The sequence below is a fragment of the Acetonema longum DSM 6540 genome (genome assembly GCF_000219125.1).
In the GTDB taxonomy this organism is placed as follows: Bacteria; Bacillota; Negativicutes; order Sporomusales; family Acetonemataceae; genus Acetonema; species Acetonema longum.
This window is the reverse complement of record NZ_AFGF01000017.1, coordinates 1-115343: the sequence shown is the minus strand read 5'-3', so window position 1 is coordinate 115343 and position 115343 is coordinate 1. Positions and strand designations below refer to the sequence as shown.

Sequence of the window (115343 nt, the reverse complement as noted above, 5' to 3'; positions counted from 1 at the left end):
AACATAAGGGGTGGTCAGAAGATCCAGCTTGCGGGCCTTGGCGATCATCTCCACTTCCAGGTCATAGCCCATGCCGGTCTCTTCCAGGTTCTGCCGGAAAGTGCCGTCAATCAGGCCCACAGTGGGAAAATTTTGTACGCCGGCAAAACCAACCTCTTTCAGTTGTTTTAAAAACACGTCCATCAGCCGGAAGGGATCGGTACCGCACACACCCGCAAGCACCGGCGTATCTTTTACCACCGGCAGCACCTCCTGCGCCATTTCCAGAACGATAGCATTGGCGTCGCCATAGGGCATCAGACCGGCCAGCGAACCCCTGCCGGCCATGCGGTAACGGCCGGAGTTATAGATGACCATCATATCCACTCCGCCGGCTTCGGCGCTCTTAGCCGATATGCCGGTTCCAGCGCCGGCTCCGATCACAGGCATCCCTTTAGCCGCCTGCCCCCGCAACTTCTCCAAAATCGTACTTCTTGAACCTGCCATTATTGTTATCCCCCTGTTAGTTCTTTTACTTCTGTTTCATCATGGCAGCCAATTTCTCAGCCATGGCTACGGCAAAGTGCTCGTCATTAATATCCGTATCCATTTCGATGATCTCCACCCTGCTCCGGTCCAGATTTTGCCGCAGGGCGGCAAATAAGGCGGCATCTTCTTCCGGCCCGTAGAAAACCTGACCGGCTTTATCGATCAGCGACACTCCCTTTAAGGGCAGATACAGCGCAGTGGGTCCCTGGACCTTGTTCAGCTTGGAGGCGATGATCTCGCCCAGGCGGCGGCATTCTTCCACTGTGGTGCGCATCAGAGTCACCGTGGGGTTATGCTGATACAGCTTGCGGCCTTTGAATCGTACCGGCACGGTGTCCATAGGGCCAAAGTTAACCATATCCAGCGCCCCTACCGACACCACCTGGGGAATGCCGGCCCTGGCCGCCGCCTCCAGCCGGCGGGGACCGCCGGACATCACGCCTCCCACCAGTTCATCGGCCCATTCGGTAGTGGTAATATCCAGCACTCCCTTGATAAAGCCGCCTTCAATCAATCCTTCCATAGCCTGTCCGCCGGTGCCGGTGGCATGAAACACCAGAAGCTCATAGCCTTTGGCCTCCATATGCTCCCGTGCTTTCGTCACGCAAGGCGTAGTCACGCCAAACATGGTGGCTCCAATCAGCGGTTTATCCGCACCCGCCGCGGGTGCCTTGCCACGGACCATGCCGGCCACTGCAAAGGCGGCGTTGGCCAGTATGCGGCGGGACAGGCCGTTCAGTCCGGCAATGTCCACCACCGAATACATCATGGTCACATCTTTAACTCCTACATAGGGCCTGGTATCCCCAGAGGCCACCGTTGACACCATGACTTTTGGCACACCTACCGGCAAAGCCTGCATTGCCGCCGTACCGATGGTGGTGCCTGCGGTGCCGCCCAGGCTGATGATTCCGCCCACTTCACCTTTTGTATACAGTTGGCTGACCCATGTTACCGCGCCCTGCATCATTACATTCATGGCCAGGCCCCGGTCATTTCTCTCGATCAGCTCACCCAGCTTCATTCCTCCGGCCTCAGCCACCTGGGCATTGGATATTTCAGGCGTAAAATAGGGTTCTCCTTTTACGCCGGCGTTAATGACCAGCGTGGCCGTTCCGGTGCTTTCAATCAGGTCTTTGATATACTTGAATTCCTGCCCTTTAGTATCCAGCGTACCCAGAATAACAATTTTTCCATCCACAGGCTTCACCCCTTTTATTCCGAAAATTCTAATGCATTTATTTTTCCCTGCTACTTATGATGAGCATTCTTCGCCTCGTCTATGAGGTATTTTAGCGGCTTTCGGAAAATAAGGCATGACCCGGCGTAAACCAATAAAGCCTCCGGGTAAAAAGCCGGAAGCCTGAATGTGCTATGTAAAGTAAGAACGGCAAGACCGAATCGTTTGCCATCCGGCGAGGCGGCGGCTAATACTGGGCGGCCAGCCTGCCTTCAATCTCCCGCCAGATGGCCCACATATTCGGGTTACTTATTCGCCTGCCGGGATGACAGCAGGTATCGGCTGCCTCAGCGGTGGCAGGTTGCGCTGTTGTTGCAGTTATCCTGCATACGGCCATGGCTGTCGTCCCGACAAAATCCGGATATTCTGCAATACAGCGAAATAAAGCCTTAATTCCCCGGGAAAATTTTGCAGTCACCGATTCTCCCGCCTTGGTGACTGCAAACAATACCGGAAACAAAACCAGAACGATCAAGGGTGCAATCAAGGCAAATGCCAGATCCACTCCTTTGATATGATATACTGCATAAAATTTTACGGCGGTACCGCAAGCCAGACCGGCATAGGCTATAATCCCCAAAAACAGCAATTCATTCATACGGACATCCCCTTATTCTTTAAAAACTTTCTGCGTTCATCGCAGCTCATGTGCGCCGCAAAATTTGCGACAGTAATAAATACGGTTATTCCGCCGATAAAATACCAAAAAATTTTTAACGGTATTTCATACTCACGGAAAGCGAGAAAATCGTCGGCAACTCGAATCACCAAATGTTGCTTATCGTTATGAAGTCCCTGAATGGATTTAAGGCCTGTCCATAAATTATAGATAGTATCCACAGACGCCTTATGCAGGTTCGCATCCTGCGTTCCCTGCATATTATGCCGCAATAGGCGGATTTCATTGTCAATGCTGTTGTCGATGATCGCCGCAACTTTATGCAGATTATTATCCCCGTAATTCCAATTCGTATTTACGGCAAGAGCTTTTTTCATGTCATCAGCCACTGCTTTGCTCACATCGACTTCAATCGTCTGCACTAAACCCGCCAGACCAATAATCGTCAACCCCAGAAACACGGTAAAGCCAGCGATATTAATCCACCTTTTGTACCAAACATCATCGGACTTCAGGTATTCAATAAATAACAGCAGTGAGAAAAAGGTAAGTCCGACCCAAAAAGATTGTCCTACCTCACAGGTTTTGCCCATGATCCACCAGGCAATGCCGCATAACACCGGCCTGGCTCCTAATGATATCATAAAGGAGGCCCCCTTAGCCGGAGCGGAGCGCCGGTCGTATGTACGGTCTTGTCTTGGGCGCACGTTCTGACGCTGTTTATCCATTGTCGCGTCCCCTATTCCCCTATTCCAAGTCAGATTACATATTGCTTCGATAAATGGGATAAATTTCCTCTATTAATTATTTCGACAAAATGTAGCCATGACTTAAATACAAAATTCTGAAAATACGCCTCCTTTCTATAAAAAGACCACACAGTGGAATCATGTATGTTTTTATCTGGAATTTTATAACTTAAGAATACTCCCAATTCCAGCAAAATTCAATAGGCAACCCTCTCCAACATAAAAACCCGAGAAAGACATCCTGACGCACTGCACTCATCCGTCAAGATATCCCTCTCGGGCTTTTTATGACAATTTTTCTGCGGAATCCAAAACAGTATGACAGCCCCACATCCGGTTACTTACCCGATGAACCAATGGCGATTCCGATCAAAAGAGCTGCAATGTCGCGCAGAGCGCGGTCATGCCTTTTTTTCTCCCTCTCTTGTCTTGCGCGCCATTCGCGTTCGCTTTCATGTTGGCGGCGTCTCATTTCTCGTTCATGACGTTCATTCTCCTGACGCCGTCGTTCGTCATGCTGGCGTCGCCGTTCCCGTTGATCCCGCTCTCGGCGCTCCTGTTCACGGCGTTTTTCCATTTCCCGCCGGCGCTCAGCTTCTCGCCGGTCCTTTTCATTCGGTTGATGATGGCCCTTACTCATTGCATAAAGCGGCGGAGTGTTATTCTGATATAAAGCGGCCGCTTCTAAAACAGAGGCCCCTGTACCAAACTGCAAAATACCCACCAGCGAATAAATAACCGTCTTCTTAACTGCGCTGTTCATTTAAGCACCCCCTTGGCTTATCTCCATCATTATAATATGGAAGTATGACAAAAATATGATAAGGCCTATCTTAACGCTCCGGGGGATTTGTAAGAAAAATAAGGTCCCGGCATGTCTGCCGGGACGGTCATCACAAATGCCTTTTATTGATTGCGGCGCCAGCAACCCTCCTAAATTTCGTCCCCTTCCCTCATTTCTGTTTCCTTTTGAGCGCCAATGCGTGAAACAAGGTAAACAGCCACACTTGTTGCAGCCAGTACCCCGGTCATGGCCGGTACGGTAATATACTCTCGCGGGAGATACTCATAAAGGCCCAGCAAGCCAAAGGCAATAAAGATCAAGGCCGCAACCCATTTTACAACCCTCTCGGGGATGCGCTTTCCAAGCACAATTCCGATAATGATACCGATGCCGTCAGCAATCATCATGCCAAGCGTGGTACCCATCCAAACCGGAATGATTGTATTAAATTGGGCAGCCAGCGCTACTGTTGCCAGTTGTGTTTTATCTCCCATTTCGGCAATAAAAAATGCAATGGCAACAGTCCAAAACGGATTACATCGATCCGCCTTATCCTCCCCTTCAAGCTTGTCTCCGCGGATTGTCCACAGTCCGAACAAAATAAAAGAGACTGCCGCAGCAATCTGAACGTAATTCATCGGAATAAACTGCGTAATGTAATTGCCAACGATTACTGCAAACAAGTGGTTGACGACCGTTGCGGCAAAAACACCCCACATTACCGTTTGCCAGCGAAAACGGGTCGCAAAGGCCATTGCCAAGAGCTGGGTTTTATCCCCCATTTCAGCGAGAACTACAAATACTAAAGAAGTGATAAACGCTACCATTGAATAATCCCCCTTCTAAAATATAGATGTTCGGCATTATGCGGGCCTGCAATCGCTCACTTCTCCAGTAAAAATAAAAAAACGAGACGATTAGCCACGCATTTAAACCGTGGCTAAAGGTCTCGCTAGTTGGTATCCCAACGATAAGGCCAGGTATTTCTACCAGCATGTTGACCCTATCAATAAGCTACTCCCCTTTAGGAATTATTTTCAGTATAACTAAAACATGCGCTGTTGTCAACTGTGGATTCTTCTTTTGTTTAACTTGCGATAATGTCACCTTTAAGGGGGGCATATTAATCTGATCACTGCTTTTTGCCGGGCATTTCGAATAAACAAAAATGTGAAAATTTTCTCAATAAAGATAATAAAAAACCTGCGTTCAATCTTTAGTACTGTTATAATCCCGTTCATTAAAGTAGTTCAGCCAGGAAGAAGTGCGATGCAGCTGCCAGTTGCAGGGAGGCATATATTTATCCTTCATGCGTTCTTCCTTGCCACCCTTTTTAAAGCCCTCATACATCGTCACATAGATGCACTTTTGCCGGCCCGGATATACCTCACACCAGCCGTCGCGGCTGCCGCCGCAGGCGCCGTTGCGCTGTTGCTTGGGACATTGGGACATAGGGCAGATAAAGCCAAGCTCGTGCATGGCACAGTCGCCGCAGAAACGGCATTGATTCGTCATTGTTTTGGTCGTATATTCGGCAAGGGTAAAGGGCTTTTTCAGCCAGGATTGATCGATATATCTGGCAATAGCTCTGTTTACCGGATAAAACGGCGCTTGGCGATCAAACGCCACCGCATGGACAACATCCATAAATTTCTGCTTGAAGGAGCCGGATGCTCCGGTTTTGCTGCGATCGACAGGCTGACTGGTATTGAGCCCGGTGGCCGCATCTTTTTCAAAGAAATAAAAGCCATTCTCCTGAGGATGATCAAATTCAGCCTTGGCAATGTCCTGCCAGTTCCCGCTCAATTCCTCGCCTTTATCGATAATGTACTGTACATCACTGTAGCCCAAACCGTGGCCGCCGATATTGATTCCGTCATATTTCAGCCCTTTCAGCACGGCATATAGTTTAGCCGCCCGTAAAAGCTGCAGCTCTTTTTTATTCTCCTGACCGACTTCGGATTCCAGCCGAGCTACCAGGGAATCCGTAACTACACAGCCGGGTATCAGGTTTTTATTCATCAACTTGGCCACGGGCAACGACAGTACGAAGATATTGCCGATCAGGGGCACTGACAACTGATGCAGGTCCACGTATTTTCTCAGTTCATCAAACTTTCGGGCGTCATAGCCCAGCTGGGTGATAATGAACCTGGCCCCGTTGGCTGCCTTTTTATGCAGCTTATAGTATTGAGCCATGGCCTCAGCCTCGGTTGACTTAAACGGTGAAACCACCGCGCCAGCAAAAAAAGTCGTGGCCGGCAGCTTCGTGTAGCTCCCTGCATTCATTTTGGTAATCATGCGCAAGGCATGCACCGCATCGAAGTCAAACACCGGCTTGGCATTGCCGGCGTACCCATCCACCGGATAATCCCCGGTCATCACCAAAAGATTCTCCACATCGGCCCTGGCCAGGGAGTACAGCTCGCTCTCCAGGGCATTTCTGTTTCTGTCTTTGGTCGTAAAGTGAACCAACGGATCAATGCCCAGCCGCTTGACTTCCGCTGCCATGGCATAAACGGAAATAGCCGCTTTACCGCCCGGATTGTCCGTAATGGTAACAGCGTTGATCCTGGGGTCCTGAGCCGCCAGCGACGCCATTTTTACCAGGTGTTCCTGGGCCTTTTCCCTGACGCCCCGACCCGGAACCAGTTCCCAGGTGATGGATGGCCGCGCCGGATCGGCCAGCGCTTCCTTCAGTGACAGTTTGGTTGTCATACCGATCTCCCCCTTCTTGTCTTGACTCTTGCCAGGATGTTACAATGCACCTTGTATATATTACCTGAAAATTTCGTTTTCGGTGTTGTTTATTCCTGCCAGCGTGGTAATATTTGTAATTGCTTACTAACGATCTATCTAATCTCAACAAATAACTGTTTGTCCTGACCTTGTCCATAATCAGCGGCGGACGCAGTACGACCGGATGAATCCGAGCAGCATGGCTCATTCTTGCCATAGCCGCAATATTGTGGCTTAGCACCAATACCACTCTGTAAAAGCAGGTCATTTGTTCCGCACATAATAAATACATGCGCCGGTTTACAGTTAATTACGTCCGCTGCAAACCGGCGTTTCATATGTTCAGTGGTATCGCCCGAAATGCCCCGGTAATGAACTTACGCGGCTGCGCAGCGGCATTTCGGACATTCCGGCACGCACCAGGCATACTTCGCCCGCGGCAATTCCCTGATGATTTAATGATATTGTATCATATTCCTGATTTCCACTTCAAGAAGACTGTTATCTATCATGAATTTCCGCGGAGCACCACCCGCTCTTCCCCGGACTCTTCCTTTTAGCGCCGTTAAAGCATACAAATATAAGAAAGGCTCGAAACAGGGAGAGATGTATGTGCCAAGTACAAGCGATTTTAACCGGCAGGCGGTTGTTTATCGCATGGGCGATCCCTCCAAACCGCTGGCAGCACTAACGTTCGATGATGGTCCCGATACGAAGTGGACGCCCCAAATACTAGATATACTGGCCGCCAAAGGAGTGAAAGCAACATTTTTCGTCCTGGGGCAAGAAGTTGAAAAGAATCCCCGAATAGCGGCCCGTATTGTACGTGAAGGGCATACCATCGCCAGCCACGGCTATAGCCACGTCAGTCTTACTCAGCTATCCTTGCCCCAAATGTTCAGCCAGCTTTCCAAAGCCAACAGCGCTATATCTGCTGCCACCGGAGTAATCCCCGGTTTGCTGCGCCCGGTAGGCGGCGCCTACAATCAACAGGTGCTGAAAACGGTTACCCAAAATGGTTTTAACCTGATCCTTTGGTCGGTGGACCCTCAGGACTGGAGAGGCCTAAGCGCTGGTGCCATTTTAAACAATGTATTGTCCAATACCCGTGCCGGCGGCATAATCCTGCTGCACAGCGGGGAAGGCCCAAATCTGACCGGAACAGTGCAGGCGCTGCCGCAGATGGTCGACCAGTTACAGGCACAAGGGCTGCGATTGGTGACGGTTCCGGAACTGCTGGGGCTGTCAGCTTAACCAAACGTGAAATCCTGTCCAATCTCAAAATTTTGAATCGGGCAGGATTTTTTACCCTATGAGTCTGTCACCCTGATTGTGCGGTATTAAATAGCATTATCAACGGAATACTAAGGTATCATTTAACAGGTAGCAGCAATACCCATAGTTGCAGGAGGTGCTATGATGCAGCAAAATCAAGGAAATACGACTGTTTCCGGGGACGATATGAAAACGAGGCAAATGGAGCGCCATACCGCCGATCATCGCGAACAGCCGCTGACAACCAATCTGGGGGTAAGGCTTTCCCATACGGATGATTCCCTCAAGGCCGGAGTACGGGGCCCCACTCTCATGGAGGATTTTCATTTCCGTGAAAAGATCACCCATTTTGACCATGAACGCATTCCGGAGCGGGTGGTGCATGCCCGCGGCTTCGGCGCCCATGGCTTTTTTCAGGTATACGAATCCATGGCAGAATATACCAAGGCCAAATTTTTGCAGGATCCCCGGGTGAAAACGCCGGTGTTTGTGCGCTTTTCCACTGTGGCCGGTTCCAAAGGCTCGGCGGATACCGTGCGGGACGTAAGGGGCTTTGCCACTAAGTTTTATACTGAGGATGGCAACTACGACCTGGTCGGGAACAATATTCCGGTATTTTTCATTCAAGACGCCATCAAATTCCCGGATGTGATCCACGCCGTCAAGCCCGAGCCGCACAATGAAGTGCCACAGGCCACAACGGCCCATGATACCTTCTGGGACTTTGTGGTTAACACCCCGGAAACCGCCCATATGGTGATGTGGATCATGTCCGACCGGGCCATCCCCCGCAGTTTCCGCATGATGGAAGGCTTTGGCGTCAATACCTTTCGCTTTGTCAATGCTCAAGGCAACGCCCGGTTTGTGAAGTTTCACTGGAAGCCTCTCCTGGGGGTGCATTCGCTGATGCGGGATGAGGCCCAGAAGCTGTCGGGAAAAGATCCCGATTTTCACCGGCGGGACTTGTGGGATGCCATCGAGCAGGGGAACTATCCGGAGTATGAGTTTGGCGTGCAGATGATAGACGAGTCTCAGGAAACCGCCTTTGATTTTGATATTCTCGATCCTACTAAACTCTGGCCCGAAGAATTGGTTCCGGTAAAAATCATCGGCAAAATGACCTTAACCCGCAACACTGACAACTTTTTCGCCGAAACCGAGCAGGTAGCCTTTTGTCCCGCCAATATTGTGCCGGGAATCGACTTTAGCAATGACCCGCTGCTGCAGGGACGGCTGTTTTCCTATCAGGACACCCAGCTCACCCGTCTGGGCGGACCGAATTTTCATGAAATCCCCATTAACCGTCCTGTTATCCCTATTCATAACAACCAGCGGGACGGCCTGCACCGCATGACGGTGGACAAAGGCCAGGTAAGCTACTTCCCCAACAGCCTGCGGCAGGGCTATCCGGCGCCGGTTCCCGAGGCCGAAGGCGGCTATGTCCATTACGCCGAAAAGATCGATGCCCGCGTGATTCGCGCCCGCAGCGACAGCTTCCAGGATTTTTTCAGTCAGGCCGCCTTGTTTTGGAACAGCATGTCAGCCCCGGAAAAGGAGCACATCATTGACGCCTTCCATTTTGAGGTGGGCAGTGTCAAAGATAAAGCCATCAAACAACGGGTGGTAGACATGTTTAATCAGGTGGCCCCGGAACTAGCCAGCCAGCTTGCGCTAAAAATCGGCGCAATCCCGCCGGCGGAACCGGGAAGAACGGCAGTTGCCGCAAACTCGGCAGCGCTAAGCCAGGCAAACACCAGACAGTCTCCTGTGAGCCGCAAGGTGGCTGTGCTGGCAGAAAACGGCGTTTCTTATCCTGCCGTCAGTCAGGTCGTCAGCGTCCTTAAAACTGCGGGAATCCAAACGGAGATTATAAGCAGCCATATGGGCATGATCACCAGCGCCGAAGGCCAGATATTCGAAGCCGTCAAAGATTTTGCCACTGCCGGCGCTCTCTTATATGACGCCGTCTATGTGCCCGGCGGGTCCGGAAGCATTGAAAGCTTATCACAGACATCAGATACCCGGGATTTTATCAACGAAGCTTTTAAGCACGCCAAAACTATCGCCGCTGCCGATGAAGGAGTGGACTTGCTCCGGGCCTCGGATGCGAGAACTGTACAGTTGGCGCCGCCGAACGCTGCCAACCAATTGAGCACTGCCCTGGGAGTGGCCACCATCCGCAAAACATCGGACTGGGCCGGCTTTAGCCAGGAATTTATGAAGCTTATCGCCATGCACCGTCACTGGGAGCGGACCAGCCAGGCAAAGCGTTCCAACGGACAGTTCATGTGATTTGAGCCTTTTTCAGGCAACAAGAAATCCCAACTACTCAAAGCCTGAGTTTGACAGGATTTCTTGTTGCTCGATTCTACCGGCGGGATTGTGCCCGCGTTGTTTCCCAGATATTTTTTACCATTCAATGACGACGCCGCCATGGGTCAATCCGGCGCCAAAGCCGTATAGTATCATTTTATCTCCCGTTTTAATACTCGATTCTTCCAAAGCCAGCCAAATGGCCAGAGGAATCGATGCCGACGAGGTATTGCCGTAAAGCTCATTACTGATCAAAGTAGACTGCAACGGGAAATTAAGCCGTTCACAAAGAGCTTTGATCATGCGCAAATTGGCGCTATGAGGCACAAACCATTGAATATCGCCCAGAGTCAGATTGCTTCTGCCCAACAGGTTATAAACACCCTCGGGAATATTCTTAACCACATATTCATATAAGAATTTACCTTCCTGCTGAAATAAACGGGTCTTACCCACCTCTTGCCCATTGACCGTTTCCGATAGGTTGCTGCAAGTGATATTGGGCGCCAGCGTTCCGTCCGAAGTAAAATATGAGGCAAGAAAACTTCCCGTTCCACTGGTTTCACCGGCCCGTTCAAGCAGCATGGCGGCGGCGGCGTCTCCAAAAAGGATACAGGTATTCCGGTCTGAATAATCCACAATCTTGGATAGTACTTCCGAAGCAACCACCAATACCTTATTGCTGTGGCCGGCCGTTATTAAGGAATCAGCCACGCATAGTCCATAGACAAAGCCAGTGCAGGCGGCGTTGAGATCCATTGTTCCGGCCTGTTTCATGTCGAAATGGCCTTGAACGATTGCTGAAACAGACGGCGTTAAATGGTCGGCCGTAAAGGTTGTTACAATGACCATATCCACGTCATCTACACGGATGTCATATTTTGCTATTAAATTTTCAACAGCCTTTATCGCCAAATCGCTTGCAAACTCTTCTTTGCCAGCCAGCCGCCGCTCCTTGACCCCGGTGCGGCGAGTAATCCATTCATCAGTTGTATCCACCATGCTTTCCAAATCATGGTTCGTTAATTTTCGCTGCGGTACGTATGCGCCCACCCCTGTTATTTTGGAACGTGAATTGATATTCATTACCCCCAATTCATGCCAACATCATCAGACGTTATTACCTGATACTAATATCTGATGGTATGATTGTAGCATAAATCAGAATCTTTTGCAAGGGTTCTCCCCCAAACGCCCCGCTGCCGCTCAGTTTAACTGATTTCCGCCAGAATCATTTTCAGCCGCTGCCTCTGCTCCTCTCTTTCCAGCGGCAGCCCGTACTGATAACAATCCAGCACATCCGCGTCTTTGACTATCTCCTCAAGCGGCGTTCCGATCTCGGTCTTGCTGCTGTGATTTTTGGCCGCCTGTGCCAGCCGCTCGATTTCATCCGCGGTAAAGCGGCCCGTTTCCGCCAGGAAGTGTTTTAGCGGTGCATAAGCTGCGGCTGCATGGCCGCGCTGTTTGCCGGTGATGATACGGCCATAGTCGTGTACAGAGCAGGCAATGGCCGCCAGTTCGGCATCCACGCCCCGCTTCAGCGCCAATATTTGCCCGATCTTGGCACAACTGATCGAATGGATCCTTTCCCAATCCAGAGAATGGTCTCGGTCTGCGGAATCCTTAAACTCAGCTATTTTTTTTAACAAATTCGCCTGTGTGGAAAAAATCCTGCTCATAGCTTCCCCTCCATGACTGATGACCGCCCCGGCTTATTGCTAATTTCACTGCGCTATATTTCGCTGCGAAAAGATTATTCAATTCGCTTTCAAGGTACTTAACCTTCGTTTCTAATTTGTGGATAATATCCTGAACCTCTTCTTCGTTCTTAAAGATTACCTTGCCTACACCGGCTATAATCTGGCCATTCTTTATAATCGGCAACCTTTGAACAATTGTGTTTTTTCCCCTGATCTGCTGAATCTCTCCGATTTCCGGAATACCTGTTTTGATAACGATGTGCAACCGGGTAAAGTCAATGACTTCCGTGACATGCCTGCCGATGGCATCTTCCTTTTTAACGCCCAGAATGTTCTCGTAAGCCTTATTCAAAAACACTATGATCCCCTGTGTATCGACGATCGCTATACCCTCGACGGCACTGTCAATAATGGTCTCCATTATGGCATCAAGGTCCAGCATTCTAGCTCACACTCCCTTTGCTTTACAGACAAATAACTTCTTTGTCAACTGCAAAACCCCTTTTTTGTGAAATCCGCCCGAAAAGATGAATAAAGAAAGCACGGGGGCTGCCATGATCACGGCAGCCCCCAGACCTGAGGCTTGGCGTTTCGCTGGGATGGAAAAAGCCTCTCCGGAATAAACCGTCCTATTCAGGACAGCTTTTTATACGTTTGTCACTCTGTGGATAAAATAGGTCACCGCCAGCAAATCGGCAGAACCCCCGGGACTGATATTCCTGCCGATAAAGATGGCATCCAACTCCTCGATCCTGGCTCTGCCCTGGCCGGTCAGCATGCCGCCAGCGGCCATCACCGCCCTGGCCTCCTGTTGAACGTAGGTCAAAGTGGAGTTGTCGTGACGATTTAAAATTGTCGTGTCCTGGGTTTGGGTCATCAGGGCCATCAGGGTATGCACCAGTGCGTCATTGAGGGAAAGGCCGGCTTCCAGCCCCTGCTGCAGTGCAGGGAGACCTTGGCAGGTAACTATCGGAAGCCCGGCGGCAATTTCACCGCGAATGCCGGTAATGCCGTGACGCAGGTACAGGCGCTCGCCGGCAGTCAGTTTTTTGATCGGGTTTATACTTTTTAAAGCCGTCAGTTCCTGCTCCACAATATCGCGGCACATGGCAGCAGCGGAGGCCAGAATCGGCTCAACCAGGAAACTCTTATCCCGGCGCAGGACCATGGCGGCAGCTCCGGTGATCACTCCCAGCAAAAAGAGCAGTCCCTTTTGAGTATTAACCCCTTTCGTGGCTGCAAGCATCTTCCCTTCGGCGGCTATGCCGATGGTCCGCAGCACAGGCAGCAGTTCCGCCGGGTCTCCCTCATGCTGCCAGCCGGCCAGGGCGCATTGATACAAGGCCTGACTGATGGCACTGCTGCTGGCGATAAATGTGAAAAAATCCATGTCCTGGTGGGCCCCGGAATTGTACCGGTCAACCAGTCCGGGAGCAGGCGTGCAGGCCACTTCCACCATCATGGCTTCCAGGGCTGTTTGTCCGATCATTGTCACCGGAGCAGGCCAGGGGTTGGTCTTTTCCGCCTGAAAGAGCTGCAGCAGGCGGCGGACGGCAGCCAGGATCTCTTCGGCTGTGTGGCGCCGGGCCCGCATGCAGTCACTGGCCCGCTCCGAGCAGATAAAACAGGTCCGGGGCTTTATTCCGAGCGTATCCCGGCTTAGCTGGGCTCCCTGGGCATCAAACACATCTATATCCAGCAGCCGTCCATAGGGAAGGGTATCTTCAAGCTCGACGCTGATCTCTTTGAGGACTGCCGCCTCACCCCGGGCGGCCAGAATGGCCGTAGGCCCGGCCGGCATATGACAAAGCCGTTCCTCCAGCAGAATAAGACCGGCGGAGCGAAGCGGGCGGCGGATTTGCTCCAGCGCCCGGTAGACTAAGTCTGCCGTTTCTTGACTATACTTGACATTTCCCGGCATATTGACGGTAATGCTCACGACCGGGGTACGATAGATTTGCCGCAATTCGGCCTGAACTGCAGCTCTTTGTTCTTTAGCGGCCAAGACATCGTCCAGGCTGACTTGACGGCTGGGCTTTCTTTGCATAGGCTCACACTCCTAAAATCCTGTTGCCAAACTCATCTGCGGCTCCCTAATGACGTGAACCGGACTTCCGACCGGTGTGTCGATCCCTTTATCGTCCAGGGCAATCACCCCGGAATTTTTCGCCAGAGTCTCCGATAGGCGGCCAGTGTCCATTTGCCTGGATAATTTCTTTCTCGGCAGGAACAAAAATTTCCTGCAGTTACACCCTCCGGCTTTATTTTCCATTCATTTTGTGATAAAATCACGATAAGCTCAGGAAAGTAGCTATATAACCCAACTGCCCCATGCAGACCGGTAATTTCATGATACCAACAATGGGAGGAACGCTATGGAACTGGATCAGCAGCTCAAAATCAATCAAGGGCTGGAAATTTATCTTGATCCTGACATGACGGGAGACAAATACCTTAGCCAGATAGCAGCTGCAATGCCTGAATTCATCATTCTGACCCTGCCGGTCAGGGGCCGGGAACCGATTCTTCTTCAGCCTGAAAGCCGGATTTATTGCCGGGTCGTCATGGATGATGTTCCTTATGTATTCAGCAGTTGGGTGCTGGCCAATGATGAAACCCGGCGTCTGACCCACATTGCCGCGCCGGAGAGTTTTATCAAGCATCAAATGCGACAATTTGTAAGAGTGGAGACATGTCTTCCTGTAGCGGTGGAAGAACCTGAAAGCAAGCAGGATTTCCCCGGATACATTATCCAGAATATCAGCGGCGGCGGAACGGGGCTTCTGGGCCACCAGGCTCTGGCGCTGAACGAAACATATTATCTGACCTTTGATCTGCCTGATGCTGGGCAGATGCGAATTTTGGCCAGAGTCCTGCGTAGCAGCGGAGACGAAACAAACCGGGTGAAAATAGGCCTCGAATTCGTGGGACTGAGCGAAACAAACCGCAACAAAATTATGAAGTACATCTTTAAAATACAGGCGGAACGCCGCCGCAAAACTTAGTTTGCAAAAGAGACCTGGGTACCCAGGTCTCTTTCTTTATTTTCTATTTTGGGGGATTCGATATTTTAACATAATTCCTTCATGATTCGAAAAGACAGATCTTACAGCGCCGTCATAGGAGAATAAATCCTTCTTTTATTGGCGTCCAGCAAATGATTCAGCAAGTCGTCTTTCCCGTTGTCGGCTTTCACGCCATTTTTGGCAGCCTTGGCCGCCTCTTCCTCCGCAAATTCGTCGGCGGCATCCCGGTGAGGAGGAATATTAAAGGCCGCCTCCATGATTTTTCTCACGATGGGCGCTGCCGAATCGGAGCCGTAGCCCCCCTGTTCCACAATCACCGCCACCGCGATCCTGGGATTTTCATAGGGCCCGTAGGCCACAAACCAGCCATGATCATCCCCATGAGAATTCTCGGCGGTACTGGTTTTGCCGGCAATCGTAATCGGCAGTCCGCCAAAAACATAACCGGCAGTGCCATGAGGCTCCGTAACTTCCCTCAGGGCGCTCCGAATGGCACTGAGAGTCTTTTCCGATAACGCCACCCGGCCGGTTTCCTCCGGTTCAAAGGTTTTAACCGTCTCACCGTTGGAAGACACAATCCGGCTGACCAGGTAAGGACGGTAACGATGGCCTCCGTTGGCGACCTGGCTGATCAATGCGGCCATCTGCAGCGGCGTTGCCAGTTGAAAGCCCTGACCGATGGCCGCGTCGAATGTCTCGGACAGATACCATTCCTCACCATATACCTTTTTCTTATATTTGCGGTTGGCCACCAGGCCTTCGCTTTCATTCGGCAGATTAATCCCGGTAGGGGAACCCATGCCAAAGTCCCTGGACCATTTCTCCATGGTATCGATACCCAAACGGTTACCCATTTCATAAAAATAAACGTTATTGGATTTCACCATAGCCTCATGGAAATCGATCAGTCCTAAGGCGGAGCCGTGGGAATTGCCTTTGGCTACCAACCAGTGACGGCCTTTATCCATAATCTTTTCCTCCAGCGTCACTTTCCCCGTCTCCAGAGCTGCCGCCCCTATAATAATTTTAAAGGCCGATCCCGGAGGATACTCGGCGTTAATCGCCCGGTTCTGCATAGGGTTAAAGGGATTGTCATTAATGGTTTTCCAGTCTTTCACCGAAATGCCGCCGTTAAATAGGTTGGGATTAAATGTCGGGCGGCTGACCATGGCCAAAATGGCGCCGGTCTGGGGGTTCATCACCACGACGGCGGCCGCCTTGGCATTGGGATTGCCGAATCGTTTCTGGAGAAAATTCAATCGGTCATCCATGGCCTTCTCCGCCGCCCTCTGGATCCTGGCATCAATGGTCAGCACCAGGCTGTTGCCCGGCACCGGCTCCTTTTTGCCCAGCATCTTGACCGGATGTCCCCCGGCGTCCACTTCCACCCGGGCCCCGCCGTCAACCCCTCGAATTTCTTGATCATAGACTTTTTCCAGGCCGAACTTGCCGATCAGATCGCCCAGTTTGTACCCTTTATCTTTTTGGCCTTCCAGCTCAGAGTCACTGATTTCGCCCACGTAACCGAACAAATGGGCAGCCAGCTCATCATAGACGTAATTTCGCACCGATTGAACCTCGATGACCACCCCGGGCAAATCATCGCGCCGTTCTTCGATTTTGGTAATAATCTCATAGCCTACATCACTTTTGATCCGTATGGGTTCCCGCTGATTACCCTGCTGGGGGATTTTAGACTTAAGGTCTTCCAGCTTCATGCCCAAAATATCCGCCAGCTTCACTAACACATCATCCGGCACCGGACCGGACAGAGGCACCAACGATACTGTAAAACCAGGCCGGTTAGAGACCAATAACAAGCCGTTCCGGTCATAGAACAGCCCCCTGGGTGCTGTGACCGGCATGATTTTGATTCGGTTATCATCAGCAAGCTGTTGGAAATTATACCCATGAAACAACTGTAAATAAGCCAGCCGCAGTATAAGAACAGTAACGATCAGCCCGCCAATATAAAGCAGGATATCCAGCCGGTAATTCGAATGCTTGCCGACCATTGCTCCAGCAATCCTTTCGTTGAGGAGACCGTGAAAGAGCCTAAATTCAAGGCCGCAATAAATTGGTATGAGTCTCCCAGTAGTATTTGTAGTAGTGCATCGTTATACAAGTAAAAAAGACCAAAAAAATAGCCCGAAAGACCGTTACGATCATTCTGTTTCTGTTGTTATGTTGATCTTCCTTCGCCGCAAAAACTCGGAATACCTTTAGGTAGATTCATCCAAAAAGGCATCCATAATTTCACAGGACGCGATTGACGTTATGAGAAAATTCGATTATAATAAACTGAGAGTACATGAAGTACGTGAAAGCAGCCAAACTGCGCCGCAGATTGTTTTTTTCCTACGGCTTGAAGCTGTACGGAACGCCAAGAAGGCTAAGCACTTAGCCTTCTTTTATTTTTTCTAAACGACAGGAGGAATTGATATGATCCGAAATGCAAAATGGATTGCTTTTATTTTGGCCGGAATTTTGACCGTTTGCCTGATTTTGCCCGGATGCACGGGACCTTCCGGGAAAAGCCAGGCTGACAGCCGCCCCCGGGATGAACTGATTATTTCCGTAGGCAAGGGAGCCGCCAGCGGCGGCTATGATCCCTGCACCGGGTATGGCATTTACGGCTACGGACTGTTTTTCAGCTCACTGTTAAGATTCAATGCCGACATCGAAGTGCACCCGGACCTGGCTACCGGTTATACCGTAAGTAAAGACGGCCTGACCTATACCTATCATCTGCGGGAGGACGTCAAATTTTCCGACGGAACCCCCCTGACGGCAAAAGATGTGGTGTTTACATATCTGACAGCGAAAAGCAGCGGCTCCAGCGTTGATTTGACCGTGTTGGCCTCTGCCCAAGCGGTGGATAACAAGACCGTGGTCTTTATCCTCCATAAGCCCTGGTCTCCTTTCGCCTCCACCACTGCCCTGCTGGGCATTGTACCGGAGCATGCCTATGGCAGAGAATTCGGCGACAAGCCGGTGGGAAGCGGCCCTTGGAAGCTGGCCCAGCTTGACAAGGAGCAGCAGCTGATCGTTGTGCCTAACGAATACTACTACGGTACAAAGCCTTCCTTTAAGAAGGTCACCATTCTCAATCTGGAAGAAGAAGCAGCCCTGGCCAGCGCGAAATCCGGCCGTCTGGATGTGGTAATGGTGAACCCGGAATATTCGAAAGAAACCGTGGAGGGCATGCATCTGGTGGCCCTGCCTACCGTGGACAACCGGGGCTTTAATCTGCCGGTGACCCCGGAAAGCTCCAGAGCTGACGGCAAGGTGGCCGGCAACAACGTCACCAGCGATTTCGCCATTCGTAAAGCCCTCAATATCGGTATTGACCGGAAGAAAATCATTCAAAACGCCCTGAGCGGCGTGGGAACCCCGGCCTATGGCCGGGTGGATGCACTGCCCTGGTTCAACCCTTCAACGCCATTTAAAGACAATCAAGTGGAAGAAGCGCGTCAGATCCTGGAGGCGGCAGGCTGGAAAGATACTGATGGGGACAGCATCCGGGAAAAGAACGGCCTGAAAGCCGAATTTACCATCACCGGCCGTACTGATGACCTGCAGCGCTACAATCTGGCTGTCGCCCTCAGCGAAGATGCCAAAAAGCTGGGAATCCACCTAAAGGCTCAGGCAGCTCCCTGGACCGACTGCAAATCCCAGGCGCTGCATACCCCGACCTGCTGGGGCAGTGGCGACTACAATCCTCTTGATTTATATAATGGATACTATTCCCAAATGGCTGGTGTAGGATCAAACAATCCTTCATCATATTCCAATCCCCAGGTGGACGCTTATATCGACCAGGCCCTGGCCGCCACCAGCATGGAAGAGGCTATTCGGTACTGGCAACTTGCCCAGTGGGACGGAAAAACCGGCATCAACGCTGATTATCCGTTTCTCTGGATCGTCAATATTGATCACACCTATTTTGTCCGGGATGGCTTAGATCTGGGCAAACAGCTGCTTCATCCCCACGGGCACGGACAGCCGGTCATTGCTAATATGAATGAATGGCAAATGCAGCAATAACCGGAAGTCAACCAGAATTCCACTGATCAGGCAAAACCATTGGAGCGGATGAATCCGAAGCGCCAATGGTTTTGCTGATGACTTGGCCGGGAGGAAATTATGAGTAAAAATGCACTGTTGCATATCGGCTGGACCCTGCTGCGCCTCAGCAGCCTGCTGGTAGCGGTCAGCATTCTGGCGTTTGGGCTGGTTATATCATCCCCCATTGATCCGGTAGACGCCTATGTAGGATCTGAGTCAGGGGTCTCCCAGGAACAGCGCCAAAACGTGGCGGCATACTGGGGACTCGATAAGCCGCCGGGGGAGCGGTATTTTATTTGGGCCCGGAATATGCTGGCCGGCGATATGGGAACCTCCATCACTTACCGGCTGCCGGTATCCCAAGTGATCGCCGAACGGTTTCAGACCTCTCTCGCCCTGATGGGAACAGCCTGGGTACTGTCAGGCTTGCTGGGCTTTATTCTAGGCGTCGTGGCCGGAGTTTACCGAGGAAGCGTCCTGGACCGGGGCATCAAAACCTTTTGTCTGATTTTGTCTTCCACGCCGGCCTTTTGGCTGGGACTGCTGCTGTTAACCCTGTTCGCCGTTCGGTTGGAGTGGTTCCCCATCGCCCTGGCTGCGCCTATCGGCAAACTGTCCGGCGAGGTCACTCTGGGCGAACGGATTCATCATTTGATCCTGCCGTCCCTGACTCTGAGTATCACCGGCGTAGCCGCTATTGCGCTCCACACCCGGCAAAAACTGATCGATGTAATGGCCAGCGACTATATGCTGTTTGCCTATGCCCGGGGCGAAAAGAAATGGCCGGCGGTCCGGCGTCACGGTATCCGCAATATTATGCTGCCGGCCATTACCTTGCAGTTTGCTTCCTTCAGCGAACTGTTCGGCGGCTCGGTGCTGGCTGAGCAGGTGTTTTCCTATCCCGGTCTGGGCAATGCCGCCACCCTGGCGGGACTAAGAGGAGACGCCCCGCTGCTCTTAGGGATCGCTCTCTGCAGCGCGGTCTTTGTCTTTACCGGCAATCTTCTGGCCAACATTATCTACTGTTTGGTCGATCCCCAGATCAGAGAGGAGCGGTCCCATGGATAATAGTTTTGCCTCTCGTTTTTGCCATGCCGGCCATGCTAAAAAACTTTTCCGCCTGAACCGGCGAACCCAGACCCTTGTTTTCCTGTGTCTGGCAACGCTGTTTATCGTTATTGTGGCTGCCGCCGGGGTCCTTATGCCCCCCCAGGCCTATGCCCCCGACTACTCGGCCCAAAAACTCATTCCATCCTTATCTCATCCTTTCGGCACAGACTATCTGGGCCGGGACATGTTCTTCCGCACGGTCAAGGGTCTGTCCACCAGCATTTTAATCGGCCTGCTGGCCGCTGCCTGCAGTTCGGGGATTGCTCTGACTCTGGGCATCCTGTCGGCGGTTGCGGGCGGCAAAGTGGATAAAGCCATCAACTGGCTGGTGGATTTATGCATGGGCATGCCCCATATCATCATGCTGATGCTGATTTCCTTTATGCTGGGCAGGGGCACCAGCGGCGTGATCATCGGCGTGGCCCTGACTCACTGGCCCAACTTGACCCGGGTAATCCGGGCGGAGGTCCTCCAGGTCAACAGCGCCCAATATGTGGCCGCCTCCCGCAAACTAGGCAAAGGAAGCTGGTGGATTGCCAGAAAGCATATGATCCCCCACGTGCTGCCCCAATACATTGTCGGGCTGATCCTGCTGTTTCCCCATGCCATCCTCCACGAAGCCGCCATTACCTTTCTCGGGTACGGCCTGCCTCTGGATATGCCGGCTGTCGGCGTCATCCTGGCCGAAGCCATGAAGCATCTGGTCACGGGGATGTGGTGGCTGGCCTTTTTTCCCGGTCTGGCGCTGCTTGGAACCGTCTTGATGTTTGATCTCATTGGCGATCACCTGCGAACCATTCTGGACCCTCACAGTGCTCATGAATAAAGGAGGATAAGCCATGAATCCGGCGCCCGGTCAAACTCCCCTCTTAGATGTGCATGATCTTTCCGTCACCTTTCGCATGTACGATAAGACCCTGCGGCAGCACAACCTGCAGGTAATTTCCGAATTAAGCGTAACCGTAAATCAGGGAGAAATTCTGGCCATTGCCGGATCCAGCGGTTCCGGCAAAAGCTTGTTGGCTCATGCCGTGCTGGGATTGCTGCCTGCCAACGCCACAGTGAGCGGCAGGATGCTGTATCAGGGACAGGAATTAACCCCCTCCCGGCAGGAACAGCTGCGGGGCAAGGAAATCGCCCTGACGCCTCAAGCGGTGACCTATCTTGACCCGCTGCTGCGGGTGGGTGATCAGGTGCGGGGCGGCAACAAAACCGCCGCCGTCACCGCCCAGAGGGAAGCCTTTCAACGCTATGATTTACAGTCTGAGATCGAAGCCATGTTTCCGTTTCAGCTCTCCGGCGGCATGGCCCGGCGGGTGCTGGTCTCCACGGCAGTCCTATCCGGGGCCAGGCTGATCATTGCTGATGAACCCACCCCCGGACTGGGAGCCGACATTGCCCAGGACATGATGAACACCTTCCGGGAACTGGCGGACAGCGGCAAAAGCGTGATCCTCATCACCCATGACATTGAACTGGCCTGTGCCATAGCCGACCGGGTGGCGATATTCTACGGCGGCACTACGGTAGAAGTGGCGGCGGCAAAAGATTTTACCGCCGGCGAGGCAGCCTTGCGGCATCCTTATTCTAAAGCCCTGTACCGGGCGCTGCCTCAAAACGGCTTCCGGCCTCTGGCCGGCTTTCAGCCCTATGCCGGCAATTTGCCAACAGGCTGTCTGTTCACAGCCCGCTGCGGCTTAAAAACCCCGGAATGCAATAAAAAAATCCCCTTGCGGGAACTAAGGGGCGGCAGTGTGAGGTGCGTCCATGCGACTTGAAGCCAGACAAATCGGTTTTCACTATAGCCAAGGGTCCTGGATTTTAAAGGATATCAACCTATGGATCAACGAAAATGAACGGGTCGGCCTGGTGGGGCCCAGCGGCTGCGGCAAAAGCACTCTGGCCCGGCTCCTGGCGGGCTATCTTACGCCCCACACAGGCCAGGTCCTTCTGGACGGACAGCCCCTCCCTTCCCAAGACTACTGCCCGGTACAGCTGATTTACCAACACCCGGAAAAAGCCCTGAACCCTCGCTGGAAATTGCGCGACTCGCTGTATGAAGGCTATACACCGGATAACGCCCTGCTCCAATCCCTGGGAATTGAGCCGGACTGGCTGGACCGCTGGCCCAACGAGCTTTCTGGCGGCGAGCTGCAGCGGTTTTGCCTGGCCCGGGTGCTGGGGGCAAAAACCCGGTTTCTGATAGCCGACGAAATCAGCACCATGCTGGATGTAATCACGCAAGCGCAGATATGGAGCTACCTGCTGGACATTATCCAGCAGCGGAGCATGGGGCTCTTGGTTATCACCCATAACCTGGCCCTGGCCAGACAGATTTGCAGCCGCATCGTGGATTTTGCCTGCCTCAGTCCCAGGGATGAAGCGGGTAAGCGTTGAATACATCAATACGCACCTCGAACATACGGTTCCAGGGGTGACTGGCCTGAAACAGCCGGAGGGGGAAACTGCCAAACCGGTCCGCCGCGAATTTTTTCAATTCAGCGGTGGTCCTGGCTTCCACCGCCGGCTTTAAAATTCCCAGAGAAACTGCTGACTGGGGAAAGGGCGCCAGAACTTCCCGCAGCATCAGTGAGCGAACGTTGGCCTGATAGGCCCAGTCATCCAACAGGCGCACTGTCAAGAGCTTATCCTTGTCCTGGCCGGACATCCTGGCGCTGAGTATCCCCTGGCTAAGAGCAAAACCCAGGCTATTGCTGGCTGTATTCCAGCCGGAATAGGCATGAATTCTGTTCAGCAGGTCCCTCTGGGCTAAAAGCTGCATCAGGGAATTGTCGGAACCGTTGGCGAAAGCCACGTCGGCAATCGCTACCCTCTTGCCCAAGTTGATTTGCTGTTCCACCATAGCCACAAACTGCCGCAAGGCGACCGTTGGCCGGACAATATTTCCGCCGGCGCCGGCTTCCGGCGTTCTGCCGTTGGGAGGCGTATTGATAAGCAAGACCAGATTGGCCCGGGCTGGGTCCCGCACCGGCAGCCCGCCGGCGGCAACAATATGATCCAGAGCGCTGACTCCGACTGGTTCCCCCTGATAGGAAGGAATCGTCTGCTCCCCGCTGCCTTCCGCATATTGCACCGCTATCAAAGGAACCTGAAAGGTCAGTCTGTTGACGGCCCGAGTTAAAAGGACCATGCCCAGTTGATCCGCGCCGGAAAAGGTGGCAAACACCCGTGAGGAAAGATCGGCCGCCTCCCGTCGCAGATGACGCAGTTCCCGCTGGGTCTGAGAGTAGGGCCCGTTGTCGTCCCGCCCCAGGATAAAATAATCAAACAGTCCCTCCCGGGTCCGTTGCAGCAGCATGAGGTTCAGCCGGTGATTTTTGGCCCTTCTCCCGTTCCAGTCCGTCAATATCTCTGCCGGTAAAAGCTGAATCAGTTCCTCCATCTCTTGCTCTTCTTTACCGCTAAGCCCGAGCTGCTCCTGTCTGTCGAGCAATGCCCCGTAGCGGTAAATCTGCCAGCCACGGGTTTCTATGTATGCCGGATCGGTTCCCCCGGCCGATCCCTGAGGCGAACGCATCACAGTGGAAAATCCGTACAGCCGCAGCCGGGGATTTTGCCGCCGCAGCTGCTGAAAATTCTCCACTCTTTGCTGCAGCAGTCTATCCGGGATAAGGTGAGTCCGGGATGACACCAGCCCGCCATAAAGCAAGGCGTCGGCGGATACAACCGCCGCATCGGCCCCTTTGGCCGCTTCCTGCAGCCACTGCCACAGTCCGTCAGGATCTCCCGCCCTGTCCCGGCCTGACAGGAGAAACCTGGGAGGCGTCACAATCTTCATTCCTGCAGCCTGCAAGGTCTCCACCGGGTCCCTTAAACACACCGGCCGGTCATCCAGCGGCACATAGACCAGTGTGGCGGCCGATACGGTCAGGGACAGGCTGAATAATATACAGGCCATACAAGCCAAAATCCGCAACAGCGGCAGGCATGGTCTTTCCTTCACCCTATCGCCCCTTTTCACCTGAATGATAGCAATAATTATATCATGATCCCTATATTTTGTGATAATGGTATGATAATCCAGTCTCAATGCCGATCCACTCACGCCTGCCTTTTCTGCTGATCAAGGTCAGCCGTGCAAAATCAGAACATGTGCATTTTTTTATGATTTAATGTTGACAATGCCGATCGGATTTGTTACCATTAATGCAGAGTAAATCACTAGGAATTAGTGGTGGGCGGTGATGAAATGAAATTGTCTACCAAAGGGCGCTATGGCGTAAAATCCGTCTTGGAACTGGCGATCCATTATGGCAAGGAGCCGGTCTCTATCAAGTCGATTGCCGAACAGCACAGTATATCGGAATACTATTTGGAGCAGTTGTTTGCCCAGTTGCGCAAGGCGGGCATTATCAAAAGCATTCGCGGCGCTTACGGCGGTTATACTTTAAACAAACCTCCCGGTCAGGTGCCGGTCTACGATATTATACAAGTCCTGGAAGGCGACATTGAAATATCCGATTGCGTGGAAGATACAGCCTGCAGCAATATGAACCAATGCGCCACCCGGCTCCTATGGGTCAGGATCAAGGAAAGCATTGACAGCGTGCTCAAATCGACTACTCTACAGGATATGGTTGATGATTATAATATGATGAACCAAAATCAAAAGGACGGTGTAGAACGTGAGTGAAAAACAAATTTATCTGGATCATTCGGCCACAACGTACATTAAACCGGAAGTTTTCAACGAGATGCTGCCTTATCTGAATACATATTACGGCAATCCCTCTTCTATCTATGCCATGTCGCGGGTGACCGAACAGGCCATCGACCAGGCCAGGGAAAGAGTTGCCAAAGTTTTAAATACCGCGAAAGACGAGATCTATTTTACCGGCGGCGGCTCGGAAGCAGATAACTGGGCCTTAAAAGGTGTAGCCTTTGCTCATAAAAACCGGGGTAACCACATTATTACCACTAAAATTGAGCATCACGCGATTCTACACACTTGCGAGTTTTTAGAGAAAAACGGATTCCAGGTGACCTATTTGCCGGTGGACAGCCAGGGCTTTATCAATCCGGATGAGTTAAAAAAGGCTATTACCGATAAAACTATCCTGGTGTCGGTGATGTTCGCCAATAATGAAATCGGCACGATTGAGCCGATTTCGGAAATCGGCAAGATTTGCCGGGAAAGAAACGTATTGTTTCATACCGATGCCGTCCAGGTGGCCGGGCATGTTCCCATTGATGTGAAAGCCTTGAATATTGATCTTCTGAGTTTGGCAGCTCACAAATTTTACGGTCCCAAAGGCGTGGGAGTTCTGTATATCCGCCGGGGTGTAAAAATCGACAGCCTGATTCACGGCGGCGGACAGGAAAGAGGCAAACGGGCCGGCACAGAAAACATCGCCGGCATTGTTGGCCTGGGAAAAGCCCTGGAACTCTCGGTGTCCAATATGGAGGAAGAAAATCGTCATTTGGGCTTCCTGCGGGACAAACTGATCAACGGACTGACCCAAATCCCCTATACACGCTTAAACGGCCCTGCCGGCGATAAACGGATGACCAGCAATGTAAATGTATGCTTTGAGTTCATCGAAGGCGAATCTATGCTATTGCTCTTAGACAGCAAAGGGGTCGCAGCTTCCAGCGGCAGCGCCTGCACCTCCGGCTCCCTTGATCCTTCTCATGTGCTGCTGGCAATCGGACTACCCCATGAAATCGCCCACGGCTCTCTCAGACTCACCCTGGGCAGCGCCACCACTGAACAGGACATCGACTATGTACTGGAAGTCCTGCCGCCTATCGTGCAGCGACTGAGAGATATGTCGCCTCTGTGGAAAAAATTCTTGCAAGAAGAGGGGAAAGCGCAATGAACTATAGTGAAAAAGTAATGGATCACTTTATGAATCCGCGAAATGTCGGCGAAATCGCCGATGCCAACGGCGTCGGCGAAGTCGGCAACGCCGTATGCGGCGATATTATGAAAATCTATTTGAAAGTGGAGAATAACCGTATCCTGGATGTAAAATTCAATACCTTTGGCTGTGGCTCAGCCATCGCTTCCTCCAGCATGGCTACGGAGATGATTAAAGGCAAGACCCTGGAAGAAGCCTGGGATCTGACCAATAAGGCGGTAGCCGAGGCTCTTGACGGCCTGCCTCCGGTTAAAATGCATTGCTCAGTGCTGGCCGAAGAAGCCGTTCACAAGGCCATTAATGATTATCGCATCTCCCAGGGCCTGAAACCATGGGATTACAAGGAACATACCGATATTCACGAACAAGTCCACGGTCATTAATAAAACAGTCCCGGCAAATTGCCGGGACTGTTTTATTTCTCCTCGTCCGTGCCGCGAAAAAGTTCATCATGCTGATATATCGTGTGATATACCCAAAAGGCGTTTGCCAGCAATAATCCGCCGGTGAATAAGAATACATTCTGAATGCCAAAGGCAGCTGCCATTTGTCCGCCTAACATCGACCCCAAAAACATGCCCACATACTGGGCGGACTGATTAAAGCCGAAAGCCCGGCCGGTAATGGCCGGCGGCGTGCTGTGCTTGATCAGGCTGTTAACGGACGGCAGCAGACCGGCGACAGCCATGCCCAGCATAAAGCGGAGGATGCCCAATTCCCATGCATGACTGACAAACGCCTGGGGTATATAGATAATCCCGGCTGCCGTCAATGCCGCCAGCAGCACCTTATGAGGGCCGATCCGGTCGGAGATCTTGCCCAGCTTGGGAGCGGCCAGAAGACTGGCCAGACCGGAAGCGGCGAAAACCGCACCGGATACCAGGGCGATATGAGCCGCATCCGCCGACAAATGAGAGATATAAACGGTAATAATCGGCTGGATCGCCATGAGAGCCAACTGTAGCAGCAAGGTAGTGATCAAGAGACAGACAGTGTCCCGAGGATGAGGCAGTCGGCTCCATACTTCGTGGAAATCCAGAGCCGGCTGGGTTGTGTCGATTTTTTTCTCGTAAATGAACCGGTACGAGGCAATAAAGGCGAGAAAACACAGAATCCCGATAACAAAAAAATTGCCGCGAAAACCGACAAATTCCGATAAAACCCCGCCTAATAAGGGGCCCATCAAGGTTCCTCCCACCTGGGCGCTGAAAAGCACTCCCAAGGCCCACCCCGCCCTCTCGGTGGGAGTCTGAGTCCCCACCAGTGTAACCACTGTCGACTGGAAGCCGGAAAGTGTCCCCTGCATCAGCCGCAGTCCGGCCAATTGCCAGACATTTTGCGCAAAGCCCATACAGGTCATGATCACAGCCAAAGAAAAACTGGCCCGCAAAATCATCGGCCTGCGTCCGTATTGATCGGATAATCTTCCCCAGATAGGAGAGAAAATAGCTAAGCTGACAAAATTGAGGCCAAAGACAATGCCCGACCACCTGGCGATGTCCGCCTGGCCATGAACTCCCAGATGCTCCACATACAGAGGCAGTATCGGAGCCATCTGGCTCATTCCCAATGATACAATCAGTGTCGCCAGCCAGCAGACCCCGAGATTTTTTTCCCAAGATTCCATAATAACACCTGCGTACAATAATTTTTTTAAAAATTTATTTTATAGAAATGGATGATAATCCTATTAAGCATAACTCCAATCCTATTAAAATGCCACATCCTAATTTTCGATAATTTGAAATGACCTGACACATTCATGTGCGCAGGCCATCTTTTACCGATTTAAATAATACTTCACGCATGAAATTCTCAAAGATGAAAAAGACTAATACGGTGATAAGCGTAGTACGCTGATACGCATATATGAAAGTAGAGGTGTTGATGCCGTGTCCGGCAGCAAACAAAAGAAACCAACCCCGGTCCAACAGCAATACCAAAAATTTGCCGACGACAGGGAGCCAAAGCGCCCCATCCTGGCCAATTGCATACGGGCTTTTATTGGCGGCGGCGTAATTTGTACCATCGGCCAGGGAATTCAGTTTTTTTTTATAACCAATTTTAATTTTGACGAAAAATCAGCCGGCGATCCTACTGTGGCCATTCTGATTCTTCTCTCGGTGATTCTGACCACATTAGGCGTATATGACAAAATCGCCCAATGGGCTGGCGCCGGTTCAGCCGTTCCGGTTACCGGTTTTGCCAATACCATCGCCTCAGCTGCCCTGGACCACAAAAGCGAAGGCTTTGTCTTAGGGGTCGGAGGCAATATGTTTAAAATCGCCGGACCGGTGATCGTTTTTGGCGTCTTTAGCGCTTTTATTGTGGCAATCATCAAAATACTGATCGAATCGTTAGGCGGGATGTAAATATGTTGCAAGGACAACAAACCTGGATTTTTCCATCCAAACCGATCATCATCAGCTCGGCAGCTGTTGGCGGCCCCTTTGAGGCCCGGGGCAAGCTGGCTGATGATTTCGACCTGTTGCACGATGACATCTGGCTGGAGCAGGATAGCTATGAACAGGCCGAAAGAGAACTTTTGGAGCAAGCCTGCGAAATAGCCATCCAAAAAGCCGGAGTGACCAAAGAAGCTATTCAGTTTTTTCTCAGCGGTGATCTGATCAATCAGATCATTCCCAGCAGCTTTACCGCCCGCAGCTTGGGGGTGCCTTTTCTGGGCGTCTACGGCGCCTGCTCCAGCTCCATCGAGGGTCTGTCCCTGGCCTCGCTGATAGTAGAGAGCGGCTTTGCCCTCAATGCCTTGATCGCCACCTCCAGTCATAACGCCGCGGCGGAAAAACAATACCGCTATCCCACTGAATATGGCTCCCAGAAACCGCCCACCGCCCAGTGGACTGTCACCGGCGCCGGAGCTGCCATCGTGGCCAAGCAGGGTCAGGGACCGCGGGTCGTAGCGTCGACCATTGGCCGGGTGATTGACTTAGGGGTTTCCGACCCGTTCAACATGGGAGCGGCCATGGCGCCGGCAGCAGTGGACACCATTGAATCTCACTTCCGTGATTTAGGAATTACCCCGTCTCACTATGACCTGATTGCCACCGGCGATTTAGGCCAGGTGGGCCACCGCATCGCCAGTGATTTGCTCACCCAGCGCGGGCTTGTTATTCCGGAAGAAAAGCTGACCGACTGCGGCCTTTTAATGTACAGGGAAGATCAGCAGGTTTTAGCCGGCGCCAGCGGTTGCGCCTGTGTCGCTACCACCACGTTTGGCCATTTGTTAAACCGCATGCGCCGGGGAGAACTGAACCGGATTCTGGTTATCGCCACCGGGGCCCTGCTCTCCCCTATGTCTTATCAACAAAAAGAAACCATCCCCTGCATCGCCCATGCGGTGTCCATAGAACGATAACAAGGGAGGTCTTAGCGTGGAAAAATTTATTTTGGCGTTTGTCGTCGGCGGCGCAATCTGCGTGTTGGGGCAACTCCTGATGGACGGATTGAAATTGACCCCGGCCCATACCATGGTCACACTGGTGGTATCCGGCGCCATATTGGGAGGATTCGGATTGTATGACCAGCTGATTCAGTTTGCCGGCGCCGGGGCTTCCGTTCCGATCAGCAGCTTTGGCAATTCACTGGTCAAAGGCGCCCTGCAGGAGGCCGAAAGAACCGGCATCATCGGGGTATTGACCGGTATCTTCAAAATCACCAGCAGCGGCATCTCAGCGGCGATTATTTTCGGTTTTCTAGCGGCTCTCCTGTTTAAACCGAAGGGATAATACAAATCCTGCAAAGCAAGAAACTTTGCAGGATTTGTGCTTTTATCGCAGATTTTCCGCTGCTACTTGCGCCGACTATGTAATTCTTTCAGCAGTTCGGCCGGAGTTAGATTGTGATAGGACAGCAATACCAGGCAGTGATACCACAAATCCGCCATTTCGTATAATATTTCATTTTCATCCTGATTTTTGGAGGCTATGATGGTTTCAGCCGCTTCTTCGCCGACTTTTTTCAGGATCTTATCCTGTCCCTTATCAAACAGATAATTGGTATAAGAACCTTCTTTGCGGTTTGTTTTACGGTCGGTAATGACCCCATAGAGTTCATTCAGAATGACCGCCGGGGTAAAGTCGCTGACAGCAGCCGGCTCAAGGTTGGTTTGCTCCGGGACATACAGTTTCCGGCTGAAGCAGGAGTAACTGCCTTCATGGCAGGCCACTCCCACTTGCTCTACCTTGACCAGCAGCGTGTCGGCATCACAATCAAAATAGATTTCACGGACTTTTTGGATATGGCCGGAGGTTTCGCCTTTATTCCATAAACGTTGGCGGCTGCGACTGTAAAACCAAGTCAATCCGGTAGCTATGGTTTTCTCAAGGGATTCCTGATTCATATAGGCCAGCATCAGCACAGCGCCCGTGTGCGCATCCTGAATCACAGCCGGCATCAGGCCGTTTGCGTCAAATTTCAGGTTTTTCAGGTCCAGGTTCATAATCTGACCTCCACCTTTCGCTGTTTCAGATATTCTTTCACGGCTTTAATCGTAAACTGACTGTAGTGGAACACCGAGGCGGCCAGTACTGCGTCGGCCTTGCCATCGGTCAGGGCTTCATAAAAATGTTCCAGACAGCCGGCGCCGCCGGAGGCGATAACCGGTACAGACACGGCTTCGGCCACCGCCCGGGTCAGAGGAATATCGTAGCCGTCTTTGGTGCCGTCCCGGTCCATGCTGGTCAGCAGGATTTCGCCGGCTCCCAGGGCCGTGGCCTTTTGCACCCACGTCAGCACGTCCATGCCGGTGGGAATCCTGCCGCCGTTGATACAGACCTCCCAATGGCCGGGTCCGGCCTGACGGGCGTCAACCGCCAGCACCATGCACTGACGGCCGAATCGCCTGGCGCCTTCCGCCAACAAAAGCGGGTTGTTCACCGCCGCGGTATTCAGTGAAACTTTATCGGCTCCCGCCTGGAGCATCTTGCGGATATCCTCAGCGGTGCGAATGCCGCCGCCTACGGTAAAGGGAATAAAAACCTGAGAGGCAGTGCGTTCTACCACATCCACCATAGTATTTCTCTGTTCCTCCGAGGCGGTAATATCCAAAAAGATCAATTCGTCGGCCAATTCCCGGTCATACACCGCCGCCATCTCCACGGGGTCGCCGGCGTCTCTCAGGCCGACAAAATTGGTTCCCTTAACCACCCTGCCGTCCTTTACATCCAGGCAGGGAATAATGCGTTTGGTAAACAACTCTATACCCCTCCCCGAATTTGCCGCAATGCTTCTTTTAACGAAAGCGTCCCGGTATATAAAGCTTTGCCGATAATCACTCCCTCGATCCCGGCGGGAGCTTTTTGCAGGACCAAAATATCCCTCATATCCCGGACGCCGCCGGAGGCGATAACCGGTATGCCGGCGGCGCGGGCGATTTCGCAGGTCTCAGGCAGATTTACCCCGGCCAGGGTTCCATCCCGGCCAATGTCGGTATAAATAAGCCGCCGGACCCCAACTGCCGCCATTTTTTTTGCCAGATCAACCGCAGCCACTCCGCTGCTCTCGACCCATCCTTCCACCGCAACCCGGCCCTGTCTGGCATCGATGCCGACCACAATCCGTTCGTCGTACTGTCGGCAGGCGGCCTCCACCAGTGCGGGATTTTTCACCGCCGCCGAGCCCAGGATGACTCTGGCCACACCCAGCGATAGCAATGCCTCGATGCTTTGAAGGGTACGAATGCCGCCGCCTACCTGCACCGGCAGACCGCTTTTTCTTACAATGGCGGCAATGATTTCCTCATGGACCGGGGTTCCGGCCACAGCCCCATCCAGGTCCACTACATGCAAATATTCAGCCCCGGCAGCTGTCCATTGCAGCGCCATCGCCACCGGATCCCCGGCAAAAACGGTCTCCCGGTCAAACCTGCCTTCAGTTAATCTGACACATTTCCCCCCGCGTATATCAATCGCCGGAAATAAGATCATATTGTCACCCGCTTCAAGGGGACGGTTCTTTCGAACCGTCCCGGTATTATATGTTATCTATAAAGTTTTTGAGGATTTTCAGGCCGGTGGCGCTGGATTTTTCCGGATGGAATTGAACGGCCTGAATGGTGTCCTTTCCCACCGCCGCCGTCACCGTTCCGCCGTAAACAGCGGCAGCGGTGATGATGGACGGGTCGGCGGGCACGGCATGATAGCTGTGCACAAAATAGACGCAGGGAGATTCCCCCAGTCCGACAAACAAGGGACTGCCGCTGCTCAGGGACAGGCTGTTCCAGCCCATATGGGGCACCTTTAATCCGGGGGCCTCAATGTTTTTTACCAAACCCGGAAAAATGCCCAACCCGGGTATGCCAGGGTCCTCCTCGCTGCCTTCAAACAACATTTGCAGTCCCAGGCAAATACCGAGAAAAGGGGTTCCCCGGTCAATCACCCGGCGAATGGTATCTATCAGGCCGAACCTGCCCAGATTGGCCATGCAGTCGCCAAAGGCCCCGACTCCCGGCAAGACAACTTTACCGGCCTGCAGGATGGCATTAGGACTGCCGGTAACTTCCGCCCGAACTCCCAGGCCGGTAAAGGCTTTTGCCACGCTGCCCAGGTTACCCATACCGTAGTCGATGATGGCAATATCAGCCTTGCTGTTCATAACGCGCCTCCCTGCTAAAGTATTCCTTTCGTGGATAATACTCCCCGGATTCTCTCGTCCTTCCGGCTGGCTTTGTCCAGAGCCCGGCCCAGAGCCTTGAACACCGCCTCCAGGATGTGATGAGTATTCTTGCCGGCCAGCAGCCGTACATGCAGGGTCACACCGGCATGTACGGCAAAGGCCCGCAGGAACTCCTCGGCCAGCTCAGTGTCAAACTCACCCACTTTCTGGGCAGGCAAAGGGACCTCGTAAACCAGATAGGGGCGGCCGCTGATATCGAGGGAAACCGTGGCCAGGGCTTCATCCATAGGAACAAAAGCTGTGCCGTAGCGGCGGATGCCCTGCTTATCCCCCAGGGCGGCGGCAAAGGCCTGCCCTAAGACAATGCCGACATCCTCCACCGTATGATGGGCATCTACCTGCATATCCCCTTTGGCCTCCAGTGTCAAATCGAACAGACCGTGACGGGTCCAAAGCGTCAGCATATGATCGAAAAATCCCACGCCGGTTTGGATAGCAGCCGTTCCGGCGCCGTCCAGATTTAGGACGGCTGCGATTGCCGTTTCGGCTGTTTTTCGTTCTATATCAGCGAGTCTCACCATAGGAATCTCCTTTCGGGAATCCTGCGCCGCCGCTTGGTTCCCGGGTCTTATGATACCGTTCCAATATATTCATAGCCAAATTATTTTCTATTCTGGTTCCCACCGTAATCCGGAAGCATCCCTCCAGTCCCTGATAATCGCTGAAGTCCCGGATACCGACACTCTGAGCGGCGAACATTTCCCGCAAGGCGGCAGGTTGCTCTACCCGGATCAGCAAAAAGTTGGTTTTGGAGGGGTAAACCTGAACAGTTGATAAATGTCCCAAACTGTCAGTCATCCGCTCCCTTTCGGCTATCGTCAGGGCAATGTCGGCGGCAAAAGCCTGCCGCGTCTCCCAGACAGCTGTAGCAGCCGCTAAAGACAGCGCATTCATATGATAAGGCAATTGGGCTTTGATCACTGCCGCCACAATATCCGCCGCCGCCAGCATATAGCCTGCCCGGACCCCGGCCAGGCCGTAGGCCTTGGAAAAGGTACGGGTAATAATCAGGTTGGGAAACTGAGGCAACAGGTCACTGACCGATTGGCCGCAATATTCATAATAGGCCTCATCCACTACCACCGGACAGGTAGCAGCTGCCAGTACGGTCCGGATGTCAGTCGATTGCATCACGTTGCCGGTGGGATTGTTGGGATTGCAGAGAATAACCAAACCGGCCTGTTCACTCTGAGCAGCGCCAATGACTTTTTCCATATTCGGGCTAAAATCCGCTTCCAGGGGAATAGCGAAGGCCGGACTGTCTGACAGTTTGGCATACACGGAATACATGGAAAAAGACGGGGTGGGGTAGATGATTTTTCGACCCTCTCCTCCAAACACAGTGCAGATCACTGCCAGCAGCTCACTGGACCCGTTTCCCAGCAGCACATTGCCTCCGTCCAGCCCAAATGCGGCCCCGATTTTTTGCCGCAATTCCGTTGCGCCGCTGTCGGGATAGCGGTTGAAATCCAGGCCCGCCAGACGGTTTAAAACTTGCTCTTTCACCGCAGAAGGCAGATTCTCCGGCCGTTCGTTGGCGTCTAGTCTGACGCGCCATTGAGTTTCTGCGGTGCTGTAGGGTTTTAGTTGGCTGATGTTCTCACGAATTTTTTTCACTCTCATCTTCCCTCCTCATGCGCACGGCATTGGCATGGGCCCCAAGCCCTTCGGCGTCAGCCAGCCGGATGATATGTTCGCCGGCAGCCGCCAGCGCCTCTTTGGTATAGGCGACAATACTGGTCCGCTTCATGAAGCTCTCCACATTCAGCACCGAATAAAACCTGGCAGTGCCGCCCGTAGGCAGCACATGATTGGGGCCGGCCAGATAATCGCCCAGAGGTTCAGGCGAATAAGGGCCTAAAAACACTGCACCGGCATGACGGACCAAAGGCAACAGGGAGAAGGGCTCCGCCGTGAGGAGCTCCAGATGTTCCGGCGCCGCTAGATTGGCTACCTCCATGGCCTGAGCCATATCTGCTACGGTAATGATCATGCCGTTGGCCGCCAGCGACGCCGCCGCAATGTCCCGCCGGGGCAAAAGAGCCAGCTGCCGGTCCAGTTCCTTCTCTACCCGGGCCGCCAGTTCGGGACTTTCAGTGGCCAGAATCGAGGAAGCCAGTTCATCATGTTCAGCCTGGCTTAACAGATCCGCCGCCACATAACGCGGATCAGCGGTCCGGTCGGCTACGATCAGAATTTCGCTGGGACCGGCCAGCATATCGATATCACAAAAGCCATATACGGCTTTCTTCGCCAGGGTAACGAAAATATTGCCCGGCCCGGTAATCTTATCCACCCGGCCGATTGTTTCGGTGCCAAAGGCCAGGGCAGCCACGGCCTGGGCGCCGCCCAGTCTGTATACCTTGTGCACACCGGCCTGGCGGGCCGCATACAGTACATAAGGATTGACACTGCCGTCACGGGCAGGCGGCACGGCCATGATGATTTCCCGTACGCCGGCTACGGTGGCCGGCACAGCGTTCATAATCACTGAGGAGGGGTAGCTGGCCTTACCCCCGGGTACATAGATGCCCACCCGTTCCAGGGGCAGGCAGGCCTGTCCCTGCATGGCGCCGTGGTCCCGATAGGTCAGCCAGGTCCTGGGCAGCTGTTCCCGGTGGAAGCGCCGGACATTTTCAATCGCCAGATTGATGGATTCTTTCAGTTGGTCGTCCACCTGAGATTCTACCGCCGCGAATTCTCCTTGGCTGATTTCTAAGGTCTCCGGGGTAAGCTCTACCCCGTCGATCAACCGGGTATAGCGGATGAGCGCCTCATTGCCCGCCGATCGCACATCTTCAATAATCTGCGCCACTACCTGAGAAGCAGTCATTTCCCGTCCAAACATGGCCTCCATTCTTTTTTCAGCCGCTGCCGGCAGCCGTACAAGATCAAAGGGCGGTTTCCGCAGCAAATTCGCTAATTCCTGTTGGTCCATGCCGACCGCATCAAACCTTCGCATCAGGGCACCCACTTTCCAGTTTTTCCTTCAGTTGACCCAGCAGCCGGTTAATCCGCGCGGATTTCATCTTGAAGCTCACCCGGTTGGCGATAAACCGCGCCGTAGCAGGATGGATCTCGGCCACCTCCACCAGATTATTCTCCCGCAACGTCCTTCCTGTCTCCACCAGATCCACGATGATTTCGGCCAATCCCACCATGGGAGCCAGTTCAATAGAGCCATTGAGTTTGATAATTTCCACCTGGATACCCTGGCTGTGGAAGAACCCTTGGGCAATCCGGGGATATTTTGTCGCCACTCGCATGTGAGCGTAATCGCTGAGTTTTTCCCGCTGCAAGGACTGGGGAACTGCCACCATCATGCGGCAAAAGCCGAATTTCAGGTCCATCAGCTCATAGACATCTTTACTGTCTTCCAGCAGTACATCCTTGCCGATGATGCCGATGTCAGCCGCGCCGTATTCCACATAAGTCGGCAGATCCGCCGGCTTGGTGATGATGAAGTGCATCTTGCCTGTCTCATTGGTGATGACCAGCTTGCGGGAATTCTCCCTGAGATCCTCCGGTGCATACCCCAGCTCCATCAGCATTTTCGCCGCCGGTCCGAATAATTTGCCTTTGGGTAGAGCCACCGTTATGTAATTCATATCACTGGCTGTCATTTTACTCTCCTATTATTTCTTTAATTAGTTAAAGTATTAATATGCTAATATAATAGCATTGTTCTTATAAACCGTCAATCTGATTTTTGCTTAAAATGGTACCGATGGAATTCAAAAACCAAATGTAGGAATTTTAAATTGCATGTCGAATAATTCATAAGGAACAATGAGTCTAAGGGGGTTCATACTGATGCCCGCATTGAATGTCCTTTTCCTTAATCCTTTAGCCGAACGTCATACCCAGACCATTACCAACATGATCCCTGATACCAGCGTGATAAGCTGCGATTTGGCGCACGCGCCGGAATACATAGAAAACACGGATATTCTGGTAGCTTGGGGATTTGCGGATATTCGCCGGTTATACCTTGCTGCGCCCAAACTGAAATGGGTGCACGCTCTAAGCGCAGGAGTGGAAAATCTGGTATTCCCGGAAATCCAGCAAAGCAATACCATTCTGACGAATTCCCGCGGCATACATGGCATACCCGTTTCCGAGCATGTTTTTGCTTTCATGCTGGCCTTTACCCGCGGCTTCAATCTTTTCATCCGCCAGCAGCAGCAGCATATTTGGAAACGGGTAGAGCCTCAGGAGATCCACGAAAAGACCATCGGGATCGTAGGCCTGGGTAGCATCGGCCGGGAAATCGCCAAAAGGGCCAAAGGCCTGGGCATGCACGTGTTAGCCACCAAACGCACCGCAACCACCGAGATCTTTGTGGACAAAATGTATCCGGCCGAACGGATGAATGAAATGCTGTCCCAATGCGATTTCGTTGTCGTGACCCTGCCATTAACCGAAGATACCAAAGGGTTATTCCGGCTGGAACAGTTTAGCGCTATGAAACGGACGGCCTACTTTATCAACATTGCCCGCGGCGCGGTGGTATGCCAGCCCGACCTGGCGGACGCCCTGGAACAGGGTCTGATTCAGGGGGCAGGGCTGGATGTGTTCGAGCATGAACCACTGCCGGCCGAAAGCCCTCTCTGGGACATGTCCAACGTCATTATCACGCCCCATGTGGCCGCTCTGTCTCCCCATTATCTGGACCGGGCCGTCAAACTTTTTGCCGATAATTTACTGCGCTACGTTAATGACCGGGAGATGTTCAATGTAATTGACAAGGTTAAGGGTTATTAAAAGGGGCCGTTGGAAAAGAATACTGCCACTAGCTATCGCTCTGGTAATTAAGATAATACCCTCAAGTATACTGGAGGCATGCCGGGAAGAAGCAAGAAACAATCCTCCGGCTGGCAAACCAAAAATTTGGCTAGCAGCCTATGTAATTATAGTGATGTGGCTTATGGCGCTGTACGCCTTGTACACAATAAACCATTAAATAAACAGGCCGTCGAAAACTCCCCATCCAAGGAGAATCTTTCGACGGCCTGACTTTTTCTGCGGCTCCCCTAGCCAAAATAGCGCAGGGCGGCATACCCTTTTGTCTCTTGCTGTTCCTGGGCCTGACTCTGAGTCGCGGACGCCATGGCCAATTCTACGGTGCGGCCGGCCCGGCGAAGTTTTCCAGCCTCGCTGATAGCTTGATCCATTTTATTCTCGGCCCAAGCGATATAAAAATCCTTTGCCGCGGTTGGCATTGCCATTCCCTGCCGCTCCCGGGCCAGCATGACCCTCTCAATGCCCAGGGCAAAGCCGGTAGCCGGAAGGTTGACCCCAAAGTCAGAGGCCATGTTATCATAGCGTCCGCCGCCGCATAATGGGAACCCAAGCCCCGGCGTATAGCCTTCAAATACCATACCGGTGTAGTAGTCAAAATCCCGGATGATGCCTAAGTCAAAATTCACATTTTCATTTAATTCATAATGCTTTAACTGCTGATAAATATAGTCCAAGTTCTCCAGGGCCCCGCGGGCTGTTTGATTCTTCACCATTTTGTAGCCCTGGTCCAGGATCTCTTCTTTCCCGCTCATCAACGGTATTTTGCGCAATATTTCCCCTGCGGCCTGGCTCAGCCCGCTGCGGGCGATAAGCGTGTCAAGACCCACCAGATCCCGCTTCAACATGGCCTTTTTGACCAGCAGGCGTTCTTTGGCGGTCAGATCGAATTCAGCCATCACACCGTTGATAAAGTCCACCTGTCCCAACCCGATTTGAAAGTTTTGCAAGCCGGCCTGCTGTAGGCCAGTAACCGCCAGGGCAATTACTTCGGCGTCAGCCGCCGGTTGCCGGGCCCCCATCAATTCCACCCCTGCCTGGTAAAATTCGCACTGCCGGCCGGTTTGAGCCTGTTCCTGGCGAAATACATTGGCCAGATAAAACAGGCGCAAGGGCATTGGGCTCTCCTGCAGACGAGCGGCGGCGACCCTGGCGATGGGAGTAGTCATATCCGACCGCAGCGCCAGGATCTGATTATTGCGGTCAAAAAATTTAAAAGCATTTTCGCTTAACTCGCCGCCGGCCCCGGTGGTTAATGTTTCGTAATACTCCATGGTGGGAGTGACCACTTCCTCATAACCCCAGACAGTAAACAATCGAGCCAGCTGGCCCTCCAAAAGCCGTTTGCCATGAGCCTGCTGCGGCAAAAAATCCCTGGTCCCGTATGGAATTTGCGGTACATAATCCTTCCGGTTTGTCAATTCTACTCCTCCCCACATTTCTGTTGCAAAATTATCTGTAGCCCCGGACCGTTCAAAAAGGCCCAGATGCCAGGCCCGCCCACAGGAGGCTGAAGTGACGCAGCTGGTCCTTTTCAACGGTCCTCCCCTAATCGCTCCAGTACTATCTTATATCCGTCCGCTCCATAGTACAAACACCGCTTCACCCGGCTGATCGTAGCAGTGCTGGCGCCTGTCCTCGCCACAATTTCATCATAGGTATGACGCGCTTCCAGCATCCGGGCTACTTCCAGGCGCTGTGAAAGTGCCTTGAGCTCCCCGATGGTGGAGATATCCTCAAAGAACTGATAGCATTCTTCCTCGCTTTTTAATAACAGCACCGCGCGCATAAGCTGATCCGTTAACTCGTCTTTGAGTTTTGGATTGATCGCCACTGACTGCTCCCCCTTTTCATTCTGTCTTAATTTTTAGTTCGCCACTTACCTTTCCTTTCCTGCTTTACTCCTTTTATTCTTTACCGGATAAAATCAAAAAAATAAGGAATCGATCAATTCGGAATATAACTTTATTTGCCGTCCTATTGACAGACTTTCGCCAACATGCTACTATATATTTCATCAACTATAACTATATATGTTTAAGATTTCATCAAGAGTTGGCTGAGGGACTGGCCCGATGACGCCGCGGCAACCATCGCATTTTGCGAAACGGTGCCAATTCCATCAGGATTTTTCCTGACAGATGAAAGAGATGGCGTGATCACCCCTCTTCGTCTGCTATACGAAGAGGGGTTCTTAAATTTTTTCGGAAGGAGTCAATTAAAATGCCAAAAGACCTCATGATCGCCATGAGCGACCTTGAAAAGACCTATAGCAGCGCCAGAGGCAATGTACATGCGATACAAGGCGTCAGCCTGAGTGTAACCCGGGGCGAAATCTTCGGAATCATTGGCAAAAGCGGCGCCGGCAAAAGCACCCTGATCCGCTGCATCAATATGCTGGAAAGACCCACCCAGGGGTCAGTTCTGGTGGACGGTCAGGAAATGACTGTCCTGCCGGAAGAGGAGCTGCGGCAAGTCCGCAAAAAAATCGGTATGATCTTTCAGCACTTCAACCTGCTGACCTCCCGCACTGTTTACGATAACGTGGCCTTTCCCCTGGAACTGGCCGGCTGGAACAAATCCCAGATCCGTGAGGCAGTGATGCCGCTCTTAGAGCTGGTAGGGCTGGCCGATAAAAAAGATCAGTATCCGGCGCAGCTAAGCGGCGGCCAGAAGCAACGGGTGGGCATCGCCCGGGCGTGCCAACAAACCGAAAGTGCTGCTGTGCGACGAAGCCACCTCAGCCCTGGATCCGCAAACCACCAAATCAATTTTGGAACTGCTGAGGGATATCAATCGCAAGCTGGGATTGACCATTGTCCTGATTACCCATGAGATGCAGGTCATCAAAAAAATCTGCGATCGGGTGGCAGTCATCGACAACGGCAAGATCATCGAACAAGGGCCGGTTCTGGATTTGTTCGCCAAACCCCAGGCACCCATCACCCGGGAGTTCATCCGGACCATTGTCAATTACGACCTGCCTGACTTCTTTCAGAATACCGCTTTCTCCGCCAAGCCGCTGCCAGACGGCAATCTGGTCATCCGTATCTCATTCATCGGCCAGGCGGCCCAGGAGCCGGTCATTGCCAGCGTCATCCGCCGCTTTAATGTGGATGCCAGCATCCTGTTCGGCAATATTGACCATATTCAACACACTACTTTCGGCACTCTTTTGCTGGAAATATCTGGGGAGCAAACTTCCCTGGATAATGCCCTCCAGTATCTGAAAGCCCGTGATTTAGGAATTGAGGTGATTGGCTATGTCGCAAGAACTAATCGTGCTATTGGCTGAGTCTCTTTGGGAAACCTGCTATATGGTGGGTGTATCCGCACTGGCGTCCGCTATCCTTGGCCTGCCCCTGGGCGTGATTCTGGTGGCTACCGACAAGGGCCATATTCTGGAGAACCTTTATATCAACCGCATCTTAGGCGCGATTGCCAACGCTGCCCGTTCCACACCGTTTATCATCCTGATGGTAGCCATCATCCCCCTGACCCGCCTGATCGTGGGCACATCCATCGGCACTGAAGCCGCCATTGTACCGCTAAGTATAGCCGCTATTCCCTTTGTCGGCCGGATCGTCGAATCATCCCTGCGGGAAGTGGACCATGGCGTGGTGGAAGCCGCCCAGGCTATGGGAGCCTCGCCTCGGCAGATTATCTTTAAAGTATTGATTCCGGAAGCACTGCCCTCCATTATTCTCGGGCTGACCATCACCGTCATCAGCCTGATCGGCTACTCGGCCATGGCCGGGGCCATCGGCGGCGGCGGCCTGGGAGACCTGGCCATCCGCTATGGATATCAGCGTTTTCGCGCCGATATCATGCTGATCACCGTAATAATTCTCATCGCCCAGGTACAGATTGTTCAGTCCTGCGGGGATTACCTGGCACGACGCTTAGATAAACGATAAATGTTAAGGAGGTTTACCCATGAAAAAGCTTGCTCTCATTCTTACCCTTCTCTTCTCCCTGTCCCTTCTGGCTGCCGGCTGCGGCGGCACTAAACAGGAAACACAGACAGATAAACCCCTAAAAGTAGGCGTTACCGCCGGTCCTCACGCCGAAATCATGGAAATGGTAAAGAAGGTCGCCGAAAAAGACGGTCTCAAGATCCAGATCGTCGAGTTCAACGACTATGTTCAGCCCAATGTGGCTCTGCATCAGGGAGATATTGACGTAAACAGCTATCAGCATCAGCCGTATTTGGATAATATGATCAAAGACCGTCAGTATGATATCACCAGCGTGGCTAAAACCGTTATCTTCCCGATGGGACTGTATTCGCAAAAAGTCAAAAGCATCGTCGAGGTCAAAAGCGGCGCTGTAGTGGCCATTCCCAACGATCCCACCAACGGCGGCAGAGCTCTGCTGCTTTTGGAATCACAGGGCCTGATTAAATTGAAATCGGGCGCCGGCATTCTGGTCAGCGTGGCCGATATTGCCGAAAATCCGAAAAATATCAAAATCCGTGAGCTGGATGCGGCTCAAATCCCCCGCTCTCTGGCGGATATGGACCTGGCAGCCGTTAATACCAACTACGCCATGACTGCCGGCTTAGTACCGACCAAAGACGCCCTGGCTCTGGAAGACGGCAATTCTCCTTACGCCAACATCGTTGCCGTTCAGTCCAAGAACAAAGACAATCCTGCCGTACAAAAACTGCTCAAAGCTTATCAAACTGACGAAGTGAAAAAATTTATCCAGGAACATTTCAAAGGTTCCGTATTGGTTGCCTGGTAAGCGAACCGGATTGATATAAAACAGAATAAAGAGGCCGCAAAGGGTTTTTCCACTCTGTGCGGCCTCCGGTTTTGATTGCGCCAGCGTTTTTTTGTTAAACAACAAATCATGTATTTATGTATGTAAACATATATAAATACATAAATTGATAAATCAGAATATACTTTACACATTCATTAGAAAGTCAGCCAATTTGAGCAGGATTTCCCCTGGTGGCGTCGTAATTGTTCAACAGCAGAAACGGTTTCAGTAATGAACCCAGCGTTTCAGCGGGAAAATTGGCTGCCAGCATAGCAAACAGCATCCGCTTTCCCCCCAAATGATACTATACGGAGGTGAGAAAATGGCGTTGAAAATTATCGAAAAACGTTGTAAAGGTTGCGGCATATGTGTTACATTTTGTCCTAAACAGGTACTGGGACTGAGTGAGCTTGAAAAAGTAATCGTCCTTGATGAAAGCAAATGCATTAGCTGTAAGCAATGTGAAATGCGGTGTCCCGATTATGCGATTTTTGTAGAGAAGAAGTAGAGAAGACTTAAGGAGTGGATATAGAGTGGCAAAAGTTCTTCTTATGCAAGGGAACCAAGCCTGTGCCGAGGGCGCTATCGCAGCAGGTGTCAAGTTTTTTGCCGGATACCCCATCACCCCGTCCACGGAAATTGCGGAGTCTCTGGCCAAACGCCTGCCGCAGGTTGGCGGGAAATTCATCCAAATGGAAGATGAAATCGCCAGTATGGCGGCAATCATCGGCGCTTCCCTGACAGGGAAAAAAGTTTTAACCGCAACCAGCGGCCCCGGGTTTTCGTTAAAGCAGGAATTGATCGGCTATGCGGCCATTACCGAGACCCCTGTAGTCATTGCCAACGTACAGCGGGTGGGTCCCAGCACCGGACAGCCTACCGCCGCCGCTCAAGGCGATGTGATGCAGGCCCGCTGGGGTACCCATGGTGATCATCCGATCATCGCCCTGACGCCGGCCAGTGTGCCTGAATGTTTTTCCCTCACAATCAAAGCCTATGAAATGTCGGAGAAATACCGCGTACCGGTCATTTTCCTGATGGACGAGGTAATCGGCCACATGCGGGAAAAGATTGAGCTTCCTGACTATAGTGAGGTAAAGCAGCCTTGCCGTAAAGCCCCCGCCGCTCCCAGCGCCGACTACCAGGCCTACAAGCCTGACCAGGACTTGGTGCCGCCCATGGCTGCCTTTGGGCAAGGCTACCGGTATCACGTAACCGGCCTGGTCCATGACGAAACCGGCTTCCCCAACGGTTCCCCGGCTGCTACCGCAAAGTTGCTGAAACGATTGCATGAAAAAATTGAAAACCATCTGGATGATATCGTCCTCTATGAGGAATATCGCCTGGAAGACGCCGATACCGCCATCATAGCCTACGGCGGAACGGCCCGTTCGGCTTACGCCGCCATTGACATGGCCCGGGAGCAGGGAATCAAGGCCGGCATGTTCCGCATGATTACCATGTGGCCTTTCCCTGACAAACAGATTGCCAAACTGGCGACGAAAGTAAAAAACATCGTGGTTGCCGAAATGAATTACGGCCAGGTTGTGGGAGAAGTAAAACGGGTTGTGGAAGGCAAGGCTCCAGTGAAGCTGGTGGCCAAGTACGATTCCGATCCGATTTCGCCCAAGGAACTGCTGCAGGTTTTAGGGGGCCGTTGAAACAGGCCCGTCTGCCTCGTTGCAACAGATTCCCATTCCGAAAAAAATCAGGAGGCGTGTTATGGCTATAGAACAAATGGAAAAACTCGTTGAGAAATATTTCCGGCCCCGCCTGCCGCATATCTGGTGCCCTGGCTGCGGCAACGGCATTGTGACCGGCGCGATCGTAAAGGCTATTGATAAGTTGGGACTCAACCAAGATGAAACCGTCATTGTGTCCGGCATCGGCTGTTCCTCACGGGCATCCGGTTACCTGAATTTCGACACAGTACACAGCGCCCATGGCCGGGCTCTGCCGGTGGCCACCGGCGTCAAGCTGTCCGAACCAAGACTGAATGTGATCGTAGTCACAGGCGACGGCGACAGCACCGCTATCGGCGGCAACCATTTCATTCACGCTGCCCGTCGCAATATCAACCTGACGGTGGTCTTGTACAATAACAATATTTACGGCATGACCGGCGGACAATACTCCCCCTTGACCCCCTCCCACAGCATCGCTACCACCGCTCCTTACGGCACTCTGGAGCGTCCTTTCGATGTTCCGGAGTTGGCCAAGGCTGCCGGAGCCACTTTCGTCGCCCGGAGTACCGCCTTTCACACCCAGCTGCTAGTAGATGTCATTGCCCAGGGCATTGCCCATGACGGCTTCTCTCTGATCGAAGCCGTGACTCAATGCCCGATCTATAACGGACGCCAGAACAAATTGGGCGACGCTCCAACCATGATGAAATGGCAACGGGATCATGCGGTGAATGTGGAAGCCGCAAAAAAAATGACTCCGGAACAATTGGCCGGCAAATTCCTCATCGGTGTGCTTCATAAATCGGAAGCTCCTGAGTATACCAAACAGTATGATGATCTGGTCATTGCCAATGCGCAGAAAGGAGCTAAGTAATTATGATGGAATTACGCTTATCCGGTTCAGGCGGTCAGGGCCTGATTCTCATCGGCATTATTTTGGCGGAAGCTGCGCTCCTGGACAACAAACTGGCCATCCAGTCCCAGTCTTACGGCCCGGAAGCCCGCGGCGGCGCCAGCAAAGCCGAAGTTATCATTTCGGAAAAACCGATTCATTATCCGAAAGTAACTGAGCCGGACCTGGTCCTGGCCATGAGCCAGGAAGCCACCAATAAATACGCCACTGATCTGAAAACCGGCGGCACTCTCATCATCGATACCACCTTTGTCAAGGACGTGCCGGCCCATGCCAAAAACGTTCTAAAACTCCCCATCACCAAAGTGGCTCACGAGCAACTCGGCAAAGCCCTGTTCGCCAATATCGTGGCCCTGGGCGCCATTGTATCCCTGACCAAAGCGGTTTCAGTGGAAGCAGTAACCAAAGCCGTCCTCCATCGGGTTCCCCAGGGAACCGAGGAAATCAACAAAAAGGCTTTGGAACTGGGTATGGGGTTAATAAAATAAGGCAGTAACTACAGGACCCTAAAATAAACCGGGGTATCACACGCGTTTTTTCCAACGTTTGCGATACCCCGGTTTCCTTTTTATTTTTTATTGTTTCCACAGAGATAGCGGCTTGGCTCCTGCTTCCCAGCCGGGAAAAATCGCCTGATATTTCGTCAGTCTGAAATGCCGGCGGAAGATTTCGGCTAATATTGCCCGGAAATCAGTAGTCACAGGCAACGCCTGTCCTTCTGCCAAATTGTCCGGTGCCAGTTCCGGAATCTGTCCGTAAACCCGGCCTCCGGCGACCTGGGTTCCCAGCAGAAATGAACAGGAACCTCGCCCGTGGTCAGTTCCGCCGGACTCATTTTCCTGAACAGTCCGGCCAAATTCAGTCAGGGTGGCTAATACTACCGATTGTTGCCGGGCACCGATATCCTGCCAGAATCCGGCCATACCTAATGCCAGTTCATAGGCCTGACGGGCAAACGGTCCGTTGGCGGTCCCCTGCCGAATATGGGTATCCCACCCTTCCAGCTCAACAAAGGCAAACCTCACGCCTGCGTCAGCCTTGATCAGCATGGCCAGCTGCCGCATAGCCCGGCCAAAGGCGGTGTTGGGATAGAGAATTCCCGTTTCCGGTAACAGGGATTGCTGCTGTACTGCCGCCAGTTTCTCGACAACTGCCTGAATTTCAGCGGCCGTTGCCTGCAGAGTCGGATAGTCGCTCTGCTGATACATGGACTGGAGACTTTGGGCCAGCCGGGCGTTATCTTCTCTCAGAAGCCCCAGCCGGTAGGAAAAATCCCTAATATTGGCCATAGCTGCAGCCGGCCTCTCTCCCCGCATGATCAGCGGCAAAATATGAGTCAGGGACACCAGGCTTAAGGGCTTGTTTCCGCCTAATAAAGCGTCGGCCCGGTTCAGCCAGCCGCTCTTGCTGTGTTTGCTGCCGGGTGTACCGGCTTCCAGATAATACTGGGCATCAGAATGAAAGCGGGAAGGATCCGGTGAGCCAACGCCGTGAATCATCGCCAGTTGTCCTGCCTGATACAAGGGCAGCAAGGGGGCCAGGGACGGATGCAGCCCGAACTGCCCATCCAGTGCCAGCATGCTTCCGGTCATAGCCAGCGTCGGCCGGCAACCGGTCAGATAGCGGTCGTTCAGCGGCGCCGCCGCCATAAGTCCGTCCATCCCGCCTTTTAGCGAAAGAATCACCAGCGTGTTAGACTCTGCCGGTCTGCCAAAGGAAGCAGCGGCGGCGTTGCCATATTCTCCCCCGGCCAGCAGCGCGATAAGGCCGGCCGTGGTTTGCAGAAACTGCCGACGTGTCAACAGCATAAAGTCCTCCTTTCAAACCCTGGAAGTCTGTGCCCAATTCATCTATGGCCTCGAATCCGGGACCGTTCAAAAAGGTCCAGATGCTAGGTAAGAGAAACGCTCTGCGTTTCCGTACAGTGAAGAATTCAGGCGACTTTTCATCTTATGCGGGCTCATCCACTATCGCGCCTTCCCGAAAAATCGCGGATTTTGATACAGCGCGACGAGGCCGGGCGTGAGACTGTACGTTCGCAGGGTACGTCGAACGGGCAACGATGCAGATGGGCCTTTTCCAACGGTCCCCCTAGTAACGTTGGAATTCAGGCGACGCCAGGACTAGTCCGGCTGCGTCGCGGATGGTTAGAACTGGCTGGGGATATTCTGTAGCCAGAGACGCAAAGCCGTCATATTTCCGTTCCGGCAGCATCCGGGCAGCTATGGGGGATAGACCTGCACCGGCGTAACGCTGAAGAGTATCGCCCCAGGGATCTGCCGACCAATTCACACCAGGAATTTGACCCCGGGCTAAGGCAAAGGCAAAGTTCATGCGTTGCAGCAGCGCACCGCTGTTAAGCCAGTCTGTTCCTTTATCGGAATATCCCGCCGGTGTGATGCAGGCATACCAGGGCTGTCCCAGACGGGCCATCCACCGGGTCAGGGAGCGGTAATCGGTCACCGTTGCGTCCAGGCTGCGGACTGCACTGATGATATAGGCCGCCGGCGGCTTAACCTTTTGTCGCAGCCCGGCTTGCTGCCAGAATTCCGGGGAGTTGACAATGCCCTGCAGCAAAGCCCGTAAATCGCCGTCAGTGCGCAGATAAATCCCGCTTAATCGCTTCACTGCCCCAGAGGGTGGTTTATCGGCAATAAACCTGACCGCCAGCTTGCGGGCAATGTTGTCGGCGGTGTCCTTCCGCCTGGCCAGCGCGACCAGCAGATTTTCTCCTTCAGCCATCCCGCCCGGCAAAATAGCAGCGCCCAGGACCGCCTTCTCTTTCGCATCATGCAAACCAGAGAGGAATAAGAAACCGTGAGATCCCAAGGCATCGCCGGTTTCATCCCGAGTGATCCGGGCCGCCAGCCGCTCTCCCGCCTGCCCCCGCGGTAAGACGGTCCAGCCGGTAAACACCCGGGCAACTCCAGTGACATCCTGTGGCTTATACCGGTTTGCCGCACCCAGGGTGTGAAGTTCAAGCAGGGCGCGAGCATAGTTTTCATTCAGACCGCCCTGGGGTAAAGCGGCCCCGTCATCAAAGGACGAAGCATTATCCAGATAATAGAGCATGGCCGGATGCTTCGCCGTTGCCTTCAGCAGTTCACTGTATTTGCCGAACAGATGCGGCCGGATGGCATCCCGTTCATAAGACAATATGTAAGGCAAAGCCCGGCTGTCAGTGACCGAGACGTTGAATTGATTAAACCAAAAATCGGTAAGGACTTCCACTAATTGATTTTCACTGTAAATCGCCCGGGCGATTTTTTGCTTATATAACTGCGCCACCAAGTCGTTCTGGCTGCCATATCCTTTGGCCTGACGATACTGCTCCAGCTTCCTGTTGGTCTGAGCTTCCGGCAAGGACCCCGCCGGTATGTATCCGTCCTGACGGGCCTCCATCCATACCGTACCCGCATTGGGATAAGCATAGGCCATCTGCCTGGCAGACAGACCCAATGCCGGCAGAGAAGCCAGTTCGGCCGCCAGCCTTTCTTCCGGCAGGGTCCCGGTCAACTGTTCCTCCCACCAATTTGAAACACCCTTTGCTACTACCATCTCTACCTCCCCAGGCCTGGCGCCGAAAGCAAACCGGTCCAACAGGAAGGCGGCAGCCTGCCGATCGGTCAGTCCGTATCGGGCGTAGGGCAGCAGCGATTGGGCTTGAGCCCGGATCATTCCGGAGGAAACAAGAGACAGGAAAAGCAACAGAAATACTAATATTCTCATCCATTCTCTCCTTTCCCGGATTAATGCCACAGAGGCCAACGCAATAGCACCAACGCCGCCATGCTCACGCCGGCGGCCATCTTAGCCAGTAAACCAAGGCCCTGGGCCACGACCACGTGCACCGCTACCCGCATGGCCTGTGATTTGTCCGTTCGGCTGTATTCCACACTATAACTGGCGGCAAAACCGCCGGCAGCCGATCCCAGAATGGTACCAATGACCGGCAGCAGCATGGTGCCGAGAAGAGCGCCGGCAAAGCCGCCGATATAGGCCGCAACCACCGCTGCCCGGGAAGCTTTCGCTTTTTTGGCTCCCACAGCCGCTGCCAGAAATTCCGCCCCTTCCCCGGCCAGATAGATCCCCAAGAGAAGACCTAAAAATCCCGGATCAAAAATTTGAAATCCTTCATAAAATCCATAGCCGGCAGCCAGCAGCAATACCAAAAGGTTGCCGGGCAAACCCAGCAGGGTAGAAAATACGGCGGCGCATAACAGAAGCGTCATACCGCCGGACAATAACACAGCATTAATATCCAGAGCCATCACCCGCCAGACAAAAGAATAAGGATTGAAACAAGTGACATAATGAGTAACTCATTCATACAGTATAGTAGATTACTTTAAGGAGGAGTTAAAAAATATGGGTTTATGCACCGAACTGCGCAACCTGTGCCTCATCAGAGAATTGGAACGTGAGCTGAATAATGATGTCCTGTTGTTTGGCTTTGACGGTTTAACTTACTTTGGCTGGCTGCAAAATATAGAGGATTGTCGCATTGCCACACTGGTACCGGCCAGAGTGGCATCCTCAAACTTTGTACAGATTCTCACTCCCGGCGGCACTGTCCAGAACGTCGAATTCGCCCGGGTTGATTTATGGCAGATCGTAGCCAGGGCCAGCGGTATCATCGCGGATCCTTTCATACCCCCTGTCGCAAACGCACGGCCTGAGGATGAGCAAGATTCTTCCCAGCGGCTGGACAGCTGCGACCTAATCCGCCAGTTGAACCGGATGGTGGGTGAAGACGTGGTGCTGACCACCTTCGGCGGCTTTGTGTTCCAAGGAGTCCTCAGCAAAACCGATGACAGACTGGCGTTTTTAACCGTAGACGAAATTCTTCTCCCCGGAATCGACGTGATCTCTTCCGATGACGTAAGGTCTGTCGTGGTGAATCTCGAAGCATTGACATCGATTGCCCGCGCCGTTGACTGCTGCCAAGATATTATTCCCCAGGCATAACCTTCAGTCAGAGATGTACGTACAGGAGTATCGTTTCCATTTAGAAGTAACCCACGTTTTTCCTGTCAAACAAATCAAAAAAGCATCGGGAAAGTTCCCCGATGCTACTATAACACGACTGATAGCCGGTTATCAACCGGCTATCTTTCTCAATTTTTACCGTTTATGGCCCTATGTCCTATATCCCGCCGAAAATAAGCGCCGGGAAAGGAGATATTTTCCAAAGCCTGATAAGCCTTACTCAAGGCTTGGCGAATGCCATCGCCCACCGCTGTCATACCCAGCACCCTGCCGCCGGCAGTGGTTACCTTGCCTTCCTTCAGGGCTGTTCCGGCATGAAATACCATGGCGCCTGATCCGGCAGCCGTTTCAAGGCCGGTGATCGGATCGCCCTTACGGTAGGTTCCCGGGTAGCCCCCTGCCGCCATCACCACACACACGGCAGCCTGATCCCGCCACTTGATCTCGGTTTCGGCCAGGGTTCCGTCGATGCAGGCCTCCATAACCGGGAGCAAATCGCTGGCCAGAAGGGGCAGCACTACCTGGGTTTCCGGATCGCCAAACCGGGCGTTGAATTCCACCACTTTGGGGCCGGCGTCAGTAAGCATCACTCCCAGATATAAACAGCCCTTATAGGTTCTCCCTTCCCGTCTCATGGCGTCTACAACCGGCTGCAGAATCTCCTGCTGAATCCGGGTCATGAGTTCGGGGGTCACGACCGGCGCCGGGGCGTAAGCGCCCATGCCGCCGGTATTGGGTCCCTGATCGCCATCATACACCCGCTTGTGGTCCTGGGCGGCCACCATGGTTTTGACGGTAGCCCCGTCGGTAAAGGTCAGAATGGAAGCTTCTTCCCCCTGCATAAATTCCTCAATCACTACCCGGCTGCCAGCTGCGCCGAAGGCCTGTTCCGTAAGCATGGCATCGACGGCCATCAAAGCTTCATTCACCGTCATGGCCACAATAACCCCTTTGCCGGCTGCCAGGCCGTCAGCCTTAACCACCAGCGGCGCTCCTTTTTGCCGGATATACTCTTTGGCGTCAGCCACGGTCTGAAACACTGCATAGCCTGCCGTAGGGATCTGATATTTGGCCATCAGATCTTTGGCGAAGGCCTTGGAACTCTCGATTTCGGCTGCCTGCCGTCCGGGGCCGAAGATTCGCAGCCCATGGGCGGTAAAGAGATCCACAATCCCGCCGGACAAGGGTCCCTCCGGCCCCACCACCGTCAGGTCAATGCCCTGCTGCCGGGCAAAAGAGCACAAAGCTTCACTGTCATTGCTATCCAAAGCAACGCACTCAGCCATCTCCCCTATGCCGGGATTGCCGGGCACGCAAAAAATTTTTTGAACCCTGGGGCTCTGAGCCAGTTTCCAGACCAGCGCATGTTCGCGCCCGCCGCTGCCAATGACTAATATTTTCAAACTTCCACTTCCCCTCAGCGTAACGGTCTCCTAATGTTTAAAATGACGGATGCCGGTAAACACCATGGCAATTCCTTTGGCGTCAGCCGCCTCAATGGACTCGGCATCTCTCACCGAGCCGCCGGGCTGGATAATGGCGGTGATGCCGCCTTTGGCCGCTGCGTCAACTGTATCCCGGAAGGGAAAAAAGGCGTCTGAAGCCATAACCGCACCGGCGGCCAGCTTGCCTGCCTGTTTCAGAGCGATTTCCGCCGCCCCTACCCGGTTCATCTGGCCGGCGCCTACCCCCAGGGTCTGATCGTTGCCGGCAAGGACAATGGCATTGGATTTCACATGTTTTACGATCCGCCAGGCAAACAAAAGCTGATCCCATTCAGCCGGTGTCGGCTGACGCTTGGTTACCGTCTGAAGCTGCTCTGAGATCAGGTCAACCTGATCCGCCTGCTGCAGCAAGATACCTCCGGAAACCGGCTTAATCGCCATTTCCCGGGAATCGGCTTCCTTCACAGGCAGTTCCAGCAGCCGGATATTCTGCTTTTGCTGCAATAAAGTCAGTGCCTCCGACGTATAGCCCGGCGCAATGACAGCTTCGACAAAAATCGTGCTGATTTCTTCCGCCGTGGCCAGATCCACCGTCTGATTTAAACCGACGATTCCGCCAAAAGCTGAAACCGGGTCCGCCTGATAGGCTTTGTGATAGGCAGCTGAAATCGTCTTGCCGCAGCCGGCGCCGCAGGGATTGGTATGCTTGATAATCACTGCCGCCGGCTGCTGAAACTCGGCCACGATGCTATAGGCGGCTTCTATATCCACAATATTATTGTAGGAAAGTTCCCTGCCATGGAGCTGTTTCGCGTTGGCCACTCCGGCGGCAACGCCGGACTTGGCGCGATAAAATGCCGCCTGCTGATGGGGATTTTCCCCATAGCGCAAATCCTGAATCTTTTCGTAGGCAAGGTGCAAGTCCGCCGGGAGCATGCCTGCATTCGTCTGGCCGGACAAATAACCGGCAATGCAGCCATCATAGGTTGCTGTATGGCTGAAAGCCTCACGTGCCAGCTCCCTGCGGGTTTCCGGCGAAATCCCTTCCTGAGCGGACAATTCCCGCAAAATCATCGGGTATCTGGCCGGATTCACCACTACCGCCACATGCCGGAAGTTTTTCGCTGCCGCCCGGATCATAGCTGGTCCGCCGATATCGATGTTTTCCACAGCTTCTTCCTGACTGACGCCGGGCTTGGCGATAGTGGCGGCAAAAGGATAGAGATTGACCACTGCCAGGTCAATGGGTTGAATGCCGTGTTCCTGCATAGCCTGAACGTGGTCCGGGTTGTCCCGGAGGGCCAGAATGCCGCCATGGATGAGGGGATTGAGAGTTTTAACCCGCCCGTCCATGATCTCAGGAAAGCCGGTGACATCACTGACATAAGTAACCGAAATGCCGGCCTCCCGCAATGTCTTCATAGTGCCGCCGGTGGAGATAATCCTGATTCCCTGCTCCTGCAGCCCTTTGGCAAATTCGATTAAACCTGTTTTATCTGAAACGCTGATTAAAGCGGTTTGTGGTTTCATAAGTGTGAGCCCCTTTCTTCCAGAAGAACCCGCCGTCCGGCCAGTTTAAGCTGCCCCTGACAAAACAACTGGATGGCCCGCGGGTACAGAACATGTTCCACCGCCAGGATCCGTTCAGCCAGGATTCCCGCCGTATCCTCCGGTAAAACCGGCACTGCTTCCTGCAGGATAATCGGACCGGAATCCACGCCTTGATCAACAAAATGCACAGTACAGCCAGACACTCTGACACCATAGTCAATCGCCTGTTGTTGCGCTTCCAGACCGGGAAAGGAAGGCAGCAGCGACGGATGGATATTCATTACCCTGCCGGCAAACCGGGATAAAAACTCCGATCCCAAAAGGCGCATAAATCCGGCCAGCACCACCAAGTCCACACGATGCAGTTTCAGTTCGGCCGCCAGAGCCTGCTCAAAATCCTGTTTGGAGGCAAATTTTCGCCGTTCAATGCACACAGCCGGGATATCCATGCCGATCACTCGCCGCAGGGCATTGGCCTCCGGCTTATCGCTGATCACGACCCCGATCTTGGCCTGGAGTCTGTCGGCCAGAATCGCATCCATAATCGACTGCAGGTTGCTGCCCCGGCCTGAAGCCAGAATGCCCAGCACTTTTCTGTCAGGCATCAAACACTCCTCCCCGTATGGTGACCTGCTGTTCTCCCGCCACAACGGTACCGATGACATAAGAGGCCTCGCCCTGCTGCCGTAAAGCCTGCTGCAAGTTGTCGGCCTCCTGGGCCGGCAGGATGATCATGTAGCCAATGCCCATGTTAAAGGTACGGTACATTTCCGGCCAGGCAACACCGCCCCAATTCTGCAGCAGCGAGAAGATCGCCGGCATAGGCCAGGCAGCGGCATCAATTTCCACGCCGCAGTCTTTGGGCAGGACCCGGGGAATATTATCATAAAAGCCGCCGCCGGTAATATGCACCATACCACGGATGTCGAATTTCCCCAAAAGGGGTAATATCACTTTCGGGTACAGGCGGGTGGGGGTCAGCAGTTCTTCCCCCAGAGAACGGCCCAGTTCGGGTATGATGTCGGCAGGTTTTTTCCCCTGCCGTTCAAAGCATATCTTACGGGCCAGGGAAAACCCATTGGAATGAAGCCCACTGGAGGGCAGGCCCACCAGAACGTCTCCCGTCCGGATTCTGTCGCCGGTGATAATTTTCGGCTGGTCCACCACCCCCACGGCAAAGCCGGCAATGTCATATTCGCCGTCAGGATAAAAACCTGCCATTTCAGCTGTTTCCCCGCCGATCAGGGCGCAGCCGGACTCCCGGCAGGCTCTGGCCACGCCGCTGACAATGGCTGCCACCTTCTCAGGCTGCAAGGTTCCCACTGCCAGATAATCCAGAAAAAATAACGGCTCGGCCCCCTGGACCAAAATATCATTCACGCACATAGCCACAGCATCCTGGCCGATGGTGTCATGCCGATCCAGCATAAAGGCCAGATACAGTTTGGTGCCCACACCGTCGGTGCCGCTGACCAGGACCGGCCGCTGATAATTTTTCCAGTTCAAAGCGAACATGCCGCCAAAACCGCCAATGTCGCCGATAACTTCCGGCCGGTAAGTAGCCCGCACATGCTGTTTCATCAACTCGACCGCCTTGTTGCCGGCATCGATATTTACGCCGGCTTGGGCATACGTCAGTCCTTGTTTCGAATTATTCTCCGCCATAACCTGCACCTCCGGTCCGGTAATTTGCTTCAAATACGTATTTATTATCTTCATTCTCAGCCCCGCCAGTCTCAGCTCCGGAGGGCGTCGCACAGGGATAGTCGGAATTGAAACAGGCATAACACATGGCATCCGGCCTGAGAGCCGGCATGGCCCGCATCAACCCTTCCAGCGACAGATAATATAAGGAGTCGGCGCCGATAAACTGCCGGATATCTTCCACCTGTTTGGAGGCAGCGATCAATTCTTTGCGCACGGCCGTATCAATGCCGTAGAAACAAGGGAATCCGATAGGCGGCGAACTGACGCACATATGCACTTTAACCGCGCCGGCCTCTTTCAGCATCCGGACAATCTTACCGCTGGTAGTGCCCCGGACAATCGAATCATCCACCATAATCACCGATTTGCCTTTGACGACCGAACTGACTGCATTCAGCTTCAGCCGCACGCTCGTGTCCCTTTTTTTTTGCTCCGGCTGAATAAAGGTCCGGCCAATGTAGCGGTTTTTCAGCAAACCCTCGGCGAACGGAATGCCGGATTCGCAGCTGAAACCCAGTGCCGCCGTTGTGCCGGAATCCGGTACGGATATGACGATGTCAGCCTTAAAGCCGCTTTCTTTAGCCAACTGCCGACCCATAGAAAATCTTGCCTGATGTACGCTCTGCCGGTCAATCACACTGTCAGGGCGGGCAAAATAGATATACTCGAAAACACAAAGGGCCTTGCGGCGATCACTGGGTGCCAGAGACAGGGAATGCAGTCCCGTATCGTCAATGACGACCATTTCTCCCGGTTCCACATCCCGAATCAATTCCGCCCCGATAGTATCCAAGGCGCAGGATTCAGAGGCAAGCACCCAACCGTCATGAAGCCTGCCGATGCACAGAGGACGAAATCCCTGGGGATCTCTTACTCCGATCAGTTTATCCTCGGTCATGACCGTCAGACAGTATGCCCCTTTTACCCGTGAAAGACTCTCCATGATTCTTTCTTCCACCGTAGCCTTGTTGGATCGGGAAATCAGATTGACGATGACCTCACTGTCGATTGAGGTTTGAAATACGCTTCCCTGCTGCTCCAGTTCGATTCTCAGCTCCCGGGCATTGGTCAAATTGCCGTTGTGGGACAGACTGATATGACCCCCGGAATAAGTGACCAGCAGAGGCTGAGTATTGCGCAAAAGGCTGGAGCCGGTGGTGGAATAGCGAACATGCCCTATCGCGATATGCGCCGGCATGCCGGGCACACCATGTCGGAACACTTCATTGACCAGCCCCATGCCGCGCTGGATATCCATGACAGTCCCATCGGTCACGGCGATGCCCGCGCTTTCCTGACCGCGATGCTGCAAGGCGAACAGCCCCCAATAGGTATTTAACGCTACATTATCATGGTCATCCCGGGAGAATATACCGAAGACGCCACATTCTTCATGCAGTTTGTCGCTTGTTTCACAATAGTGCACTGCCTGTACTCCCTTACCCAAGTTTTTTTCCGAAACTTTACGCTTTTTCTCCGGTGAGGCGGTACAAAATTTCGTAATATGCTTCTTCCACATTGCCCAGATCGCGGCGGAAGCGGTCTTTGTCCAGTTTTTCTTTCGTAACTGAATCCCAGAAACGGCAAGTATCCGGCGAAATCTCGTCTCCCAGCAGGACCTGGCCGTTATGAAGGCCAAACTCCAGTTTAAAATCAATGAGCTCCAGATTTTTCTCTTTGAGATATCCGGTCAGGATCTGATTAATCTTCAGGGCATATTCCGACATCCGGGTAATCTCGTCCTCGCTGGCCAATCCCATGGCTTTGATGTGGTAATCGTTGATCAGGGGATCGTTGAGCTCGTCATTTTTATAGTACATTTCCAGAACCGTAGTCGGCAGTTTGCGACCTTCTTCCCAACCGATTCTCTTGGCCAGGCTGCCAGCGGCAATATTGCGGACCACCACTTCCACCTGAATGATTTTCAATGCCTTTACCCGCATTTCCCGGTCGCTTACCCGATGGACAAAATGATTGGGAATGCCCTTCCGGGTTAATAATTCAAAGAAAAATGACGATATTTTGTTGTTCAGGACCCCTTTATTCATGATGGTGCCGCGTTTGACCCCGTTAAAGGCTGTGGCGTCATCTTTGTAGTACACCAACAGTTCATTGGGGTTTTCCGTGGTATAAACCTGTTTAGCCTTGCCTTCATAAATCGGTTGTTTTTGCTTTTGATTCTCCATTACGCTGCCTCCAATTTTTTAAAATATTGCAGTGGTTTTTTTATATATTTGCCACAATGACCGCTTTTTGGGCCACTTCCTCTTCCATCTTCCGGCGATGAAGAGCCAATTTTTCTGTGAGCCCGGCGTCAGCGGCCGCCAGGATTTCAATGGCCAGCAAGGCCGCATTCTTAGCGCCGTTTATGGCCATGGCAGCCACCGGAATGCCCGCCGGCATCTGAACGATGCTTAAGAGCGCATCCAATCCTCCCAGAGAGGTGCTGTTGATGGGGATTCCGATCACCGGCAATGTGGTGTAAGCGGCAACGACCCCCGGCAGGTGCGCGGCAGCCCCGGCAGCGGCGATAATGACCTTGATCCCCCGCTCTCTGGCGCCGGAGGCAAATTCATGCACCTTGTCCGGAGTCCGGTGGGCCGAAGCAATCACTACTTCCCGTTCTAGACCAAATTCGTCCAGCGTGGCGATCGCCGGCTGCATTATCGGCAAATCGGAATCGCTGCCCATAATAATTGCAACTTTCATTTCATCCATCCTTCCACATTGTCGTGTTTCATCTACTAGGCTTTCCCGGATATGTCCATCTATGAGCGTCAGAAAAAATAAAACCCCGGCTGAGAAATTCCACTACAACAATAGCGAAACCTCCCCGACAGGGCTTTTATCCCTCCGGTGTGACGCCTGCCCGGCAGGCGCGCTTGCGACGCTTGGTCACAGACCATGGCTGGCATAAGCATGAACAACGCCGGTCATGCGGAACCCTAGACGCACTTTCACTGTAAGCAGGTAATTTATCATTACCTGTCCTAGCTTTTGGCCATATTCTGTACAAATCTATTCTAGCAGTATCTGGTGAATAGTGTCAATGAAAAAATGAACTTTTCCGAAGTATTTGTTTAAAATGTTCGTTTTTTTAATAAGTCGCCGGGCTCCTTTCCCATATTATAAATGATTACGAAACCGAATCGGAATGAACAGAAGGGATGCAGGGCTTCCACAAAGAAATTACATAAGAAACTACCTGCAATGAGTTAGGAAGGAGTCCTCTTCATGATTACATTTAAAACACAAGGTGTATGTTCCTCGCAAATTCAAATCGAAGTAGAAAACGGCATCATCAAAAAATTGAACTTTATTGGCGGCTGTCCCGGCAATCTGACGGCGATCAGCAAATTGGTCGAAGGAATGCCGGTAGAGCAAGTCATTAATAAATGTAAAGGCAACCGCTGCGGCAATCGCCCTACGTCCTGTGCGGATCAGTTAGCCATCGCCCTTGAGAACTTAGGGAATCGTTGAAAGGGACGGGCCAGCGTCTTTTAGAGTTTTTTACGGGGAACTCTCAACATCTGTCCCGGCTGGAGAAAAGCGTTTTTATCCAGGTGGTTCATCTCCCGGATCTGCCATATGATATCCCTGATATCCTCTTTGTCACCGGCCTGTCTGCCGGCAATATCCCATACCGTATCACCGGAGTAAACCCGGACGATAACGTAAGATTCTGATGCGGGCTCTGACGGAGCGGCATATACCACGCTAAGGGCAAACAGTAGCAGAATGAGTCCTAAGATAATACGCATATTATTCACTTCCTCAAACAAATGTTCTGCAATTACTATAGCACAGAACGTTTGTTCAGGTCAAGAAGGAGGTGGATTTTTTTCGAACTTGTGTTTGCCTTAATCTCGCAGACATGGTATGATAAGGTTGAGGTGATACTATGACTTCCCAGGCATTGACCGACAAACAAGAGCAAATATTAGCCTATATCAAGGAAAATTTACGCGCCAAAGGCTACCCGCCTTCCGTAAGAGAAATCGGCAAGGCTGTAGGTTTAAGTTCCAGTTCTACTGTGCACGCTTATTTAGAAAAATTGGAAGCTCAGGGGTACATACGGCGGGACCCCACCAAACCCAGAGCCATTGACATGCTGGATGAAACGCCCTGGCGGCAGAAAGACATGGTACCCGTTCCTGTAGTGGGCAGAGTCACAGCCGGGCAGCCTGTTTTGGCGGTGGAAAATATCGAAGAAACCTATCCTCTGCCGGCGGAATTGATCGGGCGCAATGACAATGTGTTTATGCTCACCGTGTCCGGCGACAGCATGATCAATGCCGGAATTTTCAACGGGGATTATATTTTGGTGCAGGAAACCCATTCGGCGGAAAATGGCGATATTGTAGTGGCGCTGATCGACGGCGAGGAGGCAACGGTCAAGCGGTTCTTCAAGGAAGCCAGCCGAATTCGCCTGCAGCCGGAAAATGACGCCATGGCGCCGCTTTACCCCGAACATGTAGAGATCATTGGCAGGGTGGTCGGCCTGTTCCGCCAAATCTAACGGGGACCGTTGAAAAGGGTCCTGGATTCGCGGCTGCAGACGGGTTTTCAAAAAGTTTATAGCTAACCCTAAAAATCAGGAAGGCAGCCGTATTGTTTTACGGTTGCCTTCCTTGTTTTCAGATCCTGCAGTCTACGCCGTTCTTATTGATCTTGCAGGCATATATCTTTTTAAAATCAAGGGCTGGTTTTTTGCGGCTGGAATCGCGGGATGCATCCTGTTTTCTGTTTTGAATTCTGCCTACGGCATAAAGGCTGTGGGCGGCATCGACCCGCCTAGCCGACAGTTCCTTTAGACTGACCTGACGAATCGCCCAATCTCTTGATTCCATAATAGCACCCCTTTCAACTGATTTGCTTTCTTACTTATGATATCGAATAAAAACCCCGAGGACTTTAGTCCCAAATTGTAAGAAATTGAATTAAACAGCAGCGGCGTGATCCCGGATATACGCCAAATTTTGCACCAGGCTGCGACGATTAACCAATTCCCAGTATCGGTTTAATGCTATGTCCAGTTCTTGGCTAAGAGCCAGAACATCGCTATCCGTCAAGCTTCTTTCTTGAATCATTGCATGTAATTGGCTGCGCAGCTCTTCGATTTGAACAATCATGGCACTTATCTCTCCTTCCTTGCATTCTACATTTTACACCATATTCCAATTATTGAAAAGAGTGTATATTACGAAATTTTATTACATAAAGTAACAAATTATTACGCTGCTGCCACCGCGAAATACAAAAACACCCTTCAGCCGGGTGTTTTCTATATTTATCGCCCTTTTAAATATACAATTTGCGCCTCAGCCTTATCACCGAAAACGATCTCAATGAGGCCGAAGCTGGGAGAGCCGACTCTGGGAAAAGCCACACTGCCCGGATTGAATGCCAGCACCTGATCCTGCCGGAGGATATCCGCCACATGAGTATGTCCATAAACAACAATATCCACCCCATACTGCCCGGCCCACCAGATCAATTCGTCCTGGTTTTGTTTCACCTTGTAACGATGGCCATGGGTCAGCCAGATCTTTTTGTCCAAAGCATTCATGAATTCGTCCGGTCTGACCTGGGCAGAACCGTCGCAGTTGCCGGCCACGGTGATAACCGGAACAGATGCAATTCTGCCCAAAAATACGGCATCCTGACAGTAATCGCCGGCATGCAGCCATAAATCGACCTGACCGGCTCTGGCCGCAGCCTGACGGATGGCATCCTTGTCGCCATGAGAATCACTCATGACACCGATTTTCATGGCCGATACTCCCGCAATTGGCCGGCCATCCGGCCAAGGGCCCGAGCCCGGTGACTGATCCGGTTTTTCTCGGCCAGATCAATCTCAGCCAGGGTTTTTCCCAAAGCAGGGATATAAAACAGTGGATCATAGCCAAAGCCGTTACTGCCCCGGGGCTGGCCCAGGATGATGCCTTCACAGGTCCCGTCGGCAGTCAGCAGCGTCCCCTCCGGGTCGATAAAGGCCAGCGCGCAGCGAAATCTGGCCGTACGCTGGCGGGCAGGAACGTTGGCCAATAACCCCAGAAGCTTCTCGTTATTAGCCGCATCCGTGGCATGCTCCCCGGCAAATCGGGCCGAATAGACTCCCGGCTGGCTATCAAGAACATCTACCTCCAGGCCGGAATCGTCAGCCAGACAGGGCAGTCCGGTCCGTCCGGCATAGTATCTGGCCTTCAGTTCGGCATTTTCCGCAAAGGTACTGCCAGTCTCCTCCGGTTCAGGAATATCGCCCACGTCCAGCACCGACAGGACTGCAAAGGGCGAAGCGGCAAGCTTAGCCGCAATTTCCGCGATTTTGCCGCGATTTTTGCTGGCGACAATAAGCTTAGTCACTTGTCAATCCACTCTCCCCACTTTCCAGGATAGAGTCCCCAGAACATCTTTTTGGTAGTCAATCAGCTGCCGGATACCGGCCTCTCCCAGAGCCAGCATCTCCGAGAACTGGGCATGGCTGAAAGAAGTTTTCTCACCGGTTCCCTGCACTTCAATAAACTGTCCGGCGCCGGTCATCACCAGATTCATATCTACCCCGGCCCGGGAATCTTCTTCATAGCATAAATCCAAATAGGCGGCGCCGTCAATAATGCCTACGCTGACAGCCGCAATAAAGTCCTTGATAGGAAAGGGCGTTCCAGGTGTATGAATTTTAGCCAGGGCATCCACCACCGCAATAAAAGCACCGGTAATCGACGCCGTTCTGGTCCCGCCATCGGCCTGAATCACGTCGCAGTCTACCCAGACGGTTTTCTCCCCCAGAGCCTTCATGTCCAGGACTCCCCGCAGGGAGCGTCCGATCAGCCGCTGAATTTCCTGGGTCCGGCCGGATTGCTTGCCTTTGGCCGCTTCCCGCACATTGCGCACTTGGGTGGAGCGGGGCAGCAGAGAATATTCGGCGGTGATCCAGCCTTCCCCGCCGCCTTTTAAAAAAGGCGGCACTTTTTCTTCCAGAGTCGCCGCGCAAATCACTTTGGTATCGCCATATTCCACCAGGACAGAGCCTTCCGGGTATTTCAAATAGTTGCGGCTAATGCGGATATTGCGCAGCTGGTCCGGCTGTCTGCCATCGATTCTATTCAACAACAATTCCCCCTAACATTTTTCCAAGACTCCCGGCAAAGAAATAAAGAGGATAGGTATAGTCTATCCTCTATCGTCTCTTTCAGTCAAAGTATACGCTTACCGTTAAACGGAAACAGAAGGGACGCCATAGGCTTTAGCCTCAGCCTGGGCATAATTTTTTATAATGACGATCGGCGTTTGCTGAGAAGCATTGCCAAAGGGATTATCGATCAGGATCTGAGCCAGCCGCTGAGGGTCCAGGCCGACAGTAACACCTAATACCGCCGCCCGCTTCAGGTCGTTTACGTCAGCTACCGCCGCCCCGTAGCAGCCCAGACGTTTTTTGATTTCTTCGGCCACGCTGCAAGGGTCCTGAGGACCGTAGACCAGATGCTTGTCAAAAGGAGGCATCGTGCCGGTCACATCATCGATCAAGGCCGCCTGTTTGCCGGCCTTTTCATAAAATACGCCGTTCTTGCCGCCGATTTTCGCCACCATGCCTTGCAGCATGGCGGCGATCAGGCGCCACTCCCCTTCAGCCAGCATGGCCGCTTCCATGCCATACGCACTGGATAAGCTGCCTTTTTGCGGTACAAAGCGGCAAAGTACGCGGGCGGAAAAGCGGGGCTGCATGTCTTCCGGCCGCAATATCCGGCCCTGGCTGATGGCCACAACGCTTTCCGCCACCGACACCACGTCATCGGGGCCGATATCCTGTTTGGCATACCGTTCGATGATGTCTACTATATTATCTTTAGGAGTTACGATTCGCGTGCGAACCGGTTTCAATTCCAATTCCATATTATTACAGCCCCCTTTCTTTTACTCCCTCGCCCAGGGCACGATGAATTTCATCAGCCGTCATAACCAGCTGGGCTTTATTAATGTACAGCGGAGTGCGGGCTACCACCTGATAAACCAGATCTACCGGCATGTCCACCATATCACGCAAGCCGGCCGCAATATCCCCGTTTTTAGCCGTCAATTCTACCGTCACGATCACGGCGCCACCTTTTCCGCGAGGTACAATCAGAGCTTCCCAGTATCCGTCATCCCGGGGTTGGGAGGCCAGGGTCAGCCAGGAATATACTCTTACCGCGTCATAGTATTCCCGCGGCAAAAGATGACGAGTATATACATCCATCAGGGTTCCGTCCTGGGACCCTGCATTCGTATAAGGCACCTCGCAGGTAAAAACGGCCTTTTGGCCGGTTAATTCCACTAAGGCAAAGTCGCTGCGCTGGTCAATATAGAAAACAAATTTAGCGTCTCCCTGCCGCCGAATATAGAGCCACACCACAAACGCCACAATCAGGATACAATCGATCAGAAAAACCAAAAAACTCACTCCCTAGCCTTCCATATCATATACTGCCGGCATGAATCTGCCGACCTCTATTTTCTCTACTTATTTCAAGCATTCGACATTAAAGTCCTGCTGTCGACAATACAACACTTATTGGGAATCAGCGCCTGTCAAATCCGCCTGAGCCACAGAGCGCAAGGGATCATAGTACTTTGCCGGCAGGCGGATGACTTTTCCCTTGCTGTCAGTAAACAAATTCTGGGTTCGTCCGGTAGCTAAAAGCAGGCCGTCAGCCTCACGGACCACCCGGTATGTAAACACCATCTTGGCCCGGGACAGTTCCGCCATACAGGTCTCTACCAGGAAGTAGTCGTCAAACCGGGCCGAAGCCTTATATTGACAGCTGACATCGGTAATGGGGAACACAATATCGTTCGCCATCAAATCCAAAAGATAAATCCCGGCTGCTTTCAGGTATTCCACCCGTCCCATTTCAAACCAGCGAAAGTAATTGGAATGATGCACTACTCCCATCATATCCGTTTCCACAAACCGGACTTTATCCCTGACTTTAATCATTGCGCTGCACCTTCTTTCACAATCTCGCTGATACGAAATACCGCATCTTTAATAACTGCGGCCATAGGCCGGGCATCCAGGCCTATGATTTCCACGTGATTCTGATTAACCGGCAGCAGCACTTTACGGGCGTCGCAGCCGGCGATAGCCGTCGCAATCTGAGGGGTAATCTCTCCCATCATGGCATTGGGAATCACGATACCGATAGGGCCTGTCACCAGGTCGACCTTGCGTATGGATACGATGACCGCGTTTTCGCCGGTGGCGCCCCGATGAGCGCCGGCCCGGACCATATTATTCGTGGCCAGGGCATTGGTGCCCAGAGCAATAATCTCCACTTTGGAAGCCAATTGAGCCGACAGCAGGGACACCAGCTGTACCCCCAGTCCGCCGCCCATGCCGTCAATCACGGCTATAACCACAGAAAACCCCTCCTCTTTTGCTATTATTTCCAACATTAGCCGGTTTATAAGCCACTGTACCGATTTGCAAGGTCATGGCTTATCACCTGAAAAAAACACACGCTGCCAGCATGTGTTTTTTAGTTTCCCTATCGATTGTATACCGCTGCACCAGGGATCACCCCGGTGTTCCGGTCCGGAATTTATAAACCATCCAGTGGGAACCAATCCTAGATTGTCAACATGCCTTAATCATTGTACTTTAATTCTTGCTTTTTTGTCAAAAGAAACCTCTGTTATCAAGCATAACGTCAAGGATGACTTTATCGGTTTCCAGCATGCCGGGATTACTGACCTTGCCCAGATTTTCCACCGTACGTTCCACCGTATCGGCGATAATGCCGTTGCTGCTGGGCACGACGACCTGCCGGCAGGCCAGCAAAGCGCTTTCAACTGCCGCTGCGGCTGCCGTCGACAGCTTTAAGGCGCAACCTACTTTGCCGCCGTCGCAGATCATACCAGTCAGATTGGCAATCATATTTTTCATTGCAGCTTCAACGGCCCGAATATCGCCGTCCAGCAGCCAGGCAATCGCGGCGCTGGCACCGGTCGCTGCAGCTACGGCACAGCCGCACAAGGCGGAAAGGTTACCGGTGTGGATTTTAATATAAACCGTTATCACGTGACTGAGGGCGATGGCTCGGATCAGCCGCTCCTGATGCGCATGAATCTGCCCGGCGACCGCATAAACCGGGAGAATGACAGTAATGCCGTGATTGCCGCTGCCGGCGCTGCTCATAATTTTAATGTTCTCGCCTGACATGCGGGTGTCGGCTGCTGCTGCCGTCAGCTTTTTCGCGGCAATGACCATATCCTCTGCCAGCAGGCCGTTTTTCACCATCTCGTCGTAGGCTGCGCCGATTCCCATCCCCAGTTTTCCGGAAATGCCCGCCTCGGCCGCCGCCAGATTCATGGTCACGCCGTCAAGCAAAAAGGCCAGTTCATCGACGGGAATTGCCTCAATCGCTGCCACGATGTCGGCAATGCGCACATCCCCGCGGAGAACGAGACGGTTATCCACTCTGTCCTCCGCAGCGGCATGACGACGATCCAGCAGGCATTGGCCATTATACTCCACCTGCACCACATTGGTATGACTGCCGGCAATAATCACCCGGGAAGCGTTGTTTTTTGCCGTCATGCGTAAATCAATCCACAAACCGGCCTTACTTTCATCCACCTGAACCTGTACCGCTTTTTGGCGCAGCATTTCTTCAGCCTGAGCCAATTCTTCGGCGGTGACGCCTTCTAAGACGGATAATTGGCGTTCAGGATGCTTTTTCAGCGCCCCTAACGCTGCCGCGATATGCAGACCGGTTTTGCCTGTGCCGGGAATGCCTACGGCAACACCGTTTTTGTAAATATTAGGATTAACGGTTACGTGAATTTGTTCCGGGCTGTTCTCCAGTGCCGCCGCCGCATAAGCGGTCGCCAAGGCAACCGCCCCCGGTTCGGTGCAGCCGGTTGTAGGGAGAACTTCACTTTTTAGCAATGCAATCAGCAGTTGATGATTCACTTTTTCTACCTCCTGTCACTCTTACCCGGGTATTTTGCAATTTTCATGCCGGATTTGATGTTCAGGAGGTATTTGATGAACCAACCGGCCTTCCGCGCTTGGATACAGGAGGTTCTATCGCCAAATCGATGAAAGGCTGCGAAGAACTCCGGAAGAATTTTTTCCGGGAATAAATACAAAGATGATAAACAGCGATAAAAATGATAAATTTATCGTTTGTTTATCATCTTTTGATAAACTGTACTCGCATCTCAATGTCAAACGTTACAGTCTTCAACCCTCAATCTGATATTTACGGATTTTCCTGTATAAAGTAGCTACGCCAATTCCCAGCGCTTTGGCAGCCTGCTTTTTGCCTTCCACACTTTTGCCGTAGGTTTCCAGCAGGCCGGTGATTGCCTGTTTCTCAGCCGGTTCTGCCCTTGCGGCCGGCAGCGCAGGCGGCGTGGGTTGCGTGATTCTGGCCGGCAGATCGCCAATATCGATCAGTTGGCCGGCAGCTCGGATGACGGCGCATTCGGTGACATTTTCCAGTTCCCGGATATTGCCCGGCCAATGATACTGCTGCAGCAGCTTGATGGCTGCCGGCGAAAAGCCGGTTACCTCGCTGGTATAGACTCGCGTATGCTTTTGCAGGCAATGCCTCGCCAGCAGCAGGATATCCTGCTGCCGTTCCCGAAGGGGCGGCAGTGATAGCGGATATACACTCAGGCGGTAATACAGATCCTCCCGGAACTTCCCCTCTTGGATCATAGTTTCCAGATTGCGGTTGGTAGCGGCGATAATCCGAACGTTCACCGGCAGCGGCTGGAGACCGCCCACCCGGTCGACGTGCTTTTCCTGTAATACCCGCAATATTTTCGCCTGGAGAGAAAGGGGCATATCGCCGATTTCATCGAGAAAAATCGTTCCTTTATCAGCCAGTTGAAATTTTCCCGGTTTACCGCCTTTTCTGGCGCCAGTGAAGGAACCTTCCTCATAACCGAATAATTCACTTTCCAATAAATTCTCCGGAATGGCCGCGCAATTAACGGCAACAAAGGGCTGTTCGCCGCGATTACTTTCGCTATGTATCGCTTTAGCAAATACCTCCTTGCCGGTGCCGCTTTCACCGGTAATCAGCACCGTGGAAACAGTGGCGGCGGCACGGCGTGCTTCTGCTTTAAGAACGAGCATCGCCGGACAATCGCCGACAATTTGATCAAACGAAATTTTAGGTAACCGCGAGGAAGATTCACGCCAGTCGTAAAATGAACGGAAACTGGCGACTACGCCGCAAATGGCGCCTTCACTGCGCATGGGAGTGGCATTAAACAGATAATGGTGATGCCTGCCTTTCAGCCAGACGCTGACTTCCCGGTCATGAAAACCAACGCCGCTGCGCAGCGCTTCCGGGATCGGCGTGCCGGGCAATACCTCTCCCAGGGTCAGCCCGATAACCTGGGAGGCCTTAACCCCCAGCATTTTTTCGGCAGCGTAATTGATACTGATAATCTTGGCAGTATGGTCAATGGCCAGCACACCTTCGGCGATGAAATTCAGCACCGTCTCCAGTTGATTCTTCACCAGCAGCAGCCGGGCCCGGCTGGCCTCTTCCACCGCCTTGGCGGCAATTAGCTCAGCCATCTTGCGGGTAAAGGTCAGGAGTCGGTCATTGGTGTTGCGCAATTCCGACTGACGTTCCCGGGAAAAGGCAATAAGGCCGATGACCCCGATGACATCGGCGCCAACCATGATCGGACAGCAAAGCTGGGCCAGTTCCTTGCATTCGGCCCGGCGATCGCAGGTGTGGCAGTCATCGAAGGTCGTTACGTCATTAACAATGTATTCCCGTCCGTTACGGAGCACTTTCTGATAGATCGATTTACCGGTGATCTTCTGACCGACCGTCTCCTGGTGCAACCCGGTTCCGGCAATTCGCTCCAGCTGCGAGTCAACAATCGTGACCTCCATTCCCAGCACACTGGAGATCGCTTCGGCCATCTGCTGGGCGGTAGCCTGGATTTGTTGCAAATACGACATGGCGCACCTCCTGTCGCGTCTGGATATATTCACGGCGGCTCAGCTTGCGGCCCCTGCGCTGGCAATAACAGGGGGCTAACACAACAAAGAGAGCTATGGCGGCTGCCGGTAGCTCCTCTGTTACCTTGCTGATATGAAACTCCTTCGCTTTTTGCCGGGAGAAATCCTGCAAGTCTCCAGACAACAGGAAAAGCCCTTCTTTGCAGAGCTGTCTAAACGAAAAGCCCTCCGCTAATTTTGCGAAAGGCTTAATTTTGCTATGTATGGTGCGCCCGGCAGGAATCGAACCTGCGCACCCGGTTCCGGAGTACAAAGAAGGGCTTTTTAGCTGGTTTTTCACTGTCTATCCAATAGCTGGAGGGCTTGATTTTAAGGGATTTTTACTCTATCCAGTATATGAAAAACATACCTTCCATGACGTATTGCCCCACAAATTGCACCACAAAATTAGAGGACTAAATCCACGGACACTACTTTAGGCATGGTATACTTCCTTGCCATATCTGCAACAGGTGTATACAATATTTCGACCGCAAACCTGAAACGAAATCATTGTGATGATCAATATTCTATTAAATTAAATGTTTTTTTATATTTCTTCCTATCTGTCTTTTCCCAAGACTGTAAATGTCCTGGAGCAATATCGAAATAATTTAGTATAGAGTTTAATACTATTGTGAGCATGTCATCAATTGGATCTGACTTAAATGTGCTGATATATGACTCATACCCCTCCCACTCATCGACAAAGATAATATCACCATGCGCGACATCACAACGCAATTTATATAAACGATTTGCTTTATCATTTATTAAATGATCTTCATTGTTAAGTGCCAATTTTATACCGGCTTTAAATGACTTACCTACTACACCATTTACCCCAAATAGTGCATCAACTATCATAAAGAATTTAAGTAATCTATCCAAACCCGTGCTTATGATAGCATCCGGCAGAGTAAAGGCAGCTACCCGCATTCGATTCCTAAGATGTATATCTGACAAAAGCATAGCATTATACCAGCGATCTACCTCTGAAAAAATATGACAAGGTATGCAAATTGGTTCAATCAGTGATGGAAAAATTGGTGTTAACTGTGTATATGTTAAGCCAAAGCCTGTAGGAGTAGACCTATCAGGAAAATACAAAATATAATCATCTTCGAGTCTGGAACTTTTTAATATACTAAAAGTTTTATTTTTTTGAAGTAGGCAAATAAGGACACTGACCAGTGTCCTTATTTCAACTGGAACAAGCTTTTTTATTTGTACAGTTGAACCTTTATATTCATATGAGATCCAGCTTGTTACTCCCTCGGGAAAACCTAGCAATTTATTGGGGTTATATAACAAATTGCCCGTAGACAAATTGAAAAGTGACGCATCAACAAACTGATTTGAATATGACTTCCAAAATTGGAGATCATTCGAATCCAGTATTGATAATCCATTTTTAAAACATAAAGTTGATTCGACTTTAACATTGCATAATGGATATAAAATCAAGCATTTAACCTCGCCGTTAGCAGGAAGTGGTGAATACATATTAAATTCCCTCCGGGCATGATTACTGCTTTTTACGGTTTATCCAATAAATTGCATTCTTGCTTGACTACCATATTGCCCTAATATAGAATGGATGTAAAGTACCCTGTTATATATTTTTTTTACATAGGAGGTAAAGGAAATGTTGAATGCGGCATTCAATATCATTTCTGTCTCGGCCATGTTTACGTTGCTTTGGACCTCTAGTGTGATTCTTATAACAGCTTGCTGGATGATAATTCGCAAGATATTGAGGATTTCGGTTAGCACAATTACAGTTCGTAGAATAATTTGGATTGGATCTGTTGCGATATTATTAGCGCTACTCGCTAATGGGAATATTCAAATCAATTCTCCTTATTCTTGGTGATTTTCTTCAGCCCTGTCTTCTTTTTCAAACTGATCTGAAATTGAAGTTACCTGCAGGCGTTCCGTCCTTGGATCCTTTATTTTTGAGCGCTCTATTATCTCTTTAAGCTTTTTTTCGTTATATGGATGGTTGTCATCATATGTAGCATTAACTTTATTAACTGTTTCTATCAAATGAGGCAATCCTTTTGTTCCCAGATCAACTTGCGCATCAACTCCAGATTTATTCTTATATTTAAAACTAACAGACCCGCCAAATAATCCTATTACAACAAGTGCAACCAAAGCAATACTAAACGGCTTACCATATTCTTCTTTTACCCCTGGCGATTGAACATTAATGCGCAATTTAATATCAGCTTCATTAAATTCTACATTAAGCTCTTTTGCTATAGTTTGGGCCCTGTGTATTACCCCAGCAATAAATGTAGGCATATCAAGAGCTCTTTGTTCATCTTCCGATGTAATACTTAGGGTAAAGTGAGCGTGTCCATTTTTTATATAAAAACTATTCATTATCCTATCAATAAATGGAGCATATTCATCTGCTACAGAAATAGCATGTTGATTACGTAGAAATTGATATAAGTGCGGGTCAATACGGTATTTTTCAATCCCTTTTATCCATGTTACGGAACGCTTTCTAATAAAGGGACATGCATCATCTAAGATATCGTCCTCTGACAATCTTCGTTCTTCAACATCACCCGTGATTAAACCAAAAGCTAGCACTTCATTTCCCTTTTTGGGTATTATGACGATATCACCAGGCTTCATTTCTTGACAAATCGTCGAATCTGATTAATAACTCTCATAGGATGCGCTACTTCTGGATAATGCCTCTCAATTAATGCAGTAGCCTCTTCTTCTTTGAAGGTATTTGATACACACGGGATCTCGTTCCATCCTATCGCAATAAATTCATCCATAATAAATTCGTCATAATATTTCCCTGATTCAGTTCTAACAAACCAATATCTTTTCTTTGTGTCAACAATACTTGATTGTAGTCCAAGTGAATTAAGATAGCTAAGTATGGTCTCGACGGCTTGATCTTCCGTTTCAAAAACTGAAATTCCCGACATAATTATTCTCCCTTCGTATCAATAACGATTTACGGTCTACGATCTACTACCTACTACATAGTTTCACACTTTATTCCAATCTTCCTGCACGCAGTCGCTATTTCTTACATGGCCAATCAGTTTGACCCTTTATGCAAAAACAAAATAATCTCCCCCTCTCGGTGGGGGCAAAAGAAAAGGAGAATGATCAAAAATATAAAAGCCACAGCCTTCATTCGGCTGTGGCTAATCATCTGGCCGTTGCACAAATAGCAACGGCCACAGGGGTATTCTGTTGCTATCCCTAAGACTTATGATGAATTGCCTCTCGGTTAGAGGGCTAAACAGCTTGATATTACCTCTACTGCCTTGTCCTGATTGTCCGGCAGCAGGTGGGAATAGGTGTCCAGTGTCATCGAAATAGTCGCATGTCCCAGCCTTTCCTGTACTATCTTTGGGTTTACCCCTTTGAGCAGCAATATGGTTGCATGGGTATGCCGCAAATCGTGAAAGGTAAAGGTATCCTCTATGCCGGCCTTCGCCAGCAGCGATTTATATTTCCGTGATGAAAAGTGCTTTGATTCGTAATTCTCTCCGTACTGGCCGCCGATAATCCATTGATTATCCTTGTACAAATTCCCCATGAGGTTTTTATCCCAGCTCTGCCGCTTCTGGTGTAAAGATAGGACTTTGAGCAAAGCATCATCTATCAGTATCTTCCGGCCCTTGCCCGTCTTGGGATCTTCAATCTTCATGCCCTTACTGGTACTTACCCAGGCCCTTTTAACAGTAATGATTTTCTGCTCGTGGTGAATATCGTCCCACTTCAACCCCAGAACTTCCCCCAGCCTCATACCGGTATTCAAGGCGATAGCTACGGCCACATATGTATCATAATCGGCGGCGGTGGTTGATGTTTTCCGCTTCTGACCTGCTTTTACCTGTGATACTTCCGCTGCATCCTTCTTGGCTATCTGCAAAAGTGTGTTGGCCTGATCTGCGGTCAATGGCTTTATTTCTCGCATTTTCTCCAGTCGTGGAGGGTCAGTAAGCTTTACTGGATTCTTTAGCAGCAGGGAAAGCTTTATGGCCTTGTCCAGCGCCATAGAGAAAACTCGCCGGGTATTTCGTATTGTGAGTGATGATAGCCCCTTGCCCTGCCTCCCGCCGTTCTCCCCCATTTCATTAAACACCCGCTGCACATCAGCCACCGCCAGCTTTTTGAGCAGTACATCTTTGAATTTCGGCTTGATGTATGACTTTATGCAGCTTTCGTATTTCTCATAGGTTTTGGTTCTTACCCTCGGTTTCACGAAGTCAGCCAGCCACCGATCAAGCCAGACGCCTACCGTCAATTTATCCGCTTCCGGCAGCAGGCCATCCTCCAGATTATCAAGAAACTCCTTTTTCTTCCGGTTAACCTCCTTTTGGGTTTTACCGGTAAACTTCTTTCTTTTGGGCTGTCCGCCAGCGTCTTTATAAGGAGCCTGAGCTTCCCAGCGTTGCCGGGCCTCGTTATAATAGGCTGTCCCTTCGCCGTTTGATCTTCTGCCTGCCATATGCCATTCACCCCATTAAGTTACTTTTAATATCCGTTTCCCTCGGAAAGCCTGCAGCCTGCAGTTAGGAGAGCAATATTTCTTTCCCTTGACCGCCGGGAAGGGCTTGCCGCACTGAGGGCAGATAGTCGGTTCCTCTTCCGACTGCCGTTCCTCCTCGGAAACGTCTAGCACTGCATCAGGCGTTTCACTCGTTTCACGCCTGGCTGCTATCGTTTCATTTTTTATAGTGTCAACAACGTCTACCCGCCAGGCAGTAAGTATCTGCCCCAGGTAAAGCACTAATACCAAAGTGCCGAATACCAGCACCTTAAACAAGCTCTCCGGCTGGCCGGTGGTCTCCGACAATCCCCTAAACAGGCTCTTAGGAGCAACGGTGGCAGCCGGGCTATTGGTGATACTGGCGGCCAGTTCCTTCTGTTCGGCGGTCAGCTTCTCCAGTTCTGCCATGATAGCTTCGATTGCGGCCCGTAGCCGGTTGCCGCCTCTGCATCCAATTGCCGGGTCAATATGTCCACAGTGGTATGTATCTGCTTATCCTGGCAGCGGCCATGTCTCTGCCGGTCTGCACCTGCTCATAGGCTTCTGCCCCCTGTGTTTAACTCAGCAGTGAAAAAGCCAATACCCGCCATGATCGCAAAAGCAACCACATACCAGCCGTAAAAGCTAAGCAGGGCAATCCCCTTCATCTGATTCTTTATCCCGCCCTGGCGTAAATACGCAAAGGATAAAGCCAGGTCATACTGGATAATGCCCTCTATGGTGATCGCTCCGATAAACAGGCCGGTCTTTAAAGTGGCGTCCTCTATAATCGCTGTCAATTCATAAATAACCAGAAAGCTGGTCATGGCTACAGAGGATATGTTCAGAGCGGCCCGGACTAAATTCCTCATGCCGCTGTCCCTCCTTAGAGCAGCGGCGGGGATAATCCCCGCCGCCATTTTACCTTTAGTGAGCCAGTTGTTATGGCTGTTCCGGACTGTTTTTTCTCATACGCGCCATAATGGAAAGCGCAGAATGAACGCCCTGCAGGAAAGCCTTTTGATATTCTGTGTATTCCGGTTTCAGCGCTGCAACAAGATCATCTGCGTAGCAATGCCTTGCCACAATCGACAGCAGTTGATCAAAGATTTTCATCCGGCGCTGTGTAACCCATTCGCCTTGCGGTTCTAAAATAAGCGGCGGTCTGCCTTCCTTGCCGCACCGCTCGCAGGTAAAAGTAAGCTTTACGCTATGGCACAGGACAAGGTCTGATCTGCACCATCCGACTTGCAGAGGTTGTTCACAGTGGGAACAGAAGATTCTTGATGGAAACATCACGCCAGTATCCATACTTCTCCCTCCATAAATCAAGATAAGTCAGCCGGTTAATACTCACCCTCATTTAGCTGTATCACTAAGTAAAAAGCCTGCAAGATAACGCCATAAGGTTTTACCCTCATCACGCTATCCGGCAGGCTCCCGCACACAATCCGGCATTCTATTCTATTCTGGCCTTCTGCGGCCCTCTATCGCCTGAGCGGCAGCGCTTCACTGTGCCGTCAGGCTGTACAGTCTGTTTGATGAAATGGCTTCGTTGATCTTCCAATCCATACTGCCGCTGCATCCCGGCGGTAAGTTCCATGCCGGCACGGGCCAGGGAAAGCATTGCCGCATCAGAGGGAGTTTCCGGGTAACTCAGTAGACCGGCTATTCCGGATAACGTTTTTTGAGCATCCGTTATACACTTCCACAGCAGCTTTCTTTCTGTTTCTGTCATGATGCCGCTACCTCCTGGCTCATCATCATGTCATACAGTTTGGCTTTCAGCCGAATTACTTCCAGCTTAATTTCCTCGTGAGAATCTCTTAAATCGAGGTAATCCTGAGATATGTTAGCGTTAGCTTCCAATGCGCTTTTATGGGTTTCCTTCCAGCGGTTGCAGGTATCGCGCAGCGTGTCCCGCTCACGAATCACCGCATCCAGTTCCTGCTGCATCTTTTCTGTGGCCTGTTTGGCCTTTGCTTCAGCGATAACATCTATCTGACCGGTCATTGTGAACGCTGCATCAAAATCGATATTCTGCTCTGCCAGGTCAAAGGTTCCGGTAAAGGCAGAACCTAAATAGCTTTGTTCGCCTAAGTCAGCGACAATCTGCCGGATTTCTTCAAGGGCTTTGCGCTCCTGTTCCTTTGTGGTCATGTTCATTCCTCCCTCATTTTGTCATCCTTTACAGCTTGCCCCTGTCCCGCATACCTGATAAAATGAGGAATGACAGGGGTATTGGTAATGCTGTGCCTTTTGTCAATCCCGCCGCGATACTCTGCCAGGAGCCGGCGGGATTTGCCTTTACTGATCGCCCGGCACTCTTGGCACATGGTCTTTATTAGCCTCTAAATAGGCCGCCATAGCCTCAGCCATTAACCCGGAAAGGTCTTTGTCCATTTGTACTCCAAGTAATTTCATCATCTTTACTAAGTCTGAATCAACGTACACGGTGAATTTCATTTTTTCACCCATCGGTATAAATCACCCCCTTGTATGTAATTATAGTCATTTATGTATTTCTGTCAATATTTGTTTTATGTATTAACAGATTAACATAACGGATATTAGTGGACTTAATGTTATTTTTCTTCGTCTCGCTCCTTTATTTTCTTTAGCACATCCGGCAGCAGATACTGAGCTACGTCTGATATTGGCCTATCTTCCGGGTCATTGTATTGATCTATTACCTCCCGTTCACCCGTGTTTAGATTAACCTTGATAACTATCATTTTTCTCCCCCTTTCCGGTTTGCCCATTCATGGGTATAACTCCGAAAAGATTATACACCCTGTTCATCCCAAGAAGCTGGGATGTGCACCCTATGGAAGCAAATATGGTAATCAGTCTGCCGATCCGAAAGACATTCACTGCCCCTGTGGACATTGACACCTGCCCGGCCCAGGCGTAAAATGCATAGCAGAAACGGTTCCTGCCGTTGCCCCAGGGCTTTCCGCCGCTGGTCAGCGAAGGCAGGGTAGAATTACTTGCAGCCCGGCTCTATGGCCGGGTTTTGTGTTATCTGCTACCGGCAACAATGTCCACAGGGGTATCCTAGTTCAGGCCCCTTTAAATTTCTCATCCTCCATACCGCCGCGGGTCAGGACTATATGAGGCATTTGAGGAAGGATTAAAGCCGGAGATAAGGCTCCGCAGAGAGCGTTTAAACGTCCTTAGCCAGCGCAATGCCCTGCTATGTGCATCATCCACTGACTGCTTGCTTATGCCAAATCGCCTGCCTATGTCAGTAAGGGATTGATTGCCCCAATAGATAGCGGCCAGTACGTCCTGCTGCCGTTCGCTGAGTGGCCGCATAGCCTCCAGCAGTGCCGCCCTTACAAACAATACATATTCGTCATCCTCTAGCTGCAGGAAGGGCTCTTGGGAATGCTCATCAGCAATAAGATCTATCCGGCTATCCCCTTCACCGTCCTGTGCTAAAGGCTCATCCAGGCTAAAGGCAAACTGTGCGGCATCCCTCCTGCTCGTCTTTATCCCGGCCACTTCTGCAAATCTGGTTTTAAGTGTCCAATTCAGATAGGTGAGAAATTTGTATTCCCTTTCCGGCTTGTAATAGCGTATCGCTTCCAACATAGCCAGATACCCGGCTTGCTCCAAGTCCTCCATATCCGCCGCTGACCGGCCATCCAGATATTTAACGTACCAGTTCGCCTTTTTAAAAACAAACCGCTTGACCTGTGCCCATAGCACTTCCTCATATTCCCGCTGGCCTGCCTGTATGAGCAGGACTAATTCTTCGTTGGTCATTTCTGCCCTCCGCTTTGTCCCGGTTCTATGGCTACGTCTTGTCTCCCGGGGATTATGGGCATAAAAATCCTTTGGTTCTAATATTTGCTAACCCTTGAAGGTAACGAAAACCTTCCTCCTTACAAAGGGTGCTCATTAAGCGAGCACCCTTTGCCATTACTAGGGACGGCGTAATACTGGACTAATCATCTTTTTTCCGACTTGAATTTGCTAACCTTCGCAAAGGTTCAGGAAAGCCTACTCGGAGCTGCGCCTGCTTGATTAGCCACTCTTCAAAGGCTTTTGTCGGAATGACTATGTCCCTTCGACCGTTAAGAAAAGCCGGGAATGTCGGATCACATCGGCACAATTCCCGGATACGATTCTCTCCAAGTGGAGTAAGAGCGGCAGCCTCTTTTGGTGTAAGAGCCAGTTTCATGTTTGGCGGCAGATTATTCACAATATCACCTGTCTTTCTCCCTTTTCGCTTTTTGAGCGGCTATCCAGACGGTAAAATCTGCTTTCTCCACCCGGCGAGAATACCAATTGAGAAGTTAGGTATGCCCCCGGCGCCGGGGTTTAAATCCATTAACTCATATACCCGTCGGCGGGAGATGTGCAGGTAGTCAGCTATATGCTGAGCGGTTAGAATGTCAGGCAGTTGTTCTGCTGTGGCTATAGGGGCAATACCATTGGTTTCTGATAGCGTCATCTTTCTCACCTTTCTTTTACCTTTTAAGGACTATCATAACCATATTAGCCGCTTCCTTTACCAAGGCCCTGCCGCCACTTTATCCCCTCCTATTCACTCCAAGGCGTGTATTGACTCCAATCAACAGTAGTTTGCCCTTGTGCCGGCGGCGCGGGTTGTGTTTGTTGTGGCTGTTCAACCATTGCCAAGAGTGCATTAACATCTACACCCTGGGCCTGGAGTTCCGGCATTCTGGCTCGTATACCTTGTGCTATTTGCGCAGGAGAAATATTGTTAGACAATGCCTCCTGGATGTACCCCGATTCAACATCTTGTATGCTGCCTTGCGACTGTTGCGTTTGCTGCTGAAGCGGCTGCCCGTTGAGCTCCTGGGGCATGTGCTGACGAAGAAGGTTATATACTTCCGGATTTCCCTCATCAATGTAGGTCTTATTGCCGTAGATATCTGTGGTCTCCCGCCTTTTCGGGCGCGCGTTATTCAGCTGGCTAAAGTATTCGTTCATCGTCAGACTGCCCATGCCGGGAATGCTGATCGACTTAGTACTCGCATTATTACGAGCTGCCAGAGCCCGGATTCTATCAGTAGCAGCTGAAACATTCGCTCCCGACAGCCCCCTGTGAACCTCTGCCATCTGGCCGTCCGGGGTCTGAGCATAGGTCACATTGTAAATCTTACCATCCTCACCCTGTTCTTGCTGAGTAGTAAAGCTCTTGGCTCCAGCTCTTATAGCCATGGTCAGCATTTGGGTATCAGCCTTATCATAGCCGTACTGAGAAGCCCCTTTGTTGTATTTATTGGCAGCCGCCATAATCTGCCGGGCATCTCCAGACGAAAAAGCGTCGCCGAGTTCGTCCTGCGCCGTCGCTTGATATTGTTGCCGAACAGGAGTGTATTCCTGTTCAGCAGCTTCCATGGCCTGGCTTCTTGCCAGCCTGGCCGCATCTATCGGCGACATACCGGTTTTAATATAGGCAAGAGCCTTACCCCGGATATTGCCGTAATGCTTTTTCTGAAAGTCCTGCAGCGTTTGAGGTTGTGTCGGCTGCTGCGGCTGAAGATTGGCCGCCTGTTGGATCTCCGGCGGGACAGATACGCCTAAACCCGCTTGCGTTTGCGAACTGAAGGGGCTCTGATTAGGCAGACCGCCGGTATTCTGCCCGGCGCCAAGCGGCCCGTATTTCCACTGATCCGCGCCGGGTAAATCCTGTGCTGGTTGCTGATATTGTTCAGTTAGGCTGTTTACAGCTCCCCGGTCTGCATTTCTCTTGATTATAGCACTGCCGATATCTGCGAGGGCATTTGCCCATCCATAGGCCATATCAATCCCTCCCCTTAACCGCGAAGCCGTTTGCAAAATAGATATTCCGGCCCGTGGTTTTAAGGTCATAGACCGGCTCCTTGTCTGCGTTCACAGTAATAGAGACGACTTCTTTTATACCCCGGAGCCCGATGAGCTTTCTCCCGGTTAACGCCGCTGCTGTAGCATTTGCCAGGCCATCAACCGTTAGAAAAGGCTGTGTATCGGTAGTACCGACTGAGATTGTCTGCAACGGCTCTCCGGCTTTACACTGCTTTTTCGCGTTGACAAAAACATAATTATTCGGCGATATGCAAGGCTCCATCACTTCTATAACTTCTTCAATACAAGGCTTGTCATGCACATCCAGGGAAATAATCTTGTCCCCGACTCGGATATCCTTAATCTGCTTATCGACTGTCGGAGTTGAGATCACGGTTGAGCCGATAAAGCAGGCAATCGCTGAGCCTCCTTGGTTAGGCTGCTGCCCCAGGGAGCCTTGCTTCCATTGGTTAAAATTCGGCTGTTGGCCCATCTGTGCAGGATTCTGCGGCGTGTTATCGCTAAGCACTCCAGGCCCTGAAAAGTTGTAATCGTATTGCGGCTGCTGTTGTTGATTATTCATACCGACTCCCAGAGGACCTTGCTTCCATTGGTCGAATTGCGGCTGTCCTGATAGGCCCGCTCCCAGAGGCCCCTGCTGCCATTGGTTAAAATTCGGCTGCTGGCCTGGTTGCTGGTATTGTTCAGTCATGGCTTTCACCTGGCCCTTTTCAGCATTCCGCTTAATGATCGCGCTTCCAATATCCGCTATGGCATTCGCCGCGCCATAATGGAAGTTCTGCCCTTGCCGGGGCTGCTGCATTTGACTGAGCATCTGCAGGTATTTTCTTTGAACCTCAGTTAACCGGTTTTGATCGTTCGCCATTGGTATCGACACTCCTTTTCACTTTAACTATTTGGATCCATTTTATACTTGGCAATGAGCTCGTCAATCCTGGCCTTCCGCTGTTCAGGATTAAACAGATCTACCTGAATAGCACCGTGATCATCGTCCCCTACTATCGGCTGTGCGGCCTTGCCATAGGCCCGGTCTATTATTAATTCGCAAGCCCTGAGCCGGTCTGTCGGCTTTGCGGTTTTATCCTGCATAATGGCTATGACAGCCTCCAGCGCAGCAACGGTATGCGTCTTGACAAGCTCCTTGAATTCCTTTGGCTGTTTAGGCCGGCCTTTTGGATTATACGCTTGAAGATTCGCTAGGCTATTGGGGTTCATCCCGCGCTGGTATCGTGTTTTCGTCGTGTTCTCCGATTCAGCCATACCGGACACCTCCTTTCTGAGAACTACCTTTTAGGGACTGGGGAAACGGTAATGCTGTTTCTTTCTGTTTAACATGCACACCAGGTATAGTTTCCGCTGTTCTCTCAAATCTCGCCGTCAGGTCATTAATAACGCCTTCGCAAAATGTAAGGCTCTCATGTTCGCATAGTCCAGCGTCTTCTAATATGCGCCTTGCGGCTCTTAATTTGTCATCATCAAACGATAAGCCCACATCCACTGCCCCGGCAACATCCGGAGAATATTCCGTATATAGCACGCCATTAACTAAGAAAGCGATTCGGCAACCCTCAATTATGAGGAGTTCAGCCTCTAAAAAGGTTTTAACCCTTAGAGGATCTTCTTCACATCCCGCCGCCATGGTCAGTGGCCCATAGATTTTTGCCAGCAGCTTTTCCGCATCGGCATTTTTCATTAAAAAACACACCCTTTCAAAGTTTTTACTTGTCGCAAAACCACGTCATTACAGGATTCAAGCAGTTCACCCCGTGCTGGTAAAATGTCCACAGGGGGCAGGCCCCAAAATTTTAAGCGGTCTGGGTAGAGGAACAATCTACCCAGACATTGAAAGTTAGTTAACTTTTTTTTATTTTTTTTCATATGGGAAAGTTAGTGAAAAGCCCTCACCGGGTAGACCGTTCCTCTACCTGCAGTCATGATTCTGATTCTTGATCTTCCGTCAGAAAATCATCCACGCCGGCTGGTTTAAGCCTGATCCCGTAGGCTTTGCTTATGCCGTGCGATATTTTCACTTTAAAATCACGCGCTTTTAGCATCTGAGTGAATATCTTCGGCTCAATTCTGCGCCAGCCGTTATAACGCTGGTAGTCATCCCGCAGTTCGGTAGTTCTGGCAGTTGCTTTAGCATCGAGTTCACAGCGTTCTGCAATCCAATCGCCTAAAGAATCGTTTTCTTCCCGATATTGAGCGGTTGCCCTGGTGACTTCCTCCGGCTCCCCCAGTCCTTCCTTCTGCCACCGCAGGCAGCCCTCAACCATCCAGCGGAAAACCCCGTCCATCTCCTGCTTCAGCTTCTCTGCCAGGTTGTTATCCCTGGCCACGCTCTCAAACTTAACCTCAAAGGGCAGCAGTCTGATCCGCCGCCAAAGGGCGCCATCCTCTGCTTTGGCTCGTGGCATATGGTTGGTAAGCAGGACAATCAGAAACTGTGGCGAATAGGTGAATGAAGCTTTATAGAGAAACCGCGCCGCAATCTTATCTCCGCCGGTAAGCTGTTTAATCAGTGGTTCATCTAGCCGCTTGCCTTCCTGCGTCTCGCTGGCTATCACGAACCGCGCCCCACGTAAAGCCGCCAGGTCATGCGTGGGTTTTTGTCCTTTCTGCATCAGAAAAGCGTCCGTTGGAGTGGTTGTAGCGTAATCGCCCATGATATCAGCAAGTAGGTTGATCAATGTGCTTTTGCCATTGGCCCCTGAACCATGTGCAATGCACAGTATCTGCTCTGTCGTAACCCCAGCCAGGGCATATCCGGCCAGCCTCTGCACGAATGAAATCAACTCGGTATTACCAATGCCCAGGCCCATATCATCTGGGAATACCTCCGTCAAGAACTGCATAAACCTTGGACACTCAGCGCTGGGATCATAATTAACCGGCGCTATTTTTGTTATGTAATCGCTGGGGTTATGCGGCATCAGCGCTCCGGTTTTCAAGTCTAGCGTCCCGTTCAGGCAGTTAAACAGCCAAGAGTTCTGATCGAATTGATCCTGTCTGGCCGCCAGTGCCGGCAAATGTTGCGCCCCTGTTACCATGGCTTGTCTTTTGGCCAGTGCTTCATTTTTGGCCGCAAAGGATAACCACTTGCCCCTTTTATCTGGATCATCCTGAGCGGCGGCAACCTGCGCTGTTGCTATTACGCAATCATCCGCCGCTGCCATGACTGCCCCGGTATCATCTGCCTGCCACCGGCAGCCATCCCAGACAAGCCAGGGGCCTAATGTGGGGCAATAACGGAAGGCGTCTTTAAACATGGCCGCGAACCTGGCACTGTTTCCCATGTCAGACAGGCGGTCTGCCATCGGCGTAGCGGCGAATAGCCTCTGCAGCTCCTGCACGTCCACCGGCACCTGCCGAAAGTTAGGGTCATACCGGGCTGTTTGTCTTCTCAATGCTGTTTTTATGGTTATTTCGCCGTATGTGCAATCGCCGCGTGGCGCATCCCATTTATCCCGGAACAGTTTAGACTCCCGGAATAGCCGGTCAATCTGTTCCGGGTTCTGCGTCCAGAAGGCAAGTAATAAACACAGGGCTAAATCTGCTGCCGAATCATCGCCCCCGTGCAGGGAGGTATCGCCCCGATCATACAGCCGGGTAAACTTTTCCCCGTCTTTGGCAGCTCTCGCTCTCCTGAGTACTTCCTCATCAGGCAGGTATGCGCTTAAATCAAAGTCCTGGTCTGGCTCCGCCGCTTTAGGCTGTTCCTGGCCGGCATACCGGGCTTGTATCTGGGCAATCTCTTCCCCCCTGTGGTTAACATCAGCCGGCGAACCCGGCCAGCGCTTACCGGTAACAGTGAAATATCTGCCGGTGCTGTACATTTCAATATCCCCGCCGGCAATCACGCCCTTCTGTTTGTGCCAGGCAGTACTTGATAAGGCAGCCTTAACGAGAATATGCAGCCCGTTGCCGCTGGGGGAAACCTCGGTATAGCTGTCTAACTCGCGGACTATGGCCGCCGCTTCTGTGCTGATCTCCCCCCGCTCATTTAGGCAATTGTCAATGTCTATGCCGCAGTAAGGGTCATTCTCCTTAAATACAAACCCTACACCGGCCATACCCTCCCTTGAACACAGGGATAAAGCTTCTTCATACGTCCCCCAAGTTGCCGGATTTTTGATAGATGCTTGCCTGCCCGACTTTGGATTATAGGGCACTTTATCCGGCTTTTCTTGCCTGGCCGCTGCTTTGGCTGCCAGGCTACCCACTGCGGCAGAGCAACCAATTCCTGCGGCATGGTTGATTCGTGCATTGTAATATTCATCAACTCCTTTCACGAAAAAAGCCTGCATACAGCGCCATAAGGTTTAAACCCTCATCGCGCTGCCGGCAGGCTCGTCGCATCACAATCCGGCTTGATATTTTGTTTTTGCTCTCGGCGTCTTTTTCGCCGGCGTATTCGCTTCCCGTCTTCTGTGACCGTGACCTCTGTATAGTGAGTTGTTTTTTGTAGCTGGCCGCTGTTCTGTTGGCTCATGCTTGTTTCGCCTCCAGCAAAGGTTCTCTGGTCATCCTCTCCACCCACCAGGCCGGGATAAATACCCGTCGCCCGATTTTCACAGCGGGGATGCTCCCTTTACTGATTGCCAGATACACACCTGCCTTACTCATGGGGATAGGGCCGCCATTGGACTCCAGTAATTCAAGGACTTCATACAGCTTTTTGTCTGACATTTAAATTTCCTCCTTTTTCAAAACGTTATTTATACGTTTTGTTTTTCTATATAAAAGGCGTTTTCACGCCCTCATTTTACGGTCTTTCCAAGGATGCAGGGTTAACTTAACCCCTGTTTCTTTATCCTGCATTACTATTTCATCCCTACTGCCCTCTGTAACCTGAGCTATACGCCATTCCAAGATGTATTCTACGCCTTTAAAATCCTCAATATTAGGAAACCCTGCAGGAGCGGCTTCAACAAAATGCGGTCGTTTGTCTTTCTCCCAGTTCCCGAAATAGTCTATGCGAACCTGTGTCGGCACTTCAAGAGGAATAGCATATTCAGCCTTTATTCTTATCATCAGCCAGGCAAAAATCAGGGTATCAATAGCAATTTCCTTTTCAGGAAGTTCAGCGCCTGATGGGACTTCTTTATGTGATGCTTCTATAATGCCGTGATCTCCCTCTTGCTCGTAAGTAACAGTATTCTTATCCTGCCATTCCTGAAAATCTTTGTTTAAATCCTCCATATCCCCCCAGCAGGTTTCTGTAATAAGCCATCTGGCCTGCTCGCGAATCTCAGCAACTTGCTTTATACTGTGATCTTTTAGCAAATGAGCGGCAGCAAACGCCTCCCATGGGGTTTCAGGCGGATATTCAGTCCATCGGCCCCCGGCTCTACCTTTATTACCTCGGTCTGGAAAAGGCACTAACTCCGCATTAACCCACCGGCGCAATGTATCGCTGTGAATGCTTACACCAAGAGTCTCTAAACTTTGCAGCACTTCCTCACGTGTCACCTTTTCAGCACCTCTAATTCAAAACGTATTTAATACGGTATGTTTCATAGTATAGACTATACAGGCTTATCCGTCAACCCTCTTTTTACCTATTTTAATGTAGTATGGAGCTATATAGCTTGTCTGACTATTTCCAGTATGCTATATTAAAGCCAAGAAAATAATTCCAAATGGAGGGATTAAAGTGGTGAACAAATGGAAAGTGTTCGGTCTTGCAATTGCAACGTGGCTCGTATTTGCTTTGATTGCAAAAATGTATAGTGGAGCGATACGCATAGATCTGCTATCAGCGAGTTCTACAGTATGGTCATGGAGTTCTTTGATTATGGGAATTGTGATGAAGGCAAAGGCTCAACGATGGGCTGAATTCGGCTATGGTCTTGCGGCCTTTGTAGTTTGTCTGTTTCCCCTAGTTGGCATTATCGCGGGGATTGCCTACTTTGCCCGCTGTTATTATAAGATGGAGCAACTTGCGATTGTAAACAGGAATCAAGCAGGCTGAACGCAGAGAGGTAAAGGGGCTGCAATAGCCCTTTTTTCTTTTATATTTTTACTCTCTACGATGTATTGCCCCACAAACTGCCCCACAGCATAAATAAACGAAAAAAGCCCCCCAAGGCTTAACCCCTGGAAGGCTTGTTATTACTAAATGAAGTTATGGTGCGCCCGGCAGGAATCGAACCTGCGCACCCGGTTCCGGAGACCGGTGCTCTATCCCCTGAGCTACGGGCGCATTTTTTTCACAAAATCTATTATATCATAAGAAGAGCCTTCCTGTCTAATGATTTAAGAAATATTTTTCAGGAAATAAAATTCTCTGACTTCTTATTTCTCAGGAGCCGGGGCATTGCAGTTGGGACATTCTCTCCATTCCCGCTGCAGTTCGGCGCCGCAGGATGCGCATTTGGGCTTTAGTGTATTGGCGCAATAGGGACAGACAACGAAGTCTTCCTTTACAGTGCCGCCGCACATGGGACAGATCATCCGTTCTTCCACCGGAACAGACTCCACGTCAATGACTTCCGGTTGGGCAGCCGGTTGAACTTTCCGTTTCCGGCCAAAAATCAGATACAACGGCAGAGTGATGATGAGGAAGGCAAATGTGCCGAAAGCCCACAAAAGGGATGTCCAAAAGTCGTTGCCCTTCTCCCTGGAATCGTTATATACCCAATAGGCTGCCAGTGCTAGGATGATAAAGCTGATTATTGGAGACATTCGTAAATCCTCCCGTTAAATTTGTCTGTTTCCCTATTATACTATCTCGTCCAGCATTCATCAACCTTGAGACACAAAATTAGGCTGAGCGGCCGATGTTTTACTTGCCTTGCCGCGCCATCCGCTAAAGAATAAAGGAGAATAGCGGTAATATGCAGAATAAACTTATTCCTTATAGGTCATTCATCAAGCTAAAAACTATCTGGGAGGTATCAGGATGGACGATTTTAAAGCCTGGTCCAACGAGGCCCTGGGAACTAAGGCGGTTGCTGCCCTGGAGAAGAATAATTTTGCGGCTGCCTACGTAAAAACTAAGGAAGAAGCTATCGAAAAAATCCTGGCCATGATTCCGGCCAATGCCACAGTGGGAGTCGGCGGGTCCTGGACGATTAATGAGCTGGACCTGAGCCACACTCTGGAGAAAAAGGGCCATACCGTATACGATCATAACCGGCCCGGACTGTCGCCGGACGAAGCCCTGAGACTGCGGCGGCAGGAACTCACCTGCGGCGTTTTTCTCACCGGCACCAATGCCATCACCTTAGACGGCAAACTGGTGAATGTGGACGGCTCGGCCAACCGGGTGGCAGCTATGATGTTCGGACCGGAACAGGTCATCGTCATTGCCGGGGTGAATAAGATCGTGCGTGATACGGAAGAAGCCGAACGGCGCATCCAAACTTACGCCGCACCTATGAACAACAAGCGCCTAAACCGCCCCAATCCCTGTACCACCACTGGCATCTGTATGGATTGCCAGGGTCCTACCCGTATCTGTAATGTGACCACCATACTGCGGAAAAGGCCTTCCCTGACCAAAATGCACATCTTTATCATAGGAGAACAACTGGGCTTTTAAGAAACCGAATCCCCAACCTCTGCAGCCCCTTTCGCAAGGGGAACTGAAACACAAAGAGGCTTGACTCAAGGGTCAAACCTCTTTTTTGGTTTTGGTGGGCGATGACAGGATCGAACTGCCGACATCCTGCTTGTAAGGCAGGCGCTCTCCCGGCTGAGCTAATCGCCCGAATGGTGACCCGTGGGGGATTCGAACCCCCGTTCTCGCCGTGAAAGGGCGGTGTCTTAACCACTTGACCAACGGGCCGGTTTGGCTCCTCGAGTAGGACTCGAACCTACAACCACTCGGTTAACAGCCGAGTGCTCTACCATTGAGCTATCGAGGAAAGACATAATGTATTATAAATGATACAAACTGAAAATGCAATACCTATTATACAGGAACTAATTATGACCGGCTAGCAGTTCCTGGAGGAAGTTAGGCAGGACAAAGCAGCTTTTTTGCAGCTCGCTGTTATAGCAGCGGGTTTTAAAATCCAGCTTTCTGGGGGTAACGTTCAGTGGATCATATTGTTTCGAACCGAGGGTAAAACAATGGGCCCCACCCGGATAGATAGGAATCGGGGCAAGATACGTCCGGCAGATCGGAAACAAGGACCGGATGTCCTTGGTCAACCGCTTGATCAGGGGCTGATGATAAAAGGGAGATTCGGTCTGCTGCACAAAGAGGCCGTCCGGTTTCAGAGCCTTGAACACGTCCTGGTAAAAGGCATGAGTAAACAAGCCTTCCCCCGGTCCAATCGGGTCGGAGCAGTCGACGATAATCACATCATAGAGACTATTGGCCTGGCGCATATGCGCGATACCGTCGCCAATGGTCAGTTTCACTTTGGAATGATTTTGCCTGAGAGCCTCACTGGTCTCCGGCAGGTACTGCTTGCAGGCATCAACCACCATACCGTCTATTTCCACCATTTCCACCCGTTCCACCGTCGGGTGTTTGCTGGTCTCCCTCACCGTACCGCCGTCACCGCCGCCGATTACCAAAACATGTTTCGGCTGGGGATGAGTGCACAGAGGCACGTGCGCAATCATTTCATGATAGATATACTCATCAAAGACCGAGGTTTGAAAAACCCCGTCCAATACCAGCATACGGCCGAATTCCTGCGTATCCACAACGACGATCTCCTGAAATTCAGACCGCCCGCTAAACAATGTTTCTTTTACTCTGACTGTCAGGCCGAGATTTTCGGTCTGCCATTCCGTCAACATCAATTCCATAATATTCCTCCTCGGGTTATACTTTTTGCGTTATTATTTAATAGTAGCTTATGCAATGATGCGGCAAATTAACGATAAAGCAGCTTACGTTCCAGATCAAAACCGCAATATTCGCATTGATCCCGTTCATAGGCCCGGAATGCATTTTCCTGGCCGACTGCACCGCACTTGGAACAGCGCCGCCGAATCTGCAGCCTGGCATCTCCCGCTTTCCTGGCCCGCTGGATGGTTTCATAGGCGGCCTCAGCTTCCTCGGACAAGGGAAAGTCGATTTCTTCCTGTCCGGTATGGCGATGCACAACTTCCAGAATCCCCGCAATATTGCTGGAATAGACGTCTTCTAAAAGGTAATAGGGTATATCCCGCCAATGGCAGTCGGGAACGCCCGTGTCCCCGGATAAGAAATAAAGTCCCTGATCACTGATCACCAGGATCGCCAGCCCTGCTGCCTCATGAGTAATCCGATACACCCCGTAGATTGTCTGACCCGCCCATAACAAGGGCGGCGCCGCTTCAATTAACCGCCGGGTGACTCCATCCAGTTGGCTCCAGGCCGGATACACCTGAGTAAAGGACTGATCGGCAATAAAGCGGCCCGGTATCAGCGCAATCGTCGCCTGTTCTGCTAGAAACTCCCGCAGGATGGGGACGATTTTATCCAGCTTGCGCTGATAAATTATCAGGGAAGGTGTAGCCAGGAGCGCCATCCGAATAGCCGTCCGGCTGCGCAAAAGATACTGCTGAAGACGATCCGCCAGTTGCTCCGGATGAGGGCAATATTTTAAAACGACGCTGAAAATATCGGTTTCCCAAGGGGGGGGAGATACCCTTTTTTTCTCCGACAAATTGATTTTTGTCTGAACTTTCGCCTTTAATTTGTTTGCCCATTCCGCAGCTGCTGCCTGGATGACATCATCCGGCAGACCCTGGTGCTTTTTCTCGGCAACAAACTGTTCGTAGACCCGGATGATATCCTCGACGGTTTCCACATCATCATACCGGCAGTCCGACGCTTCTTTCGAGACTGCCGCCGACAAGTTTCCGCCGCAAAAAGGACAAAACTTATATTGCCGGGCCTCGACCCGGCTGCGGCAGTGCGGGCAATTTTCCGCCGCATTTTCCGCTGTTTCGAATTGTACCACAATAGCTCGCCTCCTACGTACATGCCGCGCAATTTTCTGTCCTATATCATACCATACGGGTCAAATTATACAAAGGATTTCTTTTCCAAATAACTTATAAGTTTTTAGAAAATTCTTCTTATAGCCGATAAAGTGCACAGACGGTACTGTTCATCCGGGGCAGCGGCGGCCGAAAGCGGCAACAAATGGTTGCGCCAGACGCTAAAACAATATATAATACGGACAATTACCCTCTACCCGAGAATCATTTTCAGGAGGATGCCATGCGAGTACGATTCGGCTATGTAGCCAAGGCCCTGGGAATTCCCAACGGCTCCCCCAATCAATCGATCACCCTCAAAAAGCTGAAAAAAGTCGAAGAACAGCCGGAACAGCTGGACCTGCTGCGGCGGATCCTGGCTCATAATCTGGAAGCCACCCGGCAAGTTTTGTATTATAATCAGTCCCGCCGGATTAATGTATACCGGTTTAGTTCCCGTATGGTTCCTTTAGCGTCACATCCGGTAACCAAAGGCTGGGATTATATCGGAGAATTCCGGTCCCAATGGCACGAAATCGGCGCCTTTGTTACCACCCACGGTGTTAGAGTCAGCGCTCATCCCGACCATCTAACGCTGTTGAGCACCCCAAAGAAGGATGTCCTGGCGGCCGCCCTGCGGGAATTGGCCTACCACGGGGCCATGTTCGACGCCATGGGACTCCCCTATGCCCCCCAGTTTGTCCTTCATGCCGGCGGAGTATATAAAAACAAAGCATCTTCCCTGGAGCGGTTTGTGAAAGAGTATCAGCAGCTGCCGGATAACATCCGCCTGCGGATCATAATTGAAAACGACGACAAAAGTTACGATGCGTCAGACGTGCTGCCCCTCTGCCAGAAACTGGGGTGCCCCATGGTATTTGACCTGCATCATCACCAATGCCTGCAGCGCGGGGAAAATCTGGGCGAGTTATGGGCGGACATCGTGGCTACGTGGGGAGAGCATACCCCAAAAATCCATTTATCCAGTGCAAAAAGCGCCAAAGATCCCCGGCCTCACGCTGCATATGTCCATATTGATGATTTTCTGCCATTTTTGCATATAGCAAAAGAATTGGACCGGGACTTTGATGTCATGCTGGAAGCCAAAGAAAAAGACCGGGCCTTGGCCGTATTGATGAAAGACCTGGAAAAAGCAAAAGGCATCAAACGGCTGGAACCGGCCAGTATTGTATTATAATATCGATAAAGGCCCCATTGGCTAAACCTACTTCAATACGCTGACTTTCACCTTCAACACCACTTTTTTCACCTGAACCCTGCCGGCGGGTCCCAGGCAGCATGGCCGGTGCACATCCGCCGGCATAAATACGGCATAAGATCCGGCATCGAGAACCAGATCCACTTCGTCTTTCACCGTTTTATAGAAAACGGCGTCTTTCTCGGCCAGCTTGTCTTCCGCCACTTCACAATCGGGTGTTAAACGGGCAAAACCGATACATTCCTGCCCTTGAGCCACATACTGGACATCGGCATATTTGGCATGGGTTTCAGCCTTGCGGTCTTGCTTAGGCTGAGGCTCATATTCCTGCACCAGCGCAAATAAGATATCACCGTCAATTTCATACCGGCCGGCCGCTAGCTTAGAAAAATCTGTATTTTTCAGGTATTGCAGCCCCTTTTGCAGCAAGGGATGAAACAAAAACAGTTCCTGATCCAGATTTTTCATATCTCCCTGTATCATGCTGATCACTCCTTCGCCTTAATATTGGCAGTCTTTATATTTTCCATAATACCTGTAAAATCCCTTCTTTGCTTTTCTTTTTCGCGGGTTTATGTATTTACCCTCTCTGCATACTAAAATTTTCGTGCCTTTATTTTGCTGACAAATATTTTGTTTTGTACTTTTTTTTGCATTTCATGTCCTTTTATACAGGATTTTTGTACTTGTTGGCGAAATGAATTGTACAACAAGTTCCCGAAAAGAAAACGAGGTGCTGTCATGATTACGGAGGAACTAAAAAACCAAGTCGGCCAGACGATCGACGCCCAGTCGTCCCGGATTATCGGCCTGGCAAAGGAGATCCAGAAAAACCCGGAATTGGGTTACAAAGAATACAAAACTGCCGCTCTGACCGGCGGTTTTTTTAAGGAACTGGGCCTTTCCTGCCGGGAAGGGCTGGCGATTACCGGTGTCCGGGCCATGCTGGAAGGTGGACAGCCGGGTCCCAATGTAGCCGTGCTGGGGGAACTGGACGCGGTCATCTGCCCCGATAGCCCTGATGCCGACCCCCAAACCGGAGCTGCCCATACCTGCGGTCATTTTCTGCAGATAGCCGCCATGGCCGGGGTGGCGCTGGGGCTGGCTGAAAGCGGCATAGCTCCCGAACTGGCCGGCCGGGTCAGTTTTATGGCCGTGCCGGCGGAGGAATATATAGAGATTGCCTACCGGCAGCAATTGAGGGAGCAAGGCAAAATCCACTTTCTCGGCGGCAAGCAGGAACTGGTCTACCGGGGCGAATTCGACGATGTGGATTTAGCGATGATGATCCATTCCCAAAAGAATGCTCCCCGGCCGCTGGTAGCTCTCGGCGATTCCAGCAACGGCTTTATCGGCAAGACCATTCAATATATCGGCAGAGAGGCTCACGCCGCCGAGGCGCCCGATCAGGGAGTCAATGCCCTGAACGCCGCCATGCTGGGCCTGATGGGCATCCATGCCCTGAGGGAAACCTTCCGGGATTCCGATATCATCCGGGTCCACCCGGTCATCACCAAAGGAGGTGATCTAGTCAATACGGTACCGGCTGACGTACGCCTGGAAACCTATGTCCGGGCCAAAACCATGGCGGCCATTGACACTACCCACCACAAGGTGGACCGGGCCTTAAAAGCCGGCGGCGATGCCATTGGAGCTCAAACCGTGATTAAGACCATTCCCGGTTATTTGCCTCTGGCCAGTTCCCGGTCCATGAATTTGTTGTTTAAGGACAATGCCGCCCGGCTGATCCCACCGGAACAAATCATCAATGCCGGTCATTTTGGCGCTTCCACTGACATGGGGGACATCTCCCATCTCCTGCCATCGCTGCATCCCTTCGTAGGCGGCGTTTTCGGAGCCCTGCACACCAGAGATTTTAAGGTGGCTGATTATCAAGCGGCCTGTGTTCTGCCGGCCAAGCTGATGGCCATGACTGTCATTGATTTACTGGCCGACGGAGCCAAACAGGCCAAAGACATTCAGCAGCAGTTCAAGCCGCTCCTGACCAAGGAGCAATATCTTAAAATACTGGAAGGGTACTTTTCTTAACTTTAGAATTAAATTAAGAGGTGAACGTAATGATTGACGCGTTGAAAAACTGGAAACTGCATGCCATCGTAGCCACACTGGTGATTGTTTCAGAACTCATCGGCATGATCCAGTTCAAGGTAGGTCCGGGGATGGTGATCCTGTTGCCCATGCTTTATGCTCTTATTTTCGGTATTTTATTAACTCCCAAATTCCTCAAAATCGCCAAGGACAAAGACATGATCGATGCCAGCAGCCTGATTACGATTACCCTGATGCTGTTAATGGCCCGCTATGGCACTTTGGTCGGTCCTACCCTGCCAAAGATCATTCAGACCGGCCCGGCCCTTATTTTACAAGAATTAGGCAATTTCGGCACCATCTTTTTGGGCGTACCCCTTGCGATCTGGCTGGGCTTAAAACGGGAGACCATCGGCGCTGCCCATTCTATAGCCCGGGAACCCAACGTGGCTTTAATCGGTGACATCTACGGGCTAAACAGTGCCGAAGGGCGGGGAGTCATGGGCGTATATATCTGCGGCACCGTGTTCGGAACCATTTTCTATGCCCTGATGACCAGCTTCGCCGCTGCGCTGCTGCCGCTCCACCCTTACTCCCTGGGCATGGCTACCGGGGTTGGCAGCGCCAGTATGATGACAGCTTCCGCCGGAGTTTTGGTTACCATGTTCCCGGATATGAAAGATCAGATTCTATCCCTGGGTGCTGCCAGCAACATGCTGTCGGGCTTGTACGGACTCTATATCTCCCTGTGGATGTCCCTGCCCATGACCGAATGGCTGTATCGCAAGCTGTACCGGCTTAAATTCGGTGTGCCGGCGCCGGAAAGAGAGGCAAAAGCATGAATTTCTTAAACATTGCCGCAGTCACACTGCTCACTGCCGCCCTGACGCTCATCGCCAATCTGGTTGGCCATAAGAACGGAATCATAGAGTCCCTGCCTGGAATGCTGATTTTAGTCGGCATTTGCTTAGCCGGCATCCTCATCGCTAAAGTGATTCCTGTAAAAATCCCCAGCGTAGCCTATATCGTCGTCATTGGCTGCATGATCACCTATCCGGCTTTTCCCGGCGCAAGCGCTATCAATGCCTATGTGGCAAAAGTAAACTTTCTGTCCCTGACCACCCCGATTTTGGCTTACTCCGGCCTGGGCATCGGCAAAGAACTGGACAGTTTCGCCAAAACAGGCTGGAAACTGATTCTGGTGGCCTGTGCCGTTTTTGTCGGCACCTTCCTCGGCTCAGCCCTCATTGCCGAAGTTGTTTTGCGCATGATGGGCCAGATCTAGCATAAGCAAAAACGGCTGTGCCCCTTTCAGGGCACAGCCGTTTTTCTCTCAGACAACCATTTTTTGCGCCAATACTTTCACTAAACTGCCCCGGGTAATCAATCCTACCAGATTTCCCGCGTCATCAGTAACCGGTAAATTGGAAAGATTATGGTCGGCCATCAATTGAAGGGCCATTTTTAAATTCTCGTCAACTCCCGCCGTCACTTTCGGCGGAGTCATAATCTCTTCCACCCGCTTAGCTTCATTGATTTTATGGTGGATCTCCAGTGCGGTGACGATTCCACACAGTCTTCTGCCCGGGCCAATCACCAAAAGGCTGTCAACCAGACTGCGCCGCATGTGCTGCAAAGCCTTTTGCAAACTGAGATCCGGCTGGCACACGACCGGCTCAGTGATCATGATCTCTTTGACCGAAATCCATTCCGGCTGCTGCACTAGCCGCCGGCTGCCCAGAAATGTCTCCACAAACCCATGAGCCGGATTGGTCATCAATTGTTCCGGTGTATCGACCTGCAGTATTTTCCCTTCTTTCAGGATAGCGATACGGTCGCCCAGTTTAATGGCTTCATCCATATCATGGGTCACGAACACTATTGTTTTCCGGACTTCCTTTTGCAGCCGCAGCAGTTCATCCTGCAGGTTGCCCCGCGTAATCGGGTCCAGAGCGCCAAACGGTTCATCCATTAGAATAATGTCCGGATCAGCCGCCAGCGCTCTGGCCACTCCCACCCGCTGCTGCTGCCCGCCGCTCAGTTCACGGGGATATCGGCTCAGATAGTCCGCCGGCAGGCCGACGAGTTCCAGAAGTTTAAGGGCTTTCTCCTGACATTCGACCTGATTAGATCCTTTCAGACTGGGGACCACGCTGATATTTTCCCCGATCTTCATATGGGGGAACAAGCCGACGCTTTGAATAACATAACCGATGTTACGCCTTAATTCTACCGGATCGAAACGTTCAATATCTTCCCCGTTGATGCGAATCGTCCCTCTGGTGGGTTCAATCAACCGGTTGATCATCCTCATGGTCGTTGTTTTGCCGCAGCCGCTGGGACCGATTAAGATCAATATTTCCCCGGTTTCCACTGTTAGTGATATGTCCTGTAATACAACTGCCCCGCCGGGATAGGTTTTGGATACCTTAATTAGTTCAATCATAAAACCGCCCCCTACTTGAGCAGGCCTTGTTGTTGCAGAAACTCCCGGGCGACTTTGACCGGATCCAATTTCTGTTCATCCACTTTATAGTTTAATTCCGTCATGGTTGTTGTGGATATTTTACCGCTTAGCTTTTCCAGTTCTTCTTTCAGACCTTTATATTGCTCCAGAGTTTCATTGCGGATCAGAATCGCGGCTTCGTAGGGAGGGAAGAATCGTTTGTCGTCTTCCAGCACGACCAAATCAAAGGATTTAACCCGGGAGTCTGTAGAGTAGGCGATGACCACATCCACCTGCTGACTTTTCACTGCCTGATACACCAAGCCGATTTCCATCGGGAATGTTTGCCCGAATTTAAAGCCGTATAACTGGCAGAAGGCCGCGTAGCCGTCACCTTCCCGCTCCAGAAAGGATGTGTCAGTACCCAGCCTCATATTGGCGGCAACCTTAGCCAGATCAGAAACTTTTTTTAAGCCGTACTTTTCGGCAACATCCCGCCGTACCGTGAGAGCGTATGTATTTTCAAAACCGTAAGGTTTCAGCCAGGTTTGCTGAAACCTCTTTTGGTATTCGTTCTGAACATGATCAAACGCCTTCTCAGGGTCCCGGATCGGTTGATCCATCTCCAATGGGCCGGTCATTTCGGTGCCGGTATAGCGGCTGCTGATATCGATTTCTTTATTGATCATGGCCTGATGGGCAATGGTGGAAGTACTGAGGTTGGTGACGTGGTCTACCTGATAGCCCAGATTTTCCTCAAGCAATAGTTTGATCATTTCCGCCAGGATGACCGATTCGGAAAAGGTTAAGGAACCAACCCGGACGGGTTTGACTTTGCTGTCCGTTGGGATCGACGTAGAGCCGCAGCCTGCGGTGAAGGTAATGAACAATATGCCGATAACCAGCAATGCGATACATTTTCTCATCGTATTCCTCCCTTTATTCTGCTCCCAGGAGGCGGCTGCAAAAATCCTATCTGCCTGACTGCTCCTGCAGTCACTTGCGGCTCGGAAATAACGGAGTTTTGCAACGGTCTCCTCTAGGCTCTGCTTACGCGCAGCCTTCTCTCAATGCAGCTCAGTAAATAATTGGCGCCCAGCGCCAGAATTACGGCCGGAACGGCGCCTGCCACCACCAGCTTCAGCCGGGCGGTAGCCAGGCCGGCGACAATCAGCCTCCCCAGGCCGCTGCCGCCTACATAGGCGGCTAATGTTGCCCAGCCAATGATCACGATTGTAGCGATCCGGATGCCGGCCAGAATGGTAGGCATCGCCAGTGGCAATTCGACCCGCCACAAAATCTGCCACCGGGTCATACCCATGCCGGTGGCGGCCTCCAGCATCCCTTTGTCCACTCCGTCCATTCCAATGACCGTATTGCGCAAAATCGGCAGCAATGCGTAGAGAAACAGGGCTACAACCGCCGGCGTATCGCCCAGGCCCAGCAACGGGATCATGAAGCCCAAAAGGGCCAAACTTGGGACGGTCTGTATCGTATTCACAACTGCAAACACCGGTTTTTGCGACTGTTTATGACGGGATAAGAGAATTCCGGCCGGAATCGCACAAAGCACCGCAGCCCCCACCGCAGCGACCGTCAGCAGGATATGTTCCCAGGTGGCAGTGATGATCCGGACATGTTGTTCCACAAAATACAGTACATAATCCATAGCATCACCCTCTTACTCGTTTTGCGCTGTCCCATCGCAACTTTTTCTCCGCCAGCCCTAAGATCCCATCGGCCAGTATGGCCAGTATGGCCGCCAGAATGGCCCCCACCATGATTTCAGTATTATCGACTTTGGTGATACCGCGGAAGATAACCTTCCCCAAGCCGCTGCCGCCAATCAGCGCGACCAGAGTTATCATAGCCACTGCAAGGACTGACGCCGTGCGTATGCCGGCCAGTATGACCGGCATAGCCAATGGCAGCTCCACTTTAATCAAAAGGTCTCGCTCAGTCATGCCCATCCCCCTGCCGGCATCAATGAAACTCGGATCTACATTGGTAATGCCTGTATATGTGTTCTGAATAATCGGCAGCACAGAATATAAAGTAACGGCAATAACGCCGGCTTTAGAACCGATGCCGACAAACGGCATCAGCAGCGCAAACATGGCCAGAACCGGAATGGTCTGAATAATGCTGGCTAAATTCAGCACTGGCTTTGCCAGGCGCGACAGTTTGGCGATAAAAATGCCGGTGACAATACCTGCGCTTACCGCCATTGCAATAACCCAGGCCGCCATTGTCAGGTGGTCGACGGTTGTTTTCACCAAATAATCAGACCGGGTGGTCAGGTACGTCGTCCAATCCATCAGAGTCCCCCCTTCTATGGTGACCGTCATTTTTCAGGCAACAGGACATTATTTGCCATTTTATTACTAACAATTTAATAATATATGTAAGTTGTTATATGATCAATCACGCTATGAGGTCCTAACAAGAGATTAACTGAGTTATCCTGCCGCTATTTCCATATTACAAGATGATTTGGACTTTTTTAGTAAATTCAATAAAATACTCTGTCCGCCATCATGCGTATACAGAGTATCCAGCTTTTACTTATAAAGGTGCAAAACCCTCGGATAACACTTTGTTATAAAGAATGGCAGTCTTTATTTATTGGCATCATCCAGGTGCGCCAACTAAAACAGCTCAAAAAAAAAAGAGGGCCTGCGATCATCCAATCGCAGGCCCTCTTACATTTATGGGATATCTCTATCGGTTACTTCGCTTGCAGCCGCAGTTTCTACAGCCGAAACCAGTACTTTATCCACTCGTGCCCGGTCCATATCCATGATCTCAAACCGCCAGTCCTTCCAGATAAAATGCTCGGAAGCGGCGGGAATATGTTCCAGATAGGATGTGACAAACCCACCCAGGGTCTGATAGTTTTCCCGATTTTCCGCCGGCAGTTCTTCTACAGCCAGCAAGCTTTTCAAATCCTCCACCGGCAGCATGCCATCCACCAGCCAGGACCCGTCCGCCCGCTGTACAATGGGAGGCGCGGCGGCATCTTCGGCCAAAGGCATAACCCCGACAATCTTTTCCAGAATATCATTCAGGGTGATGAGCCCCAGCATGCCTCCATACTCATCAATGACCAAGGCAATATGGGTGCCGGATTTTTTGAAGGATTCCAGGATTTCCAGTCCGCTCATACTGCGGGGCACAAACAGCGGCGTGTGCAGATGCTCCGCCAGAACAAACGGTCTGCCAGCCAGAGTTTCGGTCAGAATGTCCCTGGCATAAATGATCCCTACCACGTCATCCAGACTTTCCCTGCCCACGGGAAAGCGGGAATGAGGACTTTCCCGGACGATATCCAGATGAACATCCAGTCCTTCCTCAATATCCAGCCAGTCCACCTGGGTACGGGGCGTCATCAGGGCGCTGGCCCGGATATCGTCCAGTTGGAAAACCCTTTGCACCATATCCTGCTCGGCTTTGTCAAAGGTCCCATCTTTGGCGCCGTGCTCTAAGAGCAGGTATACTTCTTCCTCAATGACCGCCGGTTCACTGGCGGTATTCGCTGGCAAAAACCGCAGGACCAAGCTGGTGATCTTGCTTAAAAGGGCCACAATCGGGGAGAAAAGGCCGGCAAATACGGTAAGAGGCGAAGCCACCATAACGACCACTGATTCAGGCCGGGTCAAAGCGATCTGTTTAGGCGCCAGCTCGCCGAATATCATCGAAATAAACGCCAGAACGGTTACGACGAGCACCAGGCTCAAGCTGTAACTATGGGGAGCCAGATAAGGTATTGTTTTCAGATACACTGACAGTCCGTCTGCCAGTACCGTGCCGCCCAAAGCACCGATACAGATGCCGCTGAGGGTAATCCCCACCTGCAGCGCGGGCAGCAGCCGATCCGGCTGGCGGACAGCTGTCAAAGCCGCCTGGGCTCCTTTTTTTCCTTCCTCAGCCCGCATCTCAAGCCGGGCTTTCCGGGCAGATACGACAGCAATTTCGGCCATAGAAAAGAAACCGCTTGCTACAACCAAAGCAATAATGAGTCCTATCACCAAACCTATAGACTCCGTATCCAAATGTTTTGCTCCACTCCTCTGATCCCAGATTATCCCGAAAGAACGATCTGGTACCATTATATCATAAGCTTCCCATTTCTGTGAACCATTGGACTTTTCAGCGTAGCCTTTTTCAACGGCCCCCCCCTAAGGTAAGAGTGGCCCGCAGCAGCACCTCTACCCCCCCGGGCAAGGCGGTCTCATCAATATCGAATTTAGGGTGATGTTGGGGATAGACAATGCCTTTTTCCGGGTTGCCGGCGCCGACGAACATAAAGGCGCCGGGAGCCTTTCCCAGATAGAACGAAAAATCCTCCCCGCCCAGTACCGGTACAATTTCGATGACTCCATCCCTGCCCAGGGCTTGTTCTCCGGCTTGGGCGATGACCTTGGAAATTGCCGGATGATTGATAACCGGCGGATAACCAAAAATCGCATCCAATTTATATTGAGCGCCGGACGCCTGGCAGATCCCCTGGCAGATTTGGTGAATCCGTTCGAAAATCCGCTGACGCGTCGCTTCCTGGAATGTACGGACCGACCCTTTGATGACCGCCACGTCCGGAATCACGTTAAAGGCTTCTCCCGACTTAAACATACCCAGGGACAATACCGCCGGTTCCATAGGGTCCATATTGCATCCAGTGATCGTTTTTAAGGCCACCACGATCTGGGCTCCGATAAAGATCGGGTCTACGGTCTGATGAGGCATGGACCCATGTCCGCCCCGCCCCTGAATGGTCAGGGTAAACGCATCCGGCGACGCCATCATCCGACCATAAGTCACCCCGATTTTGCCGGCAGGCACCGCCTGCCAAAGGTGAGCCCCCAGCACATAGTCCACGCCATCCATGGCGCCGTCGGCAATCATGGCTTCCGCCCCACCGGGAAACTTTTCCTCGCTGGGCTGGAACAGGAAACGCACGCTGCCGGCCAGTTCAGCCTGCAGTGACTTCATGCTTTTGGCCACCCCCAGCAGCATGGCCGTATGACCGTCATGGCCGCAGGCATGGCAGATGCCTGCATGTTGGGACCGATAAGGTTGATCGATTTCATCCTGCAGCGGCAGGGCATCCATATCCGCCCGGATGGCCACCCGCTTGCCGGGCCGGCCGCCTGTAAATTCAGCAATGACCCCGGTGCCCGCCGCCGATCGTGGCGAAAGGCCGCACGCTTTCAGTTCCTCCATGACCTTCTCCTGCGTCCGGTATTCCTCGCCGCCCAGTTCCGGAAACATGTGAAAATGACGGCGCAGGGAAATCACATAGTCCTTCTGCCCTGCCGCTAAAGCTTTAATATCAGTCATAGTGTAAAACCTCCTGCCTAATCGTCTGTTGCTCACTGTAAGATATAGTCTTATTGTCCGCCACCAGCCCCGAAAAAGCAATATAACCGGACCAGCTTTGTACAACCAACGAAAAAAGCGGATAATCCGGTATTTCACCGACATCCGCCATTTTCTCATTCAGTTGAAAGCCATCGCAACCAGGTCTTTTCAATGGTCCCCTGCCCGTTTTAGGGTAAAGACCGCCATCTCCGCCGGACAGTTAAACCGGAAGGGCATCCAATGACCCGCCCCGGTACTCACATAACCATACCGATTTTTTTCCTGATACAAACCCCGGGTATATTTAAAGGCGAAGGCAAAAAGAGCTTGCCCAAAAAGCGCCACTTGACCGCCATGAGTATGTCCGGTCAGACTCAGCGGGATATTGCGTTCAAACCCTGCGGTGATGAAGTCGGGATGGTGGGCCAAAAGAAGCGTGAATGCCTGATCCGGAATGCCCTGCATTGCTGTATCCAGATACCTTCTGGCGACGTTCAGCCGGTCAAAAGCATCATGGGTTAAGGGATAGTCCACACCGGCAACATACAGCATATCGTTACCCCGCTGCAGCCGGACATGCCTATTATCCAGCAACGGAATGGAGCTTTGAGTAAACTCCCGGCGCACCCGCTCAATATCGCGAAAATACTCGTGATTTCCCAGGCAATACAGAATTCCCAGCGGCAGGGAAGGATGCAGCCCTTCGATCTTTGCCAGCGCCGGCTGCAGCAAGGCCAGGTCATCGACAAAATCGCCGGTGATGACCAGTAAATCAGGCTGTTCCTCCCGGATCATATTCAATAGGCGATCCAGCTTTTTTAATGAAAAAAACAGACCGAGATGCGTATCTGAGATCTGCGCCACCTTCAATCCGTCAAAACCTGCCGGCAAAGAAGGAAACGGCAGCGAAATCCGGGTAGTGGCAATGTAGGTCTCGGCGTTGACCACCCCATAGGAAGCCAAACCCATACTCAGCACCGGGGCAGCAGTCAGCACTCCGGATATAAACTGCCGGCGGCTGACTGCCGATACCGGCTGCGGCACCTGCCGCCCTGCTCTGCGCCGCGGGTTGCCGAATCGGTACAATCCGTACCAAACTGGAAACAGGGCTAAAAGCACCATCACCCCTACATTCCAGATGATGGTCAGATATACCAGAATACCCAGCCAAGCTGTCTGGTCAGTCACCATGCGCAGGGAAATGATGCGGCCCGCCCCATAGGTCACCAGCGACAACACCGTCATGGACCAAAAGGCCGGTAAAAACCAGCGGCGCTTATACACATCCGACAGCCGCGCCAGCAAAATGCAGGCCAGACCATTTAGGCCGAGAATCAGTCCGACAGACAATACATTAAATATATACCAGGCAAGATTCCTCATCCCATATACCTGCTCTTTACTCAATCTAAATATTACGGTGGGGAAAGATTCCTCCACGGATCGACCGTACATCAGAAATATTAAAAAATGTGTCAGGGGCAGTCTCGTCCAGGATCTGCAGAATCCGAGGCAGATCTTTGCGCTTGACGGTAACGATAAAGACTTCCCGGGGGCCGGATCGGCCCTGTCCGCTAAGGCTGGTGAAACCAAAGTCGCTTTTGCGCAGGCGGTCCAGCAAGTCCTGGCAGTAATCCTGGCTGGGGAAAATCTGGATGGCTACATATCCTACCGCCATCCTCCCTTCAACATATATTCCCACCAGATTACCGGTGGCAAAACCAGCGGCATAGGCTACGATTTTAATCGGATCGGTTATACCACTACCAATCACTGTGCTAAGAGCCGTAACGAAAATCGTCACTTCCACAAAACCAATGAGCGCGGCTGGCATCGCATAGCCCCGGGTCAATAGCAGCAGCCGGAAAACATCAAGGGATACATCCATAACTCTGGCGAAAAAAATAAAAAGGTACCCGGCGAACGGATGGGCAACTAAGGCAGTAAGCATGGCTCCCTCCCCTGGCATGAATAGTGAACACAATTCTTCCCACGGCAATAGTATATACTAAGCGACGTGATCTTAACTAGCATTTTTTTATCTGGGGGCCTTTGAAAAAGGCCCATTTCCAGGCTGCAGATGAGCTTTGCAACAAGATTCCCAGAATATCGAATAGAGTATGGATGGAGGGATTTAGTTGAACAGAAGTTTTGGTAAAATCGCCAAACAAGTAACGGAGTTCTCTTCCTCCGCCGCGGTGGCGCTGGAGCAAATGAATCATAACCTGGCACTGATTAAAAATATCATAGTGAACCAAAAAACTATCATCCAACAAAACGATAAGATAATTGAGCTTCTGACAAATAACCACCGGCAGACGGCGAACGAAAACGAATCCGCCGAACAACCGATAAACCCCTAGACTGAAAAAATAGGTCCTGACCGAACAACCGGCCAGGACCTATTCTGTAATTAGACTCTGATTTTAGGCGATTTTTTGCATCATTGCCCGTAACTCTGCTCCGGAAATGGAGTCCTGTTCCTGCAGCACGCCGACAATACGCTGCAAGGCGTCGCTGTTCCCGGCTAACAGGGCATTCACTTTATCGCCCGCGTTTTGAATGATGCTCCTGACCGTCTGATGCAAAAGATCTCGCGGCAGATCGTCAGCCGACACCACTCCCAGTTCGGATAACCCGGCAAACACGATCTGTCTGGCCACATCTGTCGCCTGCTTAAAATCGTTCGCCGCTCCGGTGCTGCGGCTGCCCAGCATCAGTTCTTCCGCCGCTGCTCCGGCCAGAGCCACGGCAATCCGGTCTAAAAGCTGGTCTTTGGTGTATAGATAAATATCAGACTCTTGGGTCTGACGCACATAACCTAATGCGTTGTTACGGGCAGCCACATTGACAGTGGCCACTGACCCGGGCCGGGTCAGTTCGCTCACCAGGGCATGCCCGGCTTCATGCACCGCTACCCGCTGCTTTTCTTCGGCGACTGGCGTCCTGTCCAGCTTTTCCCCCAGAATAACTTTTTCCACGGCACTGCGCAGATGACGCATCTCGATTTGACCGGCGCCGTCCCGCAAGGCCAGGATAGCTGCTTCATTGGCCACATTTTCCAGGTGGGCCCCGGAGAAACCGAAAGTATCGGCGGCAATTTCTTCCAGGTCTACCGCCTCCGCCAAGGGCTTATTCCGGGTATGCAAATGCAAAATATGCAACCGGCCTTTCTTATCCGGAAGATCCACCCGGACCTGCCGGTCAAACCGTCCGGGCCTCAACAGCGCCTGATCCAGCGCCTCCGGCCGGTTGGTCGCCGCAATCACCAGACAGCATATCTCGTCCTCCAGAGACAAGCCGTCCATTTGCACCAGCAATTCGTTTAAGGTCTGATCGTGTTCCTGATTATTGCCGCTCTGGCCGCGTTTTCCCCCCAGCACGTCGATCTCGTCAATGAAGATGACCGCGCTTTTCAGCTTGTTTCTACGGGCAGTATCACGGGCCTGGCTAAACAATTTTCGGATACGCTGAGCCCCTACGCCCACATACATCTCGACAAATTCCGAGCCGCTGGCGGCCAGGAAGGACGAATTGGTGAACTGGGCGGCTGCCTTGGCCAGCAAGGTTTTACCCGTTCCCGGCGGTCCGGTAAGAAGCACTCCCTTGAGCGGGCGAATCCCCATCTCCCTGACCTGTGCCGCATTTTTAATGAATTCAAGTGCTTCGCACAATTCATTTTTCGCCACGTCCTGCCCGCCGATATCCTCGAAACGGATCAGGCTCTGCCGGGCTTTCCGGCTGTCCATCGCAGCAAAGGAGCGGCCAACGGCATGCTGATTGCCGACATAAAACAAAGCGGCAACAATCCCCAGCAAAAACAAAACCGGAAGGATATTAAATCCCTTCCATTGCAAATACGCCAAAATCCCGACGCCAGTGCCGACAATGATTTCCATCCGGTGCACGCTGTCACCTCCCTTTATACTCTGCTGTAAAACTCATCTTCAATGTCGAAACAGGGACCGTTCAAGAAGGTCCAGGTGCTAGGTAAGAGAAACGCTTGCGTTTCCGTACTAGTGAAGAACTCAGGCGCCTTTTCAGCCTAAGAGGCCACCACCATTACCGTTCTCCCGAAAAGCCGCAAATTCTGATACAGCGCGACGAGGCCGCGCGCACAGGAGGCTGAAACGACGCGGATGGGCCTTTTTCAACGGTCCCCTCGCGGCACTACGACGTACATATCCTGATCGGCCCGGGAAAAATGTAAATAGATTCTTTGCCGGTCTACATAGATAGCAGCCCGGACTCCGGCTTGCCCGGATTTTTCCTCAATCCGCCGGACCATGGAGCTGAATTGGCCGGTTTGCACCGCCTCTTCCGCATCATATTGAACGGTGTAGTAAAATTGCTCCAATTCAGGCGTCCGTGTATCCTGCAGCAGAATACGAAATTGCCCCTGGCCCAGAATTTTTTCAGCGGCCGCCCAAAGGGCTTCATACGTTTCTTCAAAATTGTCGGTCCGTCCCAGGGTAACCCGCAGTAAGGCAATCCCGTCTTCCCTAGTCCGGCTTACTGTCTGCACCCCTTCTATACCTTGAAAGGCATGATCCAGAGGTTTGTCTTTGGCCAAAAGATACCAGGCCTTTTCGCCGCCGAGCAGTAACAGAACCGTCAGCGCTAAAGCCAGCAGGCAGACCGGCCAATTGTATTTCCGCAGATTCATCGCCATTTCCTCTTATCTTTCCCTTTGAGTTAACATAATCATTATACCATTGTTACAACTTGCCGCCTAGACCTGTCCAGATATTTCTATTTGCCGGCACATGACAAACGGCAGGCCGTCGGCCTGCCGTCACGCAGTTTTGGAAAAGAACTGACTTCCCGGATATTAATCGAAATTTTGCTTCCACAGCAGTTGATATTGCCCGTCATCGCGCTGAATATATAAACGCAAATCAGTATTTGGCCATTTAAAGCTAAACCCTTCCCCTGAAGTAAAGAACAGCCCTGGCAGCACTTCCTTTTGCCAGGTTTTGCGGGTAAGACGCAGGGACAGATCATGATCAGCCTGTTCACTGACCAATCCTTTTTTACCCAGTTCAAGCCGCAAGGTGTCGCTCTGTTCCCGACCTTCATTCCCCGCTTCGGGTTCGCCGGCAATACCCGGCTTATCAGTAAAATTCTTCGTGGTACTCTGGACTGGATAGTCCATTGCCGCAGCAGAAGCCATTGCAACCAGCCACGCTTGCGATGAGAAGCTATGATAAAGTCCGCTGACCCAAAGCACTGCCAGCATTGCTAATAAATACTTACTCTTCAAGCGATCCTGCACCTCCGCCATAAACCGAAGCCACCGCTATTTTCTATCAACACTATTGTACTATAGCCAAATGCTCTTGTCGATTAAGACAAAACATCTCCTGCCTGGTTATATCATACAAATTGGCGATTTCTAGGCGAAAGCCCCTCATAAACGGCCACAACCGGGGCTCCTGCAAGGCAATGCAAGGTATCATTGCCCTGACCGATTTTAAAGCCTGGCGGATTACTGTTTCTTGCTTTCTAAATACTCGTCATAGGTCATCCGTTTATCAACTATTCCGTTGTCAGTTATCTCAATGATACGATTCGCTACTGTTTGAACAAATTGATGGTCGTGTGACACAAAGAAGACAGTGCCCTCAAAACTAATCAGACCGTTATTTAAAGCCGTAATTGATTCTAAATCCAAGTGATTGGTTGGTTCATCGAATATGAGGACATTCGCGCCGCTCAGCATCATCCGGGCAATCATACAGCGAACTTTCTCGCCGCCTGATAATACGTTTGCCGCTTTTTGGCTGTCTTCTCCCGAAAACAGCATCCGTCCCAGGAAGCCCCGAATAAACGTTTCATCCTGGTCTCGCGAAAACTGTCTCAGCCAATCCACCAAATTAAGGTCAACGCCGTCAAAGTAAGAAGAGTTATCTTTAGGGAAATAAGCTTGGGATGTGGTTACACCCCACTTAAAGTCGCCGCTATTCGCTTGCATTTCTCCCATTAGAACTTGAAACAGCGTAGTTTTGGCCAAGCCCTTGGGTCCAACGAAAGCGATCTTATCGCCTTTTTCTACTCTAAAGCCAACCTCCGGCAACACCTGCTCGCCGTCTATGATTTTGGTGAGTCCTTCCACTGTAAGCAGCTGGTCGCCAGCCTCACGGTCAGACTTAAAGGCAATATAAGGATATTTACGGGAAGAGGGCTTAATATCTTCCAGCGTAAGTTTCTCAAGCAGCTTCTTACGCGATGTCGCTTGCTTTGATTTGGAAGCATTGGCGCTAAACCGCTGAATAAAGCTTTGGAGTTCTTTTATCTTCTCTTCCGTTTTCCTATTGCCTTCTTTCGAGAGTCTTAACGCCAGTTCGCTTGACTCGAGCCAAAAGTCATAGTTGCCAACAAAGAGTTGGATTTTGCCAAAATCAATGTCGGCAATATGGGTGCAAACTTTATTTAGAAAGTGACGGTCATGGGAAACAACAATAACTGTATTCTCAAAATTATACAGGAAGTCTTCAAGCCACTGAACAGACTCCACATCCAGATGGTTAGTCGGCTCATCCAGCAGCAGTATATCAGGATTGCCAAACAGAGTTTGCGCCAGCAGTACCCGAACTTTTTCATTGCCGGATAAATCCTTCATTTTTTGGCAGTGGAGGCTTTCCCCAATTCCCAGGCCGTGAAGGAGTTTAGCCGCCTCGGTCTCGGCATCCCATCCGTTTAATTCGGCAAATTCACCCTCCAGCTCGGATACCTTTATCCCATCCTCGTCCGAAAAATCCGATTTCGCATAGAGCGCATCTTTTTCTTCCATGATGGCATACAGCCTGGCATGCCCCACGATAACGGTTTTCAGGACTTCAAATTCATCAAATTCATAATGATTTTGCTTAAGAACAGCCAGGCGTTCCCCCGGCGTAATATCCACGCTCCCTGTACTCGGTTCAACTTCACCCGATAAAATTTTTAAGAAAGTCGATTTGCCGGTGCCATTAGCGCCAATCAGCCCATAACAGTTTCCCGGGGTAAATTTGATATGGACATCCTCAAATAAAACCCGCTTCCCATATCGAAGACTCAATGCAGTTGTACTAATCACTTAAAATTCCGCCTTCCATAATCAGTAGTCAGTAGTATGTAGTTCAGTAGTCAGTTAAAAGTAAAAGCCGTCGTAATGACGGCCCTGTTATTACATATCCTTAATTACCATAACACAAATTGCATACTGCGTCAAACAATATCCTCCTTAAAAAGCAGGGCCCGCAAGCCCTCTCTGCCTGTGCTTCACTCCCGTCATAGTCTGTTCCCATATTGAGCCAGCAGCTTCGTCATCGCAGAGGCAGGCAAGGGTTCGCTAAAGAGATATCCCTGCATATAGTCGCATTGCAAATCTTTTAGAAAACTCAATTGCCCGACCGTCTCGACCCCTTCCGCTACCACCACATAGTTAAGATTTTTCGCCAGAGCCAGAATCATTCGGACGATGATTGCTCCTTCCGAATTAGTATGGATATCCTGAATGAAAGAACGATCGATTTTGAGTGAGTTGATATGAAAGCGTTTCAGATAAATTAAAGAAGAATAACCGACGCCAAAATCGTCAAGGGCGATCCGGATCCCCATCGTCCGAAGCGCCTGCAGCACCTGAACCGTATGTTCGGCATTCTCCATCGCCATTGTTTCAGTGATTTCCAGGACTAAATTTTCTGGCTTCACACCGGCCTTATCCATGGCGCGGGAAATAACCTTTATAAGGTCTTTCTGCTGCAGCTGATGGGCCGAAAGATTCACAGCCATCAGCAGATCTGGCAGACCGGCGTCCTGCCAGATCCTGCTCTGGCGGCAGGCTGTGTTTAGTACCCATTCACCGATTTTCAGGATCAATCCAGTCTCTTCCGCCACCGGGATAAAGTCCTGAGGCGGGATCAATCCCTTTGTCGGATGCTGCCAGCGGAGCAGAGCCTCAACGCCGACGATGCGACCGTTGCCGGCAACCTGGGGCTGATAATGCAGGATAAATTGCTGTTCTTCAATGGCCCGGTGCAATTCCGTCTCAATCTCCAGACGCCGGGAAAACTGTATGGCCATATCCGGCAGATAGTACTGATACTTTCCTTTTCCCTGCTCTTTCGCCTGATACATGGCAATGTCGGCTTGCCGCAAGAGGGCGTCGGCATCCGTCGAGTGACTTTCGGAGGATAAAGCAATACCCGCTTTGCAGGTTACACGATAGGTACTCCCGTTATGCTGCCAGGGAGTCGCCACTGCCTGAATCAGTTTGTCGACAGTAGCGTCGATATTATCAAGAGATTGGCCGTTTTTCACCAGGACCATAAATTCATCCCCGCCCAGGCGGCCGACAGTATCATTGCCCGAGACAGAGGCCGCCAGTCTTCCGCCAACCGCCTTGAGAAGTTCGTCCCCGGCCAAATGACCCAGGGTATCATTCATCAGTTTAAAACCATCTAAATCAAGAAAGATGACCGCCAGTTTTTCCTTGCCCGCAGAGGCGTCTTCAACGGCCTTTTGCAGCCGGTCCCGCAATAAATAGCGATTAGGCAAGCCGGTCAAGGCGTCATAATATAAATTGCGATAGTTCCACTCGCTAAGGGTTAATGTCTTGGTTTGTCCTTCAAACGTTTCAAACTGCTGTCGCAGTTCTTCCTCGGCAGCGGCAAGTTCCTCATAGGACGATTCCAGTTCCTGCTGCGCGATCATCAGCTTATTGCCGGATTCTACTGCTGTCCGTAAAAAGCGTTGAACCAAGAGATACAAAAGAATCGCCGTCACCAAAACAAACGTCCAGCCTTTATAAGTATTCATGCGTATAAAGGTAGGCATGTCAACATCCAACAGAGCAACCGCCTGGTCGGAAAGCAAAATCCACAAAGAACTTGCCACAAGATACCAAAAAGAAATTTTTAAACTGATTTTTCCGCTGCTCAATGTGCGCACAGCTTGTTTGACACTGTCAGAAAGGAATAAAGGCATGATCGATACCTCTTTAATCGCATATAGATCAATTCGTCGTTTTTAAGCTGCATTCTAAAGTAAAACCTTTCTTCAAATTATTCAGAATTCCTCTCTCGAGTTTTGCATATTAATAATTTTGCATTTTTTTGTTTAAAAATTCCGGAGCATTGAACCCCTTACATGATCCACAAAAATAGCAAAGGAATTCCCAGACCGACAAATACGGCAGTGGTCAAAACAAATGCAGCCATGGCTATGTTAACGTTCAATTGGTTCATCTGTGCGGCAATTACAGTATTGACAGCAGTAGGCATGGCGGCAAGAAGAACAACGGTATGTAAAATTGCTTTGTCCCCGTTGGCAATCAATCCATTGGCTAACAAATAGGCAGCCAGGGGCGTCACAATAAATTTAACCGGCAAGAGATCCAACAGTTCGCTGTAATATTTACGCATACCGGCGATATCGATAGAATAGCCTATGGGGAGTAAGGCTGTCCAGGCGCCGATATGCACCAAAGGGTCTACTGCCGCCGCGGCCAAAGCCGGCCGGGCTATCCCGGACAGGTTCAGCAGAAGGCCAACGATCGTACCCACTACCGGCAGCTGATTCGGGGTGATGAAGATAGCTGACACGGACTGCCCGTCAAAACGGCCGCCGATGCTTTTCTGATAATAGTACGCTGCCAGAGGAAAACAAAAGGAAAACATGACCACATTTTGCAGCATAACAACCATCTGCCCTGCCGCAAAGCCTGTTTCCCCATAAAAGATATAAGCGCACAGGCCGCCTAATGTAGTGGTGTTGGATAATATGGCGCTCAGAACATAGCTTCCTTTGTCCAGGGGATCGGGAAATTTCTTTTCTACCCGAAAATAGGCAACGATCCCCGGAATCATGCAAAGCAAAACACCGATAGCCGGCAGCCAGATCAATGAATAGTTAAGCGGCAGCACCCACAAAGTCAATATGGCTAAAACCGGCACAAAACCCCAGATGTTGGTCCGGACCAACCGCCGGGAAATATCCTGATCAAACCAGGCCCGGCAACGGCATAAATATCCGACAGCCAAAGGCAGGATCAGGTCCGCAAACAGGTACAGCAATTTTGTAAATATATCCACAATATTGGTGGCTCCTTAAAAAGTACTTTCTAATTTGCATCTGATTTAGATTGAACGAAACGAATGGATACTTTACTAGTATAGCATGTGACTAGGTTCGGCGAAAGAAGAATGCTTCGCCGCCAGTGAGTCTGGAACTCCACCTGTCTGGATTGCGCGGACAGTATATTGACAGACAGTAAAAAAAAGGATATTATAAATTTAAACTCTATGTACTGATTTTGTCATTTCGGTACAAAGCCACACTGATCAGTGAAAGATGCCCCCCGGAAATGCATGTTTAATTGGCAGATCCACTTAAAACAGGTTAAGGAAGAAAGGAGAACAGTTGTAGATTTCTCCATCTTACGAAATCCCTTTATACATACAAACACGGTTGACATATGTAAAAAAAAGGAATAGCATAATTGTTAAATAATGGATAACCTGTTGAATGTTAACCGGAAATTTGAGGTGAATTATTTTGCGTAACCGGATTCAGATTACGGCAGCCGAAAAAATGGATATGTGCAGCATCAAGCCAGACACGCGCAGCAACCTTCTGTTTTTCAAAAGGAAACTGCTGGAATTCGTCGCGCTTGCCGTGAGCGCCGCGATCATTTTACAGGCGCCGTTTATTGATGTCTTGATTTTAAAAAATACCATTACGGAAACCTCGCTGACAGAACTGCTTCAGGGAAGTATTTTAACTATGATTGCCGGCATTTTTATCTATCTTTCCCGGCATCATCCGGTTCCCGGAACCAAATACGGCATGGTTCTGATCGCCGGCTTTTTCTCCTGTGCCGTGATTCGGGAGCTGGATTTTATTACGGATCAGCTCCACATTTCCTGGTTTTACTTTGTACTGGCTATTGTCTCTTACATGATCTTTTTAGCCTGGCGGCACCCGGATATACTGGATGGAGTCGTGGATTTCTGCAAAAGCGAAAGCTATTACATCATGCTTTGCGGCTTGCTGACGGTTTTCGTTTTCTCCCGCTTGATGGGCATGGGGCTGCTATGGCAGAATCTATTAAACGAATCATACCTCCGGGTCGTAAAAAATGCGATGGAGGAAGGAACCGAATTATTCGGTTATACCCTCTGTTTAATTTCGGCCTTAAAATATACGGTCTCATTATCCGGGCGGAAAGAATATTGACACGTACTAAAAAGGAGGATATCATAAACTTAAAATTTCTGTACCATTTTTGTCTTTTTGGTACAACAGCAACTGAGGTGACATGTTCTTGCGTGACCACATTGTCTTAGCCGCTGCCGAAGAACTGAAAACCCGAGGCGTAAAGTTCACGATGAATGACCTGGCCAAGCGGCTTAGTCTCAGCAAAACGACTTTATATGATCACTTTGCCGCAAAAAGCGATCTGATACAGGAACTGGTAAACAGGAGCAGCCAAACTATTCAGGAACAGGAAGATGAGATTTATAAGAATGCCCGACTATCCACTGCCGAAAAAATTCAAAGTCTGCTGAAAATCAGTCAAAAAGTATTTGGGCCGGTTTACAATCGTGCGATTCACGATGATTTCCGACATTATTATCCTGATCATTATAAGCAGCTATCAGATTTTCGCCAGGAACGTCTCGATAAGCTGATGGCGCTTATCCAGCAGGGTATAGAAGAACACGCATTTCGCCCTGTCAACGTCTCTGTATTCAGGCAGTTGATCATCAGCGTACTGGATGATTTATGTTCCTTTCAATTTTTAGAAAAAAACAACATGACCTATGCAGATGCATTGACCGCACTCTCGGACATTATTTTACATGGTCTGATCCCGCCAAAAGAAGGTGATATCCGTTGAAACAAATCCTGGTGCTATTACTGACCGTCAGCGTGCTGCTCGGTTCACCGGTCAGCGGCGCTGCCGGGCCCCAGGAAGACTATGAGTTAGCCGCCCGGATCTATCTGTCGGTCGGCGCCAGCGCTGCCGCCTATAGTGGCCGACTCGGCGAACTGGCCAGTTATTACCTGGAACAGAATGGCTGGCAAATTGACCATTACATCCAGGCTCACGGACGTAATGGCGCTCGTTACCTGATTGCCCGGCGAGAGGGTGTTCCTTATTATCTGGTAGCCATCGTCGGCACAGAGAATAAATGGGACGTTAAAACCGACCTACGAGTGGGTAAAGTCTATTTTGCCGGCAGCACTCCCGAAGAATTCGCCGCCAATGCCGCAAAAAAGAAGACTCCCCCCCACGGAACCGAAGGTCCACAAGGGCTTTAACGAATTTGTCCAGGCCGGTCCGTCGGCTGTTCTGCGCAATCCCCAGCGGATTCACCTTTCTTTTCCCGACTTGCTCCGCAATGACAGAAATTACAAGCTGCTCCTGACCGGCCACAGTCTCGGCGGCGCAGCCGCCACCCTGTCCGGGGCCCGGCTGTTAAGCATGGGAGTCAGCCCGGATCAGCTGGAGATCATCACGTTTGGTGCCCCCGCCGTAGGCAATGCGGCTTTTGCCGCTCATTACGAGCCAATCCTTCCCCTCACCCGGATCGTCCATTCCGGCGATAAGGTAACCGGCGTCCTGCAAACTCTGGCCGGCGGCTACCGGCAGTTCGGCCGGGAAATTCTATGGCGACCGCCGGATATGGTGGACGATGCGCATGAATTGGCCGGTTATATTGATTCGGCGATAAAGAACTACTATGACAAACGCCGTCTGGCTATTGAGGCCGGCATGCCGCAGCCTGTCCTTCCCGGCGGCAAATACCAAAATCACGAACGCGTCTATATCACCCCGCTTACCAACAATCTTCTCTCCGACCTGTCGTCCGATTTCTGGTACATGCAAGAAGCCTTACTGGATGAATACCGGCAAGCCTTGCCGGATTCCGTTATAGCCAAAGACCGGACTAACTGGCGAGAAGCAGCCGTCGCCGCTGGCTGCCGCTGGGCCGTGGTCTCCGAGGTGGGCGCTGTGAAAATGAAGGAAGTAGAGAACACTTACTACATCATATTTACGCAAACTGTCTATAATATCACAAACGACAGCGCTTCCGTAGCCGCCACCGCTGTTTTTTCAACATCAACCTCTACCTTGACCCCCTTGGGCGCCTTCATTCATACTTTCAAAGGAATGCATGCCCAATTGGCGGATCAGTTTAACAAAGCAAGCCAGGGAAAATAGTTATACGGCCCTCTCCCGTTTACTATCGGGAGGGGGCCGATGTATTTCCAGAACCTGAACTTTTAGACAAGCCACCCTCCCCGTACATAAAACGGGCTGAGGGTGGCTGTATTGCTCTTACCGCAGTTTTTCAACCGCCGGTTTCATGACCAACAGAGGGCCGCTACGGCCTCTAACGAGAAACTTGGTAACAGTTCCATTTATTTTATAGCACTGTGCAGTTCATCGACATATGTTTTGATATTCGCAACGGAAGCATCCAGTCTTTCTTTTTCGGCTTTGGTAAGAGCCAGATCAAATACTGTCCCGGCTCCATTTTTACCGATAACCGTAGGAAGACTTAAAGGCGCTCCATATCTTTCGTTCACCGTACAAACCGGGAGTATGGCAGAAGCGTTATGAACGATTGCCTCCAGAACGATACAGGCTGAAACCGCAGGGGCAAATACCGTACCGCCTTTCAGGGCAATCACTTCACCGGAAGTAGCAATCACGTGATCAATGATATCGGTCAGTATCTTATCGGAATAGGCCGGGAATTGTTCCAGGGAAATACCCTTAATTTTTATATTGGAAGCTACAGGGACCATTGTTTCACCATGCTCGCCAATCACATATGCATCAATATCACGCGCATTCACTGTAAACTCCCGGCTCAGGAAGGCACGATACCGGGCAGTATCAAGAACCGTACCCATTCCAATAACCCTGGACGCAGGAAAACCGGAAACTTCATAAGCCAGTTGGACCATTACATCCAGAGGATTGGTAACCATGAAAAGGATGCACTCCGGACTGTAGTTCACGACTTGGCGAACAATATCCGCTATCAGCCGGGCGTTTCTCTCCAGCAGCAGGACTCTGGGCTCATCGTGCCTGCGGGGAATGCCGGCAGTGATAATAACAACATCTGAGCCTGCGGTGTCTTCATAGCTGCCGGCATGAAATAGGGTTTGAGGTTCATAGGCTTCGCACTGCATGATATCGAACATCTCGCCGCGAGCTTTATCGCTGTTTACGTCAACCAGGACAATTTCGTGGGCGAAATTTTTCAGCATGGCGGTAAACGCTATAGTGGCGCCAACTTTGCCGCATCCGATAACAGAAAATTTCATGTTCGTTTCTCCTTCGATATTCTTATTTGCTTTGCATGTTATCAGAATTTAGTATGAGATAATTGCCAAACTATATGCTTTAACAGTGTGAGCATTAATACCCGGGCTAATTTGCCGAACGGCAAAAAGGCTTTGAAAAAATTTCGCAAAGCCTTAAATAATCCCAGGATTACCTCTTTATTATTGCTTTTAAGATTTGACTGTACAGAATGTATACAGTTTATAATGCGTTGAGGAGAAAATAAATTTGTTAGATCAAAACTATTATTGCTGGAGGATGATAGTGGGTTCGTTTACCATTTCCGCGCTGCTGATTTGAATGTTTGCCAGCAGTTTAGTATATATTATGAAGAAAAAATTCATCTTATTGACGGGCGTTTTAATCTGTGCAGTAGCTACGGGAAGTTATCTGTTTTCCGGAAACCTGGCTGCGTTGCTTAGCTTCCGGCTCATCCATGGAATTGGCTTTGGTGTTGCCAGCACCTACTTTGCTACATTGGCATCGGAAGAATTGCCTTCCAGCCGATTAGGAGAAGGAATGGGCTACTTCGGAGTGGGAGAAACAATTACCGGCATCTTTATCAGAGTGATATCAGGAAAGATATTTGACGCGAAGGGCCCCGTATATGTGCTTATTCCCTGCGGTTTCAGCTTGATTATTGCTATGATTCTCATTGCTCACAGCAATTCCGAGCTGCTTCTTAATATCTCTGCTCTATTTTACGGAGTTGCATTCGGTGCAATTTTCCCTGCAGTACAGGCTTGGATCATCAGTGATGTTGAGGCAGAGGATAGGGAAGCCGCAGTAGGCTCATTTCTTAACTTTTTTGACCTGGGGATTGGAGGCGGTTCGCTGCTCTTGGGATTGGTTATCGAAGCGACTTCTTATAAAACAATGTATCTTTTGTTGATATTGTTTATTGTAGCTTACATGGTTTTGAGTATTTATATAAAGAAATATCAAAAACAGAAATCGCCTACGGAGTCTGACAACAGCTAAGCTGGTTTTATTTTTGGACATGTATTGCTATTTGCAAAAGATATTGCCCGGAGTCCATCGTAGATATTTCATCAAACAAATACTCTTCATAGGCATTGCCGCAGATCGTAAGACCGGCTTCTTTAATATAGGCCAAAAGACGATTGTATAGATTGCTGCCCCTGCCGTACTCCGCCTGTTCCTGCCCGATGACATATAAGCCTCTGGGTTTTTGTGCATTGTTGGGATAGCTGCTTCCGGATACAGGGCGGTAGTAGTAGTAGGACGGGTGCAGATAAATTCCCTTCATCAGATCTGCATGGGAAATGATGATCCCGGTCGGCAAACCGCGAATCACCTTGTTTTTCCTGCAAAACTCATAAAAATCCAAGAGATAGTACCAGCCCTTCAGCAAATGGTTATTCGCATCCGCAGGAAGCTCCGGCCCCAACAAAATCGGGGTTGCTTCACACTCCTTTAGAGCAATGGAATCTATATTCCGCTCCGCATCAATCCCCTGCTGAGTCAAATCAATTCGAGTGTCCAGCATATCGCTGATTTGTACAAGCATCTTAATCTTTTCCTGCACAATCTCCTTTTGCCTGTTCAGCATACAAATCATTTTTTCCGGGGAGCGTCCGCACAAATACGCTTTAATTTCTTTCAGCGGCATATCAATCTCCCGTAATACGGTAATAACATTTGCGGTGTCAATCTGCTGATAAGTGTAATAACGGTAATTGTTCTGCCCATCTACCCTTGTGGGCGATAGAAGTCCTATCTTGTCATAGAATATGAGATTCTTGCGTGTAATTCCGGTTACCTGTGCAAACTCGCTGATTTTCATATGATTACTTCTCATAACTTCCCCTTTTATTGTTTTTAAGAGTTGACCGTATAGCGTGTGTACAGTTTATCATACTGATCCATATCAGCCAAATCAACGTTATTTAGTAAAGAGAGAATTTATGCTGCAATTTTGGGTTCCAGGAGGATTTAACCTTGCTAAAGCTGTTGAAATTCATTGTTCCCTATAAAAAAAGAGTGTTTGCGGGGCAATGTCATTAAGTTAAGGAAGCCGAAACGAGAAAAGA

At 51.1% G+C, this 115343-nt stretch carries 122 protein-coding genes, 4 tRNA genes, 1 pseudogene and 1 riboswitch (1 of these 128 running past the window's edge); of the genes and pseudogenes, 37 read left to right on the top strand and 90 right to left on the bottom strand.

Going from position 1 to position 115343, the window contains the following annotated elements; translation table 11 throughout:
* From ALO_RS02585 to ALO_RS02555, 7 genes are all read right to left on the bottom strand, one after another.
* Positions 1-486, bottom strand: partial view of a phosphoenolpyruvate hydrolase family protein gene (locus ALO_RS02585; protein WP_004092562.1) — the 5' portion only. The gene continues 342 nt to the left of window position 1, outside the view; 486 of the gene's 828 nt are visible here — the first part of the coding sequence; it begins with the start codon at positions 484-486; its stop codon lies beyond the left edge, outside the window.
* Between the two features lie 25 nt (positions 487-511).
* Positions 512-1729 (bottom strand): Tm-1-like ATP-binding domain-containing protein, encoded by a 1218-nt coding sequence (locus ALO_RS02580; RefSeq protein ID WP_004092559.1) that lies wholly within the window; start codon positions 1727-1729, stop codon positions 512-514.
* 226 nt (positions 1730-1955) lie between these two features.
* Positions 1956-2366 carry a hypothetical protein gene (locus ALO_RS02575; RefSeq protein WP_004092557.1) on the bottom strand — a complete coding sequence of 137 codons (411 nt, stop codon included), beginning with the start codon at positions 2364-2366 and terminating at the stop codon, positions 1956-1958.
* Positions 2363-3031, bottom strand: coding sequence for a hypothetical protein (locus ALO_RS02570; RefSeq protein WP_004092555.1), 669 nt, complete (start codon positions 3029-3031; stop codon positions 2363-2365). Before ALO_RS02570 ends, ALO_RS02575 begins: the two co-directional genes overlap by 4 nt.
* 442 nt (positions 3032-3473) lie before the next feature.
* Positions 3474-3899: a hypothetical protein gene (locus ALO_RS02565; protein WP_004092547.1), complete on the bottom strand. Its 426-nt coding sequence runs from the start codon at positions 3897-3899 to the stop codon at positions 3474-3476.
* A 170-nt stretch (positions 3900-4069) separates the two neighbouring features.
* Positions 4070-4747, bottom strand: coding sequence for a TMEM165/GDT1 family protein (locus ALO_RS02560; RefSeq protein WP_004092544.1), 678 nt, complete (start codon positions 4745-4747; stop codon positions 4070-4072).
* A gap of 382 nt (positions 4748-5129) precedes the next feature.
* Positions 5130-6638: a methylenetetrahydrofolate reductase C-terminal domain-containing protein gene (locus tag ALO_RS02555; RefSeq protein ID WP_004092543.1), complete on the bottom strand. Its 1509-nt coding sequence runs from the start codon at positions 6636-6638 to the stop codon at positions 5130-5132.
* A 633-nt stretch (positions 6639-7271) separates the two neighbouring features.
* Here ALO_RS02555 and ALO_RS02550 point away from each other — a divergent pair.
* Positions 7272-7913: a polysaccharide deacetylase family protein gene (locus tag ALO_RS02550; RefSeq protein WP_050806954.1), complete on the top strand. Its 642-nt coding sequence runs from the start codon at positions 7272-7274 to the stop codon at positions 7911-7913.
* Between the two features lie 165 nt (positions 7914-8078).
* Positions 8079-10226: a catalase gene (locus tag ALO_RS02545; RefSeq protein WP_004092541.1), complete on the top strand. Its 2148-nt coding sequence runs from the start codon at positions 8079-8081 to the stop codon at positions 10224-10226.
* Between the two features lie 117 nt (positions 10227-10343).
* Here the strand turns inward: ALO_RS02545 and ALO_RS02540 are convergent, their stop codons facing one another.
* The 4 genes from ALO_RS02540 to citG form a co-directional block, all read right to left on the bottom strand.
* On the bottom strand, positions 10344-11327 hold the full coding sequence (locus ALO_RS02540) for a ketoacyl-ACP synthase III (RefSeq protein WP_040292589.1): 984 nt from the start codon (positions 11325-11327) through the stop codon (positions 10344-10346).
* 131 nt (positions 11328-11458) lie between these two features.
* On the bottom strand, positions 11459-11926 hold the full coding sequence (locus ALO_RS02535) for an HD domain-containing protein (RefSeq protein ID WP_040292557.1): 468 nt from the start codon (positions 11924-11926) through the stop codon (positions 11459-11461).
* Positions 11877-12389, bottom strand: a complete 513-nt coding sequence (locus tag ALO_RS02530; RefSeq protein ID WP_004092538.1) for a PAS domain S-box protein — start codon at positions 12387-12389, stop codon at positions 11877-11879. Before ALO_RS02530 ends, ALO_RS02535 begins: the two co-directional genes overlap by 50 nt.
* A gap of 204 nt (positions 12390-12593) precedes the next feature.
* Positions 12594-13994, bottom strand: a complete 1401-nt coding sequence (citG, locus tag ALO_RS02525; RefSeq protein WP_004092537.1) for a triphosphoribosyl-dephospho-CoA synthase CitG — start codon at positions 13992-13994, stop codon at positions 12594-12596.
* 328 nt (positions 13995-14322) lie between these two features.
* Between citG and ALO_RS02520 the strand changes: the two genes are divergently transcribed.
* The gene (locus tag ALO_RS02520; protein WP_004092527.1) at positions 14323-14952 is read left to right on the top strand and encodes a flagellar brake protein; all 630 of its coding nucleotides are present in this window, start codon (positions 14323-14325) and stop codon (positions 14950-14952) included.
* Between the two features lie 101 nt (positions 14953-15053).
* On the opposite strand, the gene mrdA is transcribed toward ALO_RS02520, so the two are convergent.
* Complete coding sequence (gene mrdA, locus ALO_RS02515) at positions 15054-16988, bottom strand: penicillin-binding protein 2 (RefSeq protein WP_004092526.1); 1935 nt, start codon at positions 16986-16988, stop codon at positions 15054-15056.
* Between the two features lie 427 nt (positions 16989-17415).
* Here mrdA and ALO_RS02510 point away from each other — a divergent pair, with 427 nt between their 5' ends.
* The 5 genes from ALO_RS02510 (at position 17416) to ALO_RS02490 (ending at position 22548) form a co-directional block, all read left to right on the top strand.
* Positions 17416-19020, top strand: coding sequence for an ABC transporter substrate-binding protein (locus ALO_RS02510; RefSeq protein ID WP_004092524.1), 1605 nt, complete (start codon positions 17416-17418; stop codon positions 19018-19020).
* Between the two features lie 99 nt (positions 19021-19119).
* Positions 19120-20109, top strand: coding sequence for an ABC transporter permease (locus ALO_RS02505; RefSeq protein ID WP_004092522.1), 990 nt, complete (start codon positions 19120-19122; stop codon positions 20107-20109).
* A complete protein-coding gene (locus ALO_RS02500; RefSeq protein WP_004092520.1) occupies positions 20102-20977 on the top strand; it encodes an ABC transporter permease in 876 nt (291 codons plus the stop codon). Before ALO_RS02505 ends, ALO_RS02500 begins: the two co-directional genes overlap by 8 nt.
* 13 nt (positions 20978-20990) lie before the next feature.
* Entirely contained in the window at positions 20991-21929 is a 939-nt protein-coding gene (locus tag ALO_RS02495; RefSeq protein WP_004092518.1) for an oligopeptide/dipeptide ABC transporter ATP-binding protein, read from the top strand.
* Complete coding sequence (locus ALO_RS02490) at positions 21919-22548, top strand: ABC transporter ATP-binding protein (RefSeq protein WP_004092517.1); 630 nt, start codon at positions 21919-21921, stop codon at positions 22546-22548. The genes ALO_RS02495 and ALO_RS02490 overlap by 11 nt, the downstream gene beginning before the upstream one ends.
* Here the strand turns inward: ALO_RS02490 and ALO_RS02485 are convergent.
* The gene (locus ALO_RS02485) at positions 22517-24217 is read right to left on the bottom strand and encodes a DUF4127 family protein (RefSeq protein ID WP_139025299.1); all 1701 of its coding nucleotides are present in this window, start codon (positions 24215-24217) and stop codon (positions 22517-22519) included. The genes ALO_RS02490 and ALO_RS02485 overlap by 32 nt on opposite strands.
* Positions 24218-24361: 144 nt before the next feature.
* Between ALO_RS02485 and ALO_RS02480 the strand changes: the two genes are divergently transcribed.
* The 3 genes from ALO_RS02480 to nifU are packed head-to-tail and all read left to right on the top strand — an operon-like array spanning position 24362 to position 26416.
* Positions 24362-24805: an RrF2 family transcriptional regulator gene (locus ALO_RS02480; RefSeq protein WP_040292554.1), complete on the top strand. Its 444-nt coding sequence runs from the start codon at positions 24362-24364 to the stop codon at positions 24803-24805.
* Positions 24798-25991, top strand: coding sequence for a cysteine desulfurase NifS (gene nifS, locus ALO_RS02475; RefSeq protein WP_004092505.1), 1194 nt, complete (start codon positions 24798-24800; stop codon positions 25989-25991). Before ALO_RS02480 ends, nifS begins: the two co-directional genes overlap by 8 nt.
* Positions 25988-26416 carry a Fe-S cluster assembly scaffold protein NifU gene (gene nifU / locus ALO_RS02470; RefSeq protein WP_004092504.1) on the top strand — a complete coding sequence of 143 codons (429 nt, stop codon included), beginning with the start codon at positions 25988-25990 and terminating at the stop codon, positions 26414-26416. Before nifS ends, nifU begins: the two co-directional genes overlap by 4 nt.
* 32 nt (positions 26417-26448) lie before the next feature.
* Here the strand turns inward: nifU and ALO_RS02465 are convergent, their stop codons facing one another.
* The gene (locus tag ALO_RS02465) at positions 26449-27660 is read right to left on the bottom strand and encodes a multidrug efflux MFS transporter (protein ID WP_004092503.1); all 1212 of its coding nucleotides are present in this window, start codon (positions 27658-27660) and stop codon (positions 26449-26451) included.
* Positions 27661-27925: 265 nt separating this feature from the next.
* Between ALO_RS02465 and spoVAC the strand changes: the two genes are divergently transcribed.
* The 3 genes from spoVAC to spoVAE are packed head-to-tail and all read left to right on the top strand — an operon-like array spanning position 27926 to position 29779.
* On the top strand, positions 27926-28405 hold the full coding sequence (gene spoVAC / locus ALO_RS02460) for a stage V sporulation protein AC (protein ID WP_004092501.1): 480 nt from the start codon (positions 27926-27928) through the stop codon (positions 28403-28405).
* Positions 28406-28407: 2 nt separating this feature from the next.
* Positions 28408-29409, top strand: a complete 1002-nt coding sequence (spoVAD, locus tag ALO_RS02455; RefSeq protein ID WP_004092499.1) for a stage V sporulation protein AD — start codon at positions 28408-28410, stop codon at positions 29407-29409.
* Positions 29410-29425: 16 nt separating this feature from the next.
* A complete protein-coding gene (gene spoVAE / locus ALO_RS02450) occupies positions 29426-29779 on the top strand; it encodes a stage V sporulation protein AE (RefSeq protein WP_004092497.1) in 354 nt (117 codons plus the stop codon).
* Positions 29780-29841: 62 nt separating this feature from the next.
* Here spoVAE and hisIE read toward each other — a convergent pair whose 3' ends face one another.
* Genes hisIE through hisG form a run of 8 tightly spaced genes read right to left on the bottom strand, consistent with a single transcriptional unit; the run spans position 29842 to position 36349 of the window.
* The gene (gene hisIE, locus ALO_RS02445) at positions 29842-30492 is read right to left on the bottom strand and encodes a bifunctional phosphoribosyl-AMP cyclohydrolase/phosphoribosyl-ATP diphosphatase HisIE (protein WP_004092495.1); all 651 of its coding nucleotides are present in this window, start codon (positions 30490-30492) and stop codon (positions 29842-29844) included.
* Positions 30489-31247 carry an imidazole glycerol phosphate synthase subunit HisF gene (gene hisF / locus ALO_RS02440; RefSeq protein WP_004092494.1) on the bottom strand — a complete coding sequence of 253 codons (759 nt, stop codon included), beginning with the start codon at positions 31245-31247 and terminating at the stop codon, positions 30489-30491. Before hisF ends, hisIE begins: the two co-directional genes overlap by 4 nt.
* Positions 31248-31249: 2 nt before the next feature.
* Positions 31250-31978: a 1-(5-phosphoribosyl)-5-[(5-phosphoribosylamino)methylideneamino]imidazole-4-carboxamide isomerase gene (gene hisA / locus ALO_RS02435; RefSeq protein ID WP_004092493.1), complete on the bottom strand. Its 729-nt coding sequence runs from the start codon at positions 31976-31978 to the stop codon at positions 31250-31252.
* Between the two features lie 46 nt (positions 31979-32024).
* Positions 32025-32645 (bottom strand): imidazole glycerol phosphate synthase subunit HisH, encoded by a 621-nt coding sequence (hisH, locus tag ALO_RS02430; protein WP_004092492.1) that lies wholly within the window; start codon positions 32643-32645, stop codon positions 32025-32027.
* A gap of 14 nt (positions 32646-32659) precedes the next feature.
* Positions 32660-33244 carry an imidazoleglycerol-phosphate dehydratase HisB gene (gene hisB, locus ALO_RS02425; protein ID WP_004092491.1) on the bottom strand — a complete coding sequence of 195 codons (585 nt, stop codon included), beginning with the start codon at positions 33242-33244 and terminating at the stop codon, positions 32660-32662.
* A complete protein-coding gene (hisC, locus tag ALO_RS02420; RefSeq protein ID WP_139025298.1) occupies positions 33231-34349 on the bottom strand; it encodes a histidinol-phosphate transaminase in 1119 nt (372 codons plus the stop codon). The genes hisB and hisC overlap by 14 nt, the downstream gene beginning before the upstream one ends.
* A complete protein-coding gene (gene hisD, locus ALO_RS02415; RefSeq protein WP_040292547.1) occupies positions 34327-35688 on the bottom strand; it encodes a histidinol dehydrogenase in 1362 nt (453 codons plus the stop codon). The genes hisC and hisD overlap by 23 nt, the downstream gene beginning before the upstream one ends.
* A complete protein-coding gene (gene hisG, locus ALO_RS02410) occupies positions 35675-36349 on the bottom strand; it encodes an ATP phosphoribosyltransferase (protein WP_004092488.1) in 675 nt (224 codons plus the stop codon). Before hisG ends, hisD begins: the two co-directional genes overlap by 14 nt.
* A 190-nt stretch (positions 36350-36539) precedes the next feature.
* Between hisG and ALO_RS02405 the strand changes: the two genes are divergently transcribed.
* The gene (locus ALO_RS02405) at positions 36540-37490 is read left to right on the top strand and encodes a D-2-hydroxyacid dehydrogenase (RefSeq protein WP_004092485.1); all 951 of its coding nucleotides are present in this window, start codon (positions 36540-36542) and stop codon (positions 37488-37490) included.
* Positions 37491-37759: 269 nt separating this feature from the next.
* Here the strand turns inward: ALO_RS02405 and hisZ are convergent, their stop codons facing one another.
* Both hisZ and ALO_RS02395 read right to left on the bottom strand, forming a co-directional pair.
* On the bottom strand, positions 37760-38965 hold the full coding sequence (hisZ, locus tag ALO_RS02400; RefSeq protein WP_040292583.1) for an ATP phosphoribosyltransferase regulatory subunit: 1206 nt from the start codon (positions 38963-38965) through the stop codon (positions 37760-37762).
* Between the two features lie 95 nt (positions 38966-39060).
* The gene (locus ALO_RS02395; RefSeq protein ID WP_004092482.1) at positions 39061-39360 is read right to left on the bottom strand and encodes a YerC/YecD family TrpR-related protein; all 300 of its coding nucleotides are present in this window, start codon (positions 39358-39360) and stop codon (positions 39061-39063) included.
* A gap of 208 nt (positions 39361-39568) precedes the next feature.
* A riboswitch (SAM riboswitch) is annotated at positions 39569-39674 on the top strand.
* Positions 39675-39764: 90 nt separating this feature from the next.
* Here ALO_RS02395 and ALO_RS02390 point away from each other — a divergent pair.
* The 7 genes and pseudogenes from ALO_RS02390 to ALO_RS02360 all read left to right on the top strand — a co-directional run bounded on the left by ALO_RS02390 (position 39765) and on the right by ALO_RS02360 (position 45379).
* A pseudogene (locus tag ALO_RS02390) lies at positions 39765-40821 on the top strand (methionine ABC transporter ATP-binding protein).
* The gene (locus tag ALO_RS02385; RefSeq protein WP_040292545.1) at positions 40790-41443 is read left to right on the top strand and encodes a methionine ABC transporter permease; all 654 of its coding nucleotides are present in this window, start codon (positions 40790-40792) and stop codon (positions 41441-41443) included. Before ALO_RS02390 ends, ALO_RS02385 begins: the two are co-directional and overlap by 32 nt.
* 19 nt (positions 41444-41462) lie before the next feature.
* The gene (locus ALO_RS02380) at positions 41463-42272 is read left to right on the top strand and encodes a MetQ/NlpA family ABC transporter substrate-binding protein (protein ID WP_004092479.1); all 810 of its coding nucleotides are present in this window, start codon (positions 41463-41465) and stop codon (positions 42270-42272) included.
* A gap of 343 nt (positions 42273-42615) precedes the next feature.
* Positions 42616-42801, top strand: coding sequence for a 4Fe-4S binding protein (locus ALO_RS02375; RefSeq protein WP_004092477.1), 186 nt, complete (start codon positions 42616-42618; stop codon positions 42799-42801).
* Between the two features lie 25 nt (positions 42802-42826).
* Positions 42827-43954, top strand: coding sequence for a 2-oxoacid:acceptor oxidoreductase subunit alpha (locus ALO_RS02370; RefSeq protein ID WP_004092476.1), 1128 nt, complete (start codon positions 42827-42829; stop codon positions 43952-43954).
* A gap of 76 nt (positions 43955-44030) precedes the next feature.
* On the top strand, positions 44031-44852 hold the full coding sequence (locus ALO_RS02365) for a 2-oxoacid:ferredoxin oxidoreductase subunit beta (RefSeq protein ID WP_040292582.1): 822 nt from the start codon (positions 44031-44033) through the stop codon (positions 44850-44852).
* A gap of 2 nt (positions 44853-44854) precedes the next feature.
* Entirely contained in the window at positions 44855-45379 is a 525-nt protein-coding gene (locus ALO_RS02360; protein ID WP_004092474.1) for a 2-oxoacid:acceptor oxidoreductase family protein, read from the top strand.
* Between the two features lie 87 nt (positions 45380-45466).
* Here ALO_RS02360 and ALO_RS02355 read toward each other — a convergent pair whose 3' ends face one another.
* The 3 genes from ALO_RS02355 to ALO_RS02345 form a co-directional block, all read right to left on the bottom strand.
* Positions 45467-46699, bottom strand: coding sequence for a DUF1501 domain-containing protein (locus tag ALO_RS02355; protein WP_004092473.1), 1233 nt, complete (start codon positions 46697-46699; stop codon positions 45467-45469).
* Positions 46700-46982: 283 nt separating this feature from the next.
* Positions 46983-48620, bottom strand: a complete 1638-nt coding sequence (locus ALO_RS02350) for a DUF1800 domain-containing protein (protein WP_004092471.1) — start codon at positions 48618-48620, stop codon at positions 46983-46985.
* Between the two features lie 20 nt (positions 48621-48640).
* The gene (locus ALO_RS02345) at positions 48641-49162 is read right to left on the bottom strand and encodes a DUF456 domain-containing protein (protein WP_004092469.1); all 522 of its coding nucleotides are present in this window, start codon (positions 49160-49162) and stop codon (positions 48641-48643) included.
* Between the two features lie 97 nt (positions 49163-49259).
* On the opposite strand from ALO_RS02345, the gene ALO_RS02340 reads away from it, so the two are divergent.
* A complete protein-coding gene (locus tag ALO_RS02340) occupies positions 49260-49859 on the top strand; it encodes a hypothetical protein (protein ID WP_004092467.1) in 600 nt (199 codons plus the stop codon).
* A 149-nt stretch (positions 49860-50008) separates the two neighbouring features.
* Here ALO_RS02340 and purD read toward each other — a convergent pair whose 3' ends face one another.
* The 7 genes from purD to purE are packed head-to-tail and all read right to left on the bottom strand — an operon-like array spanning position 50009 to position 57292.
* Complete coding sequence (gene purD, locus ALO_RS02335) at positions 50009-51283, bottom strand: phosphoribosylamine--glycine ligase (protein WP_004092465.1); 1275 nt, start codon at positions 51281-51283, stop codon at positions 50009-50011.
* Between the two features lie 30 nt (positions 51284-51313).
* Entirely contained in the window at positions 51314-52855 is a 1542-nt protein-coding gene (purH, locus tag ALO_RS02330; RefSeq protein WP_004092458.1) for a bifunctional phosphoribosylaminoimidazolecarboxamide formyltransferase/IMP cyclohydrolase, read from the bottom strand.
* Positions 52852-53481, bottom strand: a complete 630-nt coding sequence (purN, locus tag ALO_RS02325) for a phosphoribosylglycinamide formyltransferase (protein ID WP_004092457.1) — start codon at positions 53479-53481, stop codon at positions 52852-52854. The genes purH and purN overlap by 4 nt, the downstream gene beginning before the upstream one ends.
* Positions 53474-54541, bottom strand: a complete 1068-nt coding sequence (gene purM / locus ALO_RS02320) for a phosphoribosylformylglycinamidine cyclo-ligase (RefSeq protein WP_004092445.1) — start codon at positions 54539-54541, stop codon at positions 53474-53476. The genes purN and purM overlap by 8 nt, the downstream gene beginning before the upstream one ends.
* Complete coding sequence (purF, locus tag ALO_RS02315; protein ID WP_004092443.1) at positions 54528-56009, bottom strand: amidophosphoribosyltransferase; 1482 nt, start codon at positions 56007-56009, stop codon at positions 54528-54530. The genes purM and purF overlap by 14 nt, the downstream gene beginning before the upstream one ends.
* Positions 56010-56046: 37 nt before the next feature.
* Positions 56047-56769 carry a phosphoribosylaminoimidazolesuccinocarboxamide synthase gene (gene purC / locus ALO_RS02310; protein ID WP_004092441.1) on the bottom strand — a complete coding sequence of 241 codons (723 nt, stop codon included), beginning with the start codon at positions 56767-56769 and terminating at the stop codon, positions 56047-56049.
* A 40-nt stretch (positions 56770-56809) separates the two neighbouring features.
* The gene (purE, locus tag ALO_RS02305) at positions 56810-57292 is read right to left on the bottom strand and encodes a 5-(carboxyamino)imidazole ribonucleotide mutase (RefSeq protein WP_004092439.1); all 483 of its coding nucleotides are present in this window, start codon (positions 57290-57292) and stop codon (positions 56810-56812) included.
* Between the two features lie 525 nt (positions 57293-57817).
* On the opposite strand from purE, the gene ALO_RS02300 reads away from it, so the two are divergent.
* Positions 57818-58063, top strand: coding sequence for a TIGR03905 family TSCPD domain-containing protein (locus ALO_RS02300; RefSeq protein WP_004092432.1), 246 nt, complete (start codon positions 57818-57820; stop codon positions 58061-58063).
* Positions 58064-58083: 20 nt separating this feature from the next.
* Here the strand turns inward: ALO_RS02300 and ALO_RS02295 are convergent, their stop codons facing one another.
* On the bottom strand, positions 58084-58344 hold the full coding sequence (locus ALO_RS02295) for a LysM peptidoglycan-binding domain-containing protein (protein WP_004092430.1): 261 nt from the start codon (positions 58342-58344) through the stop codon (positions 58084-58086).
* A gap of 140 nt (positions 58345-58484) precedes the next feature.
* On the opposite strand from ALO_RS02295, the gene lexA reads away from it, so the two are divergent.
* Positions 58485-59102 (top strand): transcriptional repressor LexA, encoded by a 618-nt coding sequence (gene lexA / locus ALO_RS02290; protein ID WP_004092427.1) that lies wholly within the window; start codon positions 58485-58487, stop codon positions 59100-59102.
* Positions 59103-59220: 118 nt separating this feature from the next.
* Here the strand turns inward: lexA and ALO_RS02285 are convergent, their stop codons facing one another.
* From ALO_RS02285 to ALO_RS02140, 30 genes are all read right to left on the bottom strand, one after another.
* A complete protein-coding gene (locus tag ALO_RS02285; protein ID WP_004092426.1) occupies positions 59221-59433 on the bottom strand; it encodes a hypothetical protein in 213 nt (70 codons plus the stop codon).
* A gap of 90 nt (positions 59434-59523) precedes the next feature.
* Entirely contained in the window at positions 59524-59715 is a 192-nt protein-coding gene (locus tag ALO_RS02280; RefSeq protein WP_004092425.1) for an aspartyl-phosphate phosphatase Spo0E family protein, read from the bottom strand.
* Positions 59716-59873: 158 nt separating this feature from the next.
* Positions 59874-60356, bottom strand: coding sequence for a metallophosphoesterase (locus tag ALO_RS02275; protein ID WP_004092424.1), 483 nt, complete (start codon positions 60354-60356; stop codon positions 59874-59876).
* A complete protein-coding gene (locus ALO_RS02270; protein WP_004092423.1) occupies positions 60353-60949 on the bottom strand; it encodes an XTP/dITP diphosphatase in 597 nt (198 codons plus the stop codon). The genes ALO_RS02275 and ALO_RS02270 overlap by 4 nt, the downstream gene beginning before the upstream one ends.
* A gap of 3 nt (positions 60950-60952) precedes the next feature.
* A complete protein-coding gene (gene rph, locus ALO_RS02265; protein ID WP_004092412.1) occupies positions 60953-61693 on the bottom strand; it encodes a ribonuclease PH in 741 nt (246 codons plus the stop codon).
* Between the two features lie 105 nt (positions 61694-61798).
* A complete protein-coding gene (locus ALO_RS02260; protein ID WP_004092410.1) occupies positions 61799-62476 on the bottom strand; it encodes a coenzyme F420-0:L-glutamate ligase in 678 nt (225 codons plus the stop codon).
* Between the two features lie 4 nt (positions 62477-62480).
* Positions 62481-63023 (bottom strand): hypothetical protein, encoded by a 543-nt coding sequence (locus tag ALO_RS02255; RefSeq protein ID WP_004092408.1) that lies wholly within the window; start codon positions 63021-63023, stop codon positions 62481-62483.
* 108 nt (positions 63024-63131) lie between these two features.
* The gene (locus ALO_RS02250; RefSeq protein ID WP_004092406.1) at positions 63132-63560 is read right to left on the bottom strand and encodes an acyl-CoA thioesterase; all 429 of its coding nucleotides are present in this window, start codon (positions 63558-63560) and stop codon (positions 63132-63134) included.
* Positions 63557-63982, bottom strand: a complete 426-nt coding sequence (locus ALO_RS02245; RefSeq protein WP_004092405.1) for a DUF3842 family protein — start codon at positions 63980-63982, stop codon at positions 63557-63559. Before ALO_RS02245 ends, ALO_RS02250 begins: the two co-directional genes overlap by 4 nt.
* A 259-nt stretch (positions 63983-64241) precedes the next feature.
* Positions 64242-65537 (bottom strand): L-cysteine desulfidase family protein, encoded by a 1296-nt coding sequence (locus ALO_RS02240; RefSeq protein WP_004092404.1) that lies wholly within the window; start codon positions 65535-65537, stop codon positions 64242-64244.
* Between the two features lie 273 nt (positions 65538-65810).
* On the bottom strand, positions 65811-67559 hold the full coding sequence (locus ALO_RS02235) for a sigma 54-interacting transcriptional regulator (protein ID WP_004092403.1): 1749 nt from the start codon (positions 67557-67559) through the stop codon (positions 65811-65813).
* Positions 67560-68120: 561 nt separating this feature from the next.
* Positions 68121-69104, bottom strand: a complete 984-nt coding sequence (locus tag ALO_RS02230) for a hypothetical protein (RefSeq protein ID WP_004092402.1) — start codon at positions 69102-69104, stop codon at positions 68121-68123.
* Between the two features lie 357 nt (positions 69105-69461).
* Positions 69462-70250, bottom strand: a complete 789-nt coding sequence (locus ALO_RS02220) for a hypothetical protein (protein WP_004092400.1) — start codon at positions 70248-70250, stop codon at positions 69462-69464.
* Entirely contained in the window at positions 70247-70558 is a 312-nt protein-coding gene (locus ALO_RS02215) for a hypothetical protein (RefSeq protein WP_004092398.1), read from the bottom strand. Before ALO_RS02215 ends, ALO_RS02220 begins: the two co-directional genes overlap by 4 nt.
* Positions 70559-70869: 311 nt before the next feature.
* Positions 70870-72096 carry a tyrosine-type recombinase/integrase gene (locus tag ALO_RS02210; protein ID WP_004092396.1) on the bottom strand — a complete coding sequence of 409 codons (1227 nt, stop codon included), beginning with the start codon at positions 72094-72096 and terminating at the stop codon, positions 70870-70872.
* 15 nt (positions 72097-72111) lie between these two features.
* Entirely contained in the window at positions 72112-72546 is a 435-nt protein-coding gene (locus ALO_RS02205; protein WP_004092394.1) for a DNA gyrase inhibitor YacG, read from the bottom strand.
* 125 nt (positions 72547-72671) lie between these two features.
* Entirely contained in the window at positions 72672-72989 is a 318-nt protein-coding gene (locus tag ALO_RS02200) for a hypothetical protein (protein ID WP_004092391.1), read from the bottom strand.
* Positions 72990-73059: 70 nt separating this feature from the next.
* Positions 73060-73428, bottom strand: coding sequence for a hypothetical protein (locus ALO_RS02195; RefSeq protein WP_004092389.1), 369 nt, complete (start codon positions 73426-73428; stop codon positions 73060-73062).
* A gap of 148 nt (positions 73429-73576) precedes the next feature.
* Positions 73577-73855, bottom strand: coding sequence for a hypothetical protein (locus ALO_RS02190; RefSeq protein WP_004092386.1), 279 nt, complete (start codon positions 73853-73855; stop codon positions 73577-73579).
* On the bottom strand, positions 73852-74277 hold the full coding sequence (locus tag ALO_RS02185) for a hypothetical protein (protein WP_004092385.1): 426 nt from the start codon (positions 74275-74277) through the stop codon (positions 73852-73854). Before ALO_RS02185 ends, ALO_RS02190 begins: the two co-directional genes overlap by 4 nt.
* 147 nt (positions 74278-74424) lie before the next feature.
* Positions 74425-74595, bottom strand: coding sequence for a hypothetical protein (locus ALO_RS22295; RefSeq protein WP_004092383.1), 171 nt, complete (start codon positions 74593-74595; stop codon positions 74425-74427).
* A gap of 107 nt (positions 74596-74702) precedes the next feature.
* Complete coding sequence (locus tag ALO_RS22290; protein WP_169313115.1) at positions 74703-74852, bottom strand: hypothetical protein; 150 nt, start codon at positions 74850-74852, stop codon at positions 74703-74705.
* A gap of 346 nt (positions 74853-75198) precedes the next feature.
* Positions 75199-75888 carry a sigma-70 family RNA polymerase sigma factor gene (locus ALO_RS02180; protein WP_004092381.1) on the bottom strand — a complete coding sequence of 230 codons (690 nt, stop codon included), beginning with the start codon at positions 75886-75888 and terminating at the stop codon, positions 75199-75201.
* Between the two features lie 780 nt (positions 75889-76668).
* Positions 76669-77898: a hypothetical protein gene (locus ALO_RS02170; protein ID WP_004092377.1), complete on the bottom strand. Its 1230-nt coding sequence runs from the start codon at positions 77896-77898 to the stop codon at positions 76669-76671.
* Between the two features lies 1 nt (position 77899).
* A complete protein-coding gene (locus tag ALO_RS02165) occupies positions 77900-78805 on the bottom strand; it encodes a hypothetical protein (RefSeq protein ID WP_004092374.1) in 906 nt (301 codons plus the stop codon).
* Between the two features lie 23 nt (positions 78806-78828).
* Positions 78829-79200: a hypothetical protein gene (locus ALO_RS02160; protein WP_004092373.1), complete on the bottom strand. Its 372-nt coding sequence runs from the start codon at positions 79198-79200 to the stop codon at positions 78829-78831.
* Entirely contained in the window at positions 79193-79633 is a 441-nt protein-coding gene (locus tag ALO_RS02155; RefSeq protein ID WP_004092372.1) for a hypothetical protein, read from the bottom strand. Before ALO_RS02155 ends, ALO_RS02160 begins: the two co-directional genes overlap by 8 nt.
* A 238-nt stretch (positions 79634-79871) precedes the next feature.
* Positions 79872-82232, bottom strand: a complete 2361-nt coding sequence (locus tag ALO_RS20655; protein WP_169313114.1) for a phage/plasmid primase, P4 family — start codon at positions 82230-82232, stop codon at positions 79872-79874.
* Positions 82233-82428: 196 nt separating this feature from the next.
* Complete coding sequence (locus ALO_RS02145; RefSeq protein WP_004092369.1) at positions 82429-82629, bottom strand: hypothetical protein; 201 nt, start codon at positions 82627-82629, stop codon at positions 82429-82431.
* 63 nt (positions 82630-82692) lie between these two features.
* Positions 82693-83412: a hypothetical protein gene (locus ALO_RS02140; RefSeq protein WP_004092368.1), complete on the bottom strand. Its 720-nt coding sequence runs from the start codon at positions 83410-83412 to the stop codon at positions 82693-82695.
* 187 nt (positions 83413-83599) lie between these two features.
* Between ALO_RS02140 and ALO_RS02135 the strand changes: the two genes are divergently transcribed.
* Entirely contained in the window at positions 83600-83914 is a 315-nt protein-coding gene (locus ALO_RS02135; RefSeq protein WP_139025297.1) for a hypothetical protein, read from the top strand.
* Positions 83915-84070: 156 nt separating this feature from the next.
* Here ALO_RS02135 and ALO_RS02130 read toward each other — a convergent pair.
* A tRNA-Arg gene (locus ALO_RS02130) sits at positions 84071-84145 on the bottom strand.
* 92 nt (positions 84146-84237) lie between these two features.
* Complete coding sequence (locus ALO_RS02125) at positions 84238-84627, bottom strand: zinc ribbon domain-containing protein (RefSeq protein ID WP_004092363.1); 390 nt, start codon at positions 84625-84627, stop codon at positions 84238-84240.
* Between the two features lie 217 nt (positions 84628-84844).
* On the opposite strand from ALO_RS02125, the gene ALO_RS02120 reads away from it, so the two are divergent.
* Positions 84845-85486, top strand: a complete 642-nt coding sequence (locus ALO_RS02120; RefSeq protein ID WP_004092360.1) for a lactate utilization protein — start codon at positions 84845-84847, stop codon at positions 85484-85486.
* A 92-nt stretch (positions 85487-85578) separates the two neighbouring features.
* Here the strand turns inward: ALO_RS02120 and ALO_RS02115 are convergent.
* The 5 genes from ALO_RS02115 to ALO_RS02095 form a co-directional block, all read right to left on the bottom strand.
* A tRNA-Val gene (locus ALO_RS02115) sits at positions 85579-85654 on the bottom strand.
* A gap of 3 nt (positions 85655-85657) precedes the next feature.
* Positions 85658-85732 (bottom strand) — tRNA-Glu (locus tag ALO_RS02110).
* Between the two features lie 4 nt (positions 85733-85736).
* Positions 85737-85811, bottom strand: a tRNA-Asn gene (locus ALO_RS02105).
* Between the two features lie 58 nt (positions 85812-85869).
* Positions 85870-86709 carry a polyamine aminopropyltransferase gene (gene speE, locus ALO_RS02100; protein ID WP_004092358.1) on the bottom strand — a complete coding sequence of 280 codons (840 nt, stop codon included), beginning with the start codon at positions 86707-86709 and terminating at the stop codon, positions 85870-85872.
* A gap of 68 nt (positions 86710-86777) precedes the next feature.
* Positions 86778-87851, bottom strand: a complete 1074-nt coding sequence (locus tag ALO_RS02095; protein ID WP_004092357.1) for a zinc ribbon domain-containing protein — start codon at positions 87849-87851, stop codon at positions 86778-86780.
* A gap of 263 nt (positions 87852-88114) precedes the next feature.
* Here ALO_RS02095 and uvsE point away from each other — a divergent pair, with 263 nt between their 5' ends.
* Entirely contained in the window at positions 88115-89068 is a 954-nt protein-coding gene (gene uvsE, locus ALO_RS02090) for a UV DNA damage repair endonuclease UvsE (protein ID WP_004092351.1), read from the top strand.
* A 27-nt stretch (positions 89069-89095) separates the two neighbouring features.
* On the opposite strand, the gene ALO_RS02085 is transcribed toward uvsE, so the two are convergent.
* Positions 89096-89572 (bottom strand): NanQ anomerase/TabA/YiaL family protein, encoded by a 477-nt coding sequence (locus ALO_RS02085; RefSeq protein ID WP_004092345.1) that lies wholly within the window; start codon positions 89570-89572, stop codon positions 89096-89098.
* Between the two features lie 258 nt (positions 89573-89830).
* On the opposite strand from ALO_RS02085, the gene ALO_RS02080 reads away from it, so the two are divergent.
* From ALO_RS02080 to ALO_RS02070, 3 genes are read left to right on the top strand one after another with little or no spacing between them, the layout of a single operon-like run.
* Positions 89831-91138: an amidohydrolase gene (locus tag ALO_RS02080; protein WP_004092344.1), complete on the top strand. Its 1308-nt coding sequence runs from the start codon at positions 89831-89833 to the stop codon at positions 91136-91138.
* A 29-nt stretch (positions 91139-91167) separates the two neighbouring features.
* Positions 91168-91980, top strand: coding sequence for a DUF3100 domain-containing protein (locus tag ALO_RS02075; RefSeq protein WP_004092343.1), 813 nt, complete (start codon positions 91168-91170; stop codon positions 91978-91980).
* Positions 91977-92423 (top strand): hypothetical protein, encoded by a 447-nt coding sequence (locus tag ALO_RS02070; protein WP_004092342.1) that lies wholly within the window; start codon positions 91977-91979, stop codon positions 92421-92423. Before ALO_RS02075 ends, ALO_RS02070 begins: the two co-directional genes overlap by 4 nt.
* Before the next feature lie 48 nt (positions 92424-92471).
* Here ALO_RS02070 and ALO_RS02065 read toward each other — a convergent pair whose 3' ends face one another.
* The 9 genes from ALO_RS02065 to ALO_RS02025 form a co-directional block, all read right to left on the bottom strand.
* Positions 92472-93584, bottom strand: coding sequence for an ABC transporter ATP-binding protein (locus ALO_RS02065; protein ID WP_004092341.1), 1113 nt, complete (start codon positions 93582-93584; stop codon positions 92472-92474).
* Between the two features lie 11 nt (positions 93585-93595).
* On the bottom strand, positions 93596-94510 hold the full coding sequence (locus tag ALO_RS02060; protein ID WP_004092340.1) for an osmoprotectant ABC transporter substrate-binding protein: 915 nt from the start codon (positions 94508-94510) through the stop codon (positions 93596-93598).
* 113 nt (positions 94511-94623) lie between these two features.
* On the bottom strand, positions 94624-95253 hold the full coding sequence (locus ALO_RS02055) for an ABC transporter permease (RefSeq protein ID WP_004092339.1): 630 nt from the start codon (positions 95251-95253) through the stop codon (positions 94624-94626).
* Between the two features lie 4 nt (positions 95254-95257).
* A complete protein-coding gene (locus tag ALO_RS02050; protein WP_004092329.1) occupies positions 95258-95902 on the bottom strand; it encodes an ABC transporter permease in 645 nt (214 codons plus the stop codon).
* 390 nt (positions 95903-96292) lie between these two features.
* A complete protein-coding gene (locus ALO_RS02045) occupies positions 96293-97636 on the bottom strand; it encodes a hemolysin family protein (RefSeq protein ID WP_004092327.1) in 1344 nt (447 codons plus the stop codon).
* A gap of 112 nt (positions 97637-97748) precedes the next feature.
* A complete protein-coding gene (locus ALO_RS02040) occupies positions 97749-98921 on the bottom strand; it encodes a M20 metallopeptidase family protein (RefSeq protein WP_004092326.1) in 1173 nt (390 codons plus the stop codon).
* A complete protein-coding gene (locus tag ALO_RS02035; RefSeq protein WP_004092325.1) occupies positions 98914-99114 on the bottom strand; it encodes a hypothetical protein in 201 nt (66 codons plus the stop codon). The genes ALO_RS02040 and ALO_RS02035 overlap by 8 nt, the downstream gene beginning before the upstream one ends.
* On the bottom strand, positions 99111-100325 hold the full coding sequence (locus tag ALO_RS02030) for a metallophosphoesterase (protein ID WP_004092324.1): 1215 nt from the start codon (positions 100323-100325) through the stop codon (positions 99111-99113). Before ALO_RS02030 ends, ALO_RS02035 begins: the two co-directional genes overlap by 4 nt.
* Positions 100326-100350: 25 nt before the next feature.
* A complete protein-coding gene (locus ALO_RS02025) occupies positions 100351-100893 on the bottom strand; it encodes a DUF2179 domain-containing protein (protein WP_004092322.1) in 543 nt (180 codons plus the stop codon).
* 187 nt (positions 100894-101080) lie between these two features.
* Here ALO_RS02025 and ALO_RS02020 point away from each other — a divergent pair, with 187 nt between their 5' ends.
* Positions 101081-101305: a hypothetical protein gene (locus ALO_RS02020; protein ID WP_004092321.1), complete on the top strand. Its 225-nt coding sequence runs from the start codon at positions 101081-101083 to the stop codon at positions 101303-101305.
* 63 nt (positions 101306-101368) lie between these two features.
* Here ALO_RS02020 and ALO_RS02015 read toward each other — a convergent pair whose 3' ends face one another.
* From ALO_RS02015 to ALO_RS01990, 6 genes are all read right to left on the bottom strand, one after another.
* On the bottom strand, positions 101369-102841 hold the full coding sequence (locus ALO_RS02015) for an AAA family ATPase (protein WP_238528196.1): 1473 nt from the start codon (positions 102839-102841) through the stop codon (positions 101369-101371).
* A gap of 251 nt (positions 102842-103092) precedes the next feature.
* A complete protein-coding gene (locus tag ALO_RS02010; protein ID WP_004092318.1) occupies positions 103093-103608 on the bottom strand; it encodes a hypothetical protein in 516 nt (171 codons plus the stop codon).
* A gap of 165 nt (positions 103609-103773) precedes the next feature.
* Positions 103774-104226 carry a hypothetical protein gene (locus ALO_RS02005; protein WP_004092316.1) on the bottom strand — a complete coding sequence of 151 codons (453 nt, stop codon included), beginning with the start codon at positions 104224-104226 and terminating at the stop codon, positions 103774-103776.
* A gap of 204 nt (positions 104227-104430) precedes the next feature.
* The gene (locus ALO_RS02000) at positions 104431-106020 is read right to left on the bottom strand and encodes an ABC-F family ATP-binding cassette domain-containing protein (protein ID WP_004092315.1); all 1590 of its coding nucleotides are present in this window, start codon (positions 106018-106020) and stop codon (positions 104431-104433) included.
* A gap of 194 nt (positions 106021-106214) precedes the next feature.
* On the bottom strand, positions 106215-107912 hold the full coding sequence (locus tag ALO_RS01995) for a putative bifunctional diguanylate cyclase/phosphodiesterase (protein WP_004092314.1): 1698 nt from the start codon (positions 107910-107912) through the stop codon (positions 106215-106217).
* Positions 107913-108070: 158 nt separating this feature from the next.
* A complete protein-coding gene (locus ALO_RS01990; protein ID WP_004092312.1) occupies positions 108071-109018 on the bottom strand; it encodes an AEC family transporter in 948 nt (315 codons plus the stop codon).
* A gap of 463 nt (positions 109019-109481) precedes the next feature.
* On the opposite strand from ALO_RS01990, the gene ALO_RS01985 reads away from it, so the two are divergent.
* The 4 genes from ALO_RS01985 (at position 109482) to ALO_RS01975 (ending at position 112155) form a co-directional block, all read left to right on the top strand.
* Entirely contained in the window at positions 109482-110162 is a 681-nt protein-coding gene (locus ALO_RS01985) for a hypothetical protein (protein WP_004092310.1), read from the top strand.
* An 82-nt stretch (positions 110163-110244) separates the two neighbouring features.
* Positions 110245-110826 carry a TetR/AcrR family transcriptional regulator gene (locus ALO_RS01980; protein ID WP_004092308.1) on the top strand — a complete coding sequence of 194 codons (582 nt, stop codon included), beginning with the start codon at positions 110245-110247 and terminating at the stop codon, positions 110824-110826.
* Positions 110823-111251 carry a hypothetical protein gene (locus tag ALO_RS22995; RefSeq protein ID WP_004092306.1) on the top strand — a complete coding sequence of 143 codons (429 nt, stop codon included), beginning with the start codon at positions 110823-110825 and terminating at the stop codon, positions 111249-111251. Before ALO_RS01980 ends, ALO_RS22995 begins: the two co-directional genes overlap by 4 nt.
* Positions 111196-112155, top strand: coding sequence for a lipase family protein (locus ALO_RS01975; protein WP_004092304.1), 960 nt, complete (start codon positions 111196-111198; stop codon positions 112153-112155). Before ALO_RS22995 ends, ALO_RS01975 begins: the two co-directional genes overlap by 56 nt.
* A 200-nt stretch (positions 112156-112355) precedes the next feature.
* Here the strand turns inward: ALO_RS01975 and ALO_RS01970 are convergent, their stop codons facing one another.
* Positions 112356-113270, bottom strand: coding sequence for a malate dehydrogenase (locus ALO_RS01970; RefSeq protein ID WP_004092302.1), 915 nt, complete (start codon positions 113268-113270; stop codon positions 112356-112358).
* A 319-nt stretch (positions 113271-113589) separates the two neighbouring features.
* On the opposite strand from ALO_RS01970, the gene ALO_RS01965 reads away from it, so the two are divergent.
* On the top strand, positions 113590-114270 hold the full coding sequence (locus ALO_RS01965; RefSeq protein ID WP_004092300.1) for an MFS transporter: 681 nt from the start codon (positions 113590-113592) through the stop codon (positions 114268-114270).
* 7 nt (positions 114271-114277) lie between these two features.
* Here ALO_RS01965 and ALO_RS01960 read toward each other — a convergent pair whose 3' ends face one another.
* Positions 114278-115111 (bottom strand): MerR family transcriptional regulator, encoded by an 834-nt coding sequence (locus tag ALO_RS01960; RefSeq protein WP_139025294.1) that lies wholly within the window; start codon positions 115109-115111, stop codon positions 114278-114280.
* Positions 115112-115343 lie beyond the last annotated feature (232 nt).

Bases quoted from the DNA above. Each gene is read 5' to 3' on its own strand.
- ALO_RS02575 (WP_004092557.1), bottom strand. From the start codon at position 2,366: ATGAATGAATTGCTGTTTTTGGGGATTATAGCCTATGCCGGTCTGGCT.
- ALO_RS02570 (WP_004092555.1), bottom strand. From the start codon at position 3,031: ATGATATCATTAGGAGCCAGGCCGGTGTTATGCGGCATTGCCTGGTGG.
- ALO_RS02565 (WP_004092547.1), bottom strand. From the start codon at position 3,899: ATGAACAGCGCAGTTAAGAAGACGGTTATTTATTCGCTGGTGGGTATT.
- ALO_RS02560 (WP_004092544.1), bottom strand. From the start codon at position 4,747: ATGGTAGCGTTTATCACTTCTTTAGTATTTGTAGTTCTCGCTGAAATG.
- ALO_RS02555 (WP_004092543.1), bottom strand. From the start codon at position 6,638: ATGACAACCAAACTGTCACTGAAGGAAGCGCTGGCCGATCCGGCGCGG.
- ALO_RS02545 (WP_004092541.1), top strand. From the start codon at position 8,079: ATGCAGCAAAATCAAGGAAATACGACTGTTTCCGGGGACGATATGAAA.
- ALO_RS02535 (WP_040292557.1), bottom strand. From the start codon at position 11,926: ATGAGCAGGATTTTTTCCACACAGGCGAATTTGTTAAAAAAAATAGCT.
- ALO_RS02530 (WP_004092538.1), bottom strand. From the start codon at position 12,389: ATGCTGGACCTTGATGCCATAATGGAGACCATTATTGACAGTGCCGTC.
- citG (WP_004092537.1), bottom strand. From the start codon at position 13,994: ATGCAAAGAAAGCCCAGCCGTCAAGTCAGCCTGGACGATGTCTTGGCC.
- ALO_RS02520 (WP_004092527.1), top strand. From the start codon at position 14,323: ATGGAACTGGATCAGCAGCTCAAAATCAATCAAGGGCTGGAAATTTAT.
- mrdA (WP_004092526.1), bottom strand. From the start codon at position 16,988: ATGGTCGGCAAGCATTCGAATTACCGGCTGGATATCCTGCTTTATATT.
- ALO_RS02510 (WP_004092524.1), top strand. From the start codon at position 17,416: ATGATCCGAAATGCAAAATGGATTGCTTTTATTTTGGCCGGAATTTTG.
- ALO_RS02505 (WP_004092522.1), top strand. From the start codon at position 19,120: ATGAGTAAAAATGCACTGTTGCATATCGGCTGGACCCTGCTGCGCCTC.
- ALO_RS02500 (WP_004092520.1), top strand. From the start codon at position 20,102: ATGGATAATAGTTTTGCCTCTCGTTTTTGCCATGCCGGCCATGCTAAA.
- ALO_RS02495 (WP_004092518.1), top strand. From the start codon at position 20,991: ATGAATCCGGCGCCCGGTCAAACTCCCCTCTTAGATGTGCATGATCTT.
- ALO_RS02490 (WP_004092517.1), top strand. From the start codon at position 21,919: ATGCGACTTGAAGCCAGACAAATCGGTTTTCACTATAGCCAAGGGTCC.
- ALO_RS02480 (WP_040292554.1), top strand. From the start codon at position 24,362: ATGAAATTGTCTACCAAAGGGCGCTATGGCGTAAAATCCGTCTTGGAA.
- nifU (WP_004092504.1), top strand. From the start codon at position 25,988: ATGAACTATAGTGAAAAAGTAATGGATCACTTTATGAATCCGCGAAAT.
- ALO_RS02465 (WP_004092503.1), bottom strand. From the start codon at position 27,660: ATGGAATCTTGGGAAAAAAATCTCGGGGTCTGCTGGCTGGCGACACTG.
- spoVAD (WP_004092499.1), top strand. From the start codon at position 28,408: ATGTTGCAAGGACAACAAACCTGGATTTTTCCATCCAAACCGATCATC.
- hisIE (WP_004092495.1), bottom strand. From the start codon at position 30,492: ATGAACCTGGACCTGAAAAACCTGAAATTTGACGCAAACGGCCTGATG.
- hisA (WP_004092493.1), bottom strand. From the start codon at position 31,978: ATGATCTTATTTCCGGCGATTGATATACGCGGGGGGAAATGTGTCAGA.
- hisH (WP_004092492.1), bottom strand. From the start codon at position 32,645: ATGAACAGCAAGGCTGATATTGCCATCATCGACTACGGTATGGGTAAC.
- hisC (WP_139025298.1), bottom strand. From the start codon at position 34,349: ATGAGAGTGAAAAAAATTCGTGAGAACATCAGCCAACTAAAACCCTAC.
- hisD (WP_040292547.1), bottom strand. From the start codon at position 35,688: ATGCGAAGGTTTGATGCGGTCGGCATGGACCAACAGGAATTAGCGAAT.
- hisG (WP_004092488.1), bottom strand. From the start codon at position 36,349: ATGACAGCCAGTGATATGAATTACATAACGGTGGCTCTACCCAAAGGC.
- ALO_RS02405 (WP_004092485.1), top strand. From the start codon at position 36,540: ATGCCCGCATTGAATGTCCTTTTCCTTAATCCTTTAGCCGAACGTCAT.
- hisZ (WP_040292583.1), bottom strand. From the start codon at position 38,965: ATGTGGGGAGGAGTAGAATTGACAAACCGGAAGGATTATGTACCGCAA.
- ALO_RS02385 (WP_040292545.1), top strand. From the start codon at position 40,790: ATGTCGCAAGAACTAATCGTGCTATTGGCTGAGTCTCTTTGGGAAACC.
- ALO_RS02380 (WP_004092479.1), top strand. From the start codon at position 41,463: ATGAAAAAGCTTGCTCTCATTCTTACCCTTCTCTTCTCCCTGTCCCTT.
- ALO_RS02375 (WP_004092477.1), top strand. From the start codon at position 42,616: ATGGCGTTGAAAATTATCGAAAAACGTTGTAAAGGTTGCGGCATATGT.
- ALO_RS02365 (WP_040292582.1), top strand. From the start codon at position 44,031: ATGGAAAAACTCGTTGAGAAATATTTCCGGCCCCGCCTGCCGCATATC.
- ALO_RS02360 (WP_004092474.1), top strand. From the start codon at position 44,855: ATGATGGAATTACGCTTATCCGGTTCAGGCGGTCAGGGCCTGATTCTC.
- ALO_RS02355 (WP_004092473.1), bottom strand. From the start codon at position 46,699: ATGCTGTTGACACGTCGGCAGTTTCTGCAAACCACGGCCGGCCTTATC.
- ALO_RS02350 (WP_004092471.1), bottom strand. From the start codon at position 48,620: ATGAGAATATTAGTATTTCTGTTGCTTTTCCTGTCTCTTGTTTCCTCC.
- ALO_RS02345 (WP_004092469.1), bottom strand. From the start codon at position 49,162: ATGGCTCTGGATATTAATGCTGTGTTATTGTCCGGCGGTATGACGCTT.
- ALO_RS02340 (WP_004092467.1), top strand. From the start codon at position 49,260: ATGGGTTTATGCACCGAACTGCGCAACCTGTGCCTCATCAGAGAATTG.
- purH (WP_004092458.1), bottom strand. From the start codon at position 52,855: ATGAAACCACAAACCGCTTTAATCAGCGTTTCAGATAAAACAGGTTTA.
- purN (WP_004092457.1), bottom strand. From the start codon at position 53,481: ATGCCTGACAGAAAAGTGCTGGGCATTCTGGCTTCAGGCCGGGGCAGC.
- purM (WP_004092445.1), bottom strand. From the start codon at position 54,541: ATGGCGGAGAATAATTCGAAACAAGGACTGACGTATGCCCAAGCCGGC.
- purC (WP_004092441.1), bottom strand. From the start codon at position 56,769: ATGGAGAATCAAAAGCAAAAACAACCGATTTATGAAGGCAAGGCTAAA.
- purE (WP_004092439.1), bottom strand. From the start codon at position 57,292: ATGAAAGTTGCAATTATTATGGGCAGCGATTCCGATTTGCCGATAATG.
- ALO_RS02300 (WP_004092432.1), top strand. From the start codon at position 57,818: ATGATTACATTTAAAACACAAGGTGTATGTTCCTCGCAAATTCAAATC.
- ALO_RS02295 (WP_004092430.1), bottom strand. From the start codon at position 58,344: ATGCGTATTATCTTAGGACTCATTCTGCTACTGTTTGCCCTTAGCGTG.
- lexA (WP_004092427.1), top strand. From the start codon at position 58,485: ATGACTTCCCAGGCATTGACCGACAAACAAGAGCAAATATTAGCCTAT.
- ALO_RS02285 (WP_004092426.1), bottom strand. From the start codon at position 59,433: ATGGAATCAAGAGATTGGGCGATTCGTCAGGTCAGTCTAAAGGAACTG.
- ALO_RS02280 (WP_004092425.1), bottom strand. From the start codon at position 59,715: ATGATTGTTCAAATCGAAGAGCTGCGCAGCCAATTACATGCAATGATT.
- ALO_RS02275 (WP_004092424.1), bottom strand. From the start codon at position 60,356: ATGAAAATCGGTGTCATGAGTGATTCTCATGGCGACAAGGATGCCATC.
- ALO_RS02260 (WP_004092410.1), bottom strand. From the start codon at position 62,476: ATGGAATTGGAATTGAAACCGGTTCGCACGCGAATCGTAACTCCTAAA.
- ALO_RS02250 (WP_004092406.1), bottom strand. From the start codon at position 63,560: ATGATTAAAGTCAGGGATAAAGTCCGGTTTGTGGAAACGGATATGATG.
- ALO_RS02235 (WP_004092403.1), bottom strand. From the start codon at position 67,559: ATGTCGTATTTGCAACAAATCCAGGCTACCGCCCAGCAGATGGCCGAA.
- ALO_RS02230 (WP_004092402.1), bottom strand. From the start codon at position 69,104: ATGTATTCACCACTTCCTGCTAACGGCGAGGTTAAATGCTTGATTTTA.
- ALO_RS02220 (WP_004092400.1), bottom strand. From the start codon at position 70,250: ATGAAGCCTGGTGATATCGTCATAATACCCAAAAAGGGAAATGAAGTG.
- ALO_RS02215 (WP_004092398.1), bottom strand. From the start codon at position 70,558: ATGTCGGGAATTTCAGTTTTTGAAACGGAAGATCAAGCCGTCGAGACC.
- ALO_RS02210 (WP_004092396.1), bottom strand. From the start codon at position 72,096: ATGGCAGGCAGAAGATCAAACGGCGAAGGGACAGCCTATTATAACGAG.
- ALO_RS02205 (WP_004092394.1), bottom strand. From the start codon at position 72,546: ATGGCAGAACTGGAGAAGCTGACCGCCGAACAGAAGGAACTGGCCGCC.
- ALO_RS02200 (WP_004092391.1), bottom strand. From the start codon at position 72,989: ATGAGGAATTTAGTCCGGGCCGCTCTGAACATATCCTCTGTAGCCATG.
- ALO_RS02195 (WP_004092389.1), bottom strand. From the start codon at position 73,428: ATGGATACTGGCGTGATGTTTCCATCAAGAATCTTCTGTTCCCACTGT.
- ALO_RS02190 (WP_004092386.1), bottom strand. From the start codon at position 73,855: ATGACAGAAACAGAAAGAAAGCTGCTGTGGAAGTGTATAACGGATGCT.
- ALO_RS02185 (WP_004092385.1), bottom strand. From the start codon at position 74,277: ATGACCACAAAGGAACAGGAGCGCAAAGCCCTTGAAGAAATCCGGCAG.
- ALO_RS22295 (WP_004092383.1), bottom strand. From the start codon at position 74,595: ATGGGTGAAAAAATGAAATTCACCGTGTACGTTGATTCAGACTTAGTA.
- ALO_RS22290 (WP_169313115.1), bottom strand. From the start codon at position 74,852: ATGATAGTTATCAAGGTTAATCTAAACACGGGTGAACGGGAGGTAATA.
- ALO_RS02180 (WP_004092381.1), bottom strand. From the start codon at position 75,888: ATGACCAACGAAGAATTAGTCCTGCTCATACAGGCAGGCCAGCGGGAA.
- ALO_RS02170 (WP_004092377.1), bottom strand. From the start codon at position 77,898: ATGGCCTATGGATGGGCAAATGCCCTCGCAGATATCGGCAGTGCTATA.
- ALO_RS02165 (WP_004092374.1), bottom strand. From the start codon at position 78,805: ATGGCGAACGATCAAAACCGGTTAACTGAGGTTCAAAGAAAATACCTG.
- ALO_RS02160 (WP_004092373.1), bottom strand. From the start codon at position 79,200: ATGGCTGAATCGGAGAACACGACGAAAACACGATACCAGCGCGGGATG.
- ALO_RS02155 (WP_004092372.1), bottom strand. From the start codon at position 79,633: ATGAAAAATGCCGATGCGGAAAAGCTGCTGGCAAAAATCTATGGGCCA.
- ALO_RS02145 (WP_004092369.1), bottom strand. From the start codon at position 82,629: ATGTCAGACAAAAAGCTGTATGAAGTCCTTGAATTACTGGAGTCCAAT.
- ALO_RS02125 (WP_004092363.1), bottom strand. From the start codon at position 84,627: ATGTCTCCAATAATCAGCTTTATCATCCTAGCACTGGCAGCCTATTGG.
- ALO_RS02120 (WP_004092360.1), top strand. From the start codon at position 84,845: ATGGACGATTTTAAAGCCTGGTCCAACGAGGCCCTGGGAACTAAGGCG.
- speE (WP_004092358.1), bottom strand. From the start codon at position 86,709: ATGGAATTGATGTTGACGGAATGGCAGACCGAAAATCTCGGCCTGACA.
- uvsE (WP_004092351.1), top strand. From the start codon at position 88,115: ATGCGAGTACGATTCGGCTATGTAGCCAAGGCCCTGGGAATTCCCAAC.
- ALO_RS02085 (WP_004092345.1), bottom strand. From the start codon at position 89,572: ATGATACAGGGAGATATGAAAAATCTGGATCAGGAACTGTTTTTGTTT.
- ALO_RS02080 (WP_004092344.1), top strand. From the start codon at position 89,831: ATGATTACGGAGGAACTAAAAAACCAAGTCGGCCAGACGATCGACGCC.
- ALO_RS02075 (WP_004092343.1), top strand. From the start codon at position 91,168: ATGATTGACGCGTTGAAAAACTGGAAACTGCATGCCATCGTAGCCACA.
- ALO_RS02070 (WP_004092342.1), top strand. From the start codon at position 91,977: ATGAATTTCTTAAACATTGCCGCAGTCACACTGCTCACTGCCGCCCTG.
- ALO_RS02065 (WP_004092341.1), bottom strand. From the start codon at position 93,584: ATGATTGAACTAATTAAGGTATCCAAAACCTATCCCGGCGGGGCAGTT.
- ALO_RS02060 (WP_004092340.1), bottom strand. From the start codon at position 94,510: ATGAGAAAATGTATCGCATTGCTGGTTATCGGCATATTGTTCATTACC.
- ALO_RS02055 (WP_004092339.1), bottom strand. From the start codon at position 95,253: ATGGATTATGTACTGTATTTTGTGGAACAACATGTCCGGATCATCACT.
- ALO_RS02050 (WP_004092329.1), bottom strand. From the start codon at position 95,902: ATGGATTGGACGACGTACCTGACCACCCGGTCTGATTATTTGGTGAAA.
- ALO_RS02040 (WP_004092326.1), bottom strand. From the start codon at position 98,921: ATGACTGATATTAAAGCTTTAGCGGCAGGGCAGAAGGACTATGTGATT.
- ALO_RS02030 (WP_004092324.1), bottom strand. From the start codon at position 100,325: ATGAGGAATCTTGCCTGGTATATATTTAATGTATTGTCTGTCGGACTG.
- ALO_RS02025 (WP_004092322.1), bottom strand. From the start codon at position 100,893: ATGCTTACTGCCTTAGTTGCCCATCCGTTCGCCGGGTACCTTTTTATT.
- ALO_RS02015 (WP_238528196.1), bottom strand. From the start codon at position 102,841: ATGGAAATCATTGTCGGCACTGGCGTCGGGATTTTGGCGTATTTGCAA.
- ALO_RS02010 (WP_004092318.1), bottom strand. From the start codon at position 103,608: ATGAATCTGCGGAAATACAATTGGCCGGTCTGCCTGCTGGCTTTAGCG.
- ALO_RS02005 (WP_004092316.1), bottom strand. From the start codon at position 104,226: ATGGCGGAGGTGCAGGATCGCTTGAAGAGTAAGTATTTATTAGCAATG.
- ALO_RS01995 (WP_004092314.1), bottom strand. From the start codon at position 107,912: ATGCCTTTATTCCTTTCTGACAGTGTCAAACAAGCTGTGCGCACATTG.
- ALO_RS01980 (WP_004092308.1), top strand. From the start codon at position 110,245: ATGTTCTTGCGTGACCACATTGTCTTAGCCGCTGCCGAAGAACTGAAA.
- ALO_RS01975 (WP_004092304.1), top strand. From the start codon at position 111,196: ATGCCGCAAAAAAGAAGACTCCCCCCCACGGAACCGAAGGTCCACAAG.
- ALO_RS01970 (WP_004092302.1), bottom strand. From the start codon at position 113,270: ATGAAATTTTCTGTTATCGGATGCGGCAAAGTTGGCGCCACTATAGCG.
- ALO_RS01965 (WP_004092300.1), top strand. From the start codon at position 113,590: ATGTTTGCCAGCAGTTTAGTATATATTATGAAGAAAAAATTCATCTTA.
- ALO_RS01960 (WP_139025294.1), bottom strand. From the start codon at position 115,111: ATGAGAAGTAATCATATGAAAATCAGCGAGTTTGCACAGGTAACCGGA.